The sequence below is a fragment of the Rhizobium leguminosarum genome (genome assembly GCF_001679785.1).
Classification (GTDB): domain Bacteria; phylum Pseudomonadota; class Alphaproteobacteria; order Rhizobiales; family Rhizobiaceae; genus Rhizobium; species Rhizobium leguminosarum_R.
This window is the reverse complement of record NZ_CP016286.1, coordinates 4160172-4274043: the sequence shown is the minus strand read 5'-3', so window position 1 is coordinate 4274043 and position 113872 is coordinate 4160172. Positions and strand designations below refer to the sequence as shown.

Annotated in this window: 112 protein-coding genes, 2 tRNA genes, 1 other RNA gene and 1 pseudogene (2 of these 116 only partly in view); 67 read left to right on the top strand and 49 right to left on the bottom strand. The window is 61.4% G+C overall.

Annotated elements, in window-relative coordinates:
• From BA011_RS20765 to BA011_RS20745, 5 genes are all read right to left on the bottom strand, one after another.
• Window positions 1–60, bottom strand: partial view of a CpaD family pilus assembly protein gene (locus BA011_RS20765; RefSeq protein ID WP_065281820.1) — the beginning only. 693 nt of this gene lie to the left of the window's left edge; the window shows 60 of its 753 coding nt (coding positions 1–60); it begins with the start codon at window positions 58–60; its stop codon lies beyond the left edge, outside the window.
• Window positions 57–1556 (bottom strand): type II and III secretion system protein family protein, encoded by a 1500-nt coding sequence (locus BA011_RS20760; RefSeq protein ID WP_065281819.1) that lies wholly within the window; start codon window positions 1554–1556, stop codon window positions 57–59. Before BA011_RS20760 ends, BA011_RS20765 begins: the two co-directional genes overlap by 4 nt.
• An 11-nt stretch (window positions 1557–1567) precedes the next feature.
• Entirely contained in the window at window positions 1568–2383 is an 816-nt protein-coding gene (cpaB, locus tag BA011_RS20755; RefSeq protein ID WP_065281818.1) for a Flp pilus assembly protein CpaB, read from the bottom strand.
• A gap of 110 nt (window positions 2384–2493) precedes the next feature.
• Window positions 2494–3006: an A24 family peptidase gene (locus BA011_RS20750; RefSeq protein WP_065281817.1), complete on the bottom strand. Its 513-nt coding sequence runs from the start codon at window positions 3004–3006 to the stop codon at window positions 2494–2496.
• A gap of 124 nt (window positions 3007–3130) precedes the next feature.
• A complete protein-coding gene (locus tag BA011_RS20745) occupies window positions 3131–3331 on the bottom strand; it encodes a Flp family type IVb pilin (RefSeq protein WP_065281816.1) in 201 nt (66 codons plus the stop codon).
• A 380-nt stretch (window positions 3332–3711) separates the two neighbouring features.
• Here BA011_RS20745 and BA011_RS20740 point away from each other — a divergent pair, with 380 nt between their 5' ends.
• From BA011_RS20740 to BA011_RS20710, 7 genes are all read left to right on the top strand, one after another.
• Complete coding sequence (locus tag BA011_RS20740) at window positions 3712–4122, top strand: pilus assembly protein N-terminal domain-containing protein (protein ID WP_065281815.1); 411 nt, start codon at window positions 3712–3714, stop codon at window positions 4120–4122.
• A 116-nt stretch (window positions 4123–4238) separates the two neighbouring features.
• Window positions 4239–4874, top strand: coding sequence for a TadE/TadG family type IV pilus assembly protein (locus BA011_RS20735; protein ID WP_065281814.1), 636 nt, complete (start codon window positions 4239–4241; stop codon window positions 4872–4874).
• Complete coding sequence (locus BA011_RS20730; protein WP_027669162.1) at window positions 4874–5455, top strand: TadE/TadG family type IV pilus assembly protein; 582 nt, start codon at window positions 4874–4876, stop codon at window positions 5453–5455. The genes BA011_RS20735 and BA011_RS20730 overlap by 1 nt, the downstream gene beginning before the upstream one ends.
• A 210-nt stretch (window positions 5456–5665) precedes the next feature.
• Window positions 5666–6886, top strand: a complete 1221-nt coding sequence (locus BA011_RS20725) for a phosphopentomutase (RefSeq protein ID WP_065281813.1) — start codon at window positions 5666–5668, stop codon at window positions 6884–6886.
• The gene (locus BA011_RS20720) at window positions 6883–7851 is read left to right on the top strand and encodes an adenosine deaminase (RefSeq protein ID WP_065281812.1); all 969 of its coding nucleotides are present in this window, start codon (window positions 6883–6885) and stop codon (window positions 7849–7851) included. Before BA011_RS20725 ends, BA011_RS20720 begins: the two co-directional genes overlap by 4 nt.
• Window positions 7852–7956: 105 nt before the next feature.
• Window positions 7957–8586: a uracil phosphoribosyltransferase gene (gene upp / locus BA011_RS20715; RefSeq protein ID WP_003544477.1), complete on the top strand. Its 630-nt coding sequence runs from the start codon at window positions 7957–7959 to the stop codon at window positions 8584–8586.
• A gap of 125 nt (window positions 8587–8711) precedes the next feature.
• Window positions 8712–9281, top strand: a complete 570-nt coding sequence (locus tag BA011_RS20710; RefSeq protein WP_065281811.1) for a TIGR02281 family clan AA aspartic protease — start codon at window positions 8712–8714, stop codon at window positions 9279–9281.
• A gap of 6 nt (window positions 9282–9287) precedes the next feature.
• Here BA011_RS20710 and deoA read toward each other — a convergent pair whose 3' ends face one another.
• From deoA to BA011_RS20665, 9 genes are all read right to left on the bottom strand, one after another.
• A complete protein-coding gene (gene deoA / locus BA011_RS20705) occupies window positions 9288–10595 on the bottom strand; it encodes a thymidine phosphorylase (RefSeq protein ID WP_065281810.1) in 1308 nt (435 codons plus the stop codon).
• A 1-nt stretch (window position 10596) separates the two neighbouring features.
• The gene (deoC, locus tag BA011_RS20700; protein WP_065281809.1) at window positions 10597–11373 is read right to left on the bottom strand and encodes a deoxyribose-phosphate aldolase; all 777 of its coding nucleotides are present in this window, start codon (window positions 11371–11373) and stop codon (window positions 10597–10599) included.
• Window positions 11374–11481: 108 nt separating this feature from the next.
• Entirely contained in the window at window positions 11482–12282 is an 801-nt protein-coding gene (locus BA011_RS20695; RefSeq protein WP_065281808.1) for a purine-nucleoside phosphorylase, read from the bottom strand.
• Complete coding sequence (locus tag BA011_RS20690; RefSeq protein WP_028757711.1) at window positions 12279–12668, bottom strand: cytidine deaminase; 390 nt, start codon at window positions 12666–12668, stop codon at window positions 12279–12281. The genes BA011_RS20695 and BA011_RS20690 overlap by 4 nt, the downstream gene beginning before the upstream one ends.
• A 1-nt stretch (window position 12669) precedes the next feature.
• Entirely contained in the window at window positions 12670–13641 is a 972-nt protein-coding gene (locus BA011_RS20685) for an ABC transporter permease (protein ID WP_065281807.1), read from the bottom strand.
• 10 nt (window positions 13642–13651) lie between these two features.
• The gene (locus BA011_RS20680; protein WP_029873710.1) at window positions 13652–14755 is read right to left on the bottom strand and encodes an ABC transporter permease; all 1104 of its coding nucleotides are present in this window, start codon (window positions 14753–14755) and stop codon (window positions 13652–13654) included.
• Between the two features lie 7 nt (window positions 14756–14762).
• Window positions 14763–16274 carry an ABC transporter ATP-binding protein gene (locus BA011_RS20675; protein WP_065281806.1) on the bottom strand — a complete coding sequence of 504 codons (1512 nt, stop codon included), beginning with the start codon at window positions 16272–16274 and terminating at the stop codon, window positions 14763–14765.
• A gap of 84 nt (window positions 16275–16358) precedes the next feature.
• Window positions 16359–17351 carry a BMP family lipoprotein gene (locus tag BA011_RS20670; RefSeq protein ID WP_027669152.1) on the bottom strand — a complete coding sequence of 331 codons (993 nt, stop codon included), beginning with the start codon at window positions 17349–17351 and terminating at the stop codon, window positions 16359–16361.
• Between the two features lie 318 nt (window positions 17352–17669).
• Window positions 17670–17987 (bottom strand): hypothetical protein, encoded by a 318-nt coding sequence (locus BA011_RS20665; protein WP_003544459.1) that lies wholly within the window; start codon window positions 17985–17987, stop codon window positions 17670–17672.
• A gap of 229 nt (window positions 17988–18216) precedes the next feature.
• On the opposite strand from BA011_RS20665, the gene BA011_RS20660 reads away from it, so the two are divergent.
• Window positions 18217–18306 (top strand) — tRNA-Ser (locus BA011_RS20660).
• Window positions 18307–18561: 255 nt separating this feature from the next.
• Here BA011_RS20660 and BA011_RS20655 read toward each other — a convergent pair.
• The gene (locus BA011_RS20655) at window positions 18562–19374 is read right to left on the bottom strand and encodes a hypothetical protein (protein ID WP_237352497.1); all 813 of its coding nucleotides are present in this window, start codon (window positions 19372–19374) and stop codon (window positions 18562–18564) included.
• A gap of 206 nt (window positions 19375–19580) precedes the next feature.
• Here BA011_RS20655 and BA011_RS20650 point away from each other — a divergent pair, with 206 nt between their 5' ends.
• Both BA011_RS20650 and BA011_RS20645 read left to right on the top strand, forming a co-directional pair.
• Complete coding sequence (locus tag BA011_RS20650) at window positions 19581–19790, top strand: KTSC domain-containing protein (protein ID WP_041936127.1); 210 nt, start codon at window positions 19581–19583, stop codon at window positions 19788–19790.
• 429 nt (window positions 19791–20219) lie between these two features.
• The gene (locus BA011_RS20645; RefSeq protein ID WP_065282612.1) at window positions 20220–20459 is read left to right on the top strand and encodes a CrpP-related protein; all 240 of its coding nucleotides are present in this window, start codon (window positions 20220–20222) and stop codon (window positions 20457–20459) included.
• Here the strand turns inward: BA011_RS20645 and pncB are convergent.
• The 9 genes from pncB to BA011_RS20600 form a co-directional block, all read right to left on the bottom strand.
• On the bottom strand, window positions 20441–21745 hold the full coding sequence (pncB, locus tag BA011_RS20640; protein ID WP_003544452.1) for a nicotinate phosphoribosyltransferase: 1305 nt from the start codon (window positions 21743–21745) through the stop codon (window positions 20441–20443). The two genes, BA011_RS20645 and pncB, sit on opposite strands and share 19 nt — an antisense overlap.
• Window positions 21746–21933: 188 nt before the next feature.
• Window positions 21934–22281 carry a hypothetical protein gene (locus tag BA011_RS20635; protein WP_186806471.1) on the bottom strand — a complete coding sequence of 116 codons (348 nt, stop codon included), beginning with the start codon at window positions 22279–22281 and terminating at the stop codon, window positions 21934–21936.
• Between the two features lie 88 nt (window positions 22282–22369).
• On the bottom strand, window positions 22370–23329 hold the full coding sequence (locus BA011_RS20630; protein WP_065281805.1) for a 2-hydroxyacid dehydrogenase: 960 nt from the start codon (window positions 23327–23329) through the stop codon (window positions 22370–22372).
• 9 nt (window positions 23330–23338) lie between these two features.
• Complete coding sequence (locus tag BA011_RS20625; RefSeq protein ID WP_065281804.1) at window positions 23339–24967, bottom strand: ABC transporter ATP-binding protein; 1629 nt, start codon at window positions 24965–24967, stop codon at window positions 23339–23341.
• A complete protein-coding gene (locus tag BA011_RS20620; protein ID WP_065281803.1) occupies window positions 24964–25467 on the bottom strand; it encodes a type II toxin-antitoxin system VapC family toxin in 504 nt (167 codons plus the stop codon). Before BA011_RS20620 ends, BA011_RS20625 begins: the two co-directional genes overlap by 4 nt.
• Window positions 25467–25757, bottom strand: coding sequence for a hypothetical protein (locus BA011_RS20615; protein ID WP_065281802.1), 291 nt, complete (start codon window positions 25755–25757; stop codon window positions 25467–25469). Before BA011_RS20615 ends, BA011_RS20620 begins: the two co-directional genes overlap by 1 nt.
• A 72-nt stretch (window positions 25758–25829) precedes the next feature.
• Window positions 25830–26978: an ABC transporter permease gene (locus BA011_RS20610; RefSeq protein ID WP_020052388.1), complete on the bottom strand. Its 1149-nt coding sequence runs from the start codon at window positions 26976–26978 to the stop codon at window positions 25830–25832.
• Entirely contained in the window at window positions 26978–28066 is a 1089-nt protein-coding gene (locus tag BA011_RS20605; RefSeq protein ID WP_017962784.1) for a microcin C ABC transporter permease YejB, read from the bottom strand. Before BA011_RS20605 ends, BA011_RS20610 begins: the two co-directional genes overlap by 1 nt.
• A 150-nt stretch (window positions 28067–28216) precedes the next feature.
• A complete protein-coding gene (locus BA011_RS20600) occupies window positions 28217–30049 on the bottom strand; it encodes an extracellular solute-binding protein (RefSeq protein WP_065281801.1) in 1833 nt (610 codons plus the stop codon).
• A gap of 262 nt (window positions 30050–30311) precedes the next feature.
• On the opposite strand from BA011_RS20600, the gene mepA reads away from it, so the two are divergent.
• The 6 genes from mepA (at window position 30312) to BA011_RS20570 (ending at window position 36330) form a co-directional block, all read left to right on the top strand.
• Window positions 30312–31388 (top strand): penicillin-insensitive murein endopeptidase, encoded by a 1077-nt coding sequence (gene mepA / locus BA011_RS20595; protein ID WP_065281800.1) that lies wholly within the window; start codon window positions 30312–30314, stop codon window positions 31386–31388.
• Window positions 31389–31474: 86 nt separating this feature from the next.
• Window positions 31475–31855, top strand: coding sequence for a methylglyoxal synthase (locus BA011_RS20590; protein WP_020052384.1), 381 nt, complete (start codon window positions 31475–31477; stop codon window positions 31853–31855).
• Window positions 31856–31872: 17 nt separating this feature from the next.
• Window positions 31873–32898 carry a glucokinase gene (locus BA011_RS20585; RefSeq protein ID WP_065281799.1) on the top strand — a complete coding sequence of 342 codons (1026 nt, stop codon included), beginning with the start codon at window positions 31873–31875 and terminating at the stop codon, window positions 32896–32898.
• A gap of 147 nt (window positions 32899–33045) precedes the next feature.
• A complete protein-coding gene (locus BA011_RS20580) occupies window positions 33046–34833 on the top strand; it encodes an ABC transporter ATP-binding protein (protein WP_017962779.1) in 1788 nt (595 codons plus the stop codon).
• Window positions 34834–34848: 15 nt separating this feature from the next.
• A complete protein-coding gene (dapB, locus tag BA011_RS20575) occupies window positions 34849–35673 on the top strand; it encodes a 4-hydroxy-tetrahydrodipicolinate reductase (RefSeq protein WP_065281798.1) in 825 nt (274 codons plus the stop codon).
• A gap of 21 nt (window positions 35674–35694) precedes the next feature.
• Window positions 35695–36330, top strand: coding sequence for a 2,3-bisphosphoglycerate-dependent phosphoglycerate mutase (locus tag BA011_RS20570; RefSeq protein WP_065281797.1), 636 nt, complete (start codon window positions 35695–35697; stop codon window positions 36328–36330).
• Window positions 36331–36367: 37 nt separating this feature from the next.
• Here the strand turns inward: BA011_RS20570 and phnF are convergent, their stop codons facing one another.
• Entirely contained in the window at window positions 36368–37105 is a 738-nt protein-coding gene (gene phnF / locus BA011_RS20565; protein ID WP_065281796.1) for a phosphonate metabolism transcriptional regulator PhnF, read from the bottom strand.
• A gap of 119 nt (window positions 37106–37224) precedes the next feature.
• On the opposite strand from phnF, the gene phnG reads away from it, so the two are divergent.
• From phnG to BA011_RS20490, 15 genes are all read left to right on the top strand, one after another.
• On the top strand, window positions 37225–37701 hold the full coding sequence (gene phnG / locus BA011_RS20560) for a phosphonate C-P lyase system protein PhnG (protein WP_065281795.1): 477 nt from the start codon (window positions 37225–37227) through the stop codon (window positions 37699–37701).
• A complete protein-coding gene (gene phnH / locus BA011_RS20555; protein WP_065281794.1) occupies window positions 37701–38309 on the top strand; it encodes a phosphonate C-P lyase system protein PhnH in 609 nt (202 codons plus the stop codon). Before phnG ends, phnH begins: the two co-directional genes overlap by 1 nt.
• Window positions 38310–38313: 4 nt before the next feature.
• Window positions 38314–39420, top strand: coding sequence for a carbon-phosphorus lyase complex subunit PhnI (locus tag BA011_RS20550; RefSeq protein WP_065281793.1), 1107 nt, complete (start codon window positions 38314–38316; stop codon window positions 39418–39420).
• Window positions 39417–40292, top strand: a complete 876-nt coding sequence (locus BA011_RS20545; protein ID WP_065281792.1) for an alpha-D-ribose 1-methylphosphonate 5-phosphate C-P-lyase PhnJ — start codon at window positions 39417–39419, stop codon at window positions 40290–40292. The genes BA011_RS20550 and BA011_RS20545 overlap by 4 nt, the downstream gene beginning before the upstream one ends.
• A complete protein-coding gene (gene phnK / locus BA011_RS20540) occupies window positions 40289–41065 on the top strand; it encodes a phosphonate C-P lyase system protein PhnK (RefSeq protein WP_065281791.1) in 777 nt (258 codons plus the stop codon). Before BA011_RS20545 ends, phnK begins: the two co-directional genes overlap by 4 nt.
• Before the next feature lie 30 nt (window positions 41066–41095).
• The gene (gene phnL, locus BA011_RS20535) at window positions 41096–41803 is read left to right on the top strand and encodes a phosphonate C-P lyase system protein PhnL (protein ID WP_065281790.1); all 708 of its coding nucleotides are present in this window, start codon (window positions 41096–41098) and stop codon (window positions 41801–41803) included.
• Complete coding sequence (locus BA011_RS20530) at window positions 41800–42417, top strand: DapH/DapD/GlmU-related protein (protein WP_065281789.1); 618 nt, start codon at window positions 41800–41802, stop codon at window positions 42415–42417. The genes phnL and BA011_RS20530 overlap by 4 nt, the downstream gene beginning before the upstream one ends.
• A gap of 119 nt (window positions 42418–42536) precedes the next feature.
• The gene (phnC, locus tag BA011_RS20525) at window positions 42537–43379 is read left to right on the top strand and encodes a phosphonate ABC transporter ATP-binding protein (RefSeq protein ID WP_080635870.1); all 843 of its coding nucleotides are present in this window, start codon (window positions 42537–42539) and stop codon (window positions 43377–43379) included.
• 73 nt (window positions 43380–43452) lie between these two features.
• Window positions 43453–44364 carry a phosphonate ABC transporter substrate-binding protein gene (gene phnD / locus BA011_RS20520; RefSeq protein WP_065281788.1) on the top strand — a complete coding sequence of 304 codons (912 nt, stop codon included), beginning with the start codon at window positions 43453–43455 and terminating at the stop codon, window positions 44362–44364.
• A gap of 69 nt (window positions 44365–44433) precedes the next feature.
• Window positions 44434–45414: a phosphonate ABC transporter, permease protein PhnE gene (phnE, locus tag BA011_RS20515; RefSeq protein WP_065281787.1), complete on the top strand. Its 981-nt coding sequence runs from the start codon at window positions 44434–44436 to the stop codon at window positions 45412–45414.
• Window positions 45414–46766, top strand: coding sequence for a phosphonate ABC transporter, permease protein PhnE (phnE, locus tag BA011_RS20510; RefSeq protein ID WP_065281786.1), 1353 nt, complete (start codon window positions 45414–45416; stop codon window positions 46764–46766). Before phnE (BA011_RS20515) ends, phnE (BA011_RS20510) begins: the two co-directional genes overlap by 1 nt.
• Window positions 46767–46885: 119 nt before the next feature.
• Window positions 46886–47581: a DUF1045 domain-containing protein gene (locus tag BA011_RS20505; protein ID WP_065281785.1), complete on the top strand. Its 696-nt coding sequence runs from the start codon at window positions 46886–46888 to the stop codon at window positions 47579–47581.
• Window positions 47582–47594: 13 nt separating this feature from the next.
• Window positions 47595–48734: an alpha-D-ribose 1-methylphosphonate 5-triphosphate diphosphatase gene (locus BA011_RS20500; protein WP_065281784.1), complete on the top strand. Its 1140-nt coding sequence runs from the start codon at window positions 47595–47597 to the stop codon at window positions 48732–48734.
• The gene (gene phnN / locus BA011_RS20495; protein WP_065281783.1) at window positions 48731–49327 is read left to right on the top strand and encodes a phosphonate metabolism protein/1,5-bisphosphokinase (PRPP-forming) PhnN; all 597 of its coding nucleotides are present in this window, start codon (window positions 48731–48733) and stop codon (window positions 49325–49327) included. Before BA011_RS20500 ends, phnN begins: the two co-directional genes overlap by 4 nt.
• Before the next feature lie 19 nt (window positions 49328–49346).
• The gene (locus tag BA011_RS20490; protein WP_065281782.1) at window positions 49347–49850 is read left to right on the top strand and encodes a GrpB family protein; all 504 of its coding nucleotides are present in this window, start codon (window positions 49347–49349) and stop codon (window positions 49848–49850) included.
• Between the two features lie 35 nt (window positions 49851–49885).
• On the opposite strand, the gene BA011_RS20485 is transcribed toward BA011_RS20490, so the two are convergent.
• A complete protein-coding gene (locus BA011_RS20485; protein WP_065281781.1) occupies window positions 49886–52213 on the bottom strand; it encodes a DNA translocase FtsK in 2328 nt (775 codons plus the stop codon).
• Between the two features lie 274 nt (window positions 52214–52487).
• Window positions 52488–55487, bottom strand: a complete 3000-nt coding sequence (gene polA / locus BA011_RS20480) for a DNA polymerase I (RefSeq protein WP_065281780.1) — start codon at window positions 55485–55487, stop codon at window positions 52488–52490.
• Window positions 55488–56029: 542 nt separating this feature from the next.
• Here polA and BA011_RS20475 point away from each other — a divergent pair.
• Window positions 56030–56446, top strand: coding sequence for a MarR family winged helix-turn-helix transcriptional regulator (locus tag BA011_RS20475; RefSeq protein WP_003544385.1), 417 nt, complete (start codon window positions 56030–56032; stop codon window positions 56444–56446).
• A gap of 6 nt (window positions 56447–56452) precedes the next feature.
• Here BA011_RS20475 and BA011_RS20470 read toward each other — a convergent pair whose 3' ends face one another.
• The gene (locus BA011_RS20470) at window positions 56453–58840 is read right to left on the bottom strand and encodes an EAL domain-containing protein (protein WP_065281779.1); all 2388 of its coding nucleotides are present in this window, start codon (window positions 58838–58840) and stop codon (window positions 56453–56455) included.
• Window positions 58841–59053: 213 nt separating this feature from the next.
• Here BA011_RS20470 and BA011_RS20465 point away from each other — a divergent pair, with 213 nt between their 5' ends.
• The 7 genes from BA011_RS20465 (at window position 59054) to BA011_RS20435 (ending at window position 68843) form a co-directional block, all read left to right on the top strand.
• Complete coding sequence (locus BA011_RS20465) at window positions 59054–60442, top strand: dipeptidase (protein ID WP_065281778.1); 1389 nt, start codon at window positions 59054–59056, stop codon at window positions 60440–60442.
• Window positions 60443–60836: 394 nt separating this feature from the next.
• Window positions 60837–61520, top strand: coding sequence for an SH3 domain-containing protein (locus BA011_RS20460; protein WP_065281777.1), 684 nt, complete (start codon window positions 60837–60839; stop codon window positions 61518–61520).
• 535 nt (window positions 61521–62055) lie between these two features.
• Window positions 62056–62277 carry a hypothetical protein gene (locus tag BA011_RS20455; protein ID WP_017962757.1) on the top strand — a complete coding sequence of 74 codons (222 nt, stop codon included), beginning with the start codon at window positions 62056–62058 and terminating at the stop codon, window positions 62275–62277.
• Between the two features lie 202 nt (window positions 62278–62479).
• Complete coding sequence (locus BA011_RS20450; RefSeq protein ID WP_065281776.1) at window positions 62480–64816, top strand: transglycosylase domain-containing protein; 2337 nt, start codon at window positions 62480–62482, stop codon at window positions 64814–64816.
• Window positions 64817–65200: 384 nt separating this feature from the next.
• On the top strand, window positions 65201–67117 hold the full coding sequence (dnaK, locus tag BA011_RS20445; protein ID WP_017962755.1) for a molecular chaperone DnaK: 1917 nt from the start codon (window positions 65201–65203) through the stop codon (window positions 67115–67117).
• Between the two features lie 85 nt (window positions 67118–67202).
• A complete protein-coding gene (gene dnaJ, locus BA011_RS20440; RefSeq protein ID WP_011649969.1) occupies window positions 67203–68330 on the top strand; it encodes a molecular chaperone DnaJ in 1128 nt (375 codons plus the stop codon).
• A 312-nt stretch (window positions 68331–68642) separates the two neighbouring features.
• On the top strand, window positions 68643–68843 hold the full coding sequence (locus tag BA011_RS20435) for a hypothetical protein (RefSeq protein WP_003544370.1): 201 nt from the start codon (window positions 68643–68645) through the stop codon (window positions 68841–68843).
• Between the two features lie 162 nt (window positions 68844–69005).
• Here the strand turns inward: BA011_RS20435 and BA011_RS20430 are convergent, their stop codons facing one another.
• Window positions 69006–69371 (bottom strand): helix-turn-helix domain-containing protein, encoded by a 366-nt coding sequence (locus tag BA011_RS20430; RefSeq protein ID WP_017962753.1) that lies wholly within the window; start codon window positions 69369–69371, stop codon window positions 69006–69008.
• Between the two features lie 407 nt (window positions 69372–69778).
• On the opposite strand from BA011_RS20430, the gene recF reads away from it, so the two are divergent.
• From recF to BA011_RS20415, 3 genes are read left to right on the top strand one after another with little or no spacing between them, the layout of a single operon-like run.
• On the top strand, window positions 69779–70903 hold the full coding sequence (gene recF / locus BA011_RS20425) for a DNA replication/repair protein RecF (protein WP_065282610.1): 1125 nt from the start codon (window positions 69779–69781) through the stop codon (window positions 70901–70903).
• Window positions 70900–71724, top strand: coding sequence for a molybdopterin-synthase adenylyltransferase MoeB (locus BA011_RS20420; protein WP_065281775.1), 825 nt, complete (start codon window positions 70900–70902; stop codon window positions 71722–71724). Before recF ends, BA011_RS20420 begins: the two co-directional genes overlap by 4 nt.
• The gene (locus tag BA011_RS20415; RefSeq protein ID WP_027669112.1) at window positions 71721–72194 is read left to right on the top strand and encodes a GNAT family N-acetyltransferase; all 474 of its coding nucleotides are present in this window, start codon (window positions 71721–71723) and stop codon (window positions 72192–72194) included. Before BA011_RS20420 ends, BA011_RS20415 begins: the two co-directional genes overlap by 4 nt.
• 33 nt (window positions 72195–72227) lie before the next feature.
• On the opposite strand, the gene BA011_RS20410 is transcribed toward BA011_RS20415, so the two are convergent.
• Window positions 72228–73229, bottom strand: a complete 1002-nt coding sequence (locus BA011_RS20410) for a 2-hydroxyacid dehydrogenase (protein WP_065281774.1) — start codon at window positions 73227–73229, stop codon at window positions 72228–72230.
• A gap of 185 nt (window positions 73230–73414) precedes the next feature.
• Between BA011_RS20410 and BA011_RS20405 the strand changes: the two genes are divergently transcribed.
• Complete coding sequence (locus BA011_RS20405; protein WP_065281773.1) at window positions 73415–73954, top strand: SH3 domain-containing protein; 540 nt, start codon at window positions 73415–73417, stop codon at window positions 73952–73954.
• Here the strand turns inward: BA011_RS20405 and BA011_RS20400 are convergent.
• Complete coding sequence (locus tag BA011_RS20400) at window positions 73947–74939, bottom strand: adenosine kinase (RefSeq protein ID WP_020052350.1); 993 nt, start codon at window positions 74937–74939, stop codon at window positions 73947–73949. The genes BA011_RS20405 and BA011_RS20400 overlap by 8 nt on opposite strands.
• 414 nt (window positions 74940–75353) lie before the next feature.
• Between BA011_RS20400 and BA011_RS20395 the strand changes: the two genes are divergently transcribed.
• Window positions 75354–76301 carry an AEC family transporter gene (locus tag BA011_RS20395; protein WP_011649961.1) on the top strand — a complete coding sequence of 316 codons (948 nt, stop codon included), beginning with the start codon at window positions 75354–75356 and terminating at the stop codon, window positions 76299–76301.
• A 69-nt stretch (window positions 76302–76370) separates the two neighbouring features.
• Here BA011_RS20395 and BA011_RS20390 read toward each other — a convergent pair whose 3' ends face one another.
• Window positions 76371–76934 (bottom strand): c-type cytochrome, encoded by a 564-nt coding sequence (locus BA011_RS20390; protein WP_065281772.1) that lies wholly within the window; start codon window positions 76932–76934, stop codon window positions 76371–76373.
• Between the two features lie 154 nt (window positions 76935–77088).
• Between BA011_RS20390 and BA011_RS20385 the strand changes: the two genes are divergently transcribed.
• Window positions 77089–77844, top strand: a complete 756-nt coding sequence (locus BA011_RS20385) for a 3-deoxy-manno-octulosonate cytidylyltransferase (protein ID WP_065281771.1) — start codon at window positions 77089–77091, stop codon at window positions 77842–77844.
• A gap of 10 nt (window positions 77845–77854) precedes the next feature.
• Window positions 77855–78709 (top strand): prephenate dehydratase, encoded by an 855-nt coding sequence (locus tag BA011_RS20380; RefSeq protein ID WP_003544355.1) that lies wholly within the window; start codon window positions 77855–77857, stop codon window positions 78707–78709.
• 113 nt (window positions 78710–78822) lie between these two features.
• Here BA011_RS20380 and BA011_RS20375 read toward each other — a convergent pair whose 3' ends face one another.
• The 5 genes from BA011_RS20375 to BA011_RS20355 form a co-directional block, all read right to left on the bottom strand.
• Window positions 78823–79191: a VOC family protein gene (locus tag BA011_RS20375; protein ID WP_003555800.1), complete on the bottom strand. Its 369-nt coding sequence runs from the start codon at window positions 79189–79191 to the stop codon at window positions 78823–78825.
• A gap of 158 nt (window positions 79192–79349) precedes the next feature.
• Window positions 79350–79610 carry a hypothetical protein gene (locus BA011_RS20370; protein ID WP_003544351.1) on the bottom strand — a complete coding sequence of 87 codons (261 nt, stop codon included), beginning with the start codon at window positions 79608–79610 and terminating at the stop codon, window positions 79350–79352.
• Between the two features lie 71 nt (window positions 79611–79681).
• On the bottom strand, window positions 79682–80377 hold the full coding sequence (locus BA011_RS20365; RefSeq protein WP_011649958.1) for a helix-turn-helix transcriptional regulator: 696 nt from the start codon (window positions 80375–80377) through the stop codon (window positions 79682–79684).
• A gap of 4 nt (window positions 80378–80381) precedes the next feature.
• Window positions 80382–81341, bottom strand: a complete 960-nt coding sequence (nudC, locus tag BA011_RS20360) for an NAD(+) diphosphatase (RefSeq protein ID WP_065281770.1) — start codon at window positions 81339–81341, stop codon at window positions 80382–80384.
• Entirely contained in the window at window positions 81338–81748 is a 411-nt protein-coding gene (locus BA011_RS20355; protein WP_065281769.1) for an HIT domain-containing protein, read from the bottom strand. Before BA011_RS20355 ends, nudC begins: the two co-directional genes overlap by 4 nt.
• An 89-nt stretch (window positions 81749–81837) precedes the next feature.
• On the opposite strand from BA011_RS20355, the gene ffs reads away from it, so the two are divergent.
• The 4 genes from ffs to BA011_RS20335 all read left to right on the top strand — a co-directional run bounded on the left by ffs (window position 81838) and on the right by BA011_RS20335 (window position 85472).
• Window positions 81838–81934, top strand: an RNA gene (gene ffs / locus BA011_RS20350) — signal recognition particle sRNA small type.
• A 45-nt stretch (window positions 81935–81979) separates the two neighbouring features.
• Window positions 81980–83857, top strand: coding sequence for a DNA polymerase III subunit gamma/tau (locus tag BA011_RS20345; RefSeq protein ID WP_065281768.1), 1878 nt, complete (start codon window positions 81980–81982; stop codon window positions 83855–83857).
• A 22-nt stretch (window positions 83858–83879) separates the two neighbouring features.
• Window positions 83880–84203 carry a YbaB/EbfC family nucleoid-associated protein gene (locus BA011_RS20340; RefSeq protein WP_003544342.1) on the top strand — a complete coding sequence of 108 codons (324 nt, stop codon included), beginning with the start codon at window positions 83880–83882 and terminating at the stop codon, window positions 84201–84203.
• Between the two features lie 237 nt (window positions 84204–84440).
• Window positions 84441–85472 (top strand): IS110 family transposase, encoded by a 1032-nt coding sequence (locus BA011_RS20335; protein ID WP_065281767.1) that lies wholly within the window; start codon window positions 84441–84443, stop codon window positions 85470–85472.
• Between the two features lie 347 nt (window positions 85473–85819).
• Here the strand turns inward: BA011_RS20335 and BA011_RS20330 are convergent, their stop codons facing one another.
• Entirely contained in the window at window positions 85820–86449 is a 630-nt protein-coding gene (locus tag BA011_RS20330) for an MOSC domain-containing protein (RefSeq protein ID WP_186806470.1), read from the bottom strand.
• Between the two features lie 57 nt (window positions 86450–86506).
• Here BA011_RS20330 and recR point away from each other — a divergent pair, with 57 nt between their 5' ends.
• Window positions 86507–87112: a recombination mediator RecR gene (recR, locus tag BA011_RS20325; protein WP_003544338.1), complete on the top strand. Its 606-nt coding sequence runs from the start codon at window positions 86507–86509 to the stop codon at window positions 87110–87112.
• A gap of 176 nt (window positions 87113–87288) precedes the next feature.
• Window positions 87289–88557 carry a lytic murein transglycosylase gene (locus BA011_RS20320; protein WP_065282609.1) on the top strand — a complete coding sequence of 423 codons (1269 nt, stop codon included), beginning with the start codon at window positions 87289–87291 and terminating at the stop codon, window positions 88555–88557.
• A gap of 129 nt (window positions 88558–88686) precedes the next feature.
• Here BA011_RS20320 and BA011_RS20315 read toward each other — a convergent pair whose 3' ends face one another.
• Both BA011_RS20315 and BA011_RS20310 read right to left on the bottom strand, forming a co-directional pair.
• Window positions 88687–89142 (bottom strand): GNAT family N-acetyltransferase, encoded by a 456-nt coding sequence (locus BA011_RS20315; protein ID WP_065281765.1) that lies wholly within the window; start codon window positions 89140–89142, stop codon window positions 88687–88689.
• 23 nt (window positions 89143–89165) lie between these two features.
• Window positions 89166–90845, bottom strand: a complete 1680-nt coding sequence (locus BA011_RS20310; RefSeq protein WP_186806469.1) for an MFS transporter — start codon at window positions 90843–90845, stop codon at window positions 89166–89168.
• Window positions 90846–91042: 197 nt separating this feature from the next.
• Between BA011_RS20310 and rimP the strand changes: the two genes are divergently transcribed.
• From rimP to BA011_RS20260, 10 genes are all read left to right on the top strand, one after another.
• Window positions 91043–91648 carry a ribosome maturation factor RimP gene (gene rimP / locus BA011_RS20305; protein WP_003544329.1) on the top strand — a complete coding sequence of 202 codons (606 nt, stop codon included), beginning with the start codon at window positions 91043–91045 and terminating at the stop codon, window positions 91646–91648.
• A gap of 59 nt (window positions 91649–91707) precedes the next feature.
• On the top strand, window positions 91708–93309 hold the full coding sequence (gene nusA / locus BA011_RS20300; protein WP_003544328.1) for a transcription termination factor NusA: 1602 nt from the start codon (window positions 91708–91710) through the stop codon (window positions 93307–93309).
• Window positions 93306–93998: an RNA-binding protein gene (locus BA011_RS20295; protein WP_151343504.1), complete on the top strand. Its 693-nt coding sequence runs from the start codon at window positions 93306–93308 to the stop codon at window positions 93996–93998. The genes nusA and BA011_RS20295 overlap by 4 nt, the downstream gene beginning before the upstream one ends.
• A gap of 101 nt (window positions 93999–94099) precedes the next feature.
• The gene (gene infB, locus BA011_RS20290) at window positions 94100–96853 is read left to right on the top strand and encodes a translation initiation factor IF-2 (protein WP_065281763.1); all 2754 of its coding nucleotides are present in this window, start codon (window positions 94100–94102) and stop codon (window positions 96851–96853) included.
• Between the two features lie 150 nt (window positions 96854–97003).
• Window positions 97004–97408 (top strand): 30S ribosome-binding factor RbfA, encoded by a 405-nt coding sequence (rbfA, locus tag BA011_RS20285; protein WP_065281762.1) that lies wholly within the window; start codon window positions 97004–97006, stop codon window positions 97406–97408.
• A gap of 13 nt (window positions 97409–97421) precedes the next feature.
• Window positions 97422–98354 carry a tRNA pseudouridine(55) synthase TruB gene (gene truB, locus BA011_RS20280; protein WP_065281761.1) on the top strand — a complete coding sequence of 311 codons (933 nt, stop codon included), beginning with the start codon at window positions 97422–97424 and terminating at the stop codon, window positions 98352–98354.
• Window positions 98355–98449: 95 nt separating this feature from the next.
• The gene (locus BA011_RS20275) at window positions 98450–99301 is read left to right on the top strand and encodes an alpha/beta fold hydrolase (protein ID WP_065281760.1); all 852 of its coding nucleotides are present in this window, start codon (window positions 98450–98452) and stop codon (window positions 99299–99301) included.
• Between the two features lie 153 nt (window positions 99302–99454).
• On the top strand, window positions 99455–99724 hold the full coding sequence (rpsO, locus tag BA011_RS20270; protein WP_003544317.1) for a 30S ribosomal protein S15: 270 nt from the start codon (window positions 99455–99457) through the stop codon (window positions 99722–99724).
• Between the two features lie 350 nt (window positions 99725–100074).
• Complete coding sequence (gene pnp, locus BA011_RS20265) at window positions 100075–102213, top strand: polyribonucleotide nucleotidyltransferase (RefSeq protein ID WP_065282607.1); 2139 nt, start codon at window positions 100075–100077, stop codon at window positions 102211–102213.
• Window positions 102214–102288: 75 nt separating this feature from the next.
• Window positions 102289–103305, top strand: a complete 1017-nt coding sequence (locus tag BA011_RS20260; RefSeq protein ID WP_065281759.1) for a class I SAM-dependent methyltransferase — start codon at window positions 102289–102291, stop codon at window positions 103303–103305.
• A 92-nt stretch (window positions 103306–103397) separates the two neighbouring features.
• On the opposite strand, the gene fabI is transcribed toward BA011_RS20260, so the two are convergent.
• The 3 genes from fabI to fabA are packed head-to-tail and all read right to left on the bottom strand — an operon-like array spanning window position 103398 to window position 106005.
• On the bottom strand, window positions 103398–104204 hold the full coding sequence (fabI, locus tag BA011_RS20255) for an enoyl-ACP reductase FabI (protein ID WP_065281758.1): 807 nt from the start codon (window positions 104202–104204) through the stop codon (window positions 103398–103400).
• A gap of 7 nt (window positions 104205–104211) precedes the next feature.
• Entirely contained in the window at window positions 104212–105444 is a 1233-nt protein-coding gene (fabB, locus tag BA011_RS20250; RefSeq protein WP_065281757.1) for a beta-ketoacyl-ACP synthase I, read from the bottom strand.
• 45 nt (window positions 105445–105489) lie between these two features.
• Window positions 105490–106005, bottom strand: coding sequence for a 3-hydroxyacyl-[acyl-carrier-protein] dehydratase FabA (gene fabA, locus BA011_RS20245; RefSeq protein ID WP_017962726.1), 516 nt, complete (start codon window positions 106003–106005; stop codon window positions 105490–105492).
• Window positions 106006–106305: 300 nt separating this feature from the next.
• On the opposite strand from fabA, the gene irrA reads away from it, so the two are divergent.
• Entirely contained in the window at window positions 106306–106725 is a 420-nt protein-coding gene (gene irrA, locus BA011_RS20240; protein ID WP_029873763.1) for an iron response transcriptional regulator IrrA, read from the top strand.
• A 118-nt stretch (window positions 106726–106843) separates the two neighbouring features.
• On the opposite strand, the gene BA011_RS20235 is transcribed toward irrA, so the two are convergent.
• Complete coding sequence (locus BA011_RS20235; RefSeq protein ID WP_065281756.1) at window positions 106844–107479, bottom strand: trimeric intracellular cation channel family protein; 636 nt, start codon at window positions 107477–107479, stop codon at window positions 106844–106846.
• A 284-nt stretch (window positions 107480–107763) separates the two neighbouring features.
• Here BA011_RS20235 and BA011_RS20230 point away from each other — a divergent pair, with 284 nt between their 5' ends.
• Window positions 107764–108237, top strand: coding sequence for a hypothetical protein (locus tag BA011_RS20230; RefSeq protein ID WP_028743597.1), 474 nt, complete (start codon window positions 107764–107766; stop codon window positions 108235–108237).
• A gap of 93 nt (window positions 108238–108330) precedes the next feature.
• Here the strand turns inward: BA011_RS20230 and BA011_RS20225 are convergent, their stop codons facing one another.
• From BA011_RS20225 to BA011_RS20210, 5 genes and pseudogenes are all read right to left on the bottom strand, one after another.
• Complete coding sequence (locus tag BA011_RS20225) at window positions 108331–109119, bottom strand: YdcF family protein (protein WP_065281755.1); 789 nt, start codon at window positions 109117–109119, stop codon at window positions 108331–108333.
• A gap of 68 nt (window positions 109120–109187) precedes the next feature.
• Window positions 109188–109910, bottom strand: coding sequence for a YoaK family protein (locus tag BA011_RS20220; protein ID WP_065281754.1), 723 nt, complete (start codon window positions 109908–109910; stop codon window positions 109188–109190).
• Window positions 109911–110127: 217 nt separating this feature from the next.
• Window positions 110128–110367 (bottom strand): annotated as a pseudogene (locus BA011_RS46335) (GIY-YIG nuclease family protein); the annotation flags it as partial.
• Window positions 110368–110468: 101 nt separating this feature from the next.
• A tRNA-Ala gene (locus tag BA011_RS20215) sits at window positions 110469–110544 on the bottom strand.
• A gap of 150 nt (window positions 110545–110694) precedes the next feature.
• Window positions 110695–111075, bottom strand: coding sequence for a TIGR02300 family protein (locus tag BA011_RS20210; protein ID WP_065281753.1), 381 nt, complete (start codon window positions 111073–111075; stop codon window positions 110695–110697).
• Between the two features lie 275 nt (window positions 111076–111350).
• Between BA011_RS20210 and aroA the strand changes: the two genes are divergently transcribed.
• The 3 genes from aroA to rpsA form a co-directional block, all read left to right on the top strand.
• Window positions 111351–112709, top strand: a complete 1359-nt coding sequence (gene aroA / locus BA011_RS20205) for a 3-phosphoshikimate 1-carboxyvinyltransferase (protein ID WP_065281752.1) — start codon at window positions 111351–111353, stop codon at window positions 112707–112709.
• 72 nt (window positions 112710–112781) lie between these two features.
• Entirely contained in the window at window positions 112782–113429 is a 648-nt protein-coding gene (gene cmk / locus BA011_RS20200) for a (d)CMP kinase (RefSeq protein WP_065281751.1), read from the top strand.
• Between the two features lie 176 nt (window positions 113430–113605).
• Window positions 113606–113872, top strand: partial view of a 30S ribosomal protein S1 gene (gene rpsA / locus BA011_RS20195; RefSeq protein ID WP_003544285.1) — the 5' portion only. It continues 1437 nt past the right edge of the window; 267 of the gene's 1704 nt are visible here — the first part of the coding sequence; its start codon is at window positions 113606–113608; its stop codon lies off the right edge, out of view.

Sequence of the window (113872 nt, the reverse complement as noted above, 5' to 3'; positions counted from 1 at the left end):
CATATGGGCCATCGCCTGATCTCTGTTTTCTGCCATCGCTGCCGATCGTGCCCCGCTCATTTGTAGATGAACCCGATCGAGCCGTGGAACTGCGCATCGGCAACGGGCGCCTCGCGGCGGCCATAGACCTTGTTGACACGGTTGAGGAAGAAGGTCGCACCGTCATTCTCAGGGCTGAAATTGTCGTCCGGCCGGTTGAGCTGATTGCGCGCCACCGGGCGCACCAGATAGGGCGTTGCGATGATGACGAGTTCGGTTTCCTGACGCTCGAACCCCTTCTGGCGGAAGAGCGTCCCGAGCAGCGGGATCTTCGAGACGCCGGGCGTGCCGCCCATCGTCTGGGAAACATTGTCGCGGATAAGGCCGGCGAGCGCGATCGAGCCGCCCGAGGGCAGCTCCACCGAGGTCTCCGCCGAACGGCGCTGATAGGTGGCGTTGCCGCTACCGGCCACCGGTTCGGAGACATTGGTCTTGATCTGCAGGCTGATGCGTCCCGATGACAGCACGACCGGTTTGAAGGCGAGGTTGATACCGTAGTTGAACGGGACGACGGTGACGTTGCCGTCGTTGTCGGTCGTCGAATAAAGCTGCTGGCCACCGGAATTGAAGGTCGCGGCCTGGCCCGATATCGCCGTCAGCGTCGGTTCGGCGAGCGTCTTGACGACCTTGGCCTGTTCCAGCGCATTGAGGTAGGTCGAAATGTCGTATTTGCCGATCGAGCTCTTGAAAAGCGCCGCCAGGCCGCCGCCGACCGTCGATGCGGCGCTGTCGGCGTTCGGACTGCCGAGCTGGGCGACCGTCATGCCGGAGGAATTGGAAACCAGATTGTCGAAGCCGAGCTGCTTCAGCACCTCGCGGCGGACCTCGGCGATCGTCACCTTGAGGGTGACCTGGTCCTCGCCCTCGATCTGCAGGAGGTTGACGACCTGAGAGCTCTGGCGACCTTCGGCAAAGAGCGCCACCGAGCTGTCGCCGCCGGTACCGGATGCCGTTTCGGTTCTGGTCGTCGCCTCGCCGCCCTTCAGGAACACCTGCGCCAGATCGGCCGCCTGCGTAGCGTCCTGCGGCGTGCGCACCGTGCCGGTCAGCACGATGTTGTCGGAGACGATTTCGACGTTGATGTTGGAGTCGGGAATGAAGCGGCGGAGATTGACTTCGAGGCCGGAGACGTCGCGCTCGATCTCGATGTCGAGATTGACGATCTCCTGTCCACCGGCGCCGAAGACGAAGATATTCGTCTGGCCGACCTTCTTGCCGAACAGATAGATGCGCCGCGAGGTGCGGGTCACGGCATCGGCCATGGTCGGATCGGAGACGAGGATATCATGCGCATCCTCAGGCAGATCGACGACGACGGCCTTGTTGAGACCGATCTTCAGCCGGCGATGGGCATTGGAGCCGGTCTGCGAAATCCGGACCAGGCTATCGGAATCGGCACGCGCCTCGCCTGCTCCGAAAAGTGGGGCGAAAGGGGCCGGCACTATACCGGAGACGCCGATTGCCAGCGAAAGGCAACCTGTCAGGAGAGGTCCGGCGCGCCGCGTTGAATTGCCCATTTGCACGTCCCTTACTCCGCCTTCGGCGCGGCGGCGGCATCCGTGACGATGGCGCCCGATTTGATGACCTGGATGATCGCACTGCCGTTGTCGCCGCTCAGCAAATAATCGGCGGCACTGGTATCCTGCTCCTGCGCATCGGCGACCGAGCGCAGCGCGAGCGACAGCCGGTCTGCCATTTGCTGGGCGACGGCAAGAACCTTCGTTTGATCGGGCGTGAGCTCGAGCGTCGCGGTCGTGCCGACCACCGATTTCGAGCCGTCGTCCTTTTCCTGGATCTGCTGGTCGATGGCGAGGACGCGGACATTGCTCAGCACGGTTTCGGTGATGAGCTTGTCGGACTCAGTGCCCTTGCGGACCATGATGACGTCGACGCGATCATTCGGCAGGATGAAACCGCCGGCACCGGTTGCCACCGATATCTCGGTCGCGACGGCGCGCTTGCCGGCCGGCAACAGCGAGGAGAGGATGCGGCTGCTGGAATCGGCGATCTTTTCCGGCCGGATCGGTTCGCCTTCGAAGATCGGCAGACGCACGACGGCGCCCTGCAGATCCTTGATCGCATCCGGCTTGTCGGCTTCGGTGATGAGGCCGGGAACGACGCCGCCCTGCGGCCAGGCCATCCAGTGCACCGACTTCTCGTCCAGTCTTGCGCCGACCGACAGATTGGCGCTCGAGACGAGGATGTTGACGGTCGGTTCCTTCTCGATGACCGACTGGACCTGGGTAACGACACCGCCACTGCCCGCCATGCGCATTGCCAGGAGGCCGGCAAGGCCGGCTGCCGCCACGGCGACAGCTAGGATTATAAGGCGGGCCGGTTTCATCGATCATTCCTCAGGGCACGATATGTTCGCCCTGTAGAATGCTCAGCAATTGGTATAATTATGGTTAATGGAATGCTTACATTTTAAGTTAACGGGCATTTAAAATGCCGTTATTTCAGGCTTTCCAGCGCGGCGAGGAAGAGCGGCGAAGAAGGAAAAGCCATGAAGCCGCCGATCGCGATCGCGATGCCGTAGGGGATCTTCTTGGCGAGCAGGACCGAGTTCGGTACCGGCAGCCCGATGGCGAGGATGGTATTGGACTGCGTTCTCACCAGCAGGATGAGCAAGGTGATGAGACCGCCGATCGCGGCGACATCGGTCATCAGGAAAAGCAAGGATTCATTCAGACCGAACCAGAGCGCGGTGGCGCTCAACAGCTTGGCATCTCCGCCGCCCATCACATTGAAGGCGAAAAGAGCAAAGCAGGCGCCGAAAACGATGGCGGCGCCGGCAAGATGCATGCCGATCATTTCCAGCTCCAAGCCGGAGAATGGCGCAAGAACGAGGAAAGAGGCGATCAGGATAACGGAAATGCGGTTCGGGATCGTCATGGTGAACAGATCCGAGAAGGCCGCCATGGCGAGGCAGAGTGGCAGTATCACGAAGACTGCAGCTGCGGTCATGCCTATACCCGATCGTAACGAGAAGCGAAAAGGCTCACAGCCGTTCAGCCTGTGAGCCCGCTCAATAGCTCGGCCGGAGCAAATCCAGCCGGCATTATCCGGACGCCGCTTGGCGGTGTCTAACTCAGTTGCCGGCCGCGCTTTCAGCCGAGGTAACGGACGTATTCATCTTGTTGCTCAAGCCGTTGAACGTGTCGCCGATCTTGCCGCCGAGGGTCGTTGCGCCGGTGATGAGCGCTACGGAAATGAGGGCGGCGATCAGGCCGTATTCGATTGCGGTCGCGCCGGATTCGTCCTTCAGAAAACGGCTAAAAAGCTTGGTCATGGTAACTCCTAACTCCAGTTGATGTTCAGCACGTCCGCCAACTGTTTGCCGTTGATCGGATGACTGCAACCTAGCGAATGGCCGTTTCCATCGGCTTAAGGAAAAGAGTTAACGACATGTGAACGAGACAACAGACCTTTGTAGAGTCAGTATTTTCTTACGCGCTTCGCTCAATATTTAACGATATTCCTGGAATAACCGCTGAATTCATCCGGAAATAGCACATATCCTGTTTCCAACCGGGGCGTGCGCAGTCTTAAAGCCGTACCAAATCGGATCATTACGCTTCATCCCGGAACAAAGTGGTAGGCTTAAGGCTTCGTTCACCAATTTTTTCCATTCTATGCGCATATTGCGCTGTGATCGTGAAAGAGGACCCAATGTCATCGAGCGGCAAAACCATTTTCTTTGCCGGCATGATCGCCGTTTTCGGTATTTCGGGAGTGTCCGCGGCCGCAGACGATGACATGCTGCGCGTCTATATGGATCACGCGCGCGTCTTGAAGCTCGACCGCCCTGTCAGCAAGGTGATTGTCGGCAATGCCGCAGTTGCCGATGCGACCGTGGCCGACGCCAAGACCATCGTGCTCACGGGACGCAGCTTCGGCACCACCAATCTGGTCCTCCTCGATGCCGACGGCAACGCGATCCTCGACGAACGCATCCTGGTGTCGATCGACGAGGGCAATACGGTGCGCGTCTACCGGCAGACCCAGCGCTCCGTGCTATCCTGCACGCCGAACTGCGAGCAGCATGCGCAGCAGGCGGCCACCGGGACAACCTCGCCCTAAGTGGCTTACCTTCAGCTTGTTCGTCCATTCGTTAAAATCGTCGTGTCAGGTTGAAACGGAAAATCAACGAACGGACCTTAGTCTGACGATTGGAAAATGTCGCTCGGGTCCAGGCAATGACGGTAATTGATCAGAAGACGGATAAGGGGCGCGCTTTTGCGCCGTTCCGTTTCTTACGGTTTCGCGCTCTCGCCCGCTCACGCGAGGGTGCTGCGGCGATCGAATTCGCCCTGCTCGCCATTCCCTATTTCCTGGTGATTTTCGCAATCCTCGAAACTTTCGTCGCCTTCGCCGCCGAGGAACTCGTCTCCAATGCCGTCGATACGATGAGCCGCCGGATGCGAACCGGGCAGATTACCTATAATCTCGGCCGCACGACCGATATGAACCAGGCGCAATTCCGCCAGGCTTTCTGCGATGAGGTCTCGATCCTGATCCGCTGCTCGGCGAGCGAAGTCGCCACACCGAGCAAACTCTACCTGGATGTGCAAACGTTCAACACCTTCTCGGCCATTCCGACGACGATCCCCAAGCTTTCCACCGACAAATATGCCGACATCAACCCGGCTGCCTTCAAATATACGCCGGGCGGCGCCGGCACGATCAACATGCTACGCGCCTATTATCGCTGGGAAATCATCACGGATCTGGTCCGGCCCTATATCACCACGATACGTCCCTCCGGCGGCTCGATGCCGAGCCAATATCTGATCGTCGGGACCGCGGCCTTCCAGAACGAGCAGTATCCATGATGGCGTTGCGCAACCCGTTCACCAGATTGGTCCTGACGGCGCGGCGGCTGGCCCGCGACCGCAAGGGCGCCGGCGCGATCGAATTCGCGATCCTCTTTCCCGTGCTCGTCATGCTCTATATCGGCGCTTTCGAGATCACGATCGGCCTTAGCGTCAGCAAGCGGGTGACGCGCGCTGCAGGAACGGTGGCCGACCTCGTCACCCAGCAGCAATCCGTCACCAAGAGTGCGCTTGCGCAAATGCCATCGGTCGCAAACGCAATCTTCCTGCCCTACAACACGACGTCGCTGACGATGAAGATCACCGGGATTAGCATCGACGCCGGCGCCAATGCGAAAGTGCTCTGGTCCTGGGCCCAAGACGGGACGGTGCCCTATGCCAAGAATGCCGCTGTGAGCGACGTGCCGACCGACATGAAGACGGCGAACAGCTTCCTTGTTCGTACCGAGGTCAGCATCCCCTATACGATGTTCCTGTTCGCGCCGAACTTCATGCCGGACGGCATGCGCACGATCACCATCAGCCGCAATTATTTCTACCGCCAGCGGCAAGGCGACTCGATCCCCTGCGGCGACTGCTGACGGCCCTTCCCGCTCTTTTCTGCTGCATCACTCCCTCAATCGAAATCGATTGGGGAGTTATGCAGCAATTCAAAACGTTACAGCGTCCTTTGCGCGTCTGAAAAAGACGCGCGGCGCTGTAATTTGCCAAGCCGGCCGGAGCATTATATGGCTGGGTCTCAGCTGCCTCCGACATTGCAGAGGCCGGCGATCGGCTCTCTCGGGTGTAAAATGGCGCGCGCCTTTCTTTTTGTTCTGGATTCCTTCGGCGTCGGCGGAGCGCCGGATGCGGCGGCCTATGGCGACGAGGGCGCCGATACGCTTGGCCATATCGCCGAGTTCTGCGCGGCCGGAGCCGCAGACCGCGCCGGATTGCGCGAAGGGCCGCTTTCCCTGCCCAACATGTCGGAACTCGGGCTGATGCACATCGCGCGCTCCGCCTCCGGCCGGTTTCCGGCCGGCATGCCCGTCCCGGAGAAGGTCTACGGCATTTATGGCGCCGCCACCGAAATTTCCCGCGGCAAGGATACGCCGTCGGGCCATTGGGAGATCGCGGGAACACCTGTCAGTTTCGATTGGGGTTACTTCCCGATAGAGGGCGACGCCTTTCCCCAGGAGTTCATCGAGGCGCTGTGCAGGGAGGCTGACGTGCCCGGCATTCTCGGCAACTGCCATGCCTCGGGAACGGAGATCATCGCCCGGCTCGGCGAGGACCATATCCGCACCGGCAGGCCGATCTGCTATACCTCCTCGGATTCGGTCTTCCAGGTCGCAGCGCATGAGGTACATTTCGGCCTCGATCGTCTGCTCGCCTTCTGCGGTTTGGCCCGGGGGCTGCTCGATCCTTACAATATCGGCCGCGTCATCGCCCGGCCCTTTATTGGCCAGTCCGCCTCTACTTTCCAGCGCACCGGAAACCGGCGCGACTTCTCCGTGCTGCCGCCCGAGCCGACGCTGCTCGATCGGCTGATCGAACATGGCCGGCATGTGCATGCCGTGGGAAAGATCGGCGACATCTTCGCGCATCAGGGCATTTCCAGGGTCATCAAGGCGAACGGCAACGAGGCGCTGATGAAAGCGTCGCTCTCGGCGATCGACGAGGCTGAGGACGGCGATCTCGTTTTCACCAATTTCGTCGATTTCGACATGATCTACGGTCATCGCCGCGACGTGCCCGGTTATGCCGCGGCACTCGAAGCCTTCGATGCGCGCTTGCCCGAAGTCCACAAGAAACTCAAGCCCGGCGATCTCGTCGTGCTCACCGCCGATCATGGCTGTGATCCGACCTGGCGCGGCACGGACCATACGCGCGAACGCGTGCCTGTCATCGCTTATGGCCCCGGCATCCGGTCGCGTTCGATCGGCGTGCGCCGCAGCTATGCCGATATCGGCGAGAGCATCGCCCGGCATCTCGGCATCCCGGCCGGACCGCACGGAAGGAGTTTTCTGTGACATCGCATTTGAAGAAGGTCGAACTGCACTGCCATCTGGAGGGTGCGGCACCGCCAGCTCTGACCGCGGCGCAGGCACGGAAATATGGCGTCGACATCAGCGCTGAGCTTCGCGACGGCGCCTATGTCTGGCATGATTTCGCAAGCTTCCTCGAATGTTACGACAAGGTTTCCGAGGTCTACAAAACCGAGGAGGACTATGCGCTTCTGACCGAAACCTATCTCGACGAACTCGCCGGCATCGATACGATCTACAGCGAGCTCATCGTTTCGCCCGACCACGGCAAGCGCATCGGACTGGGCGCCGATGCCTATATATCCGGTATCTGCGAAGGCATCCGGCGGGCCAAGGAAAAGAGTGGCATCGAGGCTCGGCTGATCGTCACCGGCGAGCGGCATTTCGGTCCGGAGAGCGTGATCGGTGCTGCCGAATATGCGGCAAAGGCCAGCAATCCTTTGATTACCGGGTTCAACCTTGCCGGCGAAGAGCGCATGGGCCGTGTGGCCGACTATGCCCGCGCCTTCGATATCGCCCGCGATGCCGGCCTGGGGCTGACCATCCATGCCGGCGAGGTCTGCGGCGCCTTCAGCGTTGACGACGCGCTCAATGCGGTGCGCCCCTCGCGGATCGGCCACGGCGTGCGCGCCATCGAGGATCTCGATCTGGTGAAGCGGCTTGCCGACCTCGGCACCGTGCTCGAGATCTGCCCGGGCTCCAATATCGCGCTCGGGGTGTTTCCCGATTTCGCGTCCCATCCGCTGCGGCGACTGAAGGAAGCGGGCGTGCGGGTGACGATCAGCTCGGACGATCCGCCATTCTTCTATACTTCACTGAAGCGGGAATATGAACTTGCCGCCGGAGCTTTCGGCTTCAGCGACGCCGAGATCGATGCGATGACGCGCACGGCGATCGAAGCGGCCTTCGTCGACGAGCAGACGCGCAAGGACTTGCTCGCCCGGCTTTAAAGACCCCAGAGGCTGGGGAAGATCGACGCAAATTGGCCACCACTCTTGCGGTCGGGCCAATTTCCGTGAAAGAAACATTCGATAGAAAGAATGAAAGGCTTCCCCATGGACGGCGTCACGGTCATCGATCATCCGCTTGTGCAGCACAAGCTCACCATCATGCGGCGCAAGGAGACATCGACGGGAAGTTTCCGGCGTTTGCTGCGCGAAATCTCGACGCTGCTCTGCTACGAAGTGACCCGCGATCTCGAACTGACGATGGAAACGATCGAGACGCCGCTGCAAACGATGGAATCGCCGATCCTCGAGGGCAAGAAGCTGGTCTTCGCCTCGATCCTGCGAGCTGGCAACGGGCTGCTCGAAGGCATGCTCGATCTCGTGCCGTCCGCGCGCGTCTCGCATATCGGCGTCTACCGCGACCACGAGACGCTGCAGCCGGTCGAATATTACTTCAAGGCGCCGGAGGACGTAGCCGAGCGGCTGATCATCGTCGTCGACCCGATGCTTGCGACCGGCAACTCCTCGATCGCTGCGATCGACAAGCTCAAGGAACGCGGTGCCCACAATATCCGCTTCCTCTGCCTGCTTGCCGCCCCGGAAGGCATCCGCAACTTCCGCGCCGCGCATCCCGATGTTCCGGTCTTCACGGCATCGATCGACAGTCATCTCAACGAGAAGGGCTATATCATGCCCGGCCTCGGCGATGCCGGCGACCGTATGTACGGCACCAAGTAATTTCAACCTTCCTTTACCAAATCGAAAGACTTTGCGGCCCGGAGATTCATTCCGGGCCTTTTGGCGTCGATCTTAGCAACTTATCAGCACTTGAGGTTTAGCAAGCTTGGAGCATGAGGCCCTGCATGAAGCCGGGTTTATACAGGAAGGATTTCTGTTTCATGCTCGTGCGTACCGTTCTCTTCGCCAGCATCGCCGCAGTGCTCGCCACTCAGGTGCCTTCCTTCTTCGCGGGCACCAGCCAGCAGCCCGCTGACGCTCTCTCCGCCAATTACGTATCGACCCAAACCGAGCAGCCGGTCGCACCGGAGCCCGTCTACGGCAGCAATGCGATCCGCCTTCAGGCCGATGCGCAGGGCCACTATACCGGCAGCTTCAAGATCAACGGAAAGCCGGTGCAGGGCCTGATCGATACCGGCGCCACCTATGTAGCGCTCAACGAGACGCTCGCCCGCCGGCTGGGCTTCACCGCCAACCAGCTCGATTTCCGCTATGGGGTGAACACCGCGAACGGCCAGACGAAGGCCGCGCATGTGACGCTCGACCGCGTCGAGATCGGCGGCATTCGCGTGCGTGAGGTCGAAGCCTTCGTCCTGAAGGACGATGCGCTGAGGACGACGCTGGTCGGCATGAGCTTTTTGCAGAAGCTCGCCTCCTATTCCGTCGCCGACGGTTCGCTCAGCCTCAAGCAGTAAACCGCGTCAGATCAGGCCCGCAATCACCGGTGTCAGCTCCGGCTTGTCCTCGGTGATGCGATAGTGCGCGGCAAGTGCCGCAGCTGCCCTTTCGGCAGCCGCTTCGTCGGCGGCGTGAACCAGCGCGATCGGTTCGCCGGCATTGACGCGGGTGCCGAGCGGCAGGAGTTCGGAAAAGCCGACGCGATGATCGATCCGGTCCGCGGGGTGGCGTCTTCCGCCGCCAAGATCGATGACACTGACCCCGATACCGCGCGCATCGCAGGCGGCTAGCCAGCCGGACCGGGCGGCCGGAACAGGCTTTGCGACCGGCGCCCTGGCCAGGTGTCGGTCAGGGTTTTCGATGAGATCGGCCGGGCCGCCGAGCATGGACACCATGCGCGCGAAGACCTCGGCCGCCTTTCCCGATGACAGCGCCCGACGCGCCATTCCCTCGGCTTCATCAGACGAGGCGGCGATACCGGATTTCACCAGCATCTCGGCGGCGAAAGCAAGAACGACGATCTCAAGCCGCGTGTCGGCCTTTCTGCCCGCCAGGAAATCCAGGCAGTTGCGCATCTCGACGGCATTGCCGGCACTATCGGCAAGCGGCTGGTTCATGTCGGTGATCAGGGCCGACGTCTTCACGCCTGCGCCATTGGCCACCTCGACCAGCGACTGCGCAAGAATCTCCGCCTGGCCGCGGTCAGCCATGAAGGCGCCGTTGCCGACCTTGACGTCGAGCACCAGCGTCTCGAGCCCCGCCGCAAGTTTCTTCGAGAGGATAGAGGCAGTGATGAGGGGAATGGAATCGACGGTGGCGGTTACGTCGCGCACGGCATAAAGCCTGCCGTCGGCGGGCGCCAAAGCCCCGGTCTGGCCGATGATGGCGCATCCCGCTTCCTTGACGACCTTGTGGAACAGGTCCGCGTCCGGGGTGATCATATAGCCGGGAATGGATTCGAGCTTATCCAGCGTGCCGCCGGTATGGCCGAGGCCGCGCCCGGAGATCATCGGAACGGCGAGGCCGCAAGCGGCGGCGATCGGCGCCAGCATCAGCGAAACATTGTCGCCGACGCCGCCGGTCGAATGTTTGTCGGCGATCGGGCGATCGATATCGGCCCATTGCAGCCTGTCGCCGGAATCGGCCATCGCCAGCGTCAAGGCCACGGTTTCGGCCCGCGACATGCCCTTGAACCAGACGGCCATGGCGAATGCGCCGATCTGGCCTTCCGACAACCGACCGGCGGCGAGTGCCGCGACGAAGGAGCTGATTTCGGCGGCGTCGAGTTCGTCGCCGTCGCGCTTACGCCGGATGATCTCCTGCGGAATCATTTCAGTAGCCCGACGCCGCAGCCGGGGCCGACTGTGTTCCACTCAGAACCGCCAGGATATCGTCGAGCAGGTCGGAAGCGCCGAAGCGGAACGTCGACGGCATCGCCCAATCCGGTGTCATGATGGTTTCGGCAAGGCTCAGATAGAGCGCGGCATCGGCCACCGAGCCGATGCCGCCTGATGGCTTGAAGCCGACCTTGCGTCCACTTTCACGAATGGCGCGGATCATGATGTCGGCGGCTTCGAGCGTCGCGTTGACGGCGACCTTGCCGGTCGAGGTCTTGATGAAATCGGCACCGGCTTCGATGGCGAGTTCGGAGGCATGGCGGATCAATGCGGCATCCTTCAGCTCGCCAGTCTCGATGATGACCTTCAGAAGAACGGGGCCGGCGCATTCTGCGCGCACGGCCTTGACCATGTCGGTCACCGCCTTCTCATTGCCGGCGAGCAGCTTGCGGTAGGGGATGACCAGATCGATCTCATCGGCGCCATCGGCAATCGCCTCACGGGCTTCAGCGGCGACATCGGCTACTTCCATATCGCCGGAAGGGAGGTTGACGACGGTTGCGATACGCACGGCGTGCCCAGTGCCAAGGATAGTGCGGGCCTGAGCGACGAACCGCGGCCAGATGCAGATCGCAGCGCTGGTGCCGTAGGGCGTCTGCGCACGGGCGCAGAGCGCGTCGATCTGCGCCTCGGTGCAATCATCCCTCAAATTGGTGAGATCGAGAAGAGAAAGGGCGACAGCCGCTGTCTCCCGGTTGGAATGGCTATTCATCTTCGCTTCCTCTAGAGCATAAGCCGAAAGCGTAAGCGGTTTTCGGCACCATGCTCTCACTATATAATGTGGAACAGGATTCAGATTTTAGGCCGACCCGGCCTAAAATCATCCTGTTCCAGCCGCAATCATGTCTTTCAAAATAGCGGCGAGACGGGCGCCGCCGATGGGCGCCATGTCCTTGGTTTCTTCATGGCTGAGCTCATTGCCGGTCATGCCTGCCCCATAGTTGGTGATAACGGAGGCGGCTGCAACCCTCAGGCCCAGCATTCTTGCGATGATGACCTCGGGCACCGTCGACATGCCGACGGCATCGGCACCGAGGATGCGCGCCATGCGGATTTCGGCCGGCGTTTCGAAGCTTGGACCGGAGAACCACATATAGACACCCTGCGCCAGCTCGATTTCAAGCTTCGCCGCTGCCCCCTGCATCGCCGCGGCAAGCCCCGCATCATAGGCATTGGTCATGCCGACGAAACGATGATCGCTTTCCTCACCGATCAGCGGATTCATGCCGGAATAATTGATGTGATCGGTGACCTGCATCACCGAACCGGGCGGCAGGTCGTCACGTAGCGATCCGGCCGAATTGGTCAGGATCAGCGCTTCGACGCCGAGCGCCTTCAGCACCTCGATCGGCAGGCGCATGGCGTTGGCATCGCCATTCTCGTAATAATGCACGCGGCCGGAGAGCATGACGACAGGCACGCCGCCGAGACGGCCGGCAACGACTTCGCCTGCATGGCCGGAGACGGCGCTGATGGGAAAGCCCGGCAGGTCGCGATAGGGAATACGGACGGCGCCCTCCAGCTGGCTAACGAGGGAACCGAGGCCGGAGCCGAGCACGATACCGTGGCGCGGCTTGATGGCGCCGAGCAATGCGCCGAGCAGGTCGACCGTCGCCTTCATCCGAGTTCGGTCTCGAAACTGAAGGGAAGAAGCTCTTCCATCGTCATGGTCTTCTTCACGCCCGCCTCATCGCAGAGATAGATCCTCGTCTCCTTGGAGGCGAATTCGGAGATCTTCTGGCGGCAGCCGCCGCAGGGCGGGCAGAGCGGCAGTTTCTCGGCAATAACGGCCATTTCGACGATTTTCTTCGCGCCGCCCATGATCATGGCGCCGATCGCCGTCGGCTCGGCACACCATCCTTGCGGGAAGGAGAGGTTTTCGATGTTGGCGCCGGTATAGACCTTGCCGTCCTCGGCGCGGATCGCGGCGCCAACCGGGAATTTCGAATAGGGCGCATGGGCAAAGGCCATGGCGCCGCGGGCGGCTTCGAACAGATCGTGAGACATATCAACGCTCCTTCGTATAGGGCACGCCACCAGCTTTCGGCGGGGTCGCGACGCCGATGAAGCCGGCAAGCAGGACGCAGGTGAGGACATAGGGCAGCGCCTGGAAGACCTGAACCGGCACTTCGCCGATCAGCGGCACCTGCTTTCCCTGCATGAAATTTGCCAGCGCATCGAGGAAGCCGAAGAGCAGGCAGGCAAACATGACGGGCACCGGCTTCCACTTGGCAAAGACGAGAGCGGCGAGCGCGATGTAGCCCTTGCCGGCCGACATGTCCTTGATGAAGGCGGCGGACTGGGCAATCGCCAGATAGGTGCCGGCAAAGCCGCAGAGAATGCCGGCACACATGACGGCGCGGTAGCGCAGCCAGGCAACCGAGATACCTGCCGTATCGACCGCGCCCGGGTTCTCGCCGACGGCCCGCAGCCTGAGGCCAAAGCGTGTGCGGTAAAGCACCCACCAGGAAAACGGCACGGCGAGGAAGGCGAGGTAGGTGAGGATATTGTTGCCGGATATGACATTGGCATAAAGCGGGCCGACGATCGGAATGTCGCGGGCGGCGTCGGCGCCCGGCAGGATGATCGGCGCAAAGCGCGAAGCCGGCACCAATTGCGGCGTGCGCCCGCCCTGGCCGAACCAGGCCTGGCCGAGCACGATGGTGATGCCGGCGATGAAGAAGTTGATCGCCACACCTGACACAATCTGGTTGCCTCGGTTGGTGATCGAGGCAAAGCCGTGCACCAGGCTCAGCGCCACCGAACAGAGGATGCCGGCACCGAGCCCGAGCCAGGCCGAATCGGTGAGATAGGCAACGCAGGCGGCGGCAAAGGCCGAGCCCAGCATCTTACCCTCGAGACCGATATCGAAGATGCCGGCGCGTTCCGAAAACAGACCGGCAAGGGCAGTGAAGATCAGCGGGATCGACAGGCGGATGGTCGAGCTCAGAACGCTGATGAAGATGTCATAATAATCCATCGCCCGCTCCTTAACCGCGCTTGAACTGCTGATAGAGGCGCACCATCGCCGGCCGGAACATATATTCCAGCGCGCCGGCAAAGAGGATCACCAGACCCTGGATGACGAGGATCATCTCGCGGGTGATATTCGGCATTTCGAAGGAGATCCAGTCGCCGCCCTGGTAGAGGATACCGAAGAGGATCGCTGCCATGATGATGCCGAGCGGATGGTTGCGGCCCATCAGCGAGACGGCGATGCCGACGAAGCCGGCGCCGCCGACGAATTCCACCTGCAGACGGGCAGACGAGCCCATGACGGGGTTCAGCGCCATCATGCCGGCGAGCGCGCCGGAGAGCAGCATGGCGATGATCACGGTGCGGGCATAGGGGATGCCGGCATAGGCCGCCGCCGTCGGGCTGACGCCCAGCGTGCGCATCTCGAAACCGAGCTTGGTGCGCCAGACGAGCAGCCAGACGAGGTAGCTGACGACGAGCGCAATGATGAAGGAGACGTTGAACGGGGCAGCACCCAGCTTGGCGCCGAACAGCTGCATGACCCAGCCGAGCTTCGGCAATTGGCCGCCTTCCAGGAAGGTGCGGGTTTCCGGCGCCATCTTGCCCGGCACGATCAGCACATGCACCAGCAAGTACACCATCAGCGCTGCGCCGATATAATTGAACATGATCGTCGTGATAACGATATGGCTGCCGCGTTTTGCCTGCAGGAAAGCCGGGATGAAGGCCCAGGCTGCGCCGAACAGGCCGGCGCCGATCACCGCGATCGGCATCGTTACATACCATGGCACGTAGCGGTCGAGCGCCAGCGCCACCAGCGCGCAGCCGAGGCCGCCGAGATAGGCCTGGCCTTCGGAACCGATGTTGAAAAGTCCCGCATGGATCGCCACCGCGACGGAAAGGCCGGTGAAGATGAAGCTCGTCGCGTAATAGAGCGTAAAGCCGATGCCTTCGCCATTGCCGAGCGCGCCCTGGATCAGCAGCGACAGCGCATCGAGCGGGCTCTCGCCGATCAGCCAGACGACGAAGCCCGAGATCAGGAAGGCGACGGTGAGGTTCAAAAGCGGGATGAGGCCGTAGTTGATCCAGTTTGGCAGCGGAACGGAAGCAGTGCTCATAAAGGCCTCACGCGGCAATGCCGGCCATCATCAGGCCGAGGGTCTGTTCACCGGCATCGGGCGTCTTCTCGCCGACGACATGGCCGGCAAACATGACAAGGATACGGTCTGAAAGGGAGCGGATTTCATCGAGTTCGACGGAGACAAGCAGGATCGCCTTGCCCGCGTCGCGCATTTCGATGATCCGGCGGTGGATGAATTCGATGGCGCCGATATCGACGCCACGCGTCGGCTGGCCGATGATCAGCATCTTCGGATCGCGTTCGATCTCGCGGGCGACGACGATCTTCTGCTGGTTGCCGCCGGAGAAATTCGCCGTCTTCAGCCGCGGGTTCGGTGGGCGGATGTCGTATTTCTCGATCTTCTCCATCGCATCCTTGCGGATCGCTTCGAGATCGAGCAATGGGCCTTTGCTGTAGGCCGGGCGGCGATGATAACCGAGCACGGAATTTTCATATTCCTCGAATTTCAGCACCAGGCCCATATGGTGTCGGTCCTCGGGAATATGAGCGAGGCCGAGATCACGCAGGCGGGCGGGATCGGCCTTGTCGATCGTCTGGCCGTCGAGAAGAATTTCACCGGAGGTCGGCTTGCGGATGCCAGCAATCGCCTCCAGCAATTCGGACTGGCCATTGCCGGCGACACCGGCGATGCCGACGATCTCACCGGCGCGCACGTCGAAGGAGACGTTGTCGACCATGGTGACGCCGCGATTGTCCTTGACCGTGAGGTTGCGGACGGAGAGCACGGCAGATCCGGGGTTGGCCTCGCCCTTCTGCACGCGCAGCAGCACGCGGCGGCCGACCATCAGCTCGGCGAGTTCCTCCACCGTCGTCTCCGACGTCTTGCGGGTCGCGACCATCTCGCCTCGGCGCATGACCGAGACCGTATCGGTGATCGCTATGATCTCGCGCAGCTTGTGAGTGATGAGGATGATCGTCTTGCCCTGATCGCGCAGCACCTTGAGGATGCGGAAGAGATGATCGGCTTCCGCCGGCGTCAGCACGCCGGTAGGCTCGTCGAGGATCAGGATCTCGGCGCCGCGATACATGGCTTTCAGGATCTCGACACGCTGCTGCAGGCCGACCGGCAGCTCTTCGATCAGCGCGTCGGGATCGACCTCCAGGCCATATTCCGTTTCCAGCCGCTTGAGCTCGGCGCGGGCCGAGGCGACGCCCCTGGCCAGCAGCATGCCGCCTTCCGCGCCAAGCATGATGTTCTCGAGAACCGTGAAATTATCGACCAGCATGAAGTGCTGGTGCACCATGCCGATGCCGGTGGCGATCGCCGCCTGGCTGTCGCGGATGGTGACTGGGTTGCCGTTGACGCGGATCTCGCCGCTGTCGGCATGGTAGAAACCATAGATGATCGACATCAAGGTCGATTTGCCGGCGCCGTTTTCGCCGATGATGCCGTGGATCGTCCCCTTGGCAACGATGAGGTTGATGTCCTTGTTGGCATGGACGGCACCGAATTTCTTGTCGATGCCGACAAGCTCGATAGCGGGCTTATCTGTCACTACAGGCTCCAAATAAGAAAAGGGCGTATGGCGAAAATCCCCTCCGCCATACGCCCGATCTCAATCATCACTTTCGGGCGCGGATCACTTCGGGCAAGCGTTGTCCGAGGTATAATCGTGAACCTTGATGGTACCCGCGATGATATCGGCCTTGGCCTTGTCGACGGCGGCCTGCATTTCCGGCGTGATCAGCGACTTGTTGTTGTCGTCGATCGCGGCGCCAACACCATCTTCCTTGACGCCGAGCGCCTGGACACCGCCGGTGAACTTGTCGTTCTTGGTGTCGTTGTAGGCATTGTAGACGGCGAGATCGACGCGCTTGACCATCGAGGTCAGGACCGAGCCCGGATGCAGATGGTTCTGGTTGGAGTCGACGCCGATCGACAGCTTCTTGTTGTCGGCGGCGGTCTGCAGAACGCCGAGACCGGTGGCGCCGGCTGCCGCATAAACGACGTCAGCGCCCTGGTCGATCTGGTTCTTGGCCAGCTCGCCGCCGCGGACCGGGTCGTTCCAGGCAGCGCCGGTGGTGCCCGTCATGTTCTGGAACACTTCGATGTCGGCCTTGACGGAGCGTGCGCCCTGTTCGTAGCCGCATTCGAACTTGCGGATCAGCGGGATGTCCATGCCGCCGACGAAGCCGACCTTGCCGGTCTTGGAGGCCATGCCGGCGAGAACGCCGACGAGGTAGGAACCTTCTTCTTCCTTGTAGACAACCGAGCGGACGTTCGGCTTATCGACGACGGAGTCAACGATGATGAACTTGGTGTCCGGGAATTCGGCTGCAACCTTCTCGATGGCCGAGGTCCAGGCGAAGGAAACGGCAACCACCGGATTGAACCCGCGGCTTGCGAAGTTGCGGATGGCCTGTTCGCCCTGGGTGTCGCCCGTCGGCTCGAAGTCGCGATAGGCAATGCCGGTCTCAGTCTTGAACTTCTCGGCGCCGTTATACGCCGCCTCGTTGAAGGACTTATCGAACTTCCCGCCGGTGCCGTAAACCAGCGCCGGCTTGACATCGGCGGCAAGCGCCGTCGTCGACATGGCAGCCACGGCAAAGAGAGTGAGAAGGGATTTTTTCATTGTGCAGCCCTGTTGTTGCTATTCGTTAGGGGTCCTCCCGCAAGCCCTTTTCGGGCATGTCTGCGGAACCACCGACCTCCCCCCGGAGGCCTGGCTGCGCGCATCCTTGCATGGCTCACGGAAAAATTCACCAGAAATTTTTCAGCTGGTAAAGATTTGCAGTGATTGCCGAAAATCAGCTCTTCAGGGCTGATTTTTGGACATTCCTTGCATCGGAATGCGGATTTTCTAGCCAATCCGGCGACAAATACAAACGTAGGAGAGCGGGCGATGCCCACCCGGATTTCTCGCCCGATCGTGCCGGCAAAACCAGCTCTGTTATGCAGTGAAGCGCCCGGCCACCGGCGGCTTCTTGTAGCCGATCATCCACAGAAGCAGCGCGATCACCAGGAAAACGGCAAAGGCCGGCTGGAGCATCAGCCACTGGAAGATGAGCGTGTAGAAACGCGGGTGGATATAATAGGAAAGGGAGGATTGCAGCGACGTCAGCGTTGTCGGGCTGACATCCTGCCAGGCATCGGAGATGGGCGTCATCACCACGGAGGACGCCGCAACCGATTGGATCGAATCGATGGTCCCGGCAATAACGGCCGCCGCAAGCGCGACAAGACTCGCCAGACGCAACAGGAAACGCATCAATTCCTCCGACGCTCGATATGCCGGACAATTCCGGCCGGCCGCGCCATTCTCCACCTTAGAGAATTACATAGTCATCGATGAGGTGAAGCACAATGGAGTGGTCGAGGCGAGTTTTATCGGAAGAAGTCAAAAAACTGTTAGATTTCGGTTGATCGGCAAAAATTCATCGGTATATATCGCGCCGTTCCGACGATTTGCTCCTACCCTGGGCGCGAACGCCAAAAAAGGACAGGTGGCCGAGTGGTTTAAGGCGCACGCCTGGAACGCGTGTGTACGTGAAAGCGTACCGTGGGTTCGAATCCCACCCTGTCCGCCATTTCTCTTTAAAACCCCCGATCCTTCCTTCGCACGGCCGTGGGCCAGCCTTCGTGACGATCTATTGTGTGTGGCAGCAGCCTCAACGCCCCTGCCGAGATTCCCGGACTTGCAGATATTGGAATGCCCGGCGGCGGCTCAGCATGATCACGACTAGCGCGTCGGCCCGAAAATCGGAATCGATTCGGGCCGACGCGTAGATTCAGAGCGTGCAGCGTCCTTTGCGCGTCTGAAAAGACGTGCGGCGCTGTAGGCCCTATTCGAAAATTTCCGAGACGCTCGTCGCTGCGACCGCATTCCCTTGACGTCCTCCGTTTGGAGGCCGCGGAGCCTCGGAACTCAGCAGTTTGCGAGCCAGGACGATCGAAACGTAGCACAGTCCGAATGTCGACGCCCATTGGCAAATCACCAGTATTGCCAAAGCGATGAGGTTCAGTTTTCCGTCCGAGAAGATGCTATCGGCTGTGTATGACATCGATGTTGCTGCCGTCATCAATATCAAAGCACCGATGAAGGGAAGAAACAGTCCGGCAAACAGCCGTAAAAAGGTGGGAACCAAACCGCGTTTCCCCCGGCTGAAGGCAGCTGAAAGCCCGCTTTTAGAGCCCGCAATTCCGGCAATAGGCCAGGTTCCGACAAGGGCAAGGAGCAGCGGAAGGATCATTGCGATTACCGCAAGACATAAGAGTAGAAATGCGTTCCTTGATAGAGAAGCGGCGCCGAATGCGACAGGGGCACCAATCCCGATTCCAATGACGACGAGGATGATAAGCAAGTTCTTCCAGATGTAGCCACCAAACCCACGCATGCCGCTGGTCAAGTTTGAAACTTTCCCGTCTCCATTTAATATTGCATTCTGAATGAAGAATCCAAAAGACAAAGAAACGAAAAATTGCGCTGAATTACTTTTGTTTCCACCGCTGTAATCATCAAAAGCCACCAATGCGCAATTGGCTGCAACAACAACACATACAAAAGACAGATTACGTCTTACAAAAGAAATCGCTTCACCGAACATTGCACCCCTGCCATCCCTCGCCTCTGGATGGAAGATATCGTCATTAAACATGGTGCTGTCAAACGTTGATCTTTCTTTTCAGCAAGTTCTCATACCGAACCCTGCAGAAGCCATCTCGGCCGTGTCGAGGTGTGGCGACGGTACCCGATTGACGTCCCGACGACCTAAGATTCCTGATTTTTTACCATGCCGCTTCACCGCGTCTTTGCACGTTTGGGTTTATCTTTCTGCCAAACCAAAAAACGGAGATTAAACAGGTGGAAGAACTTTCGGTCAAATCGAAGATCATCAAAACCGTCTATTTCAGCCAGGAAGACGGGCGGCTCAGGATTTGTTTCAAGAATGGCGAGGAACGTCTGTTCGAAGGCGTTCCCTCCTCGGAAGCCCATGCGATGACGGTGGCGCCGTCTCCCGGCCATTATTATCTCGACCGGATCAGAACCCGGTTTCGCAGATTGGCGGCCTGAAAACCCGAGCCGATACCGCCGCTCGCATTGCGGGATTGTGCGAGATCGGGACGAGGCCGGTGGATATTAACCGGCTGTTAGCCCTTAATATCATCGGGGTTGGATCGCCGCTGTCGGAAAGCGGCAATTTGTCGGCGCTGCCGGCCTGTTCAAGATCGGCCAGCCGGGAGGCTCGGCGGCGGACCCCAGCCAGGAAGCCGAGCCTCCCCGTCATGGGTGCTCGTGGACCGTGATGGCGAGAGGCAGGGCGGCTCTCGGACGCCGCCATGTTCAGCTTGTCTGATGAATGATCCGGAACGGCTGCGGCCTCATCATCCCCTCAACTAGCGAATTGGGGTTAATCCTGTGAAAAACCCGAATTGCCGCATCCGGACTCGACAATGCTTTATTAGAATGATTGCATAAATCGGGATAAAGTCGGGGGTAATGATGTTCGAGAATCTGATTGAGATGCAGGAGCGTGGCGCACGGGACCGTGCGCGTGGCCGCAGTCTGGCCGACAATCCGATGTCGAAGCCGGATATCCTGCCGATCGCCGATTTTCAGGAGTGGTACTCGATGTTTGACGCCTGGCGCTTCGGTTGGTCGATCGAAGATGCGATGGCGGGGCACATCAATATGCCCCGTGATAGCGGCACATTGGCCCAGACCTACACCAGAACGGTCTGATCGATCCTGTCCTCGGCGCCGAAGAATTTCAGGTAGCGTTCGACCTCGGCCGGGTCGCCGGTCGCCTTCTGCGGGTTGTCGGAGAGCTTCACCGCCGGACGGCCGTTGGCGTCGCTGACCTTGCAGACGACGGAGATCGGGTTGAGGCCGGAGATCTCGATCGGCGCGCAGCCGGAAAAATCGTTCGTCAGGTTCGTGCCCCAGCCGAAGCTCATGCGCACGCGGCCTTCGAAATGCCGGTAGGTATCGATGATGGCGTCGACATCGAGGCCGTCGGAGAAGATCAGCAGCTTCTGGCGCGGATCGCGGCCCATCTTCTTCCACCAGTCGATAATCTTCTCGCCGCCTTCGATCGGCGGGGCACTGTCCGGGCGGAAGCCGGTCCAGTCTGCGACCCATTCCGGCGCGTCGCGCAGGAAGGCGGCGGTACCGAAGGCATCCGGCAGGACGATCAGAAGGTTGCCGCCATAGAGCTTGTTCCAATCGCGCAGGATCTTGTAGGGCGCGTTGCGCAACTGCTCGTCGGTTTCGGCAAGGGCGGCAGCCACCATCGGCAGCTCGTGAGCATTGGTGCCGACGGCCTCGAGATCGGAATCCATAGCCAGCAATACGTTGCTGGTACCGGCAAAGGCCGGGCCGATGCCTTCCTTCAGCGCCTCGACGCACCAACGCTGCCAGAGGAAACTGTGCCGGCGGCGGGTGCCGAAATCGGAGATACGCAGACCCGGCAGTTCCTTCAGCCGTTCGACTTTCGACCACATCTTAGCCTTGGCGCGAGCATAGAGCACATCGAGGGTGAATGGACCGAGCGCCTTCATCGCCGAGCGCGAGCGCAGCTCGTTGACGATGGCGAGCGCCGGGATTTCCCACATGGTGGTTTCCTTCCACGATCCGTGGAAATCCAGCACATACTGGCCGTCCTTCTTCGACAGCTCGTATTCGGGAAGCTGGAAATTGGAAAGCCAGGCAAGGAATTCCGGTTCGAAGATCTGCGCACGGCCGTAGAAGCTGTTACCCGCAAGCCAGATCATTTCCTTCTTGGAAAGTCTCAGCGTGCGGGCATGATCGAGCTGTTCGCGCAGCTCGCCTTCGTCGAGCTCCTCGGCCAGACGCACCCGCTTGGTGCGGTTGATGAGGGTGAAGGAAGCATTCACGTCTGGATAAAGCTTCCAGATCATCTGCAGCATCAAAAGCTTGTAGAAGTCGGTATCGATCAGACTGCGGATGATCGGATCGAGTTTCCAGGCGTGATTGTAGACGCGTCTTGCGATATCGGTCCTGGCCATCAAACTCCCGCCCCTGTCCACTCCGGTCAGGTGCTGCCAAATCCCCGGGTACTGCCAAGTTCCCAGCCGGCGCACAAAACCGGCTCGTGCGCCTTCTTATCGAAAAATCGGCGACTAAAGTCCAGACAAAACAATAAGCGTCCCGCCGTAGTGTGGCGGCGGGACGGGAACATGGTCTTTGCTCAAGATTATTGGGCCGGCGTTGCGGGCGCCACATTCGGAGCGGCCGGCGTGGTGTTCGGCGTTTCGGTCGGAACGGCCGTCCCGTTCTGCAGCGCCGGCGCGGGAGCCGGAGCAGGCTGCTGCGACTGGAGCTGCTGACCCGGCTGTTGCGGTGCCACTTCGTCTGCCTCGCGATTACCCCAGATTTCGACCGGGATCCAGACTACGAAGGCAAGCACCAACGCGACGATCAGCACCGTCAGGATGCGATAACCCATGCGTCCCTGCCTTGCCTTCACCGGCGGGATCTGCTCCTCCTTATGAAGCTTGCCATCCGACTTTTCCCAGCGTGTATCGGTCTGATGGGCCATCATCGTCTCCTTCCGCTGTCTTGACGGGCCGATCCGGCCGCGAAGAATTTCCGCAGAAGAAACGGGTGGCTGTCTGGAAGGTTCCGAAAGCTCAATAGCCGGCGGCGCGGTCGACCACGAATTGCAGCGGCTCGCCGCGCTCGAAACGGGCGATCTGCGTCTCGACATGACGGAACAGCGCGTTTTCTTCGGAGACGGCCGCGTCGTGCGGCGTGATGAAGACGTTCTGCAATTCCCACAACGGGTTGTCCGGTGCAAGCGGCTCGGCCTCGAAGACATCGAGGGAAGCGCCGCCGAGGGTGCCGTCACGGATGGCGGACACGATATCGGCCTCGACCTGGCTCTTGCCGCGGCCGGCATTGATGAAGACCGGCTTCCCGAGCGCGCCGTTGCGGCGCAGCTTCGCAAATAGCCGGGCGTCATGGAAGCCTGATGTTTCAGGCGTCAGCGGCAGCAGGCCGACGAGGATGTCGGTCCTTGCGAGGAAATTATCCAACTCGCTGGCATCGAAGGTTTCGACGCCATCGATCTGCTTGCGGCTGCGTGACCAGCCGATGACGTTGAACCCCATCACTCTCAGCTTGGCGACCGCATCCTGCCCGAGAATGCCGAGGCCCATGACGCCGACCGTCACTTCTGCTGCCTCCGGCGCGATCAGCTTGGCCCACTCACGCTGCCGCTGGTGGGTGTCATGGGCGTATTGCCCGCGCAAATGCATCAGGCATTGCATGACCACCCATTCGCTCATGCGGGTCGTCAGGCTGCGGTCGACGAAGCGCACGATCGGGATCTCAGGCAGGCCGTCCAAGCCGATGATATGGTCGACGCCGGCGCCTCCCGAGAAGATCACTTTCAGGTTCGGCGCCCGCGCGAAAAGGTCGGCATCCGGTTTCCAGAGAAGCGCGTATTCGACCTCGCGGAGATCGCGAGTCCGATTGCCCGGATCGGCGATATTGATGCTGCCGCGGTCGGCAAAGGCGCTCTTCAGCACGCGGGCGATGCCTTCGGGATTGAACTTGATATCGACGAGAACGGGAGGACGGGTGGGCATGATCTTCTTTTATTGCTGTACGGCGGGTGTCGGCACCGCCTCGATGTTGAAAGCGGCGGCCATCAGCGCCCTTGTGTAATCGGCCTTCGGCGCGCGGAAGATTTCCGCTGACGGGCCCTGCTCCACTACCTTGCCGAAACGCATGACGATGACGTCGTTGGCGAGCGCCTTCACCACCTTCAGGTCGTGGCTGATGAAGAGATAGGCGAGATCGTGCTTCTTCTGCAGATCGCGCAGGAGATCGACCACCTGGGCCTGCACGCTCATGTCGAGCGCGGAGGTCGGCTCGTCGAGCATGACGAAGCGCGGCTTCAGTACCATGGCCCGGGCAATGGCGATGCGCTGGCGCTGGCCGCCGGAGAATTCGTGCGGGTAACGCCAGCGGGTCAGGGGATCGAGACCCACCTCCTCCAGCGCCCAGCAGACGCGCTGGTCGCGTTCTTCTGATGTCAGCGAGCGCTCATGCACCTTCAGCCCTTCGGCGACGATGTCGCCGACCGACATGCGGGGGCTCAGCGATCCATAGGGATCCTGGAAGACGACCTGCAGCTGGTTGCGCAGCGGCCGCATCTCGCTGAATGAATAGCCGGCTATATCCTTGCCGACAAAGGCAATTCGCCCTTGCGAGGAGATCAGCCGGGTGAGCGCCAGGCCGAGTGTGGTCTTGCCGGAACCGGATTCGCCGACGACGCCGAGCGTCTGGCCGGCGCGCAACGAAAGATCGATGCCATCGACCGCCTTCACGTGATCAACGACGCGGCGCATCAGCCCTGATTTGATCGGGAACCAGACGCGGATATCGGAACCTTCCATCACCAATGGTTTCGACGGATCGGCCAGCGGCGGCTCGCCACGTGGTTCGGAAGCGAGAAGGTGGCGGGTATAGTCGTGCTTGGGATTGGCGAAGACCTCCGCGACCGTCCCGGTTTCGACAATCTTGCCCTTGGTCATGACGCAGACGCGATCGGCGAATTTTCGGACGATGCCGAGATCATGGGTGATGAACAGCAGCGACATGCCGTGGACGGCCTTCAACTGCCGGAGCAATTCGAGTATCTGCGCCTGCACGGTGACGTCAAGCGCCGTGGTCGGCTCGTCGGCGATCAGCAGCTCCGGCCGGTTGGCGAGCGCCATGGCGATCATGACGCGCTGGCGCTGGCCGCCTGACAGTTCGTGCGGATAGGCCTTCAACCGCTTTTCCGGTTCGCGGATGCCGACCTGGTTCAGCAACTCCAGCACGCGCTCACGCGCCGGCTGGCCGGTAAGGCCTTGGTGCAGAGCGAGGATCTCGGCGATTTGCTTCTCGATCGTATGAAGCGGATTGAGCGAGGTCATCGGCTCCTGGAAGATCATGGTGATGTCGTTGCCGCGCACTTCCCGCAGGGCCCGCTCCGACGCCTTCAAAAGGTCCTTGCCCTTGAAGAGGATTTCGCCGGAGGGGTGGCTTGCGGAGGGGTAAGGCAGAAGCCGCAGGATCGAATTGGCCGAGACCGACTTGCCGGAGCCGGATTCGCCGACGAGCGCCACGACCTCGCCTTTGGCGATATCGAAAGAAATGTGATCGACAGCGAGCGAGGTTTCGCCGCCCTGATGAAAGGCAACAGAGAGATCGCGGACGGAAAGGAGCGGTTCTGTCATTCGGGCAGACTTTTCAGGAGGGAGGAAAGAGTGGGCTCATCCGGACGAAGAATGGTCAAGGGCCGAGCTTCCGCTGTCCGCCCATATCTCTGATGCGTGAGCCGGTATTCGTCCTTTATTCCCCGATCGTCCGTCAGGATATGCGAACAGTTTGCGCCGATGGCCGTCGATAGATGAATGGCGTCCAGTAATTTCAGGCTGCCATATTGAGACCGCAGGACAGCAGCATATCGAAGCGTGGGTGGAACGATCGGGAGCACTTCAAGCCAGCTGCTCGTCAGGATCAGCCCTTCATACGCATCGATCAGGCTGTCGTCATTCTGACGATACGGTGTCACCAGAAGCTCGGACAGCGTGAGCTCACTCGTCACGAATCTCGGCTCGGCATCAGCATCGCCGGCGGCAAGCAGTTGAGCGAGGCGATCACTCGTCTCGTCCCGCCTCTCGAATGCCATGATGAAAATATTCGTGTCGAGATAAATTCTACTGACACCTTGCATCAATCGTCCCATTCATCCCGCAGCCGGCGAATTCTGGCGACCGCTTCCTCGGCAGTCACCGACGGCCTGTCTTCCGCTTTTATGCGCCGAATGGCGGCGAGGGTTTCGCCTGTGGTCATCGGCTTCCGCTCAATCTTCGGCAGGATTCTGAAACCGGGAAAAGGGTCTCTCCCCTCGCCCTTGGCTTCCTCCTCGATCACCACCCGCACCATGGCGTCTTTCTCCAGGCCCTTTCGGAGTTCTTCCGGCAGCTTCGATGCAGGATAATGCTCAAACACGATCTTGTTCATCGGCCTGTGCCTCAAAAGTTGCGTCATACCTAACCTTAGTCTGAACGCCTGGAAATGACGAGATGACTCCAATCATTGAAACGTCTTCCTCGGATCGAAAGCATCGCGCACGGCTTCGCCGATGAAGATCAGCAGGGAAAGCATGATCGACATGGTGAAGAAGGCCGTCAGCCCGAGCCACGGCGCCTGCAGGTTGGTCTTGCCCTGGGCGATCATCTCGCCGAGCGAAGGGGAGCCGGGCGGCATTCCGAAGCCGAGGAAATCGAGCGAAGTCAGCGTCGTGATCGATCCGGATAGAATGAAGGGCAGGAAGGTCAGCGTCGCGACCATGGCGTTCGGCAGCATGTGCCGCCACATGATGGTGCGGTTGTTGACGCCGAGCGCGCGGGCGGCGCGGACATATTCGAAATTACGGGCGCGCAGGAATTCGGCGCGCACGATGCCGACGAAACCGACCCAGGAAAAGAGCAGCATGATGCCGAGCAGCACGAAGAAGCCTGGCGGCAGAATGGCGGCGATGATCAGCAGGATGTAAAGCACCGGCATCGACGACCAGATTTCGATGAGACGCTGCAGCAGGAGGTCGGTCCAGCCGCCGAAATAGCCCTGCACCGCACCTGCCGTGACGCCGATGATCGCCGAGCAGATGGTGAGCGCCAGGCCGAAGAGCACCGATATGCGGAAACCATAGATGACGCGGGCGAGCACGTCTCGGGCCTGGTCATCGGTGCCGAGCCAGTTGAGATTGCCGAGGGTGCAGGCGGGATCGTTCATCCCTTGCGGATAGCCGGCGCAACGCTCCTCTTTCGTCATCAGCCAGAACGGGGCGGTCGGCGCCGAATGCGGAATGTTCGAATTGACCGAGCGGTAGGAATAACGGATCGGCGGCCAGATCATCCAGCCGTTGGCGTTGATCTCGTCGGCAATGACGGAGGAGCGGTAGTCGGTTTCTGCGAGGAAGCCGCCGAACTTCTCCTCGGGATAGTCGATCAGCACGGGAAACAGGATTTCGCCCTTGTAGGAGGCGATGACCGGCCGGTCGTTGGCGAGGAATTCTGCAAACAGGCTGAGCCCGAACAGCAGCAGGAAAAGCCACAGCGACCAGTAGCCGCGGCCGTTCGCCCGGAAATTCTTCCAGCGACGGATGTTGGTCGGCGACAGCAGCCCCTTGCGCGGCGGCTTGACGGGGGTTGCAGTGACAGGATTTGCGGCGGCGTCCATCAGACATCCCTCCGCTCGAAATCGATGCGCGGATCGATCCAGGTGTAGATCAGGTCCGAAATCAAGCTGACGAACAGACCGAGCAGCGAGAAGATGTAGAGTGTGGCGAAGACGATCGGATAATCCCGGTTGACCACAGAGAGATAGCCGAGACGGCCGAGGCCATCGAGCGAGAAGATATTTTCGATCAGCAGCGATCCGGTGAAGAAGGCGGAGATGAAGGCGCCGGGGAAACCGGCGATGATGATCAGCATGGCATTGCGGAAAATATGGCCGTAAAGCACCTGCCGCTCATTCAGACCCTTGGCGCGGGCGGTGACGACATACTGCTTCTTGATTTCCTCGATGAAGGAATTCTTGGTCAGCAAGGTCGTCGTCGCGAAGGCTGCAAGCGAAAGCGAGATCAGCGGCAGGGTGAGGTGCCAGAAATAATCGAGCGGCTTCTGCCACCAGGCGAGCTGATCGAAATTGTCGGAAACCAGGCCCCGCAGCGGAAACCAGTCGTAGAAGGAGCCGCCGGCGAAAAGCACGATCAGCAGAATGCCGAAGAGGAAGCTCGGGACGGCGTAGCCGACGACGATGACGCCCGAGGTCCAGACGTCGAAGGTCGATCCGTCCTTGACCGCCTTGCGAATGCCGAGCGGGATGGAAATCGCATAGGAGAAGATCAGGATCCAGATGCCGAGCGAGATCGACACCGGCAGCTTCTCCTTGATGAGGTCGAGCACGGAGGTGTTGCGGAAGAAGCTCTCGCCGAAATCGAAGCGGATGTAATTCCACATCATCTCGCCGAAACGCGTCAGCGGCGGCTTGTCGAAGCCGAACTGTTTTTCGAGCTTGGCGATCAGTTCAGGATCGAGCCCTTGGGCGCCGCGATATCTGGAGCCTTCGTCCCCTCCTCCGTCACCCATCAGGTCACCGCCACCGGACAGGCGCTGATCGGCGCCATCGGCCTGGCCGGTCAATTGGGCGATCACCTGCTCGACCGGGCCACCCGGCGCGAATTGAATGACGATGAAGGAAATCGCCATGATGCCGACGATGGTCGGGATCATCAGAAGCAGGCGGCGAATGACATAGGCGCCCATCAGCCTTCAGCCTCCGGAAATCTTCTTCTTGTCTGCCTGCCGTCCAGTCCGATGCTGCTCAATCCGCCAGCCTTCCCTTGCCGGCCGTACCGGCTTGTCGTGATTCGCTTGCGCCATTTGGAGCCGAGGCCGCCTTCAATGCAAGCCCGCTCATTTCGCCGAGGTCGACCACCAGGCATCGGGGAAGCCCAGGCTATAGGCCGGGAATTCGGCGGGATGGGTGATCGTGTTCCAATAGACGATGTTCTGGGTACCGCGGTAGAACAGCGGGATGACGTAGTGGTTTGCAAGCAGTACCCTGTCCATCGCCTTGATCGCCGCGACCTGTTCATCGCGGTTCGGCGCGAAGATGATCATGCGGATGAGCTCATCGACAGCCGGATTGGCAATGCCTGCGTAATTTTGAGACCCCTGCTGATTGACCGAACCGGAGCCCCAATAGTCGGACTGTTCGTTGCCAGGGTTCATCGTCTGCGCCCAGACATTCCAGATCATGTCGTAATCGAAGCTGCGTTCGCGATTGACGGCCTGCGAGGCGTCGACCGTCCGCACGCGCGCATCTATGCCGATTTTCTTGAGATTGCTGGCATAGGGCACCGCCCAGCGCTCCAGCATGGGGCTCGACAAGAGGATCTCGAAACTCATTGGCTCGCCAGTCTTGGTATTGACCATGCGATTGCCCTTCAGCTCCCACCCCGCTTCCTTCAGAAGCGCAATAGCCTTGCGGAGATTGTCGCGGCTTTTCTGCGGGTCGCCGCCGACGGGATTGGTATAGGGCGTCGTGAAGACCTCGGGCGGAACCTTGTCCTTCATGCCCTGCAGTATTTCCAACTCACGCCCCTGCGGCAGGCCGGAGGAGGCGAGCTCGGTATTCCAGAAATAGCTGTCGATACGCTTGTAGCTGTTGAAGGCAACCGTGCGGTTCAACTCCTCGAAGTCGAAACCGTAATTCAGTGCCTCGCGTACCCGCTCATCCTTAAAGAGGTCACGCCGCATATTGGGCACGAGAGCCTGCAGGATTCCGGTGGCGCGCAGCGGATTTGCGACCTCTTCCTTCTGGACGCGTCCTTCCTTCACCGCGGGAAAATCATATCCCGTCGCCCAGCGAGCGGCCGTGGTCTCCTGCCAATAGTCGCTATTGCCAGCACGAAACGCTTCGAACTCGACATCCCGATCACCAAAATAGGTGTAGATGACATTGCGGAAATTGTTCTGGCCGACATTCACATTGAGGTCCTTGCCCCAATAGTCATCGCGCAATTCGTAGCGGATCGTCGCGCCGGGCGAGAAGGATACGATCTTATACGGTCCCGAACCCATCACGGGCTCGAGCGTCGTCTTTGAGATATCGCGTGGCTTGCCGTCCGGTCCCTGCGCCTCCCACCAATGTTTCGGCACGACCACCAACTGGCCGAGAATATTCGGGAGCTCCCGGTTGTTCTTCTCGTCGAAAGTGAAGGTGACGTCGCGATCACCGGTCTTTTCGGCCTTCACCACGTGCCGGTAGTAGTTCGCGGTAAGGGGGTTTAGCTCCATGGTCTTGTCCAGGCTGAAGATGACATCCTCGGGCGTTACCGGCTGACCATCTGCCCATTTTGCCTCCTTACGCAGGCGAAAGGTTGCGCTCGAGACGTCGGCGGGGAAGGACAGCCCTTCGGCGAGCAAGCCGTAGGAGACAAGCAGCTCGTCATCTGCCGCCTTCATCAAGGTGTCGTAAACGAGCGTCAGGCCTACTCCCACTTGGCCTTTGGCAAGTACCGGGTTGAAGGTGTCGAAGGCGCCGCTCGCGGAGAGGCGCAGGTCTCCACCCTTCGGGGCATTAGGGTTCACATAGTCGAAATGAGTAAAGCCCGGCTTGTACTTCATCTCGCTGATGACCGAGCTTCCGATCTGAAACGGCTGGCCCTCAGCCAATGCCGTCCGCGGCGCCAGAACACCCGCAAGCGACAGAAACAGACCGATTTTCGACCACAAAGCCGCCATTCCCATTTCCCCTGAATATTGATGGATACGACAATACGAGAAATAGGGGCGAAAAACAGGAGAGAGTCTGGTTTTTGCCGGGCTCGCGAAATTTTGAGCCACCAGCTCCTGTCAAAGGTCAGCTCCTGTCAATGCCTGAGGCGCTGCGGCGTTCCGTCACCGGCCCCTGCTGCGCCCGTCCAGCAAATCATCGATTCACCAAAATCGCTTTTCAGGATAGATTCGAGTGCAAATCACTTCGACATCGAATCAAGGGAACAGCATGGCTTTCGGCTTCGCCCAGGCTTTCAGGACATTAGGCACACTGGCGCTCGCCGGCGCGATCGGCGCAGGCCTTGCCGTTGGCGACGTCGGCGCTGAGCAGAAGACGCCGAGCCCGGGCAGCGCCAAGGGGCAGTTCGGCGCCGTCGGCCTGCCGACGCAGGGGCCGGCACAGCCGATCGGCTTTTACGCAAAGGGCTGCATGACGGGTGCGGTGGCGCTGCCGACCGACGGGCCGACCTGGCAGGCGATGCGGCTTTCGCGCAACCGTCGCTGGGGCAATCCGGCCATGATCGCGCTCTTGGAGCGGTTTTCGCAGGATGCGGTCAAATATGCCGGCTGGCCGGGCATCCTTGTCGGCGATATCGCGCAACCACGCGGCGGGCCGATGCTCAACGGCCATTCCTCGCACCAGATTGGCCTCGATGCCGATATCTGGTTTAGCCCGATGCCGGCGCGCCGCATGACGGCCGAGGAGCGCCAGTATCTGCCCTTCACCACCATGCTGCAGAAGGGCAAGTTCCTGACCGTCGACCCTAAGGTGTGGACGCAATCGCACGCGCGGCTTTTGATGCTGGCGGCGAGCTATCCCGAAGTGGAGCGCATCTTCGTCAATCCGGCGATCAAGAAGAAGATGTGCGACACCTGGGCCGGCGACCGCACCAACCTTGGTAAGCTCCGGCCAATATACGGCCATGACTCGCATTTCCACATCCGCATCAAATGCCCGCCGGGCGCTGCCGGATGCACGCCGCAAGCTCCTGTTCCCGCCGGCGACGGCTGCGACAAGTCGCTCGCCTATTGGTTCACGCCGACGCCTTGGGCGCCGCCGAAACCGCCCAAGCCCGGCGCCAAGCCGCCGAAGCCGCCGCGTGAGATGATGGTCACCGATCTGCCCAACGCTTGCGCCGCCGTGCTCAATGCCGCTTCCGTTGCTTCGATGCAGGCCGCCACCTATGGTGGACCCTCCGCCGCAAGCGCACTCGCCGCCGCTCCGGCAGCCGCGTCGGCTGAGGGCACCGATGGCGCGTTACCGGATGTCGGCCCGGTTCCGAACGACAAGCCGGCGATCCAATGAAGGGGCGGATGCTCTGTCTTTCAAATCGCAAATTCTTGGTATACAGCGGTCAAATCGATTGAATTGTTGGGGCGGAGATTCACTTCATGGCCGGCGGCAAATGCCTTGCGCTGATCGCGCATGACCAGAAGAAGGACGACATGGCGGCGTTCGCCCGCGCCAACCGGGACATTCTCTCGCGCTGGAAGATCGTCGCCACGGGCACGACCGGCGGGCGGGTGCTCGACGCCGCTCCCGATCTTGACGTTGTCAGGCTGAAAAGCGGGCCGCTCGGCGGCGACCAGCAGATCGGCGCGCTGATTTCGACCGGCGAGGTCGACGCCCTGATCTTCTTCGTCGACCCTTTGACGCCGATGCCGCACGATGTCGACGTGAAGGCGCTGATGCGGCTGGCGATCGTCTACGATATTCCGATGGCGCTCAACCACGCGACCGCTATAAAACTTCTTCCTACACTTAAAGCCTGATCAGCACGGAACCGGCCATGCCAAAACCGAACAACAGCACCGCTCCGCTGCCTTTCCCGATCCTGATCGGCGATATCGGCGGCACGAATGCCCGCTTCTCCATCCTGACCGATGCCTATGCCGAACCGAAGCAGTTTCCGAACGTGCGCACGGCTGATTTCGCCACGATCGACGAAGCGATCCAGCAAGGCGTGCTCGACAAGACCGCCGTGCAGCCGCGCTCGGCGATCCTGGCCGTCGCCGGCCCGATCAACGACGACGAGATCCCGCTGACCAATTGCGACTGGGTGGTGCGGCCGAAGACGATGATCGAGGGCCTCGGCATGGAGGATGTGCTCGTCGTCAACGATTTCGAGGCGCAGGCGCTGGCAATCGCCGCGCTTTCGGATGAAAACCGCGAACGCATCGGCGACGCCACCGGCGACATGATCGCCTCCCGCGTCGTGCTCGGACCGGGCACCGGCCTCGGCGTCGGCGGGCTCGTGCATGCCCAGCACAGCTGGATCCCGGTTCCCGGCGAAGGTGGCCATGTCGATCTCGGGCCGCGCAGCAAGCGCGATTATGAAATCTTCCCGCATATCGAGACGATCGAAGGCCGCGTTTCGGCTGAGCAGATTCTCTGCGGGCGCGGCCTCGTCAACCTCTATCACGCCATCTGCGTGGTCGACGGCATCGAGCCGACGATGAAGGATCCCGCCGACATCACCTCGCACGCGCTTGCCGGCAGCGACAAGGCAGCCATGGAGACCGTCTCGCTGTTTGCCACCTATCTCGGCCGCGTGGCGGGTGACATGGCGATGGTGTTCATGGCGCGCGGCGGCGTCTATCTCTCAGGCGGGATTTCGCAGAAGATCATCCCGGCGCTGAAGAAGCCGGAATTCCGCATCGCCTTCGAGGACAAGGCGCCGCATACGGCGCTGCTTCGCACCATCCCGACCTATGTGGTGACGCATCCGCTGGCAGCGCTCGCCGGGCTTTCCTCCTATGCGCGCATGCCGGCGAATTTCGGCGTCTCGACGGAAGGCCGCCGCTGGCGGCGCTAACCTCGGCATGCAAGGCAATAGAGCGTTCTTGGCGCGTCCCATCTGGACGCGCGGCGCTCTAGCCAAACCGGTCCCAACTCTTTATAGACCCCGGCAAAAGTGCGTGTCGCCCTCGCGGGGCGCTTGGCCCGAGACAGGAAACCCTATTTGGAAGCGGCGGAAAGCAGAACGCAGAGCGTCAGCAGCGATACCGTAACCGGCATCCTGAAGCGCATCATCGCTGAAAACGGCCGCGACCATCTGTGGGGCTATGTCTTTGCGATCGCTTGCCTCATCGTGGTGGCGCTTTCGACGGCGTTTACCGCCTGGATCATGCGGGCAATCATCGACGAGGCCTTCGCCAATCGGCGCGCCGACGTCGTCTGGATCATCTGTCTTTCGATCTTCATCGCCTTCGTGCTGCGCGGTTTTGCAAGCTATGGCCAGGCGGTGGCGCTTTCCAGGGTCGGCAACGATATCGTCGCCCGTTACCAGCGCCGGCTCTATGCGCATCTGATGACGCTTTCGGTCGGCTTCTTCAGCGAGGCGCGCTCGGCCCATATCGCCGCGCAGGTGAGCCAGAATGTCAGCGGCATCCGCGACGTGCTCAACCTGACGATCACCTCGACGGTGCGCGACCTGCTGACCTTCGTTTCGCTGCTCGCAGTGATGATCATCCAGGATCCGCTGCTCAGCCTTGCCGTGTTCATCATGGCGCCGCCGCTACTCTATGCACTGCGCTATGTTTCCAAGCGGCTGCGCTCGGCGACCCGCGAGGCGGTGCATCTGAACAGCCACGTTCTCGGCGCCATGCAGGAGACGATCCAGGGCATCGCCATCGTGAAAGCCTTCACGATGGAAGAAGAACTGGAACGCAAGGTCAACAAGCTCATCAAGGGCGCCGAAAGCCGGGCGAACCGGATTGCCCGGCTTTCCGAACGCACATCGCCGCTGACGGAAAGCTTCGCAGGCTTTGCCGTCGCCAGCGTGCTTGCCTATGCCGCCTACCGCTCGATCTACTTCAATGTGCCGCCTGGCGCCTTCTTCTCCTTCGTCACGGCGCTGCTGCTTGCCTATGACCCGGCCCGCCGGCTTGCCCGCCTGCAGGTGCAGATGGAGCGCGCCGTCGTCAATGCTCGGATGATCTATGAACTGCTCGACATGGAACCGCGCCAGCGGGACCTGCCGGATGCCCGGCCGCTGACGGTGACGCAGGCAAGGATCGAATTCCGCAATGTTTCCTTCGCCTACGGCAATGAGAGCGTGCTCAGCGGCGTCAGTTTCACCGCCGAGGGCGGCGCGACCACAGCGCTGGTCGGTCCCTCCGGCGCCGGCAAATCCACCGTCATCAGCCTCATTCCGCGCTTCTACGATCCGCGCGAGGGCGAAATCCTGATCGACGGACAGGACATCGCCCACATCACCAAGAAGTCGCTGCGCCAGCAGCTCGCCTATGTCTCGCAGCAGCCCTATCTGTTCGAGGGCACGATCCGCGACAATATCCGCTATGGCCGGCCGGAAGCGACCGATGCCGAGGTGGAAGAGGCCGCCCGGCTTGCCTATGCGCATGACTTCATCTCGGCACAGCCGCAGGGTTACGAGACACCGGTCGGTGAGAACGGCGTGACGCTTTCAGGTGGCCAGCGCCAGCGGCTATCGATCGCGCGCGCTTTGGTGCGCAATGCGCCGATCCTGCTTCTCGACGAGGCGACCTCGGCCCTCGACACGGAATCCGAGGCGGCCGTGCAGAAAGCGCTCGACGAAGCGATGAGCGGACGCACCGTCGTCGTCATCGCCCATCGGCTTTCGACCGTGGTGCGGGCCGACAAGATCGTCGTCATGCAGCAGGGTCGCGTCGTCGAGGAAGGCAATCACGAGACGCTTGCGAAGGTCAGCGACGGTCTTTACGCTCGCCTCAACAACCTGCAGAGGCCTTCGGCCTCCGATTCAAACTGATCTGGCGAGACTGACATGAGAGATGCTGCGATGAAACTGGTGGTGGTCGGCGCAGCAGGACGCATGGGGCAGACGCTGATCCGGCTCATCCATTCCATCGAGGGCGTGAACCTGCATGCCGCGGTCGAGCGCGCCGGCTCGCCCTTCGTCGGCAAGGATGCCGGCGAGATCGCCGGTCTCGGCCCGACCGGTGTCATCATCGGCGACGATCCGCTCAACGCTTTTCTCGATGCCGAAGGCGTGCTCGACTTCACCTCGCCTGCCGCAACGGTGGAATTTTCAGGCCTCGCCGCGCAGGCCCGCGTCGTCCATGTCATCGGCACGACGGGCTGTTTACCCGACGACAATGCCAAGATCGCCGCGGCGGCCCGCCATGCCCGCATCGTCAAGTCTGGCAATATGAGCCTCGGGGTCAATCTGCTCAGCGTGCTCGCAGAGCAGGCAGCGCGTGCGCTCGATCCTGATGACTGGGATATCGAGATCCTGGAAATGCACCACAAGCACAAGGTGGATGCGCCTTCCGGCACCGCCCTTCTCTTCGGCGAGGCCGCGGCAAAGGGGCGCGGCATCGATCTTGCCTCGCAATCGGTCCGGGTGCGCGACGGCCATACCGGCGCCCGCGAAGCGGGCACGATCGGCTTTGCGACGCTGCGCGGCGGCTCCGTCATCGGCGAACATTCCGTGCTTTTTGCCGGAGAAGGCGAAATCGTCACCCTGTCGCACAGTGCGGCCGACCGCTCGATCTTTGCGCGCGGCGCCATCAGGGCGGCGCTCTGGGCGCGCGACAAGAAGCCGGGTCTCTATTCCATGCTCGACGTGCTCGGGCTTTCTTCCTCATAACGATACTACGGAGGCATATTCATGAGCGGTACCCTCGTCCTCGTTCGCCACGGCCAGAGTGACTGGAACCTGAAGAATCTCTTCACCGGCTGGAAGGATCCCGATCTGACGGAACTCGGCATCCAAGAAGCCAATGCGGGCGGTGCGGCGCTCGCCGAATACGGAATCAAATTCGACGTCGCCTATACCTCGGTGCTGGTGCGCGCGCAGCACACACTGAAGCTCATCCTCGACAAGGTCGGCCAGCCCGATCTCCTGACGATCCGCGACCAGGCGCTGAACGAGCGCGACTACGGCGACCTCTCGGGCCTCAACAAGGACGATGCGCGCGCCAAATGGGGCGAGGAGCAGGTGCATATCTGGCGCCGCTCGTATGACGTGCCGCCTCCCGGCGGTGAAAGCCTGCGTGACACCGGCGCCCGCGTCTGGCCCTACTACCTCACAGAAATCCTGCCGCGCGTGCTCAGGGGCGAGAAGGTGCTGGTTGCCGCGCACGGCAATTCGCTGCGCTCGCTGGTGATGGTGCTCGACAAGCTCACCCGCGAAGGCGTGCTTGCCCTCAATCTCGCGACCGGCGTGCCGATGGTCTACACGCTGAAGGCGGATTCCACAGTCGCGTCCAAGGAAGTGCTCGGCGACATGTCGGGCGCGCATTGATCAGCCGATCTTTCCCCGCTACGGCGGGGAAAGGCGCTCAGTTCTCGATCGTGAACTGCACCCGGTCGGCCGCGAAGCGGCTGATCGAATATTGTACCGGCACACCCTCAAGGTCGGTATTCATCGCCTTGGCGATCAGAAGGATTGCGCCGGGGGTGAGTTCGAGGTCGGCCATATCGGCCGCACTGGCATGGGCGGCCGTCACCTCTGTCGTGGCGCGCACATAATCCGGCAGGCCGAGTTCGGCGAAAGCCTTGGTGATCGATTCCCCCGTCCGGTAAGCCTCACCGATACCGGCAAAGCGCCTGGCGGGAAACCAGCTCGTCGCCCTTGAAACCGGCCGCTTATCTGCCTGGCGCAATGTTTCCAGGCGGATCACCTGTTCTCCTTGCTTCAGGCCCAGCCAGCGGGCGATCTCGGCACTCGCCTCCTCCTTCGCCTCATCGAGCAGAAGGCCGCGCATTTCACGGGCCTGATCGCCGATGCCGGCGGTGAAGCGCGTGCGCCTGGTGATCGGAAAATTTAGCCGCTCCTTGCGCTCGATCAGCGTGCCGCGACCTTGTACCGCACGGACGATACCTTCCTGCGCCAGCGCCGCCAGCGCGCTGCGCACCGTATGCCGGTTGACGCCGAATTGCAGCGCCAGCACGGTTTCCGGCGGCACCATTCCCGTTTCGTCATAGGTTCCGCTGCTGATCGCCTCGCGAATCCGATCGGCGATCTGGCGCCAGAGCGCCACCCCCGTTTGCCTTTGCACCTGCTTCAATCCCGCCATTCCACCCCTGCCCTGCCATTTCACCCCGACGATGTCACACGCTTGTCACGACATCGATTTAGAGCTAAGTGTATCTTGTATGGTTGTCTATATCAATAGACATTTTAAGGGAAGCGGCGATGATATCAGCGGACAGGACAGACGCTGCGTCACAGACGGCATCCGGGCGCAAACGCGCCGCCGATCTGCTGGCGCGGGCGGAGCGCAGCGAACTCTTGGCGGTCTTCGATGCGCTGCCGGAAAAGCCTGTGGCCCATCCGGTGCGCGGACCGGAAACCGGGCTGGTGATGGTGCGCGGACGCATCGGCGGCGGCGGCGCTCCCTTCAACCTGGGGGAAGTGACCGTGACGCGGGCGACCGTCCGGCTCGACTCCGGCTCGGTCGGCCATGCGCAGGCGCTCGGCACCGATCGCGAGAAGGCCAGGCTTGCGGCGATCTTCGACGCGCTCTGGCAGGAGGAAGCGACGAAGGACTTCGTCGAACGGGCCCTGCTTTTACCGATCACTGAGCGGATCGCCGATGCCGAACGCCGCAAGGCGGACGAGACGGCGGCAACCCGCGTCGATTTCTTCACCATGGTGCGGGGAGACAACTGATGGGTCTGAAGACAGAAGCTCTGACCGGCGGCTTTGCCGAGCCGGTCTTCCATGCCCAAAGCGTCTTCAAGATGCTGATGGACGGTATGGCCCGCCCCGGCACGATCCAGACCGTTCAGCCCGATGTCGCTCCGCCGGCACCGCTCGGCATCGCCGCCGGCACGATCGCACTGACGCTTTGCGACCACGACACGCCCGTCTGGCTATCCCAGGGACTGGCGAAATCCGCCGTGCCGGAGTGGCTCGGCTTCCATACCGGCGCGTCGTTGACCACCGAAAAAGCCGAAGCGCGCTTTGCCTTCACCGAGGCCGGCACCGCACTTTCCTCCTTCGGCCTCTTTGCATCAGGTACGCAGGAATATCCCGACCGCTCGACGACCCTCATCATCGAACTCGCCGAACTCGAAGGCGGCCGCAGGCTGGCGCTGATGGGTCCCGGCATCCAGAGCGTGGCGGAGATCGCGCCTATCGGCCTGCCGGAGACGTTCCTGCGGCTCTGGACCGAGAATCGTGCGCTCTTTCCGCGCGGCGTCGACATCGTGCTGGCGGTGGGCAAGCGTTTCCTCTGCCTGCCGCGCACCACCAAGATCACAGCAACGGAGATCTGAGCTCATGTATGTTGCCGTCAAGGGTGGCGAGACCGCCATTGCCAATGCCCACCGCCTGCTGGCCGACCGCCGCCGCGGCGACCGTTCGCTGCCGGCGATCGGCATCGACCAGATCGTGGCGCAGCTTGCGCTCGCCGTCGACCGCGTCATGGCCGAGGCTTCGCTTTTCGACCGCACGCTCGCAGCCCTCGCCATCCGCCAATCACGGGGCGACATGATCGAGGCGATCTTCCTGCTGCGCGCCTACCGCACGACGCTGCCGCGTTTCGGCTATTCGAAGCCACTCGACACGGCTGATATGACGATCGAACGCCGCATCTCGGCGACTTACAAGGATCTGCCGGGCGGCCAGCTTCTTGGGCCTACCTTCGACTATACCCACCGCCTGCTCGATCCCTCGCTGCTTTCGGACGAGACGGTCGAGACGCCCGCTCAACGCGCCGCCGAGACCGGCCGCGTCATGCGCGTCTCCGAAATCCTCGGCGAGGAAGGCCTGATCGAGGCCGACGGCGACATGCCGGAAGATCACGAGATCGGCGACCTGACCCGCGAGCCGATGGAATTCCCGATGACCCGGGATCTCCGCCTGCAGGCGCTTGCCCGCGGCGACGAGGGCTTCCTGCTGGCGCTTGGTTATTCCACCCAGCGCGGCTATGGCCGGAACCACCCCTTCACCGGTGAAATCCGCATCGGCGATGTCGAGGTGGAATTCGATGTGCCGGAACTCGGTTTCGCCGTCTCGCTTGGCACGATCCAGATCACCGAATGCCAGATGGTCAACCAGTTCAAGGGTTCGGCTAAGGCGCCGCCGCAATTTACCCGCGGCTACGGCCTGGTCTTCGGCCAGAGCGAGCGCAAGGCGATGGCGATGTCGCTGGTCGACCGGGCGCTTCGCGCCGAAGAGCTCGGCGAGGATATCACCGCACCGGCACAGGACGAGGAATTCGTCATCTCGCATTCCGACAACGTCCAGGCGACTGGCTTCGTCGAGCATCTGAAGCTTCCGCATTATGTGGACTTCCAGGCCGAACTCGATCTCGTCCGCCGCATGCGCCGCGAATTCGAAGCCGCCCGCAACGGTGGCGAAGACATGAAGGAAGCCGCCGAATGACCGATCTGGCCAGCTACAACTTCGCCTATCTCGACGAACAGACCAAGCGGATGATCCGCCGCGCCATCCTGAAGGCGATCGCCATTCCCGGCTATCAGGTGCCCTTCGCCTCGCGCGAGATGCCGATGCCTTACGGCTGGGGCACCGGCGGCGTGCAGGTGACGGCCTCGATCATCGGACCGGACGATGTGCTGAAGGTCATCGATCAGGGTGCTGACGACACGACCAACGCCGTTTCCATCCGCGCCTTCTTCCAGAAGGTCGCCAATGTCGCGGTGACGACGCATACCAAGGATGCGACGATCATCCAGACGCGCCACCGCATTCCCGAGGAAAAGCTTAGGCTCGGGCAGGTGCTCGTCTACCAGGTGCCGATCCCCGAGCCGCTGCGATTCCTCGAGCCGCGCGAGACCGAAACGCGCAAGATGCATGCGCTCGAAGAATACGGCCTCATGCATGTGAAGCTCTACGAGGACATCGCCCATAACGGCCGCATTTCGCGGACCTACGCCTATCCGGTGAAGGTTCATGGCCGCTATGTCACGGACCCGTCGCCGACGCCGAAATTCGACAATCCGAAGATGCATATGTCGGACGCGCTGCAGCTCTTCGGCGCCGGGCGCGAGAAGCGCATTTATGCGGTTCCGCCCTATACCGACGTCGTCAGCCTGGATTTCGAGGATTACCCCTTCGATATCCAGCGTTTCGAAAAGCCCTGCGCCCTTTGCGGCACCGAGGACGTCTATCTCGACGAAGTGGTTCTCGACGACAAGGGCGGGCGGATGTTCGTCTGCTCCGACACCGATCATTGCGAAGACCGCCGTGCACACGGACATGCCGGCGAGATGCTGGCCCGGGAGGCTGCAGAATGAGCGATACTCCGCTTCTCAAAGTCCGTGACGTTTCGAAATTCTACGGCAACCGTATCGGCTGCCGCGACGTCTCCTTCGAGCTCTGGCCCGGCGAAGTGCTCGCCATCGTCGGTGAATCCGGCTCCGGCAAGACGACGCTGCTCAACTGCCTCTCCACTCGGCTGCTGCCGAGCATCGGCAGCGTCGAATATCACATGCGCGACGGCAGCTACCGCGACCTCTATCGCATGAACGAGGCTGAGCGGCGCTTCCTGATGCGCACAGACTGGGGCTTCGTGCACCAGAACCCGGCCGATGGCCTGCGCATGACCGTTTCTGCCGGCGCCAATGTCGGCGAACGGCTGATGGCGATCGGCGACCGGCACTACGGCAAGATCCGCGCTTCGGCGATCGACTGGCTCGAACGCGTCGAGATCGACGCCGACCGCATCGACGACCAGCCGCGCGCCTTTTCCGGCGGCATGCGCCAGCGATTGCAGATCGCCCGCAACCTCGTCACCGGCCCGCGCCTCGTCTTCATGGACGAACCGACCGGCGGCCTCGACGTCTCGGTGCAGGCACGCCTGCTCGATCTCGTGCGCGGCCTCGTCAACGATCTCGGTCTCTCGGCCATCATCGTCACCCACGATCTCGCCGTCGCCCGCCTTCTCTCGCACCGGATGATGGTGATGAAGGACGGCTACGTCATCGAACAGGGGCTCACCGACCGCGTGCTCGACGACCCGCGCGAACCCTATACGCAGCTGCTCGTCTCCTCGATCCTGCAGGTCTGAGCGCACGGTCCGAACCAGAAAGAAGAAATCATGGCAACGCCCCTCGTCGTTTCCGAAGTCTCGAAGAGCTTCACGATGCATCTGCGCGACGGCATCAAGCTACCCGTCGTTTCCGACGTCGCCTTCTCCGTCGCTTCGGGCGAGTGCGTCGTGCTCGGCGGCCCGTCGGGCATCGGAAAGAGCTCGCTGCTCAAGATGATCTACGGCAATTACGCCGTCGACACCGGCCAGATCCTCATCCGCCACGACGGACGCATCGTCGATCTCGCCTCCACCGATCCGCGCACCGTGCTCAACGTCCGTCGCAATACGCTTGGCTATGTCAGCCAGTTCCTGCGCACCGTGCCGCGCGTCGCGGCGATCGACGTGGTTGCCGAACCGCTGGTGGCACGCGGCGAGGACGCCGTCACGGCGCGGGAAAAGGCGGGCGCCCTGCTTGCCAGGCTCAATCTGCCGGAAACGCTCTGGCAGCTTCCGCCCGCCACCTTCTCCGGCGGCGAGCAGCAACGCGTCAACATCGCACGCGGCTTCATCACCGATCACACGATCCTGCTTCTCGACGAACCCACAGCCTCGCTCGATGCCAGGAACCGTGCCGTCGTCGTCGGCATGATCGCGGAAAAGAAGAAGGCGGGTGTGGCCCTTCTCGGCATCTTCCACGACGAGGAAGTGCGCGAAGCCGTCGCCGACCGCATCCTCGACGTCCAGCAATTCTCACCCAGAAAGATCGCTGCATGAGCCGCAAGCTGGGCATAGAGCCCTACTTTCATGAAACGGCATCCGTCAGCGCTTCCACTTTCGGGCGCTATACCGAGGTCTCTGAACGCTGCCGCATCAGCGAGGCCAGCTTCGGCGACTATTCCTACATCATGCAGGATGGCTCCGTCTGGTGTGCGACGATCGGCAAATTCGTCAATATCGCCGCCGCCGTGCGCATCAACGCCACCAACCATCCGACCTGGCGCGCGACACTGCATCACTTCACCTATCGCGCCGCCGACTACTGGCCGGACGGCGACGTGGAAACGGACTTCTTCGCCTGGCGGCGCGCAAACCGCGTGACGATCGGCAACGACGTCTGGATCGGCCACGGGGCGACCATTCTGCCGGGCGTCAGCATCGGCAACGGCGCAGTGATCGGAGCCGGCGCCGTCGTCTCGAAGGACGTCGCGCCCTATACGATCGTTGGCGGCGTACCGGCCAAACTCATTCGCGAGCGCTTTCCAAGAGAGGTCGGCGAACGGATGGACAGGCTTTCCTGGTGGGATTGGGAGCATGACCGGCTGCGCCAGGCGCTCGAGGATTTTCGCAACCTGGACGCGGAAGATTTCCTGTCCCGCTACGGCGGTTAAAACCCCCGATATAGGGGCGAAGAATTGTGACAGGACTTACACAAATATGACATGCGAGGTTCATCAAGCGGGACTAATGCGATGCTGATCAAGGCATGGATTGCAAAGGGAAGAGCATGATGTTCGAACTGAAGAATGTCACACGTCGTTTCGGAAAAAAGCTTGCCGTCGATTCCGTCACGCTCGACATTCCTCAGGGCCAGATGGTCGGCATCATCGGCCGCTCCGGCGCCGGCAAGTCGACGCTGCTGCGCATGATCAACCGCCTTCAGGAGCCGAGCTCCGGCTCCGTTCATTTCGCCGGCGTGGAGGTCTCCGGGCTTCGCGGCCAGGCGCTGCGCAACTGGCAGCGCGACTGCGCGATGATCTTCCAGCAGTTCAACCTGGTGCCGCGCCTCGACGTTCTCACTAATGTCATGCTCGGTCGCCTCAACCACCGCTCGACGCTTCTAAGCCTGCTCAACATCTTCACCCGCGAGGAACGCGTGCATGCCATCGCAGCACTCGAACGCCTCGGCATCGAGCAGACGGCGCTGCAGGCAGCCGGCACGCTTTCCGGCGGCCAGCAGCAGCGCGTGGCGATTGCCCGCGCGCTGATGCAGAACCCGAAAATGGTTCTTGCCGACGAACCGATCGCCTCGCTCGATCCGCTGAACGCCAAGATCGTCATGGATGCGCTACGCGATATCAACGAACGCGAGGGCATCACCGTCATCACCAACCTTCATACGCTCGATACCGCCCGCAACTATTGTGAGCGCATCGTCGGCATGGCCGGCGGCCGCGTCGTCTTCGACGGCCAGCCTTCGGAGCTAACCGCCGAAGCGGTGAAGGAAATCTACGGGACCGACAAGGATGGCGCCGGCATCGACGAAACGCTGACCTCGACCAGCCTCGAATCCAAGCGCCGCGCCGAGAATGTCTCATCCGGCAGGGTGGCCAAAGCAGCCGCCGTGCACTGACCCGTTTCCGGCCGACGGGACAACGGTCGGAAAACCAACTGACAAACAAACCATGTCACAAAAGGAGACTTCCATGTCTGCATTCCGCAAGATCCTGATGGCAACCATTGCCGTCGCCGCCCTCGCCGGCAATGCTGCTGCCCAGGACGTCAAGGTCCTCCGCATCGGTCTCGATGGCGGTGAAAACGAGGCCGACCAGGTTCGCCGCACCGAGTGCGTCAAGCCGGGCCTGATCGCTGCCACCGGCGTTTCTGAAGTTCAGCTCTTCCCATCGCCGAACTACAACGGCGTCATCCAGGGTCTCCTTGGCGGCACGATCGACCTCGCCGTCATGGGCGCCGCCTCTTACGCCGCGGTCTATATCAAGGATCCGAACGCCGTTACCCCGGTACTGACCACCAAGCAGGCCGACGGTTCGACCGGCTACTACTCGATCATGGTTGCCCGCAAGGATTCCGGCATCAAGACGCTCGCCGACGCCAAGGGCAAGAAGCTCGGCTTCGCCGATCCGGACTCTACTTCCGGCTATCTTGTTCCTAACGTTGCCCTTCCGAAGGACACCGGCGCTCCAGTCAAGCAGTACTTCTCTGAAACCGGCTTCGGCGGCGGCCACGAGAACCTCGTTCTCGGCGTTCTCGACAAAAAGTTCGACGTCGGGACCACCTTCGGTTCCGGTCAGGGCGACTGGGCGCAGGGCTACTCCTCCGGCAACCTGCACCAGATGGTCACCAAGGGCCTGCTCGACATGGACGATATCGTCGAAGTCTGGAAGTCGCCGCTCATCCCGAACGGTCCGCTGATGGTTTCTCAGAAGCTGCCGGCCGACATCCAGAAGAAGGTTACCACCTACTTCGCCGAACTGCCGAAGACAGACAAGAGCTGCTTCGAATCGTTCACGGGCGGCGGCTACGTTGACTGGGCGCCGGTCGACCAGAGCTTCTACCAGACGATCATCGACGCCCGTAAGGCGGTTATCGGCGGCTGATCCTCAAGTCTGGACAGTCTTGCGGCGGCATCATGATGATGCCGCCGTTTTTCAAGAAGGAAGCCACATATGGCGCACTCGGCCGGCGCGGACCCTCTGAGCGGATTGCAGGAGGGCTCCCGCACCATCCTCGATCATTATCAGAGCCAGGTTCGAACGCGGCGGATTTACACCGTCGTTTCAATCGTGGTCTTCCTGATCATCCTCGGCGCCTCGCTCGACTTCGCCAACAGCGCCAATTCGGGCAAGTTCTTCGAGCGCCTTCCCTATTTCTTCGACTTCATGAAGAGCTTCGTGCCGGACAGTCCGCTGGAGATCTTCCGCGCCATGTTCGACCTGCCGTCGCCCTTCTCCGACGGTTCGATCAAATACGATTATACAAGCGACCGCGTCTGGATCACCGATAGTTTCTATATCCCGAATTTCTTCTACCAGCTCGCGATCACGCTCAACATCGCCATCGTCTCCACCATTCTCGGTGCGAGCGGCGCGTTTTTGCTCTGTTTTTTCGCTTCCACCAATCTGGTCGGTGCAGGCGTGACGCGCTGGGTCGTGCGGCGCATCATGGAAATCATGCGCGCCTTCCCGGAAATCGTCGTCGCCGGCCTCCTCGCCGCGATCCTGTCGATCGGTCCGATTTCGGCGATCATCGCGGTATGGGTCCATACTGTCGGCGCGCTTGGGAAGCTGTTCTTCGAAGTCGTCGAGAATGCCGACATGAAGCCGGATGAAGGCCTGCGCGCCGCCGGCGCCGGCTGGCTGGAGCGCGTGCGCTTTGCGATCCTGCCGCAGGTGTTGCCGAACTTCGTCTCCTACACGCTGCTGCGGACTGAGATCAACGTGCGCGCCTCGACTATTATCGGCGCCGTCGGCGGCGGCGGCATCGGCGAGGTCTTCAGCCTGTCGATCGGACGCGACCATGCTGCCAAGACCTATGCGATCATCATCCTGCTGCTGATCACCGTCATTTGCGTCGACCAATTCTCCGCCTGGCTGCGCCGCCGGCTGATCGGCAAGCAGTCCTTCGAATTCGGACAGGGAGCAGTCTGATGTCCTCGGTTCCGACCATCAACGCCGCCGAGCGCGAACGACTGCTTTCCGCCTATCCGGACGTCTTCCATCGCAGCTTCATGCAACGCTGGGGTCTGCTCCTCATTTCAGCTGCGGTTTTCGTTTATCTTGCCTTCTGCTTCGCCTTCTTCAACGTCATCCCCACCTTCATGAACGGCAACTGGGACCGCGCGGCGATCTATGTCCAGGACTGGTATTCCTGGCGCGCCCAGCCGCGCCTGCGTTTCCAGAACGATCAGGTCGTCCCCCAATGGACGAGCCGCCGCCAGTATCCCGAGGGCGCCGATATCAACTGGCTGAAACCCAATGCCGACGGCAGCCGATACACCATCACCTTCGGCAGCGACGGCAACCGTATGGAAGTGACGCCGAGCCGCGTCGACGTCTATATCGGCGGCACAGTCTATCCCGTGACCATCACCCGCGATCGCGCCTCCCTGCCGTCCGATGCGCCTGCCCAGATGGAGCAGGACGACAACAAGGTGATCGTCTATTACGGCTTCGCGGGACAGGCGGAAATCCGTACCAGCCAGGTCTATGTCCAGCGCCGCTTTCTCGGCTGGGCAAACTTCTTCTTCGATACGCATTCGCCCTTCTGGGGCCGCAGCCTGCCTGAGGTGGTCGGCCTGATGTTTTCCGGCGAACGGCTCGATTCCAACCAGTCCAATGCCTCGCTGGCGTTGGACAACTTCCTGAACAACGCAAGCTGGCAGCATGGCGACATCCTCTCGAAGTTGATGCAGACGCTGGTCATGGCCTTTGTCGGCACGCTCTTCGGCACGCTGGTCGCTTTCCCGCTTGCCTTCATCGCCGCGCGCAACATCACGCGGAGCCGCGCTGCGAACTGGGCCACGAAGCGGCTCTTCGACTTCCTGCGCTCGATCGACATGCTGATCTGGGCGTTGTTCTTCACCCGTGCCTTCGGCCCAGGGCCGCTTCCGGGCATCGCGGCGATCTTCTTCACCGATACGGGCGCGCTGGGAAAGGTCTATGCCGAAGCGCTTGAGAACATCGACGACAAGCAGCGTGAGGGCGTGAGATCGGTCGGTGCGGCACCGGTGACCGTCCAACGTTATGGGGTCATCCCCCAGGTCCTGCCGGTGTTCATCTCGCAATCGCTTTACTTCTGGGAATCGAATACCCGCTCGGCAACCGTCATCGGCGCCGTCGGTGCGGGCGGCATTGGCCTCAAGCTGCTCGAATCCATGAAGACCAATTCGGACTGGGACAAAGTCGCCTATATGGTCCTGCTGATCCTCCTCGTGGTCTTCGCCTTCGACAACCTCTCGAATGCACTGCGTTCGCGCGTGATGGGAAAAAAGGGCCACTGACGAATTGACGCCATCATCATTCTGTCACGGAAATCTTTTAGCCGGGAGCCTGCTTGCGGTTCGCCGCCAAATCACTGCACAGTGCGCTCCCCGTTTGGACGATCCCCAGGATAAAAGCCTTGCGCTACGCTCTCTATTTCTCGCCGCCGAAGGATGATCCCCTGACCGGCGCGGCCTCGCGCTGGCTCGGCCGCAATGCCTTCACCGGCGAGACCTATCCTGCACCGGACCATGAGCAGTTGGGTGCGGCAGAACAGTGCGAGCTGACCGCCGACCCCCGCCGCTACGGCTTTCACGCCACGATCAAGGCGCCGTTTTCGCTCGCCTCCTCCGTCACCGAGAAGGATCTCATGACCGTTGCCGAGGATTTTGCCCAGCGCACGCAAGCCTTCGAGATTCCTGAACTCGTGCTTGGCCAGCTCGGCCGTTTTTTTGCCCTCGTTCCCGGTTCTCTTCATCAACCACTTCAGGATTTCGCCGCGAAGGTGGTAAGGTCGTTCGAGCCGTTCCGCGCAGCACTTTCCGAGGCCGATATGGCGCGGCGCAACCCGGAGAAGCTCAGCGACAGCCAGCGTGCCCATCTGCAGCGCTGGGGTTATCCTTACGTCATGGAGGATTTCGGCTTTCACATGACGCTGAGCGGCCAGGTGCCCGAAACACGCGCCGAGGTGATGAAAGCGATCCTGACCGAGCGTTTTGCCGATTTCACCGGCCGGCCGCTTTCGATTTCCGGCCTTGCCGTCTTCATCGAGGAGACGCGCGGCGCCCCGTTCAAAGTTCATTCCTGGCTACCGCTTGCCGGCGCCAAACGCTGAAAGACCTGACGACATGAGCAAAGAGACCGTGTTTTCCAACGCCCGCATCGTTCTCGAGGACGACATCCTCTCGGGCTCGATCCTCATTCGCGACGGGAAGATCGCCGATATCACCGAGGGCAACTCGATAGCCGGCGAAGATTTTGAAGGCGACTACATCATTCCCGGCCTTGTCGAGCTGCACACCGACCATCTCGAAGGGCATTATCAGCCGCGCCCCGGCATTCGCTGGAACAAGACCGCCGCCATCCAGGCGCATGACGCCCAGATCGTCACATCAGGCATCACCACGGTGTTCGACTGCCTGCGTATGGGGGCGGACGAGGACGGCGGCTTCGAACATGGCGAGATGCGCGAGATGGCCGATGCCATCCAGTCGGCGGAGACGGAAGGCAGGCTGCGCGCCGAGCACCTGCTTCATTTGCGCTGCGAGGTCTCGGCCGACAATGTGCTCGAACATTTCGCCGATTTCGAAAACGACCGGCATGTGCGGCTCGTCTCGCTGATGGATCATGCGCCCGGCCAGCGTCAGTTCCAGACGATGGATCAATATATCTTCTACTACCAGAAGAAACGGGGCCTGAGCGACGAGGCCTTCGCCCGTTTCGTCGCCAAGCGCCAGGCAGAATCGGCGCGCAATTCGACGCCGCACCGCAATGCCATCGCCAAGGTCTGCGCCGAGCGCGGCATCACCGTGGCAAGCCATGACGATGCGACGCTCTCGCATGTCGACGAGGCGATCGACAACGGTGTACGCCTGGCCGAGTTCCCGACCAGTTTCGACGCCGCCCGGGCGTCGCACGGACATGGCATGAGCGTGCTGATGGGCGCGCCGAACATCGTGCGCGGCAAGTCGCATTCCGGCAATATCGCCGCCCGCGACCTTGCCGAGATGGGGGTGCTCGACGTGCTTTCCTCCGACTACGTGCCGCTCAGCCTGCTGCATGCGCCCTTCATCCTCGCCGACGAGGTGGAGAGCATCAGCCTACCGAAGGCGATCGCCATGGTGACGTCGACGCCCGCCCGTACCGTCAGCCTCGACGATCGCGGCCGGATCGCAACCGGGCTGCGCGCCGATCTCGTGCGCGTCCACCGTTCGCATGGCGTGCCGGTGACACGCTCCGTCTGGCGCCAGGGACGCCGTGTCGCATGATGTCGCACGAACCCCACGCAGGAGCCGGAGCCGAGCGCGGCATCATGGTCGTCGTCGTCGGACCGAGCGGGGCCGGCAAGGACACGCTGATGAACCTCGCGGCCCGGCGGTTCAAGGGGCGCGACGATGTGCATTTCGTCCGCCGCGTCATCACCCGTCACCGTGACGCCGGCGGCGAAGACCATCTTTCCGTCTCCCTCGAAGGTTTTGCCGCCATGGAGCAGTCAGGCTCCTTCGCCGTCTGGTGGGAAGCGCACGGCCTGAAATACGGCATTCCGGCCGAGGTCTCGGTGGCGCTGTCGAGAGGTCATGTCGTCGTCGCCAACGGCTCGCGCTCGGCACTTCATCGCTTCCAGGCCGCCTTCCCGCGGCTGAAGGTCATCAACGTCACCGCCCGCCCCGAGGTGCTCGCCGGCCGGCTGGAGGCGCGCGGACGGGAGACGCATGAGGATATCATGGCCCGGCTTGCCCGCGGACCGCTGACGGTGCGCGGCGAATACGACGTGACCGAGCTCGACAATAGCAGCTCTCTCGAAGAGGCCGAGCAGAAGATGATCGAGATCCTGGACGGGTTGCTGGCCAAGGCGCCCTGAACAGATCGAGGGGAAGGGCATGCGCGCCATCAAAGTGGTCGACTACGATCCTTCCTGGCCGCGGCTGTTTGCCGAGATCAGCACCGAGGTCTCCGCCTTGCTCGGTGACCGCCTGCTTTCCATGGATCATATCGGCAGTACGTCGGTGCCTGGCCTGCCGGCCAAGCCGAAGATCGACCTCGATGCGGTGATGATATCCGACGCGTTCCTGGCAGCGGCGATCGAGATGGTGCGCGCTGCCGACTTCGTCTTCCACGGCGATACTGGAGAGCAACGATGGGCTTTCACCCGCGATCATCAAGCTTATGGCTTCAAGCTCTATCTTTGCGGGCCTAATAATCGCGCGCATCGGGACCGCATTCTGTTTCGCGATTATCTCAGGGATCACCCCGAGAGGGCCAAGGCCTATGCCGATCTGAAGCGCCGGCTGGCTGCGGAGGCAGCCGGTGATTGGGATTTTTATACCGGCGGAAAGACCGAGTTTGTCAGCGAGACGGTTCGGCTGGCTGCCTCGATGATGTAAAACAGGAATCCGTCAGACGCCCTGGCCGCCGGCGATTACTCGCCGTCGCCCCGTCCCGATACGATCTCGCGCTTGCCGACATGGTTGGCCGGGCCGACGAGACCTTCCTTTTCCATGCGTTCCACCAATGAGGCGGCGCGGTTATAGCCGATGCCGAGGCGGCGCTGGATATAGGAGGTCGAGCATTTCTTGTCGCGCATGACGACCTTGACCGCCTGCTCGTAGAGCTCGTTGCCATCCTCCGAAGCCATGGCGCTCTTGTCGAAAACGGCGCCGGCTTCTTCCTCTTCCGTCTCTTCCTCCTCATCGGCGGTGACTGTGTCGAGATATTCCGGCCGGCCCTGGGTCTTCAGATGGGCGACAACCTTTTCCACTTCGACATCCGAGACGAAGGGACCGTGGACACGGGAAATCCGCCCGCCGCCCTGCATATGCAGCATATCTCCCTGACCGAGCAGCTGCTCGGCACCCTGCTCGCCGAGAATGGTGCGGCTGTCGATCTTCGAGGTCACCTGGAAGGAGATGCGGGTCGGGAAGTTTGCCTTGATCGTGCCGGTGATGACGTCGACGGACGGACGCTGTGTCGCCATGATCAGATGAATGCCGGCGGCGCGCGCCATTTGGGCGAGGCGTTGGATCGCACCTTCGATGTCCTTGCCGGCGACCATCATCAGGTCGGCCATCTCGTCGACGATGACGACGATATAAGGCATTGGCGTCAGGTCCAGCGCCTGGCTTTCCTCGATCGGAGTGCCGGTGCCCTTGTCGAAGCCGACCTGGACCATGACATGGATGGTCTCGCCCTTTTCGCGGGCCTGGGCGACGCGGTCGTTGTAACCGTCGATGTTGCGGACACCGAGGCGCGACATCTTGCGATAGCGCTCCTCCATTTCGCGCACGGCCCATTTCAGCGCCATGACCGCCTTTTTCGGATCGGTGACGACGGGCGTCAGCAGATGCGGGATGCCGTCATAGACGGACAGTTCGAGCATTTTCGGGTCGACCATGATCAGGCGGCACTGTTCCGGCGTCATGCGGTAGAGCAGCGACAGGATCATCGTGTTGATGGCGACCGACTTGCCGGAACCGGTGGTGCCGGCGACGAGCAGATGCGGCATCTTGGCGAGCTCGGCAATGACAGGCTCGCCGCCAATGGTCTTGCCGAGGCCGAGCGCCAGCTTGTAACCGCTCTTCTCGAAATCCTGGCTCTCGATCATCTCGCGGAAGTAAACGGTTTCACGCGTGACATTCGGCAGTTCGATGCCGATGACGTTGCGGCCGGGGACCACGGCAACACGGGCCGAGAGCGCCGACATCGAGCGGGCGATATCATCGGCAAGGCCGATGACGCGCGAGGATTTCACACCCGGCGCCGGCTCGAATTCATAGAGGGTGACGACGGGGCCGGGACGGACATGGATGATCTCGCCCTTGATGCCGAAATCTTCCAGCACGCTTTCCAGAAGCCCGGCATTCTGCTCCAGCGTTTCCTGCGACATGATCTCGCCGAGGCGTTCCGGAGGCTCCTGCAGAAGGGCACGCGGCGGAAATTCATAGCCGGATGCGTCGATCCTTTCGGGCCTCACGGCCAGGCGCGGCGATGGCAGGACCGCAGCGACGGGCGGCGTGCGCTGCGGCGCCGGCGCGACCAAAGGGGCTGACACGACGTGAGGGGCCGGCGCAGCCTGGGGGGCCGGCGCGACCGGTGCCTCGACAGGAATGCGCCTGGGCTTTTCCAGGGATATTGCGGCCGCAGGGCGCACGGCGACCTTTGCGGAGACCGCGGCCGGCTGCGGGGCCGGGCGAGAGACGACGGGAGCCGGGGCCGACCGGCCGGGGCGCCATTCCATGATCCGGAACAGCGACGTGATCGATTCGGGCGAAGTCTCGGTCTTCGGGAACGATATCAACGGCGGCGCGCGAACCGGCTCGGCCTCTTCGAAGGCCATGACTTCCCAGAAGGCGAAATCCGAAATGGAGGAAAGCTCGGCGCTGGCGCGGAAGGCGGGCGCGCCGGGCTCGTCAAGCAAAGGTGCCTGCTGCAGTTCGATCCTGTGCGGTGCTGCGGAAATTTCGTCCGGCTCCGGCAGATAGATATCGAACGGCACGTCGACGGCAACCGGCTCTATCCGTATCGCCTGCTGTCCAATCTGCGAATCATCGCGAACCGGCTCATTCGGCGCGCGCCGCCTGCTGATCAGCGTTTCCGGCGTGCGGGTGAAACGGACATTCGGCGCGAGGGAAAAGTTGCTCTGCCAGATGGGCGCCGCCGGCTTCTCCCCTGGGTTTTCCTCCGGAAGGTCCGTTTCAATCTCGCTGGAAAAATCTCCGGCATCCGTCAAATTGGTTCTGGGAAAACGCATGCGTCCGCTACTCACTCATGCTTTGCAAATTACGACCCTACCGGGATAGAAAAGGAAGGTTAATAAGTTCCTTCCTGCTGTATCGTCCCGGTACGACCCCTTTGGGTAAATCGCTGCACTTTCAATGAGTTCTGGTGGCGAGAAAAATCTTTGCGATTTTTGGGGAAGCGCTCTAAAGCGCGTCGCAATCTTTCAGATCGCTGCTGGCGCTTTAGGCTTTATTTCCACGCATGTCGTTGTCGCAAAACCGCTGCACACTTTTGCGCGACATGCTTTAGTGCGCCTCGTCCCAATTGGTGGCGGCGCGGGCATCGACCCTCAGCGGCACGCGCATTTCCAGCGCCGGCATGGTGGCGTTTTCCATGACCGAGACGATGACCGGCATCGCCTTTTCGACATCCTCGTCCTCGACCTCGAAGATGAGTTCGTCATGCACCTGCAGCAGCATGCGGACGCGATCGGCAAGGCCGACTTCAACAAGCGCCGGCTCTATCTTGATCATCGCCCGGCGAATGACGTCGGCAGCCGAGCCCTGGATCGGCGCGTTGATCGCCGCACGCTCGTTAAAGGCACGCACGGACGGATTGGAAGAGCGGATTTCGGGATAGTTGATGCGGCGACCGAAGATCGTTTCGACGTAACCCTTGTCGCGCGCCATCGCTTTTCGGCTTTCCATATAGTCGCGGATGCCGGGGAAACGCTCGAAATACTTCTTGATGTAGTCGCCGGCTTCCGAACGCTCGATCGAAAGCTGATTGGCAAGCCCGAAGGCCGAGATGCCGTAGATGATGCCGAAATTGATCGCCTTGGCGCGGCGGCGCACCTCGCCCGGCATGCCTTCCACCGGCACGCCGAACATTTCCGAGGCCGTCATGGCGTGGATGTCGACGCCATCTTCGAAGGCCTTGGTCAGTTGCGGGATCTCGGCCACATGGGCAAGTACGCGCAGTTCGATCTGGCTGTAGTCGGCGGAGATCAGCTTGTGGCCAGGCGTCGAGATGAAGGCGGTGCGGATCTTGCGGCCTTCTGCGGTGCGCACCGGAATGTTCTGCAGGTTCGGCTCGGACGAGGACAGGCGCCCCGTGGTCGTCGATGCCAGCGAGTAGGAGGTGTGGACCCGCTTTGTCTCGGGGTGAACGTAACCCGGAAGCGCGTCGGTATAGGTGGATTTCAGCTTGGTGACCTGGCGCCAGTCGACGATCTTGCGCGGCAATTCGAAACCGGCGGCCGCCAGATCCTCGAGCACCTGCGCGGAGGTGGACCATTGGCCTGTCTTCGTCTTGCTGCCGCCGGCAAGGCCCATCTTGCCGAACAGGATATCGCCCAGCTGCTTCGGCGAGCCGATATTGAACCGCTCGCCGGCCAGCACGTAAATCTCGTCCTCCAGCCTTGCTGCACTCTGGGCCAGTTCGCCGGAGAGCCGCGACAGGATCTGCCGGTCGACGGTGATGCCGCGCGCTTCCATACGCGCCAGCACCGGCAATAGCGGCCGCTCCAGCCGTTCATAGACGCTGGTCAGCCCTGCCGCCGCCAGCCGCGGCTTCAGCACCAGCCAGAGGCGTAGCGTCACCTCGGCATCTTCGGCAGCATAGTGGGTGGCGCGGTCGATATCGACCAGATCGAAGGTGACGTTCGCCTTGCCGCTGCCCGCAACGTCCTTGTAGGGGATCGGGGTATGGCCGAGGAATTTTTCCGAGAGCGGGTCCATGCCATGCGCGCCGGTGCCGGCATCGAGCACGTAGGAGATCAGCATCGTGTCGTCGAAACTCTTGGTCTCGATGCCGTAGCGCTTCATCAGCAGGTAATCGTATTTCAGGTTCTGGGCGACCTTGAGAACCGATTCGTCTTCCAGCAATGCCTTCAGCCGTGGCAGGGCATCGCCCATCGGGATCTGGTTTTCGGCAAGGCCGCCGCCGAGCAGATCGCCGACGCCGTTCTTATGGACGAGCGGCACATAGGCGGCACGGATCTTCGTGCCGGTGGGATCGGCCGTATTGTCCGCGATCGCCAGCGAAATGCCGACAAGCTCGGCCTGCATCGCATCCAGCGACGTGGTCTCGGTATCGAAAGCAACGAGGCCGGTGGCGCGCGCATCGGCAATCCAGCGGTCGAGCGTCGCCAGATCGCGGATCGTGACATAGGCCGAATGATCGAAGGGCAGCGTCGCAAAGGCCTCGGCCCGCGCCTTGGCAAGGTCGGCGGGCGAAAAGGCCCCTTCGACCGCGGTCTTCGCCTTTGCACGCGGCGGCACCGGCACGGATTCGCCGGAAACGTCGGGGATGCCGCCGGCAACGGGCTCGGGCTCGGCCGCATCGAGATCCGGGCCGCGGGCCTTCTCACCCCATTCGATGCGGACGATCGCCGGTTCGATGGCGCCGGCATCGCAATCGCAGGCCTCGGCGACGCGGCGCGTCAGCGTGGTGAATTCCATCGTCTTCAGGAAGCCGATCAGCTTCGGACCGTTCTGCGGTTCCAGCACCAGCCCGTCGAGATCGAGATCGAGCGGCACATCGGTGCGCAGCCGCACGAGATCTCGCGAGAGCCTGGCCATGTCGATATTGGCGAGGATCGTCTCACGGCGCTTGACTTGCTTGATCTCGGTGGCGCGTTCGAGCAGCGTATCGAGGTCGCCATATTCCTCGAGAAGTTGGGCCGCGGTTTTCGGGCCGATGCCGGGAATGCCGGGAACATTGTCGACCGAATCGCCGGTCATCGCCTGCAGATCGATCATCTTTTCCGGCGGCACGCCCCATTTCTCGATGACATCGGGAATGCCGATCTGCTTGTCCTTCATGCTGTCATACATATGGACATTGGGGCTGACGAGCTGCATCAGATCCTTGTCGGAGGAGACGATGGTGACATCGGCGCCGGTCGCTTCGGCCTGGCGGGCATAGGTGGCGATGATGTCGTCGGCCTCGAAGCCTTCGGTCTCGATGCAGGGCAGATTGAAGGCGCGGGTCGCCTCTCTTATAAGGCCGAATTGCGGGATGAGCTCTTCCGGCGGCGCGGAGCGGTTCGCCTTGTAGGCGTCGTAGAGATCCTTGCGAAACGTCTTGGCGGAATAATCGAAGATGACGGCAAGATGCGTTGGGGTCACGCCGACATCGGTATTGCGCGCGTCCCTCAGCAGCTTCCACAGCATGTTGCAGAAACCGGACACGGCGCCGATCGGCAAGCCGTCGGTCTTGCGGGTCAGCGGCGGCAGTGCATGAAACGCCCGGAAGATGAATCCGGAACCATCGACTAGGAAGAGGTGATCGCCTTTTTTCATGCGTGCATGGATAGCGCGGGCATGGGACGAGGTCCATATAGAGTTCGGCATAAAGTTCGGCGCGCGAAAAGGATTATGGCGTTCGGAGCGTCACAGCGCCGCGCGCAGTTTCGGACGCGTAGAGAACGCTGAGCATTGGCGTTGCTGCATAATTTTATCCTTCCATCGATTCCGATCTCAGGAATTGTGCAGCAGGGATTCCGGCTCACCAAACTGTTACCGATTTGTAACGATGGCCCTCCCTTGAAAAACCACATTCTGAGGCACAAATCCATGTCACCGGCGCTTGATTGCGCCGCGGGTCTGATTACCGGCTTGTCCCCCGCCGCGTCAGGCTTGGACAAAGGCCTTATCCCCCTCTCCGGGCCTTTGTCCCCACTTTAAAGTCGCCATGGCCAACCTCCAGGCCATGGCGACTTTTGTTTTTTCGAGACACTCGAAATTCGGATCGCAGCTCGCATGTTATGGAGCATCGTATGCGATTTGCTGCATTGTCTCCGGCATGGTTTTGAGCCTAACTTGCAATCATGGGATTTAACCGCATGGATTCGGGAGCCTACCTTGCCAGCCAGCTGGCGAAGGGTTTTGCCCGCTCGCTGCACCAGCGCGCGGTCGGGCTCGGTTTTTCTCCAGGGCAATTCCCCATTCTGCTGGAACTCTGGGCCGAGGACGGGCTGACCCAGAAACAGCTTCTCGAGCGGGTCGATATCGAGCAGGCGACCATGGCCAATACGCTTTCGCGCATGGTCCGCGACGGGTTGATCGAACGCCGGCCGCATCCATCCGACAAGCGGGCGCAACTGCTCTTCCTGACGCCGCGCGCCCGCGCCATGGAGGCCGAAGCGATCGAGACCGCGCGTGAGGCCGACCTGGCGCTGTTTAAAGGTTTCCGGGTTTTCGAGCGCGAGCTGACGCTTGAATATATCCGCCGGCTTCTGGAAAACGCCAAGGCGCTCTGACCCAGGTTACTCGCAGGCAAGACGCGTAGGTCGCCACGGCGATATCTGCAGCGCGTCGGCGTCGGCCGTCGGGGACAGGAAGCTTCTGCGGGCGGCGAACTTGATGCTCGGCTCGATATCCGGCTTGCCGAGCAAAAAGCCTTGTACCTGCGCGCAGCCTTCTTCGACGACGATCCGGCGCTGCGTCTCGGTTTCGACGCCCTCCGTCACAACAGGCATGCCGAGACTGTGACCGAGGCCGATGATTGCGCGCACGATCGACCGCGCCGCCGCATCATGCTCCAGCATGCCGGTGAAGCTGCGGTCGACCTTGATCTTGTCGAAAGGGAAGGTTCGCAGGTTGGAAAGGGAGGAATAACCGGTGCCGAAGTCGTCCATGACGATGTGAACTCCCAGACTGCGCAGACGCTGCAGCGTGGTCATCACCCGATCGCGATCACGGAAGAGAGCGGCCTCGGTGATCTCAATTTCCAGCCGATCTGGCGCGAGCCGCGTTTCCTCGAGGATTGTTTCGATTCGCTCGGCCAGGTTCGGCAGCATGAACTGCACCGGCGAGACGTTGACGGCAATCGTCAGCGGATGCGGCCAGCGAGCGGCCTCCGTGCAGGCCTGCTGCAGCACCCATTCCCCAAGTTGGACTATCGACCCGCTTTCCTCGGCGATCGGAATGAAGACGTCCGGCTCGCATATGCCGTGGCCCGGCCGGTTCCAGCGCATCAAGGCCTCGTAACCGCTGATCACGCCGCTATGTGCATCGAGAATTGGCTGATAGCTGACATGGATCTGATGGCGAGTGATGGCGTGGCGCAGTTCGCTTTCGATCAGGCGGCGGGCTCGTGTGGCCTCGTCCATTTCCGCATCGAAAAAACAGGCCTTGCCGCGGCCACCGTGCTTGACCCGGTAGAGCGCGATATCAGCGTTGTTGCAGATCTCGTCTGCATCGCTGCCGTCGGCCGGATAAAGGGCGATGCCAAGGCTGACGCCGACGGCGGTCGGATCGCGCGCCATATCCATCTCGACGGCGAATTCATCGAGGATCGCGACCGCGAGCTTCTGAGCGGCCGCCGGTTGCTGTCCGGCGGGCTGGATGATGGCAAATTCATCGCCGCCGAGGCGGGCGATCGTATCGCTTTCATCAGTCACGCGACGCAGGATAGAGGCGACCTTGCAGAGAATTCGGTCGCCCTCGGCGTGGCCGAAAACATCGTTGACGGTCTTGAAGCGATCGAGATCGATATAGAGGAGGGCAACCTCGCCGTTCTTTCGTTCGGCCATTTGCAGCGCCTGGCGGATACGCGTGTCGAACAATGATCGGTTCGGAAGATCGGTGAGAACATCGTGGTGGGCGAGATGTTCGATCATTTCCTCGGCCTGTCTGCGCTCGCTGAGATCGCGCACCGCCAGAACGTCGCAATTGTGCCCGCGATAGACGATCCTGCTTGTGTTCACTTCGACGGCGGTCTCCTTGCCGTTCCTGGTGTTGAGCAGCGTCTCGCCGAGCCTGTTCTGTCCCTGGACGGCGCCCAAAACAGCAGAGGGCGCCTTGCCGGCAAGATCGGCAAGCTTCCAGCCGGAGAGTTCCTGGAAACGTTCGTTGGCGTCGATGATCCTGCCTTCCCGCAGAATCAGCAGCCCTTCCTGCGAGGCATTCGCGAGCCCTCTCAGATCCGTCACGTGGCTTTCGATATAGACCACCGCGAGCGCCATCAGAATGAGCGTCGTCGCCGCCACCACGACGATCGCAGCAAGCAGGCTGGCGTCGAGCACCGTTGCCGGAAGCTCTTTGCCGGGATCCGGCACGAGCGTGATGCTAGCCATCGAGATAAAATGGAGCGCGCAGATCGCGAGGACGAAAGTGATCGACGAAGCGAGGAGCCGCCTCGGTCCCTTCAATTCGAAAAAGGCGTGGAAGGCGGCGCTTGACAACAGCGCTCCTGCGAGAACCGCACTCAGCGTCATATAGGGGTCGTAGACGATTACCGCTTGGGTCTGGATCGCCTGCATGCCGGTCAGATGCATCGCGGCGATGCCGAGCGCCATCAGGATGCCGCCGCGGATGCGCGAAAATCTGCCGCGGCTTTGCGAAGCGACGAGGATCGCGGCCCATGAGCCGACAACCGACAGGAGGAAGGACAGCGCCGTCAGGCCCAGCTGATAGCTGATCGGCATGCCGCCGTCATAGGCCAGCATCGCGATGAAGTGCGTTGCCCACACGCCGGTGCCGAAGGCGAAAGCCGCGGCACCGATCCAGAGTTTGCGCCGCCCGGCATCGCACCCTTGTGCACGGGAAAGCGGCAGCATCGCTGCCATCGCGCCGATTAGGCAAACCGCGGCCGCCACAAGCACCAGGCGCCAATCGTGATAGTCCCGAATACATGTGATGACCGAAAACATCCGTCCCCCGAACAGCTGAATTCGATCAGGCTATCGAGGTTGTACTAAATAACCGTAAATTGAATTAGAAACTTCTTCTATAAGATCCGGCAATGTTCTTGAACCCGATACTAGATCTGGACGCCTTACGCGCCGCCCATTTTTGCCTTTTCCGCCTCGCCTGCCTTCCTGGTTTGGTCTATCGTCCGGCCGAATTTCGAAAAGGAGTCGGAAATGACGGATGTAAGTCAGGTGCTTTCGCGCGCGGACCAGAACCTTCCATCGAGCCTCGAAAAGCTGTTCGAGCTTCTGCGCATCCAATCAATTTCCACCGATCCCGCCTATAAAGCCGAATGCCGAAAGGCCGCCGAATGGCTCGTCGGCTATCTCGGGACGCTCGGCTTTACGGCCTCGGTGCGCGATACGCCCGGCCATCCGATGGTGGTCGCCCACCATGCCGGCGCTTCGGCCGATGCGCCGCATGTTCTCTTCTACGGCCATTACGACGTTCAGCCGGTCGACCCGATCGAGCTCTGGGAAAACGACCCCTTCGAGCCATCGATCAAGGATGTCGGCGAGGGCCGCAAGATCCTGACCGGCCGCGGCACCTCCGACGACAAGGGCCAGTTGATGACCTTTGTCGAGGCTTGCCGCGCCTATAAGGAGATCAACGGCGCGCTTCCCTGCCGCGTCACCATCCTCTTCGAGGGCGAGGAGGAGTCCGGCTCGCCCTCCCTGAAGCCCTTCCTCGAAGCCAATGCCGCCGAGCTCAAGGCCGATTATGCGCTGGTCTGCGATACCGGCATGTGGGACCGCGACACGCCGGCAATCGCCGCAGCGCTGCGCGGCCTCGTCGGCGAGGAAGTGATCGTGACGGCCGCCGATCGCGACCTGCATTCCGGTCTCTTCGGCGGCGCGGCAGCCAATCCGATCCATATTCTCGTCGAGGCTCTTGCCGGCTTGCACGACGAGACGGGCCGCATCACGCTTGACGGCTTCTATGACGGCGTCGAGGAAACGCCCGACAACATCAAGGCGTCATGGGAGACGCTCGGCAAGACCGCCGAGAGCTTCCTCGGCGAAGTCGGCCTTTCCATTCCATCGGGTGAAAAAGGCCGCTCGGTGCTGGAACTCACCTGGGCGCGGCCGACCGCCGAAATCAACGGTATCTGGGGTGGCTATACCGGCGAAGGCTTCAAGACGGTGATCGCCGCCAAGGCTTCGGCGAAGGTTTCGTTCCGCCTCGTCGGCACGCAGGATCCGGCCGCCATTCGCGAGGCTTTCCGCAGCTATATCAGCGCGAAGATTCCCGCCGATTGCTCGGTCGAGTTCCATCCGCATGGCGGCTCGCCGGCGATTCATCTTTCCTATGATTCGCCTGTTCTCACCAAGGCGAAGAACGCGCTTTCCGACGAGTGGCCGAAACCCGCCATCGTCATCGGCATGGGTGGGTCGATCCCCATCGTCGGCGATTTCCAGAAGATGCTCGGCATGGAATCGCTGCTCGTCGGCTTCGGCCTCAGCGATGATCGCATCCACTCGCCGAACGAGAAATACGAACTCGTCTCCTACCACAAGGGCATCCGTTCCTGGGTGCGGATTCTTCAGGCGCTCGCTGCCTAAGGAATGGTGCGCCTTGCATGCCGGCGTGCCAGCAAAGGCGCACAACAAAAAGGCCGGTTCGACCCGGCCTTTCGTCATCCGCTCACCTCAGTGCCAGTTCATCCGTGGTCAAGGAGCAAGCAGGTATTGCAATGAGACTGCCGCTGAAAGGTTAACGGACCGTTAACAATACCGGCCCTTGCCGGAAGCACCACTCGCGGCTCCAAGGGCGCTGACAGACATTTCGCCGTTCAAGCTACGTTCATCGCGACAGGCATATAAGCCATTGAAAGATAAGATGAATGATGACGCCCTAACACCTGAGGGCAATCGCTCTATCTTTTGTTTCAGTGGCATATGCCAAGGAAACGCGGCCAAGCGATGCCTGAAAACGTGCCAACAAGGACTGAGAAGCGTGAAAAAACTCTTTGTTAAAATTGCAGCCGCCGGCGTGCTTATGCTGGCGCCCGCCATAGCGCAGGCTGCCGAAGGCTACTCGACGGCGAACGTCAACATGCGTGCCGGTCCGAGCACCCGATATCCTGCCGTTGCCGTCATACCGGCCGGTTCCTCCGTCGAGATCCGCGGATGCCTTTCCGACGTCAACTGGTGCGATGTCGAGTTCTACGGCGGCCGCGGCTGGGTTTCCGGCCAGTACGTGCAGGCCCTCTATCAGCAGCGCCGCGTTTATGTCGGTCCGCAATATTACCGCCCGCTCGGCATTCCGATGATTCGCTTCAGCGTCGACAATTATTGGGACCGCTACTACCGCAACCGCGATTTCTATCGCGAACGTGACCGCTGGAGCCGCGGCCCGGACTATTACTACCGCGACCGCGACAATCGGGATCGCGACCGCGATCGGGATAACCGGGATCGCGACCGGAACTGGCGTGAGCGGGATCGCGACCGAGATGGGCGCGACCGAGATCGTGACTGGCGCGACGACAATCAACGGGGCGATCGGCAACGGGGCGATCGGCAACGGGGCGATCTGCAAAGAGGTGACCGGCAAGGGGACGACCGCAGGGGCGATGACCGCAGGCCGGACCGCAGGGATTTTGATTGCCGCCCCGGCGATCCCTCCTGCGACGAATGAGAAAGGGGACGGCAGCGCCGTCCTCTTCCGAGGTTTGCAAGGGCAAACACCCAAGAAAAAGCCCGGCGCTCCCTTGGGGGATGCACCGGGCCTGATGTCGATCGGCACGCGTTGAGGGGGAGACGGCCGATCATTCGCGGGACGTGAGGGGTTGTCCCGCTTCTTCATAAACAATCGCGAAGCCTATTGGTTCCGCCTTCTGCATAATTCCTTGAATCGGAATCGACTTAAGGAAAGAATTGTCCAGTAATTCAAAGTGTTACAGCGTCCTTTACGCCTCTCGAAAAGGCGCATGGCTTGGTAATGGCGTCGTATCGCACGTGATTCACGTGACGCACCTCAGGCTTTTGTTTTCATGACGCATGCCGCTTCGCCGGCGAGCGCCAGACAGGAGCCGCAGGGGAAGCATCGATTCTCGTATGCGGTCACCGACAATTTGATGTGAGGCCATCGCGATGCTCTTGTTTTGCGGGATTGTTTATTGCATTTTTGTGAAGTTGCGGATCAATCTTGATCCGTTCGAGGCTGGACCCTGATGACGCAAGACTACCTGGCTTTCTTCGGGCTTTTCGCCCCTCGGGCGGCCGCCACAGATGTTACCGTTTGGCATAAACACAACCCACTCCTGCCTGTGCGCCTCACCGATGGGGCGAACCTCAACCCTTCCGGCCAGATCTGGCGCCGCTTTCATCTGGGCGAGTGGGAATATAAGCAGGACCCGGAAACGCTCGACGATTACGAAGCCCGGCAGTTCTGAAGGCCAATGCTGTCGCCCGGCGCGATCTGCTTTGCTTTCCATTATTAACACCCCGTTAAATCGCCGCATTTACAGTTCAGTCGGGTGATCACGGTGCCCGCTGCAGCGTGCTTTGTGTGTCTAAAAGACGCGCCGCGCTGGAGAAGGGCGCCGTTATGCGAAGCTGACTTCGCGATCGAACATGGGGTGTGACCGGTCCGCGATGGCAGGCAGAGGCAGATCAGGCGACAGAATAGAACCCTCCTTCAGCGGCCGCCCGGCACGCGACGATGACGAATTCTCGCTCGATGCCGACGATCGCATCGCCGGAGGCCGATCTCCGCGCCGCGGCGGCTCGAAACCCCCGCCGCAGCGCCCCGCCTCCCGGCGACGGCGCGAGCCGCGGGAGCGTGAAGGCGGCGGGTTGTTCGGCTACATGCGCCGCATGATCTACTGGTGCGTCGTGCTTTTCATCTGGGCCGGCATCGGCGTTGCCGGGCTCGTGGTCTATTATGGCTCGCGCATGCCGAGCGCCAGCACATGGGCGATCCCGGAACGGCCGCCGAACGTCAAGATCACCGCTGTCGACGGCAGCGTCATCGCCAATCGCGGCGCCACCGGCGGCGAGGCGCTGTCGCTCGAAAACATGTCGCCCTATATTCCGGAAGCCGTCATCGCCATCGAGGATCGGCGTTTCTATTCGCATTTCGGCGTTGACCCGCTCGGCCTCGGCCGGGCGATCGTGACCAACCTCACCGCTGGCCACATGGTCCAGGGTGGCTCGACGCTGACCCAGCAGCTTGCCAAGAACCTCTTCCTCTCGCCTGAAAGAACGCTGGAACGCAAGGTGCAGGAGGTGCTGCTCTCGCTGTGGCTGGAGCAGAAATACACCAAGGACCAGATCCTGGCGATGTATCTCAACCGGGTATTCTTTGGATCGAACGCTTACGGCGTCGAGGCGGCCTCGCGCCGCTACTTCAACAAATCGGCGCGTGACGTAAACCTCGGCGAAGCCGCGGTGCTCGCCGGCCTGCTCAAGGCGCCGTCGCGGCTTTCGCCGGCCCGCGATGCGGAAGCTGCGAATGCACGCGCCCAGCTTGTACTCGCGGCGATGCGCGAACAGGGTTTCATTACCGATTCCGAGGTCAAGACGGCGATGTCGCAGACCCCGGCTTCGGCCAAGAGTTACTGGTCGGGCGCCGGGCACTATGTCGCCGACATGGTGATGGACGCGCTGCCGGGTCTGATCGGCGACGTCAAGGAAGACGTCATCGTCGATACGACCATCGACAAGTCGCTGGAAAAGAAGGCCGAGCAATCGCTGGTCGACGTGCTCGACAAGGAGGGCGGCAAGCTCGACGCCTCGCAGGCGGCCCTGGTCTCGATCGACGGCACCGGCGCGATCCGGGCGCTGGTCGGCGGCCGGGACTATGCGACGAGCCAGTTCAACCGCGCCGTCAAGGCCAAACGCCAGCCGGGTTCCTCGTTCAAGCCCTTCGTCTATGCAGCAGCACTCGAGAAGGGGCTGACGCCCTATTCGGTGTTCAACGACGCGCCGATCCGGATCGGCGACTGGACGCCCGAAAATTACGAGAAAAAATACAATGGCGAAGTGACGCTGGCGACCGCGCTTGCCAAGTCGCTGAATACGGTGGCCGCCCAGCTGGTGATGTATGACGGGCCGGATCAGGTGATCAAGCTTGCCCACCGGCTCGGCATCGAAAGCGAGCTGCAGCCGAACGCCTCGATCGCGCTCGGCACGTCCGAGGTGTCGCTGATGGAACTCACCGCCTCCTATGCCGCCTTCATGAACGGCGGCTACAAGGCGACGCCGCACGTCATTCGCCGGGTGACGACGGCCGAGGGCAAGGTTCTCTACGAAAATACCTATGACAGCCCACCGCGCGTGCTGTCCGAGCAGATCGTCGCCCAGATGGATGCGATGATGATGGGCGTCATCGACAACGGCACCGGCAAGAGCGCCAAGATCCCCGGCTGGCAGGCGGCGGGAAAGACCGGCACGACCCAGAATTCGCGCGACGCGCTCTTCGTCGGCTTCACCAGCAATCTCACCACTGGGGTCTGGTTCGGCAATGACGACGGCAAGCCGATGAAGAAGGTGACCGGCGGCGGCTTGCCGGCCAAGGCCTGGAAGGAATTCATGATCGCCGCCCACAAGGGTCTTTCGCCGGCACCGCTCTTCGGCAACGGCCAGTTGATCGCCGATCCGAACAATGGTCAGCCGATGGCGCAGGCACCGGCCGATGGGCAGCTGGGCAGCGAACAACCGATGACGGCCGAGGCGCCGCCATCGACGATCGGCGGCATTATTTCCGGCGTCTTCGGCGGCGACGACAATGCAAACCGCTATCCGCAGGCGCCGGTCCGGCAGCAGACGACAACATCCGGAAACGGCCCGATTCCTCCTGCCGACGTTGCCGAAGGCGGCGGGTCCGGTTATGGAAACGTCATCCCGCCCGGCAATGTCGGAGGGCCGCAAACTACCTCTTCCGTCCAGCCGCGGCGCACGACGCTGCTCGATCTGATCATGGGCCAGTGAGATCTTTGCTGCATGCCCGGCGCACGCCCGATGCTCTAAAGCGCGCCATGATCTTGCGGATTCGCGCCTTGCGCTTGAGGTCCTTGTTTTACGCATGTCGTTGTCGCAAAAACGGTACACGGTTTTGCGCGACATGCTTCAGACATCGGCCGGTTTCCGGACATAGGGCGACCTCTTTCACGGCTACTGTCAAAATTGAATGCAACACATTCGTTTTGCTGGATTCCGGGCCATTTCTCGCCTTGCAGTCCAGAAAACCGCTCCTTATATACGCCGCATCACCGCAATCACGATTGCGTAATCTTAAGTAGACCCATCCCGTAAGGGGCTGTCAGGGAAATGCCTTCTCGGGGTTCCCACAGCTTGCTTCAAGGAGAGAATGACATGGCAAAAGTAATTGGTATCGACCTCGGAACGACGAATTCCTGCGTCGCAGTCATGGACGGCAAGGACGCGAAGGTCATCGAGAACGCGGAAGGTGCGCGTACGACCCCTTCCATGGTGGCATTTTCCGATGATGGCGAACGCCTCGTCGGCCAGCCGGCCAAGCGCCAGGCAGTCACCAACCCGACGAATACGCTCTTTGCAGTCAAGCGCCTGATCGGCCGCCGCTACGAAGATCCGACCGTCGAGAAGGACAAGCACCTCGTTCCCTTCACCATCGTCAAGGGCGACAATGGCGACGCCTGGGTCGAAGCCAATGGCAAGGGCTACTCGCCCGCACAGATTTCCGCGATGATCCTTCAGAAGATGAAGGAAACTGCCGAATCCTATCTCGGCGAGAAGGTCGAGAAGGCCGTCATCACCGTTCCCGCCTACTTCAACGACGCGCAGCGCCAGGCCACCAAGGATGCCGGCCGCATCGCCGGTCTTGAAGTCCTGCGCATCATCAACGAGCCGACCGCTGCAGCGCTGGCCTACGGTCTCGACAAGAAAGAAGGCAAGACGATTGCCGTCTACGACCTTGGCGGCGGCACCTTCGATATTTCGATCCTCGAGATCGGTGATGGCGTCTTCGAAGTGAAGTCCACCAACGGCGATACCTTCCTCGGCGGTGAAGACTTCGACATGCGTCTCGTCGAATATCTCGTTGCCGAGTTCAAGAGGGACAACGGCATCGACCTGAAGAACGACAAGCTTGCCCTGCAGCGCCTCAAGGAAGCTGCGGAAAAGGCAAAGATCGAGCTTTCGTCCTCGCAGCAGACCGAAATCAACCTGCCGTTCATCACGGCCGACGCCTCCGGCCCGAAGCATCTGACGCTGAAGCTGACCCGCGCCAAGCTCGAAAGCCTGGTCGACGATCTCGTCCAGCGGACGATCGCGCCGTGCAAGGCAGCGCTCAAGGATGCCGGCGTCACTGCCGCCGAAATCGACGAAGTGGTTCTCGTCGGCGGCATGAGCCGCATGCCGAAGGTACAGGAAGTCGTCAAGCAGCTGTTCGGCAAGGAGCCGCACAAGGGTGTCAACCCGGATGAAGTGGTGGCCCTTGGCGCCGCCATCCAGGCCGGCGTTCTGCAGGGCGACGTCAAGGACGTCCTGCTCCTCGACGTGACGCCGCTGTCGCTCGGCATCGAGACGCTCGGCGGTGTCTTCACCCGTCTGATCGAACGCAACACGACGATCCCGACGAAGAAGAGCCAGACGTTTTCGACCGCCGAAGACAACCAGCAGGCCGTCACCATCCGCGTTTCGCAGGGCGAGCGTGAAATGGCTGCCGACAACAAGCTGCTCGGCCAGTTCGACCTCGTCGGTCTGCCGCCGTCGCCGCGCGGCATGCCGCAGATCGAAGTCACCTTCGACATCGACGCCAACGGCATCGTGCAGGTTTCGGCCAAGGACAAGGGCACCGGCAAGGAACAGCAGATCCGCATCCAGGCGTCCGGCGGTCTTTCCGACGCCGACATCGAGAAGATGGTAAAGGATGCCGAAGCCCATGCCACCGAGGACAAGAAGCGCCGCGAGGCCGTCGAAGCCCGGAACCAGGCTGAAAGCCTGATCCATTCCACGGAAAAGTCGCTGAAGGATTATGGCGACAAGGTTTCCGAGGCCGACCGCACCGCGATCTCGGATGCGATCGCCGCACTGAAGACGGCGTCGGAAGCATCCGAGCCCGATGCCGACGACATCAAGGCCAAGACCCAGACGCTGATGGAAGTGTCGATGAAGCTCGGCCAGGCGATCTATGAAGCACAGCAGGCCGAAGGCGGCGCTGCCGGCGATGCCTCCGCGGAAAGCGGCGACAATGTCGTTGATGCCGACTACGAGGAAATCAAGGACGACGACCGCAAGAAGTCCGCGTAATCCGCGACGGCGTGGTTATGCTTCAACATCTGATCCGGCTGCTCACCATGGCAGCCGGAAATCCATTTCCGGGGTTTAATCCTTAATGGCAAAAGCGGACTTTTACGAAACTCTGGGTGTAGCCAAGTCGGCGGACGAGAAAGAGCTGAAGAGCGCCTTTCGCAAACTGGCGATGAAATACCATCCGGACAAGAACCCGGATGACAAGGACGCCGAGCGGAAGTTCAAGGAAATCAACGAAGCCTATGAGATGCTCAAGGACCCGCAGAAGCGGGCGGCCTATGATCGCTATGGTCATGCGGCCTTCGAGCATGGCGGCATGGGCGGCGGTGGCGGCGGATTTGCCGGCGGCGGTTTCTCCGACATTTTCGAGGATATCTTCGGCGAGATGATGGGTGGAGGGCGCGCGCGCCAGCGCTCGTCGGGCGGCCGCGAACGCGGCGCCGATCTTCGCTACAACATGGAAATAACGCTGGAAGAGTCTTTCTCCGGCAAGACGGCGCAAATCCGCGTTCCGACGTCGATCACCTGCGACGTCTGTTCGGGTTCAGGCGCCAAACCCGGCACGCAGCCGAAGAACTGCGGCACCTGCCAGGGAACGGGGCGCGTGCGCGCGGCACAGGGCTTCTTCTCGATCGAACGGACCTGCCCGACCTGCCACGGCCGCGGCCAGATCATTCCCGATCCGTGCCCGAAGTGCCACGGCCAGGGCCGGGTGACGGAAGAGCGTTCGCTCTCGGTCAATATTCCCGCCGGCATCGAGGACGGCACCCGCATCCGGCTGCAGGGCGAAGGCGAGGCCGGCGCCCGCGGCGGACCGGCAGGCGACCTCTATATCTTCCTGTCCGTCAAACCGCATGAATTCTACCAGCGCGACGGAGCCGATCTCTATTGCGCCGTTCCGATCTCGATGACGACGGCGGCACTCGGCGGCACCTTCGACGTGGCGACGCTCGACGGCACCAAGTCCCGCGTCACCGTGCCCGAGGGCACCCAGGTCGGCAAACAGTTCCGTCTCAAGGGCAAGGGCATGCCAGTGCTGCGTTCGGTGCAGACGGGCGACCTCTACATCCAGATCCAGATCGAGACGCCGCAAAAGCTCACCAAGCGCCAGCGCGAACTGCTTCAGGAATTCGAGCAGCTTTCCTCCAAGGAGAACAATCCCGAATCGACGGGCTTCTTTGCCCGCATGAAGGAATTCTTCGAAGGCTGAGCCGCGATCGACATGCCCAATACGAAAGCCGGGGACGGAAACGTCTCCGGTTTTTTTGTTCCCGGAATCTCGATTTGCGACATTCGCCGTCCATGCCGGCGAATCTGTCCCGGATCGATACGGCGGCGGGCGGGACGATGACTTGCGTTAACGCAGCCAGATGATGCCGCTTGCAAGTTTTCCAAATGAATTCAGTCTCTGCCGTCAGTGCATGACCCTGGGAGCCGGAATCGATTTCGGGGTCATGCACCAAATCAAAGTGATAGAGCGTCCTTAGCGCTAGCGGGAACAAACAAACCAAGGGTATCAGCCATGGCGCCAGCCTTTTCCTCTCAGTCCGAAGATGTCGACGTTCTCGCCGGCGCCATCTACACATGGTGCGCCGAGCGCAACATCAAGCTTCGCAGCCAGCAAGGCCTTTCCATTGCCAGCATCGCGATCGACCTCTATCATGCCGGCCACCAGACGCAGGACGATCTGCTGATGGCGCTGCACGAATGCGAGATTCACTGAAGCGCGCGGCATCAAACCTCAATCAGGCGGTCTGCTTCCGGTCTTTGTTCTGATGCAGGTCATCCTCCCAATATTGCTGCACACCCGCAGGTGTCCGGAAGCCATCCAGACCTTGAATAGGTCGTGCTTTCCGTGGGAACCGTGATCCCTGCTGCGGTGGAATCATGCGGTGGTTTCGGCCGCTTCCCCCGTCATGAGGGTGACGATGGTCTTGACCGCTTCCTTGCCTGCCGGTGAGTTCAGCTTGTCGTAGCTCAGCGCAAGCGCATAGGCGTCGGGGCTGAGTTCGACACGGCTGCCGAATGGCGACATGCCGGCACCCTCGAAGAGAGCGGAGATCTCGACGTCGAGAAAAACCGCGATCTGATGCAGCTTGCTGGCGGAAACGCGGTTCGCCCCCTTCTCGTATTTCTGGATTTGCTGGAAAGTCAGTCCGAGTGCTTCGCCAAGCTCGAGCTGGGAAACACGGCGAAGGGCGCGAAACTGTCTGACGTTGCGACCAACGATAATATCAACCGGATCTGGCACTTCATCACTCTCTTATACATAAACGGTCCGTTTACCATATCGTTTGCATCGGATAACTCAACCCTGCAGTTGCAAAATTCAACCAACTTTTTTTGGGCTTTACGTTACGTCAGTAGCGTTAGAGGATGACGGCAAACCTTGAATATCCGGCGCTGGAAGACATTGGCAATGAGTGTCGACGGGATCGGTTTGGCGATGTCAGGCCATCTCCGATGGTTGTATTTTTAACCGAATTTCCAAAGCGCCGTGACCGGTGTCGGACACAAGGACTTCGGTCACGGGATCATCTGGAATATATGTTCTGCGTTGCGGCACCGGCGGTACGCGATCCGCGGCCAAATGGCTGCCAGCCTTGCCATCAGCGCCGCTTCGGCTTAGCTGTCACGCTTTACGATTCCGGACATTCTATGCCGCACAAGGTTTCTCTTTCCCGTCTGAAACTGACAGACTTCCGCAACTATGTGGCGGCGGCCCTTACCCTTGATGGTCGGCATGCCGTGCTGACGGGAGACAACGGCGCCGGCAAGACCAATCTCATGGAGGCCGTCTCGTTGCTTTCGCCCGGCCGCGGTCTGCGCCGCGCGGCTTATGGCGACATTACCCGCGTCGGCGCGGCCGGCGGCTTTTCAATCTTCGCCGCGCTCGACGGCATGGAGGGCGACGTCGAGATCGGCACCGGCATCGAAACGGGCGAGGAGACCACCGCCCGCAAGCTGCGCATCAATGGCACGACGGCAAAGACTGCCGACGAACTGACCGACCATCTGCGCCTTCTCTGGCTGACACCGGCGATGGACGGGCTCTTTACCGGCGCCTCTTCCGACCGGCGCCGCTTTCTCGACCGGCTGGTGCTGTCGCTCGATCCCGCCCATGGCCGCCGCGCCAGCGATTTCGAGCGCGCCATGCGCAGCCGCAACAAATTGCTGGACGAGGGCCGCTTCGACCCTTCCTGGCTTGCCGGCATCGAGGAGCAGATGGCAAGCCTCGGCATCGCCATGGCGCTCGCCCGGCAGGAGATGCTCGGCCTGCTGACCCGGCTGATCGAGGAAACCCGCGAAACGTCGCCGTTCCCTTCGGCATCGCTGCAGCTCTCGGGCTTCATGGACGGTCAGTTCTCGCGCCCCTCGGTCGACCTCGAGGACGACTACGCGGCGATGCTGGCGGAGAGCCGCTACCGCGATGCCGGCGCAGGGCGCACGCTCGAGGGCCCGCACCGGGCCGATCTCATTGTGCATCACCGCGAAAAGGCGATGGAGGCGGAGCGTTGCTCCACCGGCGAGCAGAAAGCGCTGCTTGTCGGCCTTGTGCTTGCGCATGCCCGGCTCGTCGGCAATCTCACCGGCCATGCGCCGATCCTGTTGCTCGACGAGATCGCAGCCCATCTCGACGAGGGTCGCCGAGCCGCGTTATTCGACCTTATCGACGGGCTCGGCGGCCAGGCCTTCATGACCGGAACGGATCGCGCGATGTTTTCGGCACTCGGCGACAGGGCGCAGTTTTTCACGGTGGCCGACGGAAGGGTGTTCGAATGACCGAGGCGGCTTTTCCCAGCGTCGGGCGTCATGATAACATCGGCGCCATGGAACCGCTCAGCCCGGAAGAAATCGCGCGCTATCACCGCCACATCCTGCTGCCCGAGATCGGCGGCGCCGGCCAGCAGAAACTGAAAGCCGCCCGCGTGCTGGTGATCGGCGCCGGTGGCCTCGGTGCGCCGGTCCTGCAATATCTCGCCGCCGCCGGCGTCGGCACGCTTGGGATCGTCGACGACGACCGGGTGTCGCTGTCGAACCTGCAGCGCCAGGTGATCCATGATTCCGGCACGATCGGCGAATTGAAGACGGAGAGTGCCGCCTTCGCCATCACCAGGCTCAATCCGCATGTCCGACTGATCCGCTTCGAGGAACGCTTCTCCCCGGAGGCCGCCCGCCGTCAACTCTCGGGCTTCGATCTGCTGATCGATGGCTCCGACAATTTCGACACCCGTTATGCCGCAGCCGATGCGGCTGACGAAGCGCGCATTCCGCTCGTCACCGGCGCCGTCGGGCGATTCGACGGCTCGTTGACGGTTCTCAAGCCCTATGAAACCGCTGAGGACGGAACGCCCAACCCCAGATATCGTGACCTGTTTCCGGAAGCGCCGCCGGCCGGATTGATTCCTGCATGCGCCGAGGCCGGCATCATCGGCGCGCTGACCGGCGTCATCGGCACGATGATGGCGATGGAGGCGATAAAACTCGTCACCGGCACCGGCGAACCGCTGGTCGGACGGTTGCTGCTCTACGACGCACTCTCGGCCCGCTTCGATACCATCCGCTACAAACGACGCCGTACAACACAGAGACAGGCGGGATGAGGATTGTTCCGCTTGATCAGACTTTCACGCGCTGGGATGAACTGCTGGCGCTGATCCTTTCCGCCTTCGCCGCCATGAATGGCAGGATCGACCCGCCATCTTCGGCGCTCAAGCTGACGACGGCATCACTGGCCGAAAAGGCCGGGACCGAGATCGGCCATGTCGCCATCGACGGCGAAAAGCTGGTCGGTTGCCTCTTCCTGCGGCCGGAGGCCGATTGTCTCTATGTCGGCAAGCTCGCCGTGCTGCCTGAGGTGCAGGGCAAGGGCCTCGGCAAACGGCTGCTGACAATTGCCGAGGAGACCGCTGCGGCGCTCGGCCTTGCCGCCTTGCGGCTGGAAACGCGCATCGAACTCACCGACAACCACGCCGTCTTCGCCGCCTGCGGATTTTCCAGAACCGCCGAAAAGGCCCATCCCGGCTTTGCCAGGACGACGTTCATCGAGATGCGCAAGGTCCTTGCGTCTTGATGCGCGTCGCCTGAATCCAGCTCGACGCGCCCTTCAACGACCCGGCAGTACCCGATTCGGAGGTCTATGGCCGTCGATGAAGGTGCGGATATTGATGATGACCTTGTCGCCCATGTCGATGCGGCCTTCGATCGTCGCCGAACTCATATGCGGCAGCAGCACGACCTTGCCCTCATTGGCGAGTTTGATGAGCCTCGGGTTGACGGCAGGCTCGTTTTCGAAGACGTCGAGGCCGGCGCCGGCAATCCGTCCTTCCCTCAGGCATTTGATCAGCGCAGCTTCATCGACCACGTCGCCGCGCGCGGTGTTGACGAGATAGGCCGTCGGCTGCAGCAACGCCAGACGACGAGCCGAGATCAGGTGGAAGGTCGCCGGCGTCGACGGACAATTGACCGAAACGATGTCGACGCGGGCAAGCATCTGGTCGAGGCTTTCCCAATAGGTCGCCTCCAGCTCGTCCTCGACGGCCGGATTGACGCGCTTGCGGTTGTGATAGTGGATCGAGAGGCCGAAAGCCTTGGCGCGGCGGGCCACGGCCGTGCCGATGCGGCCCATGCCGACGATGCCGATTCGCTTGCCGTGAATGCGCCGGCCGAGCATCCAGGTCGGAGACCAGCCTGCCCATTCGCCCGGCTTGTCGGTCAGCACGCGCGCACCTTCGCCGAGCCTTCTCGGAACAGCGAGAATCAGCGCCATGGTCATATCGGCAGTGTCCTCGGTCAGGACGTTCGGCGTATTGGTGACAGTGATGCCCTTGCGCGCCGCCGCCTCGACGTCGATGTGATCGGTGCCGTTGGAGAAGCTCGCAATCAGCTTCATCTGCGGTCCCGCCTGCTCGATCAGCGTCGCGTCGATGCGATCGGTGACAGTCGGCACCAGCACATCGGCGGTCTTGACCGCAGCGACAAGCTCAGGAACGGAGCGCGGCGCGTCGTCGATGTTCAGCTCAGCGTCGAAGAGTTCGCGCATGCGGGTTTCGACGGCATCCGGCAGCTTGCGGGTGATGTAGACCTTCGGTTTTTTCTTCGCTGTCATGGCTGCCTGTGGTGCCTTGTTCAGAGGTCTTTAACCAAGAGGGGTGATAATTTTCCCATTCCGGGCATTTTCTACCAGACCCGCACGCGAAGACAAACAAAACTCGTGGTGCAGCCGGGGAATGTCAGAGCCCGGAGCGCGAGCAGGCCGGGCCCGCCCGCGAATTCGAGCAAACGGAAACTTCCATGCGCAGCAAAGTCCTGAAGTCCTGCCTCGCCCTTGCCATCGCTCTGGCTGCATCCATGGGAAGCGTCGAGTTCGCCCATGCGCAGGCGGCCAAGGGGCCAAGCGGACTGCCATTGCCGCGTTTCGTCACGCTGAAATCCAAGCGCGTCAACCTGCGCATCGGTCCGGGAACGGATTACGCCGTGTCGTGGATGTACCTGAAATCCGGCCTGCCGGTAGAGATCATCCAGGAATACGACAATTGGCGCCGTATCCGCGATGCCGACGGCACCGAAGGCTGGGTCAACCAGTCGCTGCTGTCAGGTCAGCGCGCGGCGATCGCCGCCCCGTGGATGAAGACCAAGGGCAAGGGCATCTATGTCAATCTGCGCCGCGAGGCGCAGCCCTCCGCCTCGATCGTCGCCAAGCTCGAACCCGGCGTGATGCTGAGTATCGGCGAATGCAACGGCGACTGGTGCCGCGCCGAATCCGACGGCGCCTCGGGCTGGGTGGCGCAGTCGGAGATCTGGGGCGCCTATCCCGGCGAAGCCTTCAAATAAGCCCTGCCCGTTTGGCGGCCTCGGAAAGCGAGGTCATCGGGCGCGGGCCGATCTGCTGGATGACGATGCCGGCAGCCAGGCAACCGAGCTTGCCGCAATCCTCGAGAGACCGTCCCTGCGTGTAACCATAGAGGAAGCCGGAGGCGAAGAGATCGCCGGCACCGGTCGTATCGACTACTTCCCTGATCCTGATCGCATCGACGTAAAAACGCTCGCGGCCCTTCAGGATGACGGCGCCATTCTCGCTCATCGTTACGGCGGCGATCTTGCAATCGGCGGCGATCCTGTTCAGCGCCTCCTCGAAATCGTCGGTCTCGTAGAGCGACAGCGCTTCCTGGCGATTGGCGAAGACGATATCGACCTTGCCGGAGCGCATCAGATCGAGGAATTCGCCGCGATAGCGGTCGACGCAGAAGCTGTCGGACAGCGTCATCGACATTTCGCGACCGTTTTCATGGGCGATGCGCGCACAATCGAGGATCGCTTCCTTGGCGCGCGGCGGATCCCAGAGATAACCTTCGAAATAGGTAACCTTGGCGTCGGCCACGACGTCGGTCTCGACGTCTTCCGGGCCGAGCTCGACGCAAGCGCCGAGATAGGTGTTCATCGAACGCTCGCCGTCCTCGGTGACGAAGATCATCGAACGCGCCGTCGGCGGGAAGGTGCCCTTCGGCCGGGTCTGGTAATGGACGCCCTGGGCGCGGATGTCATGCGCGAAGATGTCACCGAGCTGATCTTGGGCGACATTGCCGAAATAGGCAGCTTTGCCGCCGAGGCTCGCCACGCCCGCCGCCGTGTTGCCGGCGCTGCCGCCGGAAGCTTCGAGCGCCGGTCCCATGCGCGAATACAAGAGTTCGGCGCGTTCGGCATCGATGAGGTTCATCGCCGCCTTGGTGATCTGGTTGTCAATGAGGAACTGGTCGTCGCAACGGGCAATGATATCCACGATTGCGTTGCCGACTGTCAGAACATCGAATCTTGTCATGAAATGGGGGGTCCCGGAGTTTGTGATAGCCGGGGTTTGGTCTTAGCGAAATTTCTGCGGTTTGGAAGGATAAATGGTGGATGGCCTGTCTATTTCTTCGCAAAAGTGCCGCCTATTCGTCATGTCCCTGTCATTTTCAATATCTAGAAATACCCGCAAGAAGACCGGCATGAGCAGCTTTCAGTTGCAGCCGGGCTTACGAGGGATGATCCCTTCGATCTTACCGGCGCGATGCTGACCACGGATGAACTGGCAGCTTCGTGATCCGGATATCCGGCACGGCCGGAGCGGAAAAGCGGGCTGTGCCCGCTTTTTTTGTTTTGCCGATGCGCCTGATTTGACGGCGATTGCCTTTTCAATCCAAGTCGTTTGCTGCTAGACGTCGAATACCCCCCGCGCAGAGCAGCCTCCCCTATGTCAGCCATCATTTTCGACGTCCTTCCCGTCTTCATACTGATTCTCATCGGCTGGGTAATCGTTCGCAGCGGATTGATGGCGTCGAATGTCGGCGAAGCGCTCAGCGAATTCGTCTTCAAGATCGCCGTGCCGCTTCTGCTCTTCCGGACCATCGCCGAGGCGGATTTTCATGGCGCCTCGCCCTTCCGGCTCTGGATCGTCTATTTTTCGGGCGTTGCCATCACCTGGACGGCCGGCCATATCGCCGCCACACGCCTCTTCGGCCGTGACGAACGGATCGGCGTGCTGGCCGGCGTTTCCTCTGCCTTCGCCAACAATATCTTCATCGGCCTGCCGCTCGTCGAGCGGACCGTCGGCGACGAAGGGCTGGTGGCGCTGTCGATCCTGCTTGCCGTACATCTGCCCGTGATGATGGTCGCCGGCACGGTGCTGATGGAGCATGCCGAGCGCAAGATCGCCGGTAAAAGCGATCGCAGCATGGTGCTCGTGCTTCGCCAGATCGCAGTCAACCTCGTGCGCAACCCGCTGGTGATAGGCCTTGCGGCCGGCATGGCCATGCACCTTTCCGGTCTCACCATGCCGACGACGCTGGCAACGGTCGTCGGGCAGATCGCCGGCATTGCCGGCCCGGCGGCGCTGATATCGCTCGGCATGGCGCTGGAGAGATACGGCGTCTCCGGCAATCTCGGCATCGCCAGCGTCACCTCGAGCCTGAAGCTGCTGTTGCTGCCCGGCTGCGTGTGGGCGGCGAGCCGACTCCTCGGCCTCAGCCCCGAATGGACGGCGGCGATCGTACTGACCTCCTCCGTCCCGACAGGCGTCAACGCCTGGCTGATCGCCAATCGCTTCGGCGTCGGTCACAGCCTCGCCGCCTCGACCATCACCGTGACGACGGCGCTCGGCGCCATCACGGTCTCGCTCTGGGCCTATTTCCTCGGCGCCTGAGCTGATATCCGCACAAAGAAAAGCCCGGCTTGCGGGCCGGGCTTCGATGTCATGCGATTGTCTGCCGCGTCACTGCGTCGCAGCGTTCGGATCCGGCAGCGGCACCGGCGAATCGGCGAGCGTATGGAGGTAGAGGATGACGTTGGCGCGCTCCTGATCCTTCGCCAGACCGGCGAAGCCCATCGCGGTGCCCGGAACGTCCTTTTTCGGCGCCAGCAGAAACTTGTTGAGATATTCGAAGGTCCACTTCTCGCTGCCACCCTTGGAGAAATCCTTCATGGGAGCGGAATAGGCGAAGCCTGCATGCGAGGCGACCGGGCGATCTACGACACCAAAGAGGTTGGGACCGACCTTGTTCGGCCCCCCTTTGGTGGCGTCATGACAGGCCTGACACTTCTTGAAGACCGTCTCGCCGGCCTTGGCATCTGCAGAAGCGAGCAATTGCGCAATTGGAACGGCAACGGCAGGCGCAGCCTCGCCGCCAGCAGCGGGCGCCTCTTCGGCAACGATCGCGAAACCTTCCTTTTCCGGTGCTTCGGAATGGAAGATTCCTTCGGACGCGATAGAGACCGACATCAGAACGAAAATCGTTCCGAGCAGCGCCCCCACGGCCGTATTGACGTATGAATTCATCTGCAATGCTCCCCTTGCAGCCGGCAGATCATAAACCGGACCATCTTGAAATCGCGCGGAACCTATGTCTTTTGGCTGTTCGTTGCAACTGTCTAAATGGTCTTGCGCATGAGACTTTTTGACACTTTTCAGCCCGGAATAGAAGGCCCGAACAATGAGTGATTCAAATTTAGACGGCGTGCTTGTATTGATCCCGGCACGCATGGCCTCCACCCGGCTTCCGGGCAAGCCGCTGGCCGATATTTGCGGTCTGCCGATGATCGTGCAGGTGGCGATGCGCGCCAGGGAGGCAGCCATCGGCCGCGTCGTCGTCGCCGTCGACGACACAAGAGTGTTCGATGCCGTGGCGGCTGCCGGCTTCGAAGTCGTCATGACCCGCGTAGACCATCAATCGGGTTCCGATCGGATCTTTGAGGCGCTGACGAAAGTCGATCCGGACGGAAAGGCGAAAATCATCGTCAACATCCAGGGCGATCTGCCGACGATTGATCCGGAAACAGTGCGCGCGGCTTTGCGCCCGCTCGAGAACGAGGCGGTCGATATCGGCACGCTGACGACCGAAATCGACAATGAGGAAGACAAGACCGCGCCGCACATCGTCAAGATCGTCGGCTCTCCGATTTCCGGCAACCGTCTGCACGCGCTCTACTTCACGCGTGCAACCGCCCCTTACGGCCAGGGGCCGCTCTACCACCATATCGGCCTTTATGCCTATCGGCGCGCGGCGCTCGAACGGTTCGTCTCGCTCGGCCCCTCGACGCTCGAAAAGCGCGAATCGTTGGAGCAACTGCGGGCGCTGGAAGCCGGCATGCGCATCGACGCCGAGATCGTTGACACGGTTCCGCTCGGTGTCGATACTCCCGCCGACCTCGAAAAAGCGCGGCGCATCCTCTCCGCAAAGTCGAACTGACGGAAACATCATGAACATCAAGACCAACAGGATCGCCTTCCAGGGCGAATTCGGCGCCAATTCCGACATGGCGAGCCGCGACATGTTTCCGACCATGGAGCCGCTGCCCTGCCAGACCTTCGAGGATGCGTTCACGGCGGTCGACAACGGCGATGCCGATATCGGGATGATCCCGATCGAGAACACGATCGCCGGGCGGGTCGCTGATATCCACCATCTGCTACCGGAGTCGCGGCTGCACATCATCGGCGAATATTTCATGCCGATCCGCTTCCAGCTGATGGTGCTGCCCGGTGTCACCAAGGACGAGATCCGCACCGTGCACAGCCATATCCACGCGCTCGGCCAGTGCCGCAAGATCGTTCGCGCCAACGGCTGGAAGCCGGTGATCGCCGGCGATACGGCAGGGGCGGCGAAACTCGTGCAGGAAACCGGCGACCGCTCGATGGCCGCCCTGGCGCCACGCCTTGCCGCCGATCTCTACGGGCTCGAGATCATCGCCGAAAACGTCGAGGATACGGAAAACAACGTCACCCGTTTCGTCGTCCTGTCTCGCGACGAGGAATGGGCGCAGCGGAATTCGGCGGAAGAAAAGGTCGTCACCACCTTCGTCTTCAACGTCCGCAACATTCCGGCCGCGCTATACAAGGCGCTCGGCGGTTTTGCCACCAACAATATCAACATGACCAAGCTGGAAAGCTACCAGCTCGGCGGAAAATTCGTGGCGACCCAGTTTTACGCCGATATCGAAGGCCATCCGAACGATCCGAATGTGCGCCGGGCGTTGGAGGAACTGCGGTTCTTTTCCGAGAAAGTCCGCATCCTCGGCGTCTACAAGGGGCATGCAATGCGAGGCCTACTTTAGAACAGGATGAAGTCATCCTGTTCTAAATTAAATAGTTAGAGCATGATGTTGCCCGAAAACCGCTGACACTTTTCGGCATCATGCTCCAAGCCAAGCCCCGCAAGTCGCCTGAATTATTTATCCGGCTCACAGACACGCAGCCGATGCCCGTCCGGATCGAGCACGACGAAGGTCGGGCCGAAATCCAGTTCGGTCAGTTCCTGGGCGATCGGCAGGCCGCGCTGGCGCCAGTCTTCATAATGCCTGGCGACGGCATTTTCTCCTTCGACCATGAAGGCCACTTCGCCGCGGTTGCCGATGGCGGAGGGCTGCGGCTCGACCTTGCTGCGCCGCCAGAGGCCGAGCGTGAAGCCGCCCTCAAGCGGAAAAGCGACGAAATTCGGCGCTTCCACGGCCGGTTCGCGGTTCAGCAGATTCCGGTAGAAGCTGGCGCTTTCACCTGGGTCCTTGACGTAAAGAATGATGAGGTTGGGGCTGGTCATTTCGGTTCTCCCGTTATTTAAGAATGGCGCCGCGAGAGATCTCGCCTGCTGACAAATTGTGGCAGCATGCTACCGGGACGTTGCGATCGCAACGCCCCCGTTCTCGTCTGGCAGAATGTTGATAAGGATGGGCGGCCTAAAGCGGTCGCGCATGTGCTTTAGAGCGGAAAACGGTCCTCGCAGTGCGGGTCGCGTCCGTCGATGAAGCCGAGGTCGCGCTTCAGGTAATCCGGTGTCGCTTCAAGGTCGAGGCCGGTGCGGTCTCCTCTGCGAAATCGGAAAATGTTCATGACCAGGTGCAGCAGGCCGGACGGCGCTGACTGGCGGACATCGGCAAAAGTCTCGGCCGAAATGACATCGGCAAAGGACTCGGCCGCAAAACGGTCGTTCGCGAAATGAATGGCTGGAGGCGTTACCATGATCAGTACTCCTTCCTGGTGGATTGAGACTGATAATAACCCTGGCTGCTGACAGTTTATGGCAGCAGCGTTCAGTTCTCCATCGGTACGTCTTGCGTCTCGCGCCATTCCTTGAGGAGCACCGTGCGGCGGCGCGGATAACGCACCTCGTGCAAGGCCATGTCGATGATGCGATCGGTGCGGAAATGGCGGAAATCCTGGCGCAGTTCGCACCAGGCCATGAGGACGCGCACGTGCTCGTAATAGCCGAGCCCGAAAGGCCAGACGCGGCGGCGCGAAATACGGCCCTGCTCGTCGCCGTAATGCAGTTCGAGGATACGCTCCAGGCGGATCGCCCTGCGGATGGCCGAAACGTCAGCCTTGTCCTCGTCCCTGCGTTTGGGACCGACGAAAAGTGCTGCCGAATCGATCATCTCGCGCATATCGGCCGGCAGCACGGCGGCAATCTTGGCCAAGGCGTCGGCACCGGCACCGGCAAGGCGCGGCTCGGCGGCGCGGGCCACCCAGCGCGAACCGAGCACCAGTGCCTCCAGCTCTTCTTCGGAAAACATCATCGGGGGCAGCATGAAGCCGGGCTTCAGCACATAACCGATGCCGGCTTCGCCTTCGATCATCGCGCCCTGGGCCTGCAGGCTGGCAATATCGCGATAGAGCGTGCGCAGGCTCACCCCGGTCTCTTGTGCCAGCACCGTGCCGGTCACCGGCCGCCGGTAACGCCGGAGCGTCTGGAGCAGCGTCAGCAGCCGTTCCGAGCGGGCGACCGGCATGGCGCTACCGCTTCCACTCCACCCAGTCACGCATCAGGCGGTGGGCGATCGCCCCTTTCGGTGGCGAGGCCCTGCCTGTCGCGCTCGGGCGTTCCAGCATCTCGATCGTTTCCTCGCGGGTGAACCAGCGGCAATCCTCCAGCTCTGTCTCGTCGCGGCTGATTTCGGTGGATTTCGCCTCGGCGTAACAGCCGATCATCAGTGAATGCGGCATCGGCCAGGGCTGCGAGGCGTGGTAGCGGATGCGGCCGGTGCGGATGCCCGATTCTTCCAGCGTTTCGCGGCGCACGGCGTTCTCGATCGTCTCGCCGGGTTCGAGGAAGCCGGCAAGACAGGAATACATGCCGGGCGCGAAATGCGGACTGCGGCCGAGCAGGCAGAGGTCGCGCTGCTCATCAACCGTCAGCATGATGACGACGGGGTCAGTGCGGGGGAAGATCATGTGCTCGCACGCGGCGCAGACACGCTTGTAGCCGCCGATGTGGATCTCCATCGCCGAGCCGCAGCGGCCGCAGAAGCGGTTGTCGCCATTCCAGCGGATGAGGCTTGCGGCCTGGGCGAATTCGCCGAGCAACACCTCGTCGATCAGCATTTCGCGAAACAGCGTGCGGCCGTCGGCAGGCTTGTAGTGGCTGGTGAGGTCGTCGACGTCGATGCCGACGGGAACGGCAAGGCGCGGCTCGCCGCTCTTGCGGTAGCCGAGAAGTATGGTCTCGTCCCAGTTCGGCTGCAATCCCTGCAGCTCATAGCGGGCAAAGAGTGGATCGAGCACCTGGCCGTCATGCTTCAGCACCAGCTTATCTCCCGCGAAGGCGAAGATATGGGTGCCTTCTTTGGCCAGCGCCTTTTCGACGGATTGCTCGTCGCGATGTTCAGAATCGCGGTTGAGGTCGTTGGCGGCAAAGGCCGTGAGATTGCTGGGTTCCGGATGCGGCACATCCGAATCGAAAAGCGAATGACTCATGATGACAGGGCTTCCCGCAGCTTCGCTATAAATTCTTCTCTCTTTCCGTCCTCGTAGGGCTCCGCGCGCCCGAAGCCCCAGACGGGACCCGGCCAGTTGGCATCGCCTTCGAAGCGGGCGATGACATGAACATGAAGCTGGCGGACGATGTTGCCAAGAGCCCCGATATTGATTTTTGTCGCGCCGGTGATCTTCTTCAGCGCCTTGGCGACCAGTTCCGTCTCGAAGGCAAGCAGCACCTGGTCGAGCGGTGTCAGCTCGAAGATTTCGGTGATATCAGCCCGGCGCGGCACGAGAATGAGCCAGGGCCAGCGGGCGTCCTTCGACAATCTCAGATCGCAGAGGCCGGTGACCATGATGCTGACGCTGTCGTTTTCCAGCCGGGGCTCGAGCGCGAAACCTTTCAAAGGGCATTCCTCCTGTCTTTTCCTACGACTAGCAGTTTTTTCGCATGTTGGCTTGCTTTTGATGACGATATTGCCGATATGTGCATCCGGGAGGTTGGTGGTGGACGAGCCACTCGCCAACCGGGTCAGGTCCGGAAGGAAGCAGCCCTAACGAGCCCGGCACGGGTCATCGTGCCAGCCTCCCACCTTCTCTCCACGAAGTGCCCGACAGTCCGGGCGACAAGCAGGGCGATGAGCGACACCGAGCGACAATCAAAAGATGCCGGCTCGACGGGCACCGGATACCGAGTGCTGGCTCGCAAATACCGCCCCAAGGATTTCACGGACCTGATGGTCGGCCAGGAGCCGATGGTCCGCACCCTCACCAACGCCTTCGAGACCGGTCGCATCGCCCAAGCCTACATGCTGACCGGCGTGCGCGGCGTCGGCAAGACGACGACGGCGCGCATCCTGGCGCGGGCGCTGAACTACAAGACATCGGAGATCGACAAGCCGACGATCGACCTTCGCACGCCGGGCGAGCACTGCCAGGCAATCATGGAAGGCCGGCATGTCGACGTGATCGAGATGGATGCCGCTTCCCATACCGGTATCGACGATATCCGCGAGATCATCGAGCAGGTGCGCTACCGGCCGGTTTCGGCGCGCTACAAGGTCTACATCATCGACGAAGTGCATATGCTGTCGACGCAGGCCTTCAACGGCCTGTTGAAGACGCTGGAAGAGCCGCCGGAGCATGTGAAGTTCATCTTCGCCACCACCGAGATCCGCAAGGTGCCGATCACCGTGCTGTCGCGCTGCCAGCGTTTCGACCTGCGCCGCATCAGCGCCTCCGATCTCGTCGGGCTGTTCACGACGATCGCGGCCAAGGAAGGCATCGAGGCGGAAGCCGACGCGCTGGCGATGATCGCGCGTGCTGCCGAAGGCTCGGCGCGCGACGGCCTGTCGCTGCTCGACCAGGCGATCGCTCATGGCGCAGGCGTCGTGCAGGCGGAAGCCGTGCGCGGCATGCTCGGCCTTGCCGATCGCGCCCGGATCGTCGATCTCTTCCAGCATATCGTCAAAGGCGATGTGGCCTTAGCCCTCGGCGAGTTCCAGAACCAATACGAAGCCGGCGCCAATCCGGTGGTGGTGCTGACCGACCTTGCCGATTTCACCCATCTGGTGACGCGGCTGAAATATGTACCGGATGCGGCAAACGATCCTTCGCTCAGCGAGGTCGAGCGCACCAAAGCGGCGGAATTTGCCAAGGGCGTTGCGGTGACGACGCTGTCGCGGATCTGGCAGATGCTGCTCAAGGGCATTCCGGAAACGGAAGGCTCGTCACGGACGGCAGGGGCCGCCGAGATGGTGCTGATCCGGCTTGCACATGCCGCGCATCTGCCGGCGCCCGAGGACGCGGCGCGGCGGCTTGCCGAATTTTCCGGCGACAATGCCGGGACACGGCCCTCCTCTCCGCCGTCCGGCAATGGCGGCGGCAACGGGACACGGGTTTCCTATCAGAACAGTGTCGTGGCGCGCGCCGCGGAAACCGCACCGAGCCCGCCACAGCCTTCCGCGCCGGTGGCGATGCTGCGAGCCGTGCCGAGCAGCCAGCCCGAGACCATGGCTGTCGGGCGGATCCAGCCGAAACCGGCGGAAGCATTAAAGCCGCTCGTCCCGGTCAATTCGGTCAACGATATCGTCAACCTAGCCACCGAGAAACGCGATCCGAAGCTGAAGGCGATGGTGCGCACCTTCCTGCGCCCGGTCCGGATTGAAGCCGGCCGGCTCGACGTCAGCCTGGCTCCCGGTGCGCCGACGACGCTGCTCAACGAGCTGGCCGTCAAGCTTAAGGAATGGACCGGCATCCACTGGATCGTCAGCCTCAGCCGCGACGAGGGTCAGCCGACGCTTGTCGAAGCGGAGGCCAGGACGCGGGAACAGCATGTGATCGACGCGCGTCAGGACCCTGACGTGGCGGCAATCCTTGCGCATTTTCCCGGTGCCAAAATCATCGACGTGCGCGTGCGGGCGCCCGAACCGGAGGAGGAAGGCGAGGCGACGCCGCCGGCCGCCGCCGAATCCGAGGAAGGTGACATCCTGCCGGGCGACGACATAGAATTCTGAGGTTTCAAGAAGGAGCGAGACGATGCGCGACATCATGGGCATGATGGGCAAAGTCAAGGAAATGCAGGCCAAGATGGAGCAGATGCAGGCGGAGATCGCCGAGCTCACGGCCGAAGGCAAAGCGGGCGGCGGTCTCGTCGCCGTGGTCATCACGGGCAAGGGCGAGCTGAAGAGCCTGAAGATCGACCCGTCGCTGTTCAAGGAAGACGATGTCGAGATCCTCGAAGACCTGATCGTCGCCGCCCACAAGGACGCCAAGGACAAGGCCGAGGCACTCGCCGCCGAAAAGACCAAAGCGCTGACGGCCGGCCTGCCGATCCCACCGGGCTTCAAGCTTCCATTCTGAGGCGGCCCTCATATCAAGGTGTCAAGTGATCTAAAGCGCGTCGCGATCTTTCGGATTCGCTCGTCGCGCTTTAGCTTTTTGTTTTTACGCATGCCGTTGTCGCAAAACATGGGGTAATCGCGGCGCGATCACCCCAGGTCATATTTATAAGATGATGGCAGGGGTGGTTGCCCCCGATAAGATGGAAAAACGGGCTCACGATTGGAACCGGGCCCAAACATCGAACGGAGAGCAACCATGGACCAATATATCGGGCTTGATGTTTCATTGAAAGAGACTGCGATCTCAATCCGACAGGACGGTAAGCGGATCTGGCGGGGGAAGTGCGCTTCGGACCCCAAACTTGTAGCCGAGATGATCCGCAAGCATGCCCCGCACGCCAAGCGCGTTGTTTTCGAGACGGGGCCGTTATCGACATGGTTCTATCATGGGCTGATCAAGGAAGGCGTGCCGGCGATCTGCATCGAAGCACGGCACGCACAAAAGATCTTAAACGAGACGCTCAACAAGACCGATAGCAATGATGCGGACGGCTTGGCTCACCTGGCCGAAGCCGGTTTTTATAAGGCCGTCCGGGTCAAGGCTTTCGACAGCATGCTGACACGCACGCTGGTGGCGGCCCGCAATCAGCTCCTGAATATCTCAACCCAGCTTAGCAACCAGATCCGCGGTGTGATGAAGACGTTCGGTCTTATCGTCCCCAAGGGAACAGGTCGGGTGTTTGATGGCAATGTGAGGCAACTCCTGGATGGGAATGACGGCCTTGCGAAGATCATATTGCCGCTGCTCGAGGCGTGGCACGGCATACGCATGCGCGCCGCCAATCTTGACCGCCAGCTGGTCGCAGCAGCACGGGAGAGCCAGGCGACGAAGCGGTTGATGACGATCCCGGGCATCGGCGCCGTCACGGCCATCTCCTATGTCGCTGCGATTGAAGATCCAGACAACTTCAAAACGTCGCGATCGGTGGGCGCCTGGCTCGGGCTGACAACGCGGCGCTACCAGTCAGGCGAGGTCGACTATGACGGCCATATCTCTCGAAGAGGCGACCCCTATCTGCGGGCGCTGCTTTATGAAGCGGCGACGGTGATCCTCACGAGAACCGGTGCCAGGAACGAGAGCAGTCTCAAAAGCTGGGGGCTTAAGCTGCGTGAGCGGCTGGGCTTCAAGCGCGCTGCAGTGGCGGTCGCCCGAAAGCTTGCGGTCATCATGCACAGCATGCTCAAGACAGGAGACGTCTTCGACAGATCGGCCGGTGCTGCTGCATAAGCGAAGTGTCGGCCTTCTTCCCTCAGCGCGTCAAACCTGATGTGAGGCACTGAGCGTCCCAGCTGCGGGCGTGGGTCGGATCATTCCGCTGTAGCGGCTGCAGCTCATTGAGACTGCGCGCAAAACATAGGAAGGTCCTGCCTGCGAAGACCCATTATGCGGCGACCAGGTGTCGACCGCGCAGACAACCCTGCTCCCGGCGCTGGACAGCTTTGAAGACAACATCGCCCAACAAATCGAATACGGCGCGTTGCGCGTTCTCAAAACGGAGCCAATGCCAATGCCAAAATAACCTTGACTACGGCAATGCGATTAGACAACCGCTGCACACTTTTGCGCGACATGCTTTAGTGCGCTTCGTCGGCTTGGGATTCCAACATGGCCCGAAGCTTGTAGTGAATTGGGGCCGCGAGATATCGCGCCCGATCTGCGCCCTGAAGCCTTCGGCCGAAGGTCTCCATTAGCTCGGGCATCGTAATCTTATCTCCGGAAAAAGGCGTGTATTCCATCGGCATCCCGGGCTCGGCCACGCCGCCCCGGATGACGCGGCAATAGATGCCGGGACGGGCGGCGGCGGTGTAACGCTTGACGAATTTCGGATCGGCCATTCTGACGGCGAAGGTGGCGCAGGGCATACGGCATGCCGTGACTTCGAGGATGAGATCGCCAGCGGCGAAGCGGTCGCCGACGGCGACGTCGCGATTGTCGAGATCCGATATCACCATGTTCTCGCCGAAAGTACCGGCCTCGTAGGGTCGGCCCAGCTCCTGCGCCCACCAGTCGAGCGTCAGCGATCCCTCGATATAAACAGCCTGGTCGACGCCGCCATGGTGTTTGCGGTTGCAGATCGCATCGCCGACAGGACCTTCGGCGTCAATCATCACGGCGCCGTTGACGGCATGTTTGAAGATGCCGGTCTTGTAGCTCTTGCCCGGCAGTCTTTCCGGATTGCCGGTGCATAAGGCCAGGATTTTCATGGGATGGCCAATCCTTCCGCGATTCCGTTTCCGTTCCATATCAGTTAAGAACGGCGCATGGCAAAACGAGTCACCGGCCCAGAAATCGAAAAACTCATCCAGCTTCTGGCAAAGGTGCCGGGCCTCGGGCCGCGCTCGGCGCGCCGGGCGGCACTGCATCTGATCAAGAAGAAGGACCAGCTGCTCGGCCCGCTGTCGAATGCGATGGGCGAAGCCTATGACAAGGTGAAGATCTGCTCGCGCTGCGGCAATGTCGATACGGTCGATCCCTGCATTGTCTGCACCGACGTCCAACGCGATCAATCCGTCATCATCGTCGTCGAGGACGTCTCGGATCTCTGGGCGCTGGAACGGGCAGGCGCGATGAATGCCGCCTATCACGTGCTCGGCGGCACGCTGTCGCCGCTTGACGGGGTCGGTCCTGACGATCTCAATATTCGCGGGCTGATCGACAGGGTCGGCGAAGGCGGCATCCGGGAACTGATCATCGCGGTCAATGCCACGGTCGAGGGACAGACGACGGCGCATTACATCACCGACCAGCTGCAGGGGCTCGACGTGAAGATCACGCGGCTGGCGCATGGCGTGCCCGTCGGCGGCGAACTCGACTATCTCGACGAGGGCACACTTGCAGCCGCGCTTCGAGCGCGGACTGTGATATGAGGGATTTGCATATGCCGAAAGATACCCCCCTCTGCCCTGCCGGGCATCTCCCCCACAAGGGGGGAGATCGGCTAGAGGCACGCTCATCCGTTCCTCGCGTTTCAACGCTTCAATACGTGCAACTGCTACTAGGGGCGAAACGTGGCCTGTTTCCGATCTCCCCCCCTGTGGGGGAGATGCCCGGCAGGGCAGAGGGGGGTGGGCCGTGGGAGGTCATATCGTTTGTCCTTATACTCGCAACCGCTCTAATGCCTCTGCCTGCCCTCGCCGCCTCCAAGGCCGATGTCGAGGCGCAGTTCGAGAAATGGGTGCAGAGCGACCTCTGGCCGGAGGCGAAGGCGAACGGCATTTCGGAGAAGGTCTTTCATGCCGCTTTCTCCGGCATCACGCTGAACTGGAACCTGCCCGATCTCGCCCCGCCCGGTTTCCCGCCGCCGAAGGAGCAGAAGCAGACGCAGGCCGAATTTTCCTCGCCCGCTCCCTATTTCAACGAAGACCAGCTGAAGAAGCTTGCCGCAACGGGACGCGGCTTTGCCGCCCAATACGGCTCGACGCTGAAGCGGATCGAAAAGACCTATGGCGTGCCGGGCTCGATCGTGCTGGCCATCTGGGGCCGTGAGACCGGCTTCGGTGCGGCGAAGATCCCGAATTCGGCGATCGAGGTGCTGGCGACCAAGGCCTTCATGTCGACGCGCAAGGAGATGTTCCGCACCGAGCTGGTGGCCGCACTCCATATTCTCGATGGCGGCGACGTCACACCTGCGAATTTCAAGGGTTCGTGGGCGGGCGCACTCGGCCAGCCGCAATTCATGCCGACCAGCTATCTGAAATATGCCGTGGATTTCGATGGCGACGGTCACCGCAATATCTGGACCTCGGTGCCCGATACGCTCGCTTCGATCGCCAATTACCTGGTCAAGAAAGGCTGGCAGCGCGGCCGCGACTGGGGCTTTGAGGTGTCGATACCCGAGACGGTCTCCTGCGCGCAGGAAGGACCCGATCTGGCAAAGCCGCTGTCGCACTGGGCCTCGCTCGGCATCGACCGCATCTCCGGCAAGGGCTTTCTCTCCGGCGAGATGAAGGCTGAGGGCATGATGCTGGTTCCGGCCGGCCGCGACGGACCGGAATTCATCGTCACGCCGAATTTCTACGTCATCAAGGAATATAATAATTCCGATCTCTACGCGCTCTATATCGGCAACCTCGCCGACCGGATCGCCTATAATGGCGGCGCCTTCCAGGGCGGATGGGGCGATGTCGGCAAGATGCTGCGCTCGGATGTCGCCGCCATGCAGAAGGCGCTGGAACGGCAGGGCTATGATGTCGGCGGCTCCGACGGCCTGCCGGGCTACAAGACCCGGCGTTCGATCGGCCAGTGGCAGGCAAAGAACGGCATGAAGCCGACATGTTTTCCCGAGGCCACGATGAAGGGAAAGCTGAAGTAACCGGCTTCAGAGCGGTTCAGTTTTCATGGAAGCACAGAACCGCTCTTATTTTTTGTTTTACGCAATTCCCGGCAAAATCGCTTCGCGCTTTGCCTGGGAAAACCGCTTCACACTTTTCCTGGAATTGCTTCAGAGATTGCGTTTCAAACCCTCATGGCTGGCGACGAAACCGAGCCTCTCGTAGAAGCGGATCGCATCCCCCCGCGTTTTGTCCGATGTCAGCTGCACCAGGCCGCAGCCGCGCTCGGCGCATTGGGCGATCGCCCATTCGATGAATTGTGCGCCGAGGCCAGAACCGCGAAGATCGCTTACGACACGCACGCTTTCGATCTGGCCGCGCCACATGCCCGTCCTCGAAAGACCGGGAACAAAACTCAGCTGCAGGCAGCCGACGACCCGATCGGTCGCGTCATTGGCGACGGCCAGAAGCTGATTGGCGTCCGCCTCGATCGCGGCAAAGACCGAGAGATAACGCGCGTCGACAGGATCCGAAACGATCTCCCTTCTGCCGCCAAGATCGTCATCGGCCAGAAGCCGGACGATGGCAGCCAAGTCGGATTGGCGGGCGAGCCTGAATTTATACATGTTTGATCCCTGCACACATGGTCTCAATGATGCAGATCGATCGGCGCCTTGTGGAAGACGTCGTTATCAGGCGGAATGGCCTGGCGTTCGATCATGCGGTGAACATGCAGCGGACCTTCGCCGCGGTGAAGCGCACGCAGCCTGTCGGTGTTTTCGGCATCGGCCTGCGTGCGCCGTTGATTGTGCCTTATGTATTCGACCCAGGTCGGCGTATGGTAGGTTTCCGTCCAAAGGCTGGGATTTTCGAGATCACGCATCAGCGCCCAGTTGCGGGCGCCGTCGCGGATGCGGATACGGCGACGCTCGCCCATCAATTCCATGAACTCGGCAAGGTCCTCGTCGGCAATCTCGTAGTCGACCTGGATGACGATCGGGCCGCTGCGCGGCGTGATGTCGAGACTGAGGGCCGGTTCGGTGAAGCGGTTCAGCGGATCGAGGTTGAGCGAGGCGAAGGCCGGCATGGAAAAACGCAGGCCGATCGCGATGCCGAGCAGCATGACGACGGATGACATCAGCAGCGCATCGGCGACACCGTAGCGATCCGCGGCGACGCCCCACAGCCAACTACCGCCGGCGATGCCGCCGAAGGTGACGGTCTGATAAAGCGACAGCGCCCGGCCGACCACCCAGCGCGGCGTCGAAAGCTGGACGATGGTGTTGAACAGCGAAAGTGCCGAGACCCAGCAGGCGCCGGAGATGAGCAGCCCGGCAGAGGTGAGGACGGCACTCGGGCTCAAGGCTGCGATGACAGCACTCAGTGCAAAACCGGCAAAGGAGAGGCGGATGATCATCTCGCTGGAAAGCACCTGGCGAAGCCTGGCATTCAGCACCGCACCGCCAATCGCGCCGATGCCGAAGGCGCCGAGCATGAAACCGTAGGTCAGCGGCCCGCCGGCAACGAGATCGAGGGCGACGACCGGCAGCAGCGCCAGGATCGAGCTGGCGCCGATGCCGAAGAGCAGTCCCCTGATAAGGACCTTTTCGAGATTGGGCGACATCGAGACATAACGCAGGCCGGCGAAGATGGCGCTGCCGAGCGCCTCGCGCGGCAGGGTCGAGACGGGCGCGACTGGACGCCAGCGCAGCAGGGCATAGATCAAGGCGAGGTAACTCAGCGTGTTCACCGCGAAGGCCGCGGCCGCGCCGGCAGCAGCCACGATGACGCCGCCGATCGCCGGGCCGACGCTGCGGGTGATGTTGAAACCCATGCTGTTCAGCGTGACCGCTGCCGGCAGATCGGCACGCGGCACCATGTCGCCGACCGAGGCCTGCCAGGAGGGATTGTTGAGCGCGGTGCCGCAGCCGATCAGGAAGGTGAAGAAGAGCAGCAACCAGGGCGTGATCCAGCCGAGCAGGGCTGATGCCGTCAGCAGCGCCGAGACCGTGAGCATCATGCACTGCGCCGTCAGCATGACCCGGCGGCGGTCATAATTGTCGGCCAGCGCACCCGATATTAGCGAAAACAGCATGATCGGCAGCGCCGTCGAGGTCTGCACCAGCGCGACCATGTCCTCCGAGGCGGTGATCGTCGTCATCATCCAGGCGGCACCGACCGCCTGGATCAGGCCGCCGAAATTTGAAGAAAGGCTCGCGAACCAGATGGTGCGGTAGGTATCGTGCCGCAAAGGCGCCAATGTCGACGAAGTGTAGGCCACGATTTCTCCCGCTTTTGTTATTGCGCGCCAACGGCAATATATGCGCAAGACCGGCGCTGGCCATAGGCCTCATCACGCGCGGCAAGCGAATTGGCCGAATCGGTCGCGGACCTTGCAATTTCGGAAAAACCCGACTATATGCCTCTCAAATTCTTGATCGCTTGATGAAGAGTGGGCCGCAAGGACCCGCTCTTTTTTATTAGCGCGATTGCCGAAAAAGCATGAAATTGCGAGGAGCGCACCGCTTGTCGGATCTGACAAACGCAGACAATGAACGTGAGCCACGGCTGATTACCGAAACCGGGCTCGACCAGCGTCTTGCCGATATCATCGAACCCGTTCTCGTCGACCTGGGCTTCCGCCTTATCCGCGTCCGCATGATGAACCAGAACGGTGCGACGATGCAGGTCATGGCCGAACGCAACGACGGCACGATGACGGTTCAGGATTGCGAAGAAGTCTCGATGGCGATTTCTCCCGTCCTCGATGTGGAAGATCCGGTCGATAAAGAGTATCATCTGGAAGTGTCTTCGCCCGGCATCGACCGTCCGATGGTGCGGAAATCCGATTTCGTCCGCTGGCAGGGCCACCTTGTGAAATGCGAGACGTCGATCTTGATCGACAATCGCAAGCGCTTCCGCGGCAAGATCGTCGAAGCAGGCACAGATGGTTTCACGCTCGAGCGTGACCAGATCGCCTATGGGGAAGAGCAGAAGGTCACCATTCCCTTCACGGCGCTTAGCGATGCGAAGCTCATTCTGACCGACGACCTGATCCGCGACGCGTTGCGCGCCGACAAGCTGGCGAAAGCCCAGGCCGCCAACCAGAACGAAGCGGACGACGAAGAATAACCGATCAACAGACCGCTCCAGGGACGGGAACCCTGGAGTAAAGACGGAGAAACAAGACAATGGCAGTCAGTGCGAACCGGCTCGAACTTCTGCAGATCGCAGATGCAGTGGCGCGCGAAAAAGTCATCGACCGCGAGATCGTGCTGGCCGCAATGGCCGATGCCATCCAGAAGGCGGCACGCTCCCGTTACGGCACCGAGTCCAACATCCGGGCCGACATCAACCCGAAGACCGGCGAAATCCGTCTGCAGCGCCTGCTCGAAGTCGTCGAGAAGGCCGAGGATTATTCGACGCAGATCCCGCTGGAGCTGGCCCGCGACCGCAACCCGGACGCCGCACTCGGCGATTTCATCGCCGATCCGCTGCCGCCGATGGATTTTGGCCGCATTGCCGCACAGTCGGCCAAGCAGGTAATCGTGCAGAAGGTGCGTGAAGCCGAGCGTGACCGCCAGTTCGACGAATTCAAGGATCGCGTCGGCGAAATCGTCAACGGTACCGTCAAGCGCGTCGAATACGGTAACGTCATCGTCGATCTCGGCCGTGGCGAAGGCATCATCCGCCGCGACGAAATGATCCCGCGCGAAAACGTCCGTTATGGCGATCGCGTCCGTGCTTATGTCTATGATGTCCGTCGCGAGCAGCGCGGCCCGCAGATCTTCCTGTCGCGCACGCATCCGCAATTCATGGTGAAGCTTTTCACCATGGAAGTGCCGGAGATCTACGACGGCATCATCCAGGTGAAGTCGGTCGCCCGCGACCCGGGTTCGCGCGCCAAGATCGCGGTGATCTCGAACGACAGTTCGATCGATCCGGTCGGCGCCTGCGTCGGTATGCGCGGCTCACGCGTTCAGGCCGTCGTCGGCGAGCTCCAGGGCGAAAAGATCGACATCATTCCGTGGAGCCAAGATCCGGCGACCTTCGTCGTCAACGCCCTGCAGCCGGCTGAGGTCGCCAAGGTCGTTCTCGACGAGGATGCCGAGCGTATCGAAGTCGTCGTTCCCGATGAGCAGCTGTCGCTTGCGATCGGCCGCCGCGGCCAGAACGTCCGCCTCGCTTCGCAGCTGACCGGCTGGGATATCGACATCATGACGGAGGCCGAGGAATCGGAACGCCGCCAGAAGGAATTCAACGAGCGCACCAACCTGTTCATGGATTCGCTCGATGTCGACGAGATGGTCGGCCAGGTTCTGGCTTCGGAAGGTTTTGCCGCGGTTGAAGAACTGGCTTATGTCGATCTCGACGAAATCTCTTCGATCGACGGTTTCGACGAGGAGACGGCGCAGGAAATCCAGCAGCGCGCCCGCGAATTCCTCGAGCGTCTCGAAGCCGAGATGGACGAGAAGCGCAAGGCGCTCGGTGTCCAGGATGAACTGCGTGAAATCAACGGCATGACCGCCCAGATGATGGTGGCGCTCGGCGAAGACGGCATCAAGTCGATCGAGGACTTTGCCGGCTGCGCTGCCGACGATCTCGTCGGCTGGTCGGAACGCAAGAACGGCGAAACGAAGAAGTTCGAGGGTCTGTTCTCGAAGTTCGATGTCTCGCGCGTCGAAGCAGAACAGATGATCGTCCAGGCCCGCCTTTCGGCTGGCTGGATCACGCAAGAGGACCTGGATAAGGGGACCGAAGAAGAGGTCACCGAAGCCGAACAAGAAGCATGATGACCGAGCATGAACCGGACGCTCCTCTCGAGGACGACGATCTTGCAGGTTATGACGTGAACGGACGCATGTGCATCGTGACGCGCGAAAGCGGATCGCCGGAAGAGCTGATCCGCTTCGTCGCCGCTCCCGATGGAACAGTTGTCGCCGACTTGAAGCGCGAGCTTCCGGGACGCGGATGCTGGGTGAAGATCGACCGGTCGCTGGTCGACAGGGCGGTGGCGAAGAAGCTCTTCGCCCGCGCGCTGAAGACGGATGTAAAGGCGGCGGACGATCTCGGCGCGAGTGTCGATCGGCTGCTCGCGGCGCAATTGATGCAGATGATGAACATGGCGCGGAAAGCCGGCCAGTTCGTCAGCGGCTCCTCGAAAGTGGATGCCGCGGTCAGAAGTGGAGCAGCCATTGCGGTGTTCCACGCGACTGGTGCAGCGGACGACGGCGTCCGGAAAATCGACCAGGCCCGCAAGGCCTGGCACCTCGGAATGGAGACCGAGGAGGAGATACCTTCCTTCCGTCTCTTCTCGGAGAGCGAAATGGAAGGCCTGATGGGCCAGAATGCTTTTATCCATGCCGCAGTGCTTGCAGGGCAGGCGGGTGAAGGTGTAGTGAAGCGCGCAAAGATGCTCGAACAGTACCGTATTGGCGGTCAGTCCCGGGCAGCGGGCGGCGCTGGCCGGCAAAAACAATGAGGCGGTCACCGGCATCGGCCGGTCCCATCCTCATTGATCGACAGTATTGAACGACAGGGTCTGATCTAGTCATCGCTCCCTGTCCGAAGGAACGGGAACGAATGACCGATAGTAACGACGACAAGACAATCAGCGTAGCGGGCAAAAAGACACTCACCCTGAAACCATCTGGGATGAGCCAGGGCACCGTTCGCCAGGATATGGGTCGAGGTCGCACCAAGGCGGTCGTCGTCGAGACCCGTAAGCGGCGCCCGATGCGCCCGGAAGACGAAAAGCCGATCACACCCGTCGCTCCGCCGGCCCCCGTGCGCGCAGCCGAACCGGCGCCCGCACCCGTGCAGGCGCGTCCGCAGCAGCCGACGCCGGCACCGCGGGTTCAGCAGGGCAACAACAACCAGACGAACCAGCGTCCGTCGCAGCAGTCTCACCAGGCGCCGCGCCAGAACGATCGTCCGCGCCCGGTGGTGCTGAACCATCTGTCGCCGGAAGAGATGGACGCCCGCCGCCGCGCGCTTGCCGACTCCCAGGCGCGTGACGCCCAGGATGCTATCCGCCGCGCCGAGGAAGAAAAGCTCCGTGCCGCCGAAGAGGTGATCCGCAAGGCAGCTGAAGCGGAAGAAGCTGCCCGCCGGGCCGCTGAGGAGGCTACCCGGCAGGCTGAGGCACCCGCTGTTGCTGAACCGGCAGCCGCAGAACCGGCTCCGGCCGAAGCACGCTCCGACGCGCCACGGCCGCCGCAGCCCGCATCGTCGGCACCGGCCGCACGCCGGCCCGACGCGGCTGGAGCACCTGCTGCCCGTCCGGCACCCGGCGCTGCCGTCCCCGGGGCCGTTCGCGGCCGCCGCGACGAAAAGGAAGAAGACGATCGTGGTGCAGCGCGCGGCGGTCCGGTCCGTGGCCGCGTCGTTCGCCCGGAACCCGCAAAGCCGGTCACGACTCGTCCGAAGACGGATGAAGAGCGCCGCCGCGGCAAGTTGACGATCACCACCGCCAACGTCGACGGCGAGGATAATGCCCGCGGCCGTTCGCTCTCGGCGATGCGTCGCCGGCAGGAGAAGTTCCGCCGCGGTCAGATGCAGGAAACCCGCGAAAAGATCTCCCGCGAGGTGGTTCTGCCCGAGACCATCACCATTCAGGAACTGTCGCAGCGCATGTCCGAACGCGCCGTCGACGTCATCAAGTACCTGATGAAGGAAGGCCAGATGATGAAGCCGGGCGACGTCATCGACGCCGACCTTGCCGAAATCATCGCCGGCGAATTCGGCCATACGGTCAGGCGCGTGTCGGAATCCGACGTCGAACTCGGCATCTTCAACGTGTCCGACGACGATGGCGAACTGGTTTCGCGCCCGCCCGTCGTTACCATCATGGGCCATGTCGACCACGGCAAGACCTCGCTGCTCGACGCCATCCGTCATGCCAACGTGGTCTCCGGCGAAGCCGGTGGCATCACCCAGCATATCGGCGCCTATCAGGTGGAGCAGAACGGTCAGAAGATCACCTTCATCGATACGCCCGGCCACGCCGCTTTCACGGCAATGCGTGCCCGCGGTGCGCAGGCGACCGACATCGCGATCCTGGTCGTTGCAGCCGACGACAGCGTGATGCCGCAGACGATCGAATCGATCAACCACGCCAAGGCGGCCGGTGTTCCGATCATCGTGGCGATCAACAAGGTCGACAAGCACGAGGCTGATCCGCAGAAGGTCCGCAACCAGCTGCTGCAGCACGAAGTCTTCGTGGAATCCATGGGCGGTGAAGTGCTTGACGTCGAGGTTTCGGCCAAGACCGGCAAGAACCTCGACAAGCTGCTCGAGGCGATCCTGCTGCAGGCGGAAATTCTCGATCTCAAGGCCAATGCGAACCGGACCGCGGAAGGCACAGTCATCGAAGCCCAGCTCGATCGTGGCCGTGGTTCGGTCGCGACCGTGCTCGTCCAGAAGGGTACGCTACGTCCGGGTCAGATCATCGTCGCCGGCGACGTCTGGGGCCGCGTGCGCGCTCTCGTCACCGACAAGGGCGACCATGTGAAAGAAGCCGGTCCGGCAACGCCGGTCGAGGTTCTCGGTCTTTCCGGCACGCCGCAGGCCGGCGACAAGTTCGCCGTCGTCGAAAGCGAAAGCCGCGCCCGCGAAATCTCGGAATATCGTCAGCGTCTGGCCCGCGACAAGGCGGCTGCCCGCCAGTCGGGACAGCGCGGTTCGCTGGAACAGATGATGATGCAGCGCCAGAGCGTCGGCATCAAGGAGTTCCCGCTGGTCATCAAGGGTGACGTGCAGGGCTCGATCGAAGCGATTGCCGGCGCGCTGGAGAAGCTCGGCACCGACGAAGTCCGCGCCCGCATCGTCCATTCGGGCGCCGGCGGCATCACCGAGTCGGATATCTCGCTCGCCGAAGCCTCGAGCGCGGCCATCATCGGCTTCAACGTTCGTGCAAATACGCAGGCACGCCAGTTCGCCGAGCGCGAAGGCATCGAAATCCGCTACTACAACATCATCTACGACCTTGTGGATGATGTGAAGGCAGCGATGTCGGGCCTCTTGTCTCCGGAGCGGCGCGAAACCTTCATCGGCAATGCCGAGATCCTCGAGGTGTTCAACATCACCAAGGTCGGCAAGGTCGCAGGCTGCCGTGTTGTCGAAGGCAAGGTCGAACGTGGTGCGGGCGTCCGCCTCATCCGCAACGACGTCGTCGTTCACGAAGGCAAGCTCAAGACGCTCAAGCGCTTCAAAGACGAAGTGTCCGAAGTGCCGATGGGTCAGGAATGCGGCATGGCCTTCGAAAACTACGAGGACATGCGCGCCGGCGACGTCATCGAGTGCTTCCGCGTCGAGCATATCACGCGCACGCTCTAAGCTGCTGCGCCTGAACTTTTCCGAAAGCCATCCGCCAGCCGGCGGATGGCTTTCGGGCATCTGCCGACTTGACCTTTTGGACCAAAAGAGTCATGGACGCTCTCCTTTGACGGGTTCGATTCCCAGCCGCATCGGCAAATAGAGATAACAATGACCAGAGTAACTTCTTCCGCGCCTTCGCAGCGCATGCTGCGCATTGGCGAACAGGTTCGCGCCGCTCTCACCCAGGTGCTGCAACGCGGCGAAGTGCGTGACGAAATCATCGAGGCGACCGTGATCTCGATCTCGGAAGTGCGCATGTCGCCGGACCTCAAGATCGCCACCGCCTATGTGACGCCGCTCGGCGTTTCCGACCACAGTATCGTCATCGAGGCGTTGAATCGTCATGCAAGGTTCATCCGCGGCCGGCTCGGGCCGCAGCTTCGGCAGATGAAATACATGCCGGAGGTGCGCTTCCGCGACGATACCAGCTTCGACAACTACAAGAAGATCGACGAGCTGCTGCGTTCGCCCGAGGTGAGCCGCGACCTCGACGGCGATAATGACGAACGATAAACAGAAGAGACGCATGTCCAAACCACGCAAACCCAAAGGCCGGCCGATTTCCGGCTGGCTGATCCTCGACAAGCCGGTGGATTTCGGCTCGACGGAAGCCGTTTCCAAGATCAAGTGGCTCTACAAGGCTGAGAAGGCCGGCCATGCCGGCACGCTCGATCCGCTCGCCTCCGGCATGCTGCCGATCGCGCTCGGCGACGCGACGAAGACCGTCCCCTACGTGATGGACGGCCGCAAGATCTATGAATTCACGGTGAGCTGGGGCGAGGAGCGTGCGACCGACGATCTCGAGGGCGCGGTGACCAAGAGTTCGGACAAACGCCCGAGCGAACAGCAGATCCGCGATATCCTGCCTGGATATATCGGTACCATCAGCCAGGTGCCGCCGCAGTTTTCCGCTATCAAGATCGCAGGTGAACGCGCCTATGATCTGGCGCGCGAAGGCGAAACCGTCGAAATCCCCTCGCGTGAGGTCGATATCTTCCGGCTGACTTTGCTCGCCTGCCCGGACGCCGATAGCGCGCATTTCGAAGTGGAATGCGGCAAGGGCACCTATGTCAGGGCGCTGGCGCGTGATTTCGGCCGCGAACTCAGCTGCTACGGCCATGTGTCCGGGCTGCGGCGCACCTTTGTCGCCCCTTTCGCGGAAGAGGCCATGGTGCCGCTCGCGGATCTCGTGGCACTGGAAGCGATCGAGGATATGGACGAGCGCCTGGCCGCCCTCGACGCGCTGCTGATCGACACCTGCGAAGCGCTATCCTCGCTGCCCCATCTCATCATCAACGACGACCAGGCGCACCGGCTGAAGATGGGCAACCCGATCCTGGTGCGTGGCCGCGATGCGCCGGTTGCCGAAAGCGAAGCCTATGCGACGGCCCGCGGCAAGCTGATCGCGATCGGCGAGATCGGCCAGGGTGAGTTTCGCCCGAAGCGGGTTTTCGCCTGAGCCTATCCGGCTTTCTAACAACGACAGCGATTGTCAGGCGGTAGCGATGCGATATCTTGCCTGTCGGCCATGGGGGCCTGACAGAGGGAAAGATCATGCGCGGAACTGCTATCGGAATCCTGACGTTCTTTTCGATGTTTCTCGCCGTCGCCGGCGCTCGATCCGCCGAGCGCTGGGCCGAGCTTCCGGCCTTTCCTTCGATGCCGGTGGCAAAGACGAGCGGCATGGCCGAGGTGAACGACATCAAGATGTATTACGCCGAATACGGCGAAGGCGACCCGATCCTGTTCATTCATGGCGGCCTTGGAAATGCCGAGGTCTGGGGTCACCAGGTCGCCGATTTTGCCAAGGATCATCGGGTCATCGTTGCCGACAGCCGCGGACATGGGCGCTCGACGCGCAGCCAGCAGCCCTTCGGTTATGATCTGATGACATCTGACTACGTCGCGCTTCTCGACTATCTGAAGATCGACAAGGTGACACTTGTGGGATGGTCGGATGGCGGAATCATCGGCATCGACATGGCGATGAAACATCCGGAGAAGCTGATGCGCGTCATTGCCCACGCGGCAAACGTCACGACCGACGGCCTCAAGGCTGACGTGATGAGCAACAAGACCTTCAACGACTACATCAACGTCGCCGGCGACTATTACAGGAAGCTGTCGCCGACGCCGAACGAGTACGACGCCTTCGTGAAACAGATTTCCCACATGTGGAAGACCCAGCCGGCCTGGACGGCAGCGGATCTTGGAAAGATCGCGGTGCCGGTCACGCTCGCCATCGGCGACCATGACGAGGCGGTGAAGCTCGACCATACGGAAATGATGGCGAAAGACATTCCGGGCGCCAAGCTCGTCATCCTGAAAAATGTCAGCCATTTCGCCATGCTGCAGGATCCCACGGGTTACGATGCGATGATCCGGGACGCCATGGCGGGCCGCTGAAAACCGCTGCTGGCGCTCCCCTCTTTCCATCGCGGCTTATTTGGTTTATAGGCAGCGCCAGCGTCAGGTTTGCCTGCTCGCATTCACGGCCAAAGCTGGACGACATCCCGGCTTTTGGCGACTTTATCTCCTCCTCTTAGAAAGGATCACCCGATGTCGATTACTGCTGAGCGCAAGTCTGCGCTGATCAAGGAATATGCTACCGTTGAAGGCGATACCGGTTCTCCGGAAGTCCAGGTCGCGATCCTGACCGAACGCATCAACAACCTGACCGAACACTTCAAGGACCACAAGAAGGATAACCATTCCCGCCGTGGCCTGTTGACGATGGTTTCGAGCCGCCGCTCGCTTCTTGATTATCTCAAGAAGAAGGATGAAGGCCGCTATTCCAAGCTGATCACCAGCCTGGGTATCCGCCGCTAAGATTGTCCGGCGGGCGCTTTCCGAGCGCCCGCCGGATCTGTTTCGGGACACGGTTCCTGATGAAATGTTCCAGCCGCGCCCTATCTTTTAGCGGTGGAAAGACCGGCAGACCCGGATGGGCCGGTTCTGCCAAACCAACCGTTGACCTGTCATGGGGCAGGATTGCCGGATGCTTTCGGCCAAGGCTTGTCAATGAGCTTTGGCCCGGTTTCTTAGGGACTCCCCGAGGAAGCCGAGGATGAAAAGCCTCCCGTTGTCTTGCCCGTGATACGTCACATTGATTGCGGTCGACTGTGCGCTGCGCCTTGATATCGGCGATGGCGCGTGCTCCCGCATTGAAGGACAAAGACATGTTTGATACACACACAGTGGAAATCGAGTGGGCTGGCCGCCCGCTGAAACTCGAAACCGGCAAGATCGCCCGTCAGGCCGACGGCGCCGTTCTCGCCACCTACGGCGAAACCGTCGTTCTCGCCACCGTCGTCTCGGCCAAGGCGCCGAAGGCCGGCCAGGACTTCTTTCCGCTCACCGTCAACTACCAGGAAAAGACCTATGCGGCCGGCAAGATCCCCGGCGGCTATTTCAAGCGCGAAGGCCGTCCGAGCGAAAAGGAAACCCTGGTTTCCCGCCTGATCGACCGCCCGATCCGCCCGCTCTTCCCTGAGGGCTACAAGAACGACACGCAGGTTGTCGTTACCGTTATCCAGCATGACCTCGAAAACGATCCCGACGTGCTGTCGATGGTTGCCACCTCGGCTGCGCTGACGCTGTCCGGCGTTCCCTTCATGGGCCCCGTCGGCGGTGCGCGCGTCGGCTACATCAACGGCGAATACGTTCTCAACCCGCATCTCGACGAGATGGACGAATCGAGCCTCGACCTTGTCGTCGCCGGCACCTACGACGCCGTGCTGATGGTGGAATCCGAAGCCAAGGAACTCAACGAAGACGTCATGCTCGGTGCCGTCATGTTCGGCCACAAGGGCTTGCAGCCGGTTCTCGATGCGATCATCAAGCTCGCCGAAGTTGCCGCCAAGGAGCCGCGCGACTTCCAGCCGGCAGACTACTCCGCTCTCGAAACCGAAATGCTCGGCCTTGCCGAAGGTGAACTTCGCGAAGCCTACAAGATCACCCAGAAGGCTGATCGCTACGCCGCTGTCGACGCCGTCAAGGCGAAGGTGAAGGCGCACTTCCTGCCCGAGGAAGGCGAAGCCCGGTACACGCCCGAAGAAGTCGGCGCGATCTTCAAGCATCTGCAGGCGAAGATCGTCCGCTGGAACATCCTCGACACCAAGAGCCGCATCGACGGCCGCAACCTCGAAACCGTTCGTCCGATCGTTTCGGAAGTCGGCCTTCTGCCGCGCACCCACGGTTCGGCGCTGTTCACCCGCGGCGAAACCCAGGCGATCGTGGTTGCCACGCTCGGCACCGGCGAAGACGAGCAGTATGTCGACAGCCTGACGGGCATGTACAAGGAGCGCTTCCTGCTCCATTACAACTTCCCTCCCTACTCGGTTGGCGAGACCGGCCGCATGGGCTCCCCGGGTCGCCGCGAAATCGGCCACGGCAAGCTCGCATGGCGCGCGATCCGTCCGATGCTGCCGACGCCTGAGCAGTTCCCCTACACGCTGCGCGTCGTCTCCGAGATCACCGAGTCGAATGGCTCGTCATCGATGGCGACCGTCTGCGGTACCTCGCTCGCTCTGATGGACGCCGGCGTTCCGCTGGCAAAGCCGGTTGCCGGTATCGCCATGGGTCTGATCCTGGAAGGCGATCGCTTCGCTGTCCTGTCCGACATTCTCGGTGACGAAGACCACCTCGGCGATATGGACTTCAAGGTCGCCGGTACCGCCGACGGCATCACCTCGCTGCAGATGGACATCAAGATCACCGGTATCACCGAAGAGATCATGAAGGTCGCCCTTGGCCAAGCCCAAGGTGGTCGTGTCCACATCCTCGGCGAAATGTCCAAGGCGATCACCGAAAGCCGCGGCCAGCTCGGCGAATTCGCTCCGCGCATCGAAGTCATGAACATCCCGGTCGACAAGATCCGTGAAGTCATCGGCTCCGGCGGCAAGGTCATTCGCGAAATCGTCGAAAAGACCGGCGCGAAGATCAACATCGAGGATGACGGCACCGTCAAGATCGCCTCGTCTTCGGGCAAGGAAATCGAAGCGGCCCGCAAGTGGATCCACTCGATCGTTGCCGAACCTGAGATCGGCCAGGTCTACGAAGGCACGGTCGTCAAGACTGCCGACTTCGGCGCCTTCGTCAACTTCTTCGGCGCCCGTGACGGCCTCGTCCACATCTCGCAGCTCGCTTCCGAGCGTGTTGCCAAGACGCAGGACGTCGTCAAGGAAGGCGACAAGGTCTGGGTCAAGCTGCTCGGCTTCGACGAACGCGGTAAGGTTCGCCTGTCGATGAAGGTCGTCGACCAGGCCACCGGCCAGGAAATCCCGAACGAGAAGAAGAAGGAAGAAGCGGCCGAATAAGCCGCCTTCCAGATTTAATACCGGGCGCGGGAATGCTTCCGCGCCCTTTTTTGTATGAGAAGACGAGACGAGACCATGAGCAGCGAGACGCTGAAGACCCTGTTCCATCCCTTTGCCAGCGGCACAGTCGCGGCGCCCGGCGAAGGCGAGCGCGTGCTCTTCCTCGGCGCCGAGGCAGGCTTTGCGCTGCCGGAGGGCTTTGCCGCCTCGCTCAGCGCCGTCCAGGGCTTCCGGCCGCTCTATCGGCAGCTGCTGGCCCAGCGGATCGAAGCGAAGCCGGAGATCGACGGCGAGGACTACGATGCGGCTCTGGTGCTCTGCACCAAGCACAAGGGCGAGAACGAGGCCAATCTCGCCGCTGCGATCGCCCGTACGCGGCTCGGCGGCCTGATCGTCGTTGCCGGCGCCAAGGAAGACGGCATCCAGCCGCTGCGCAAGCGGATGGAAGGTTTCAATCTCGCCGTCGACCATATGCCGAAATATCACGGCGTCGCCTTCTGGTTCGGCCGGCCGGCGGATGCAGACGAGATTATCTCCAAGCTGGCAAAGGCGCCGGTGCGCGTCGACGGTCGTTTCCAAGCGACCGCCGGCATGTTCTCGCATGACCGCATCGATGCCGGATCGGAGCTGCTCGCCTCGCGCCTGCCTGAGGATTTCACCGGCGACGTTGCGGATTTCGGCGCCGGATGGGGCTATCTCTCCGTCGAGCAGGCGCGGAAGTCGCGTGGATTGACGCGCCTCGACCTCTACGAGGCCGATCACGCGGCTTTGGAGGCTGCCAGGGGTAATCTGGCTCAGAACTGCCCGAACGCGCCTGCGCGCTTCTTCTGGCACGATCTGGCGGGTGAGCCGGTCAAGGATAAATACGATCTCGTCATCATGAACCCGCCCTTCCATGAGGGGCACGCGGCCGATCCGGCGCTCGGCCAGGCAATGATCAAGACGGCCGCATCCGCCCTTCGCGGCGGCGGCCGCCTGATGCTCGTCGCCAATCGCGGCCTGCCTTACGAGCCGGTTCTGGCGGCTAATTTCAGGGAAAGCGGCGAAACCTGCCGCAACGCCCGGTTCAAGGTTCTCTGGGCGAAGAAATAGGCTCAAGCGGCCTCGATACGATCATTCTTACCGATAGAAAAAGGCCGTGCGCATCATCTGCGCACGGCCTTTGAGTTTCCATCGAATAATGTTTACTCGACGTCCGCTTTGCGCAGCGTTTCCAGCGTCGGCATGGAGGTGACGTTGAAGCCGGCGTCGACGAAATGGATTTCGCCGGTGACGCCGGAGGAAAGGTCGGAAAGCAGGTAGAGAGCCGAGCTGCCGACCTGATCGATGGTCACGGTCTTGCGCAGCGGCGCATTGCGCTGGTTCCAGGAGAGGATCGCGCGCGCATCGGAGATGCCAGCGCCGGCAAGCGTGCGGATCGGGCCGGCGGAAATGGCATTGACGCGGATGCCACGCGGGCCGTAGTCGGCGGCGAGATAACGCACTGAAGCCTCGAGCGCCGCCTTGGCAACCCCCATGACGTTGTAGTTCGGGATGACGCGCGTCGAGCCATTATAGGTCAGCGTCAGCATCGCACCACCATCTTCCATCAACGGAGCGCAGCGCTTGGCGATCTCGGTGAAGGAGAAACAGGAAATGACCATGGTGCGGCTGAAATTCTCACGCGTCGTATCGGCGTAGAGACCCTTCAGCTCGTTCTTGTCGGAAAAGCCGATGGCATGGACGATGAAATCGAGCTTGCCCCAGCGCTCGCTTATCGCGTCGACCACGGCATCGACCGAGGCGATGTCCTCGACGTCGCAGGGCAGGACGAAATCCGAGTTGACCTCGGCAGCAAGCGGCCTGACGCGCTTGCCGAGCGCATCGCCCTGATAGGTGAAGGCGAGTTCCGCACCCTGTGCGGCGAGAGCTTTTGAAATTCCCCAGGCGATCGAGTGGTTGTTGGCGACGCCCATGACGAGCCCGCGCTTACCCTGCATGATTCCCGTCATATTATTATTATCCGTTATAGCGCTGGAAGACGAGCGTGGCGTTGGTGCCGCCGAAGCCGAAGGAATTGGAGAGGGCAATGTCGATCTTGGCGTCGTCGATGCGCTTGCGCACAATCGGGACACCTTCGAATTCGGGATCGAGCTCGGTGATATGAGCGCTTTCGCCGATGAAGCCTTGCTGCATCATCAGCAGGGAATAGATCGATTCCTGCACGCCGGCAGCGCCCAGCGAATGGCCGGTCAGCGACTTGGTCGACTGGATATGCGGGATCTTCGAGCCGAACACTTCGCGGATGGCGCCGATTTCCTTGCTGTCGCCGACCGGCGTCGACGTGCCGTGGGTATTGACGTAGTCGACATCGCCTTTGACGGTGGCGAGCGCCTGGCGCATGCAGCGGATAGCGCCTTCGCCCGACGGGGCGACCATGTCGTATCCATCAGAGGTTGCGCCGTAACCGACGATTTCGGCATAGATCTTGGCACCGCGGGCCTTGGCGCGTTCCAGCTCCTCGAGCACCAGCACGCCGGCGCCGCCGGCAATAACGAAACCATCGCGGTTGACGTCATAGGCGCGCGAGGCGCTGTCCGGCGTGTCGTTGTACTTGGAGGACATGGCGCCCATGGCGTCGAAGAGGTTGGACATCGTCCAGTCGAGATCCTCGTGGCCGCCGGCGAACATCACGTCCTGCTTGCCCCACTGGATCATTTCGGCGGCGTTGCCGATGCAATGCGCCGAGGTCGAGCAAGCCGACGAGATCGAATAGTTGACGCCGTGGATCTTGAACCAGGTAGCGAGCGTGGCCGATGCGGTCGAGGACATCGCCTTCGGCACGGCGAAGGGGCCGATGCGCTTCGGGCTGTTATTTTTTATGGTGATCTCGGCAGCTTCGATCAGGGTGCGGGTGGACGGACCGCCGGAGCCCATGATGATGCCGGTACGCTCGTTCTGAGCGTATTCTTTCTCTTCCAGGCCGGAATCGGCAAGTGCCTGTTTCATGGCGACATGGTTCCAGGCACCGCCCTGCGACAGGAAACGCATGGCGCGGCGGTCGACCAGTTCGGCAAGTTCCGCCGAACCGAGCTTCGGACTGCCCCAGACCTGGCACTTGAACCCATGTTCGGCGAAATCGCTCGAAAAGGAGATACCCGACTTTGCCTGCCGCAAGGATTCGGTGACTTCGGCCGCGTCGTTTCCGATCGAGGACACGACACCCAGACCTGTGACAACTACCCGTCTCATCTGATCAAACCTTTGTTGTTTTCGTCAGCCGCTCGAAATGCGGTTTCAGGCCGTCTTGTCTTTCGATAGACCGACGCGAAGATCGGCCGCCTGATATATGGTCTCGCCGTCCGCCTTTAGCCAGCCGTCGGCGGTGCCGAGGACCAGACGGCCGCGCATGACACGCTTGAAGTCGATGCCATATTCGATCAGCTTCGTCTGTGGCCGGACCATACCCTTGAATTTTACTTCGCCGGTCGAAAGCGCCATGCCGCGGCCTTCTTCGCCGAGCCAACCCAGAAAGAAACCGGTCAGCTGCCACATGCCGTCGAGACCGAGGCAGCCCGGCATGATCGGATTGCCTTCGAAATGGCAGGGAAAATACCAGTCGTCCGGGCGTACGTCGTATTCCGCCCTGAGGTAGCCCTTATCGAAGGTGCCGCCCGTTTCGGAAATATCCGTGATGCGGTGAACCATCAGCATGGGCGGCAGGGGCAGCTGCGCATTGCCGGGGCCGAACAGCTCGCCATGTGCGCAAGCGATGAGTTCTTCATACGAGAAGCTGGACTGTCTGGTCGTCATAAAGTTTCTTTTCCCCCCGCGTCAAGCCGATGGATGTGAACGTGTAGTCCAAGTTCTTCAGAAAATGAAGCACAAGCAAGGCAGCTTCATTCATCGCCCCGGACCAGGCTTGCGCCATTATTTGGTGGTCGCATACAGGAAGGCTAGGGCTGGGACCAGACCTAATTGCGTCAAAAGCCCGTTTTTGCCGCGTTTATCCGGCTCCCGTCCTCATTGAACTATTGAAAGGCTCCGATGCAAAAGTTATACCGCTTAAAGAAACATGATTGCTTTATGCCAGAATAACCGGAGTTGGTTTTGATGACGGGTGCATTCCCGATCGCAATAGAGGTAAGGCTGCGCGGTGCAGGCCTGCGCCCCACCCGCCAGCGCGTCGCGCTCGGCGACCTCCTGTTTGCCAAGGGCGACCGGCATTTGACCGTCGAGGAACTGCATGAAGAGGCGGTTGCCGCCGGCGTGCCGGTATCCTTGGCAACCGTCTACAACACGCTGCATCAGTTCACGGAAGCCGGTCTCATCCGCGTTCTCGCCGTCGAGAGCGCCAAGACCTATTTCGACACCAATGTTTCCGACCATCACCATTTCTTCGTCGAAGGTGATAACGAGGTGCTCGACATCCCCGTCAGTAACCTGACGATCGCCAATCTGCCGGAACCGCCCGAAGGCATGGAGATCGCCCATGTCGACGTGGTGATCCGCCTGCGGGCAAAGCAGAGCTGACGACATCTCTAAAGTGCGTCGCGCCGAGTCGGCTCATGCGACGCCCTTTAGACCTTTATTTTTATGCATGTCGTTGTCCCAAAACCGCTGCGCACTTTTGGGCGACATGCATTAGGCTTCACATGACATCGTTGGGATGCCGGCCGGGCCTGTGCCTGTAGGTCGGGAAGGTCCAGCCGAACCACAGCGCTCCACCGCGCACCGCAAAGGCCGCCACGACGCCGCAGGCGGACGCCAGATAGAGCTGCATTCCGAGCGCATTGGCGAGCGTGAACACACTGGCGCCGATAAGGGCTGCGGTCACGTAGATTTCCGGCCGCAACAGCACCGAAGGCTCGTTTGCCATCAGATCGCGCAGGATGCCGCCGAAGGTCGCCGTCAGCGTGCCGGTGACGATCGCGATGGTCGGCGAACCAGTGGCGGCGAGGCCTTTGGCGGCGCCGATCACGCAATAGGCGGCAAGGCCGATCGCATCCAGCCAGATCAGCAGGCGATAGCGCGATTCCAGCAGATGGGCGGTGAAGAAAACGATGACGCCCACGATGCAGCAGACGAGAATATAGGCGGGGTTCAGCACCCAGAAGACCGGCACGCGGCCGAGCACGATATCGCGCACAGTGCCGCCGCCGGTTCCCGTCACCATGGCGAAAAACAAAAAACCGATCAGGTCCAGTTGCTTGCGCGAGGCGGCGAGCGCGCCTGTTGCGGCAAACAGCGCAATGCCGGCATAATCGAGATAGACGAGCAGAGACATGCGAGCCCCGGAACCGGCGGAAGTTCAGAGCATGATGCCGAAAAGTGTGAGCGGTTTTCGGACGACATCATGCTCTCACTCTTGAATTGAGAACAGGATTCAGATTTTAGGCCAACTAGGCCTAAAATCATCCTGTTCTCGGGAATCAATCACGGCGGCAAGGGCGGCGCAAGGCGGCGCGGCCATAAAGCTGAAGTCTTTGATTTAATGCATGTCGTTGTCCCAAAACCGCTACACAGTTTTGGGCGACATGCATTAGGAGCCTTTATCCAAAGAGGAAAGCCGTGAAAACGCTGGTGCTCGCCGTTCTGAATATCGTCCTGCTGCTTGCCATGCCGGCTGTCGCCCTCAGTCAGCAATCGCTGATCTCCGACCCTGAGATCTACGAGAAGAAACATTTCCAGGAGCAGTGCAAGACGGCCGAGTTTGCCGACGGCTTCATCATCCGGCAGGACATCAACAATGACGGCCTGATCGATGCGGTGGTCAACGAGGGCCAACTGACCTGCGACGGGCAGAAGGGGCCGCAATGCAATGACGACGGCTGCACCTATAATTTCTACCTGCAAGTTGCCGAAGGCGGTTATTTCATGATCGCGACGGCACAGATCTATGGCTACGATTTCGTCCAGCGCTTCGGCAACATGGTGTTGGCGATGAAGATGCATCCGCGCTTCTGCGACCGCACCGAAGGTGATCCCTGCACCGTGACGGCACGCGTCCGCGGCACGAAATTCGTCACCATCTCGAAGAAGTAAATCTCAGCCTATAATCCCGAAAGTTTTTCGGGATTATAGGCTGATTCAAAGTGATAGAGCGTCCTTTGCGCGTCCTATCGGACGCGCGGCGCTCTATTGCGGATAAAGCTCCGACGTGCGGCCGGCGAGATAATAGCCGACCAGGCCGTACCATTCGCGGATCGCCGTCGCCATGTTCTGCGCATTGAGGTTCGGTTGGGTGAAATCAAACCCAAGCCTCACCTGGCCGTCGGTGCGATAATCGGTCGGCCAGGGCTCGATATCGATGCCGAGCTTGCGGAAGATGCCGACGGAGCGCGGCATGTGGAAACCCGAGGTGATCAGCAGGCAATTGGAAAGGCCTTGGCTGGCCAGGAATTCCTTGGTGTTGACGGCGTTTTCGAAGGTCGTGCGGGATTGCCTCTCCTCGATCAGGCGATCCCTGGCAATGCCGAAGAGCGGGAAGAAGCGCTCGGATGCCGCCGCATCACCTTCATAGATGCCCGAAATGGAGCCGTCGCCGCCCGATACCAGGATACGTGACTGCGGAAATTTCTGCGCGAGCCGCAAGGCTTCGACGAAGCGGTCGGCTCCGCCGTTGAATTCTATGCCGTGGCGCGCCGTGTTCACCTCATTTTCGAAGGCGCCGCCGAGCACGATCATGCATTGCAGGCTATCGGGATCCGCGGCGGGCTTTACGAAGCGCTGCTCGAGACCCTGCATCAGCAGGTTGCCGGCCGTGGTGTAGAGCGTGACGAAGAGGATGAGGGCCGAACCAGTCGCGCCGAGGATACTTAAGATACGCCAGCGCAGAAGGCCGGCAAGCAGGGCAAGGAAGACGAGGAAGAATGCCAGCGACAGCGGCTGAGCGAAAATCCAGACAAGCTTCGAAATGACGAACAAGACCTGCTCCTTGAGGATTGGCGGCGGCCCTTCCTATCCGATTCGACGGTGATAGGAATGCGACGGTTTTATTTCGCGCGCGTGATGGCCGATCCGCTCGGTGCGACCTTCTGATTGAAGCGGCGCTGAAGCGGCCGAGGGATGAGCATGGCGGCAAGTGCAAGCAGCATGGCGAAGAGGGAGACCAGCCACAGCGCGTGCGCACCTGTCAGCCGCGTCAGGACGGCGCCGGCGATCGCGCCGAGCACCATGCCGCCCCAGGGCACGATCTGGATCGTCCATTCGACACGACGATCGCCGATGATCCAGCGGCCGATACCGCGGCCGAAACGCGACAGGGCGCCGGTCACATAGGTCAGCCCGATCGGTAGCCCTTCGATGTGCTCGACAGCGGCGTTCACCATGCCCATGGAAAAAACGATCATGTAGAACCGCACGAACAGCATGTTCTGCACCGTCATCATCGAGGCGAGCGCCAGAACCAGCCCGACGCAGCCAAGCACCACGAAAATGCGGCGTTGCGAAACATGGGAGATGACGATGCCTGCCGCATTGCCAAGCACGAAAACGACGATGGCGGAGATCAGGACCGCCGCGTGATAAAGATTGCCATCGCTCAAGGCCAGTGCGGCCCGCGTCGTGTTGCCTGTCATGAAGGAGACGAAATCGCCGGTCAGCAGAAGACCGGTCGCATCGGTCATGCCGGCCAAAAACGAGATCGAGCCGACGAGGGCGAGCCCGGTCAGGGTTCGTCGGGTCCGGATGATGCGGCGGCGTCTTGCTCTGGTCATTGGCTGGGGTCCTGAAGCCGAATCGCTGAGATTGCGGCAACGAACATACATCGTCCTATTGAGGAATTGGCAAAGGCGATTGGGAGGGGGTGGGTGCGTTTACGTCAATCAACGCGCGACCCGGTCGGTCGGCGTTGCGCAAAAGTTTGCACGGCAGTAGGCGGCACTTAATCGGAATCGATCTTCCCATTGGCGAGGCGACCCGGATCCAGTTTCGGACCAATCTCTTGGTGGCAAAAGCCCTGCCGGAATGCGATTTCAGATATGTTTCGAATTCAAGGGCTTTGAGCTTGTCGGGAAAGGCGCAATACCAGAGCAAATTCCATGGTGCGAATTTGGCAGTGTGGGCGGATTTTCCGGCATTGTGGGCCGCAAATCGTTGTTTGAGATCTGCTGTAGACCCGGTGTATTCCTGATCGGGAAAATCGGCGCTGCGGAGAATATAGACGTACCACATCAGCGTTTCAGCCCGTCTTCGCCCTTCAGGCTATGCCGGGCACTGCTTCGGCCTAACGGTTTCTCGCGGCTGCGCCACGCGAAGCCCGTAAGGGCGAAGCGTGGTGGAGCTAAGCGGGATCGAACCGCTGACCTCTTGCATGCCATGCAAGCGCTCTCCCAGCTGAGCTATAGCCCCATCAAGGTGGTCCGGCTCAAGGCCGGTCCTGGGATGCTCCTCAAGGCTGGCGCCTTCGGAGTGGCGGCTTATTACTTCCGGATTCCGGAGATAGCAAGCCTAAAAAATCTGGCCCGGAGAATTTTTTCCTCGCCGGGCCGAAATGCGGTCTCAGACTTCGTCGTCGTCGCCGGTCACGCCGATGATGTCGCTCATGTCGTCATCATCATCATCTTCGTCGGGTGTGAGGAAGGTATCGTCGTCGTCGCCTTCGATTTCGACATCGTCATCGCCGATATCGGGGATGTCGTCACCGCTGGCGGCGTCATCGGCATCTTCCAGCGAAACCAGTTCGACTTCGGTGTTTTCAGTATCGACTTCCGCGACCTCCTCTTCCTCGGCAACTTCGGCGATCGCCGAGGTTTCTTCGAAGAAGGACAGAGGGTAGGACTTGCCGGTATAAGGAGAGACGATCGGATCCCGGTTCAGATCATAAAACTTCTTGCCGGTTTCCGGATCGGTACGCTTGGTTCCAAGTTCCGCTTTCGCCACTATAAGCCTCGTGTGAATAGCCGAATATGAGATTCGGCAGATGCCGTTCAAGCCGGCGTTCCATCGGAATTTATAAGCCGGTCCCCTTAATCGCTGTGGCTTCCCATGTCAAAGCCAAACTTTGCGATCCGGGCGCCGGGTTTTTGGCAAGCCGACGGATGACCGCCCGGCGCGTTTATGTTAACGAGCCGCAACAGCTGCGGAAGCGGACGGGAATTGCGACCGGCCAAGCCTGTCTTGCGGCGAAAATAGACTGCGTTTGCAAAGGATTACGCATGCTGCACGGCTCTGCGCCAAAGCCCGCCACCGCCCGCAAATCCGCCGGTCTTGCGGGCAGCGTCCGTATTCCGGGCGACAAGTCGATCTCGCATCGTTCCTTCATGTTCGGCGGGCTCGCCTCCGGCGAAACGCGGATCACCGGCCTGCTCGAAGGCGAGGACGTGATCAATACCGGCCGGGCGATGCAGGCGATGGGCGCCCGAATTCGCAAGGATGGCGCGCAATGGGTGATCGAGGGCACCGGCAACGGTGCACTGCTTGCGCCTGACGCGCCGCTCGACTTCGGCAATGCCGGCACCGGCGTGCGGCTGACCATGGGCCTTGTCGGCACTTACGATTTTCGCTCCACCTTCATTGGCGACGCCTCGCTTTCGAAACGGCCGATGGGCCGCGTTCTCAATCCGCTGCGCGAAATGGGCGTGCAGGTCAGCGTCTCCGAAGGCGACAGGCTGCCGGTGACGCTCAGAGGCCCGGGAACGCCGAGCCCGATCCGTTATCGCGTGCCGATGGCATCCGCCCAGGTGAAATCGGCCGTGCTGCTTGCCGGCCTCAATACGCCGGGTGTCACCACGGTCATCGAGCCGGTGATGACGCGCGACCATACCGAAAAGATGCTGCAGGGTTTCGGCGCTGCCCTTTCCGTCGAGACGGACGGGGACGGCGTCCGCACGATCCGGCTCGAAGGCCGCGGCAAGCTCAAAGGCCAGGTGATCGACATTCCGGGCGATCCCTCCTCCACCGCCTTCCCGCTGGTTGCGGCGCTGCTTGTCCCCGGCTCCGACATCACCATCGTCAACGTCCTGATGAACCCGATCCGCACCGGGCTGATCCTGACGCTGCAGGAGATGGGGGCTGATATCGAGGTGTTGAACACGCGTCTTGCCGGCGGCGAGGACGTGGCGGATCTGCGCGTGCGCCATTCCGAACTCAAGGGTGTCACCGTTCCCGAAGATCGGGCGCCGTCGATGATCGACGAATATCCTATCCTCGCCGTCGCCGCCTGTTTCGCCGAAGGCGCGACGATCATGAAGGGGCTGGAGGAACTGCGCGTCAAGGAGTCCGACCGCCTTTCCGCCGTCGCCGATGGCCTGAAACTCAATGGCGTCGACTGCGACGAAGGCGAAGATTTTCTCGTCGTGCGCGGCCGGCCAGACGGCAAGGGCCTCGGCAACGCTGCCGGCGACAAGGTCAGCACACATCTCGACCATCGCATCGCCATGAGCTTCCTTGTCATGGGGCTTGCCTCGGAGCATGCTGTGACGATCGACGACGCGGCGATGATCGCGACCAGCTTTCCGGAATTCATGCAGCTGATGACCGGCCTTGGAGCGAAGATCGAGCTGGTGGCGGAATGATGTGCCGGCCGCGGCAATTCCGCGAAGACGAACTCATTCGCCGTTTCGGCGCGCTGTCGCAGGATTGATCGCATGACGAACGAGACCTTCACCATCGCCATCGATGGCCCGGCCGCAGCGGGCAAGGGGACGCTTTCGCGCCTCATCGCAGAGCGCTACGGATATCACCATCTTGATACCGGCCTGACCTATCGCGCCACAGCCAAGGCGCTGCTCGATGCCGGCCTGCCGCTCGACGACGAGGCGGTGGCAGAAAAGATCGCGAGAGAGGTTGAACTCGCTGGATTGGATCGCGATATACTTTCCAAGCATGAGATCGGCGAAGCTGCCTCGAAGATTGCCGTCATGCCGGCGGTGCGCCGGGCGCTGGTCGAGGCGCAGCGACGGTTTTCGACGAAAGCGCCGGGAACCGTGCTCGATGGGCGCGATATCGGCACGGTCGTCTGCCCGAATGCGGCGGTGAAATTCTATGTAACGGCGTCGCCGGAAGTCCGCGCAAGACGCCGTTATGACGAGATCCTCGGCAAAGGCCTGACGGCGGATTTCGATGCGATATTCGAGGACGTCAAGCGGCGCGACGAACGCGACATGGGACGGGCCGACAGCCCTTTGAAACCAGCTGATGATGCGCACTTGCTTGATACGTCGGAAATGAGTATAGAGGCCGCGTTTCAAGCTGCTCAATCGATCATCGATGCGGTCTTGAGCCGAAATGCCTAAATTCAAGCGATTTTACGTGCTCTGAGCATGGATCGCTTCTAATATAGCAAGCCTGAAATTCCGTCCAAGCGCCGGATTGCCTTCGTAAGAGAAGGCGGACTGGGTTCAGGCTCATTCAACGCAAACCAACCGGCGCATACGTGTCCGCTTCCGTTTCAGGACACGCAGGAGATTTTATGTCAGTAGCTACCCCCTCCCGCGAGGATTTCGCGGCTCTTCTCGAAGAGTCCTTTGCCAAGAACGACCTGGCCGAAGGCTATGTCACCAAGGGCATCGTCACGGGCATCGAGAAGGACGTCGCCGTTGTCGACGTCGGCCTGAAGGTTGAAGGCCGCATCGCGCTCAAGGAATTCGGCGCGCGCGCCAAGGACGGCCTGTTGAAGGTCGGCGACGAAGTCGAAGTTTATGTCGAGCGCATCGAAAACGCGCTTGGCGAAGCCGTT

Bases quoted from the DNA above. Each gene is read 5' to 3' on its own strand.
- BA011_RS20590 (WP_020052384.1), top strand. From the start codon at position 31,475: ATGGCCGGCGGCAAATGCCTTGCGCTGATCGCGCATGACCAGAAGAAG.
- BA011_RS20645 (WP_065282612.1), top strand. From the start codon at position 20,220: ATGTTCGAGAATCTGATTGAGATGCAGGAGCGTGGCGCACGGGACCGT.
- BA011_RS20420 (WP_065281775.1), top strand. From the start codon at position 70,900: ATGACCGAGGCGGCTTTTCCCAGCGTCGGGCGTCATGATAACATCGGC.
- BA011_RS20570 (WP_065281797.1), top strand. From the start codon at position 35,695: ATGAGCGGTACCCTCGTCCTCGTTCGCCACGGCCAGAGTGACTGGAAC.
- BA011_RS20295 (WP_151343504.1), top strand. From the start codon at position 93,306: ATGATGACCGAGCATGAACCGGACGCTCCTCTCGAGGACGACGATCTT.
- BA011_RS20730 (WP_027669162.1), top strand. From the start codon at position 4,874: ATGGCGTTGCGCAACCCGTTCACCAGATTGGTCCTGACGGCGCGGCGG.
- BA011_RS20760 (WP_065281819.1), bottom strand. From the start codon at position 1,556: ATGGGCAATTCAACGCGGCGCGCCGGACCTCTCCTGACAGGTTGCCTT.
- dnaJ (WP_011649969.1), top strand. From the start codon at position 67,203: ATGGCAAAAGCGGACTTTTACGAAACTCTGGGTGTAGCCAAGTCGGCG.
- cmk (WP_065281751.1), top strand. From the start codon at position 112,782: ATGACGAACGAGACCTTCACCATCGCCATCGATGGCCCGGCCGCAGCG.
- BA011_RS20600 (WP_065281801.1), bottom strand. From the start codon at position 30,049: ATGGCGGCTTTGTGGTCGAAAATCGGTCTGTTTCTGTCGCTTGCGGGT.
- BA011_RS20340 (WP_003544342.1), top strand. From the start codon at position 83,880: ATGCGCGACATCATGGGCATGATGGGCAAAGTCAAGGAAATGCAGGCC.
- phnE (WP_065281787.1), top strand. From the start codon at position 44,434: ATGGCGCACTCGGCCGGCGCGGACCCTCTGAGCGGATTGCAGGAGGGC.
- BA011_RS20320 (WP_065282609.1), top strand. From the start codon at position 87,289: ATGCCCGGCAGGGCAGAGGGGGGTGGGCCGTGGGAGGTCATATCGTTT.
- recR (WP_003544338.1), top strand. From the start codon at position 86,507: ATGGCAAAACGAGTCACCGGCCCAGAAATCGAAAAACTCATCCAGCTT.
- BA011_RS20625 (WP_065281804.1), bottom strand. From the start codon at position 24,967: ATGACAGAACCGCTCCTTTCCGTCCGCGATCTCTCTGTTGCCTTTCAT.
- irrA (WP_029873763.1), top strand. From the start codon at position 106,306: ATGACGGGTGCATTCCCGATCGCAATAGAGGTAAGGCTGCGCGGTGCA.
- BA011_RS20635 (WP_186806471.1), bottom strand. From the start codon at position 22,281: ATGATGGCCCATCAGACCGATACACGCTGGGAAAAGTCGGATGGCAAG.
- BA011_RS20710 (WP_065281811.1), top strand. From the start codon at position 8,712: ATGAAGCCGGGTTTATACAGGAAGGATTTCTGTTTCATGCTCGTGCGT.
- BA011_RS20530 (WP_065281789.1), top strand. From the start codon at position 41,800: ATGAGCCGCAAGCTGGGCATAGAGCCCTACTTTCATGAAACGGCATCC.
- BA011_RS20370 (WP_003544351.1), bottom strand. From the start codon at position 79,610: ATGGTAACGCCTCCAGCCATTCATTTCGCGAACGACCGTTTTGCGGCC.
- BA011_RS20490 (WP_065281782.1), top strand. From the start codon at position 49,347: ATGCGCGCCATCAAAGTGGTCGACTACGATCCTTCCTGGCCGCGGCTG.
- phnL (WP_065281790.1), top strand. From the start codon at position 41,096: ATGGCAACGCCCCTCGTCGTTTCCGAAGTCTCGAAGAGCTTCACGATG.
- deoC (WP_065281809.1), bottom strand. From the start codon at position 11,373: ATGAATAGCCATTCCAACCGGGAGACAGCGGCTGTCGCCCTTTCTCTT.
- dapB (WP_065281798.1), top strand. From the start codon at position 34,849: ATGAGAGATGCTGCGATGAAACTGGTGGTGGTCGGCGCAGCAGGACGC.
- BA011_RS20375 (WP_003555800.1), bottom strand. From the start codon at position 79,191: ATGACCAGCCCCAACCTCATCATTCTTTACGTCAAGGACCCAGGTGAA.
- mepA (WP_065281800.1), top strand. From the start codon at position 30,312: ATGGCTTTCGGCTTCGCCCAGGCTTTCAGGACATTAGGCACACTGGCG.
- BA011_RS20315 (WP_065281765.1), bottom strand. From the start codon at position 89,142: ATGTATAAATTCAGGCTCGCCCGCCAATCCGACTTGGCTGCCATCGTC.
- nudC (WP_065281770.1), bottom strand. From the start codon at position 81,341: ATGAGTCATTCGCTTTTCGATTCGGATGTGCCGCATCCGGAACCCAGC.
- BA011_RS20235 (WP_065281756.1), bottom strand. From the start codon at position 107,479: ATGTCTCTGCTCGTCTATCTCGATTATGCCGGCATTGCGCTGTTTGCC.
- BA011_RS20620 (WP_065281803.1), bottom strand. From the start codon at position 25,467: ATGCAAGGTGTCAGTAGAATTTATCTCGACACGAATATTTTCATCATG.
- phnK (WP_065281791.1), top strand. From the start codon at position 40,289: ATGAGCGATACTCCGCTTCTCAAAGTCCGTGACGTTTCGAAATTCTAC.
- BA011_RS20545 (WP_065281792.1), top strand. From the start codon at position 39,417: ATGACCGATCTGGCCAGCTACAACTTCGCCTATCTCGACGAACAGACC.
- pnp (WP_065282607.1), top strand. From the start codon at position 100,075: ATGTTTGATACACACACAGTGGAAATCGAGTGGGCTGGCCGCCCGCTG.
- rpsO (WP_003544317.1), top strand. From the start codon at position 99,455: ATGTCGATTACTGCTGAGCGCAAGTCTGCGCTGATCAAGGAATATGCT.
- BA011_RS20630 (WP_065281805.1), bottom strand. From the start codon at position 23,329: ATGCCCACCCGTCCTCCCGTTCTCGTCGATATCAAGTTCAATCCCGAA.
- BA011_RS20400 (WP_020052350.1), bottom strand. From the start codon at position 74,939: ATGACAAGATTCGATGTTCTGACAGTCGGCAACGCAATCGTGGATATC.
- BA011_RS20665 (WP_003544459.1), bottom strand. From the start codon at position 17,987: ATGCGTTTCCTGTTGCGTCTGGCGAGTCTTGTCGCGCTTGCGGCGGCC.
- phnC (WP_080635870.1), top strand. From the start codon at position 42,537: ATGTTCGAACTGAAGAATGTCACACGTCGTTTCGGAAAAAAGCTTGCC.
- dnaK (WP_017962755.1), top strand. From the start codon at position 65,201: ATGGCAAAAGTAATTGGTATCGACCTCGGAACGACGAATTCCTGCGTC.
- aroA (WP_065281752.1), top strand. From the start codon at position 111,351: ATGCTGCACGGCTCTGCGCCAAAGCCCGCCACCGCCCGCAAATCCGCC.
- BA011_RS20485 (WP_065281781.1), bottom strand. From the start codon at position 52,213: ATGCGTTTTCCCAGAACCAATTTGACGGATGCCGGAGATTTTTCCAGC.
- phnG (WP_065281795.1), top strand. From the start codon at position 37,225: ATGATATCAGCGGACAGGACAGACGCTGCGTCACAGACGGCATCCGGG.
- BA011_RS20275 (WP_065281760.1), top strand. From the start codon at position 98,450: ATGCGCGGAACTGCTATCGGAATCCTGACGTTCTTTTCGATGTTTCTC.
- BA011_RS20410 (WP_065281774.1), bottom strand. From the start codon at position 73,229: ATGACAGCGAAGAAAAAACCGAAGGTCTACATCACCCGCAAGCTGCCG.
- BA011_RS20335 (WP_065281767.1), top strand. From the start codon at position 84,441: ATGGACCAATATATCGGGCTTGATGTTTCATTGAAAGAGACTGCGATC.
- BA011_RS20685 (WP_065281807.1), bottom strand. From the start codon at position 13,641: ATGGATTATTATGACATCTTCATCAGCGTTCTGAGCTCGACCATCCGC.
- recF (WP_065282610.1), top strand. From the start codon at position 69,779: ATGCCGCACAAGGTTTCTCTTTCCCGTCTGAAACTGACAGACTTCCGC.
- BA011_RS20750 (WP_065281817.1), bottom strand. From the start codon at position 3,006: ATGACCGCAGCTGCAGTCTTCGTGATACTGCCACTCTGCCTCGCCATG.
- BA011_RS20695 (WP_065281808.1), bottom strand. From the start codon at position 12,282: ATGAAGGCGACGGTCGACCTGCTCGGCGCATTGCTCGGCGCCATCAAG.
- deoA (WP_065281810.1), bottom strand. From the start codon at position 10,595: ATGATTCCGCAGGAGATCATCCGGCGTAAGCGCGACGGCGACGAACTC.
- BA011_RS20390 (WP_065281772.1), bottom strand. From the start codon at position 76,934: ATGAATTCATACGTCAATACGGCCGTGGGGGCGCTGCTCGGAACGATT.
- BA011_RS20220 (WP_065281754.1), bottom strand. From the start codon at position 109,910: ATGACCAGAGCAAGACGCCGCCGCATCATCCGGACCCGACGAACCCTG.
- BA011_RS20470 (WP_065281779.1), bottom strand. From the start codon at position 58,840: ATGTTTTCGGTCATCACATGTATTCGGGACTATCACGATTGGCGCCTG.
- infB (WP_065281763.1), top strand. From the start codon at position 94,100: ATGACCGATAGTAACGACGACAAGACAATCAGCGTAGCGGGCAAAAAG.
- BA011_RS20435 (WP_003544370.1), top strand. From the start codon at position 68,643: ATGGCGCCAGCCTTTTCCTCTCAGTCCGAAGATGTCGACGTTCTCGCC.
- fabA (WP_017962726.1), bottom strand. From the start codon at position 106,005: ATGACGACCAGACAGTCCAGCTTCTCGTATGAAGAACTCATCGCTTGC.
- BA011_RS20680 (WP_029873710.1), bottom strand. From the start codon at position 14,755: ATGAGCACTGCTTCCGTTCCGCTGCCAAACTGGATCAACTACGGCCTC.
- BA011_RS20735 (WP_065281814.1), top strand. From the start codon at position 4,239: ATGACGGTAATTGATCAGAAGACGGATAAGGGGCGCGCTTTTGCGCCG.
- BA011_RS20365 (WP_011649958.1), bottom strand. From the start codon at position 80,377: ATGCCGGTCGCCCGCTCGGAACGGCTGCTGACGCTGCTCCAGACGCTC.
- polA (WP_065281780.1), bottom strand. From the start codon at position 55,487: ATGAAAAAAGGCGATCACCTCTTCCTAGTCGATGGTTCCGGATTCATC.
- BA011_RS20450 (WP_065281776.1), top strand. From the start codon at position 62,480: ATGGCAGGCAGAGGCAGATCAGGCGACAGAATAGAACCCTCCTTCAGC.
- phnD (WP_065281788.1), top strand. From the start codon at position 43,453: ATGTCTGCATTCCGCAAGATCCTGATGGCAACCATTGCCGTCGCCGCC.
- BA011_RS20330 (WP_186806470.1), bottom strand. From the start codon at position 86,449: ATGAAAATCCTGGCCTTATGCACCGGCAATCCGGAAAGACTGCCGGGC.
- phnN (WP_065281783.1), top strand. From the start codon at position 48,731: ATGATGTCGCACGAACCCCACGCAGGAGCCGGAGCCGAGCGCGGCATC.
- phnE (WP_065281786.1), top strand. From the start codon at position 45,414: ATGTCCTCGGTTCCGACCATCAACGCCGCCGAGCGCGAACGACTGCTT.
- BA011_RS20740 (WP_065281815.1), top strand. From the start codon at position 3,712: ATGTCATCGAGCGGCAAAACCATTTTCTTTGCCGGCATGATCGCCGTT.
- upp (WP_003544477.1), top strand. From the start codon at position 7,957: ATGGACGGCGTCACGGTCATCGATCATCCGCTTGTGCAGCACAAGCTC.
- pncB (WP_003544452.1), bottom strand. From the start codon at position 21,745: ATGGCCAGGACCGATATCGCAAGACGCGTCTACAATCACGCCTGGAAA.
- BA011_RS20415 (WP_027669112.1), top strand. From the start codon at position 71,721: ATGAGGATTGTTCCGCTTGATCAGACTTTCACGCGCTGGGATGAACTG.
- BA011_RS20475 (WP_003544385.1), top strand. From the start codon at position 56,030: ATGGATTCGGGAGCCTACCTTGCCAGCCAGCTGGCGAAGGGTTTTGCC.
- fabI (WP_065281758.1), bottom strand. From the start codon at position 104,204: ATGACGGGAATCATGCAGGGTAAGCGCGGGCTCGTCATGGGCGTCGCC.
- BA011_RS20465 (WP_065281778.1), top strand. From the start codon at position 59,054: ATGACGGATGTAAGTCAGGTGCTTTCGCGCGCGGACCAGAACCTTCCA.
- BA011_RS20605 (WP_017962784.1), bottom strand. From the start codon at position 28,066: ATGGGCGCCTATGTCATTCGCCGCCTGCTTCTGATGATCCCGACCATC.
- cpaB (WP_065281818.1), bottom strand. From the start codon at position 2,383: ATGAAACCGGCCCGCCTTATAATCCTAGCTGTCGCCGTGGCGGCAGCC.
- BA011_RS20405 (WP_065281773.1), top strand. From the start codon at position 73,415: ATGCGCAGCAAAGTCCTGAAGTCCTGCCTCGCCCTTGCCATCGCTCTG.
- phnF (WP_065281796.1), bottom strand. From the start codon at position 37,105: ATGGCGGGATTGAAGCAGGTGCAAAGGCAAACGGGGGTGGCGCTCTGG.
- BA011_RS20670 (WP_027669152.1), bottom strand. From the start codon at position 17,351: ATGAAAAAATCCCTTCTCACTCTCTTTGCCGTGGCTGCCATGTCGACG.
- BA011_RS20395 (WP_011649961.1), top strand. From the start codon at position 75,354: ATGTCAGCCATCATTTTCGACGTCCTTCCCGTCTTCATACTGATTCTC.
- BA011_RS20385 (WP_065281771.1), top strand. From the start codon at position 77,089: ATGAGTGATTCAAATTTAGACGGCGTGCTTGTATTGATCCCGGCACGC.
- BA011_RS20550 (WP_065281793.1), top strand. From the start codon at position 38,314: ATGTATGTTGCCGTCAAGGGTGGCGAGACCGCCATTGCCAATGCCCAC.
- truB (WP_065281761.1), top strand. From the start codon at position 97,422: ATGTCCAAACCACGCAAACCCAAAGGCCGGCCGATTTCCGGCTGGCTG.
- BA011_RS20615 (WP_065281802.1), bottom strand. From the start codon at position 25,757: ATGAACAAGATCGTGTTTGAGCATTATCCTGCATCGAAGCTGCCGGAA.
- BA011_RS20345 (WP_065281768.1), top strand. From the start codon at position 81,980: ATGAGCGACACCGAGCGACAATCAAAAGATGCCGGCTCGACGGGCACC.
- BA011_RS20585 (WP_065281799.1), top strand. From the start codon at position 31,873: ATGCCAAAACCGAACAACAGCACCGCTCCGCTGCCTTTCCCGATCCTG.
- BA011_RS20380 (WP_003544355.1), top strand. From the start codon at position 77,855: ATGAACATCAAGACCAACAGGATCGCCTTCCAGGGCGAATTCGGCGCC.
- BA011_RS20690 (WP_028757711.1), bottom strand. From the start codon at position 12,668: ATGTCTCACGATCTGTTCGAAGCCGCCCGCGGCGCCATGGCCTTTGCC.
- BA011_RS20745 (WP_065281816.1), bottom strand. From the start codon at position 3,331: ATGACCAAGCTTTTTAGCCGTTTTCTGAAGGACGAATCCGGCGCGACC.
- rbfA (WP_065281762.1), top strand. From the start codon at position 97,004: ATGACCAGAGTAACTTCTTCCGCGCCTTCGCAGCGCATGCTGCGCATT.
- BA011_RS20655 (WP_237352497.1), bottom strand. From the start codon at position 19,374: ATGTTTAATGACGATATCTTCCATCCAGAGGCGAGGGATGGCAGGGGT.
- BA011_RS20455 (WP_017962757.1), top strand. From the start codon at position 62,056: ATGACGCAAGACTACCTGGCTTTCTTCGGGCTTTTCGCCCCTCGGGCG.
- BA011_RS20500 (WP_065281784.1), top strand. From the start codon at position 47,595: ATGAGCAAAGAGACCGTGTTTTCCAACGCCCGCATCGTTCTCGAGGAC.
- nusA (WP_003544328.1), top strand. From the start codon at position 91,708: ATGGCAGTCAGTGCGAACCGGCTCGAACTTCTGCAGATCGCAGATGCA.
- fabB (WP_065281757.1), bottom strand. From the start codon at position 105,444: ATGAGACGGGTAGTTGTCACAGGTCTGGGTGTCGTGTCCTCGATCGGA.
- BA011_RS20610 (WP_020052388.1), bottom strand. From the start codon at position 26,978: ATGGACGCCGCCGCAAATCCTGTCACTGCAACCCCCGTCAAGCCGCCG.
- BA011_RS20260 (WP_065281759.1), top strand. From the start codon at position 102,289: ATGAGCAGCGAGACGCTGAAGACCCTGTTCCATCCCTTTGCCAGCGGC.
- phnH (WP_065281794.1), top strand. From the start codon at position 37,701: ATGGGTCTGAAGACAGAAGCTCTGACCGGCGGCTTTGCCGAGCCGGTC.
- BA011_RS20725 (WP_065281813.1), top strand. From the start codon at position 5,666: ATGGCGCGCGCCTTTCTTTTTGTTCTGGATTCCTTCGGCGTCGGCGGA.